Raw genomic sequence first — 113,001 nt, forward strand, 5'->3', positions numbered from 1 at the left:
AAACATCAAATTTGTCTCCTTTAGTTTTCTCTTTTTTTACTCCTTCAATTGCAACACTGTTTTTTTCTGTAGATATTTCTGAAACTTTACCGTCTACTCCTTTGAATTCTCCTCTTAGGATAGTTACATTGTCTCCTTCAACTACTCTGACACTTCTTTTTCCATACTTTTTCTGCAAGTCTTTTGATAATGCACTGCCAAGCTGTTTGCTTCTTGTTTTGTATGTTGCCTGGTAAATCATCTTGTTGCGCATTTTAGTTGGCTTCATTTTCTTATACCACCATTGATGCCAAGTTAGCTACTCTTGGCCATTTCTCTGAAGCTTCTGCTGCGACTGGTCCTTTGATGTCTGTTCCTTTTGTTTCTCCTTCTGGAGTGATTAACACTGCTGCGTTGTCTTCAAAACAAACTCTTACACCGTTTAATCTACGAATTGCATATTTTTGTCTAATTATAACTGCACCATACACTTGTTTTCTTAATTCGGCTGGACCTTTCTTTACAACAACATTACAAAAGTCCCCAACTGATGCTGATGGGAGTCTTGATGCTCTTGTCTTGTGTCTTGGAACGTTGATTATTTCTAAAATTTTTGCGCCAGAATTATCTGCACAAACAATGTTTGCACCAACTGGAATTACTTTGGTTACATATGGGCGGAATTCTTCTACTCCTTTACCTGCTTGCTTTGCCATTATGATCTAACCTCCACAACAACATAGGATACTGATTTTGATATTGGTCTGCATTCTGCAGTCAATACACTGTCTCCTGATTCAACATCAATACATCCAGGAACGTGTGCATGAATACTGCTTTTTCCTCTTGCATATCTCTTGAATTTGTTAAAGTAAATTGGGGTATCTTTTTGTAGTGTGATGGTTTGTCTTGCTTTGCTTCCTGTCACTTTACCATCAAAAAGTTTTCCTCTAATTGCTAATTCGCCATGGAATGGACAATGCTTGTCTGTGCATTCTCTTTTTGGTTCTTTTACGTTTAATCCGATGTTTCTAGTCATGCCTTTGCTCCTATTCTATCAAATGGTCTTTTTGTAATTTTGGAACCTTCTACTATAACATCACTATTCTCAATTGAGAATCTCCAATTGCTTGTAGATTTGGCAATTCTTTTCATTCCATTTTCTGTGTTAATTGTAAACATTGATTTTGTTTCATCTTCGATTCTTCCATTTAATCCTATTACTTGAGGGTTAGTTGATCTGACTATCTCTGTGTGTAATCCAATGAATTCATGTGATGTGATGTTGTCTGCTGTAATCATTTCTCGTTCCTCATCTCGTTTAGTCTAGTTAGCATTCTTGCAATATCGTGTCGTATTGGTTTTAGTTTCCCACTCTCTTTTCTCAGTGTGCCTTTTGCTGCATCTACTCTGAGTTTTGCAAGCTCACTTCTTGATTCTTGAATCTTGCTTTTCAGATCTTTTTCGTTTAACTGTTTAATTGTCTTCATACTAATTCTGGTCATTTGAGACTGGCCTCCTCTTCTTCTAGTGTTTCAAGCTCTTTCATCTTTTCTTCTTCCATTGCAATTTGTTCTGATTCTGTTCTTGCTTTCTTTTCTGCTGCTGTCTCATCTCTCATCTTTCCTGTTTGTGCATCTTTGACTTGTTTTGCTTTCTTTGGTTTTTCTGTCTTCATCTCAAATTCTGGAACAAATTTTTCTTTTCTTGCAATTCTAATTCTAATTCCAATTAATCCCATTGCTGTGTTGACATGTGCAATGTCCTCGGCAACAATTACCTCTGCATGATGACCTGCTCTTGGCAATATTCCTGCAGTGTGCTTTTCAAATGCAGAACGGTCACCTCTTAGTTTACCTGAAATTGTAATTTGAACACCCATGGCACCATTTTCCATGATTTGTTTTAGAGTCCACATTGTTGCTCTTCTAAATGCAGTACCTCTTTCAAGATGTGATGCCATTCTGTTACACATCACACTTGGTGATAGTTCTGGTTTCTCAATTTCTACTACTGAAATTTGTGGATTTTTTAATCCAAAATCTGTTGCCAGTTTATCAGTAAGGTCTCTAATTCCTGAACCTTTTCTTCCAATAACTATACCTGGTCTTGTGACATGTAATGCAACTCTTGTACCTGTTGGTGTCTTTGAAATCTCAGCATGTGAAAATCCTGCTTCTTTAATTGCCTCTCTGAGATAATCTTTGAGAAGCATCATGTTGTAGTTATCTTTGATTACGTTTTTGACTGATGACATTTCTAAATCTCCTGGGCCACCAATTCTACATGAGTCAATACGTTGTTCTTTGGAGTTGCTCTTCCCATTGCTCTTGGGATGAATCTTTTTACCATTACTCCTTTGTGAACAGTTGCGTTTACAATCCTTAATCTATCTAAATCCATTCCTTTGTATTCTGCATTTGATTCTAAATTATCTAAAACTTTGATGAACTCTTTTGCTGTTTTTTGAGGATAACGTCCTGCCATCATTCCTGGGTCTCCTTTATGTCCTACTTGATTCTTGTATCTTCTAAATGCGATTGCACGGTCTTTATGTACTACTGCTTGTAGGTAGTCTCTTGCCTTTTCAATTGATAGTCCTTTGATTGCAACTGCAACTTCCCTCGCATGTTTGTGTGAGATGTCTTTTTCTCTTAGTGAAGAGCGTACATGTCTTGTTGCATCATAATTTTGGAAAGCGTAACTGAATCTACCCATAATAATCACTTCAATGGTACGTATAGGCTGGATCTTGATGCGCCAACACCTGGTGCACCGTGTGAAACCTTCTTGTTTGTTATTACATATTCTCCCAAGTAATGCCCAATCATTTCTGTTCTGATTGTGACTGGTCTGAATTCTTTTCCTGAGAAAACATTTACTGTAACATCTACCATGTATGGTAGGATAATCAAATCTCTAACGTGAGTTTTAATTGGATTTTTTAATTTGCCTGCTTTTGCGGCTTTGATCTCTTCAATTAGTTTTCTTTTACCATCGTTAATTCCTCTGGTAAGAGATCTTCTTTGTCTTGCATTGAATAACTGGAATAATTTTTCTAATGACATATTTTCAAGTTCCTCTTTTGGAATTCCTCTGTATGCAAATTCTTTAACCATTTTTGTTCTTCACCTTCTAACTCCCTATTATAGCATTCCTATCTTTGTGGCGAGGTCTCTTGCTTTTTCTGTATTTTCAAACTGAACGAATGCTTTCTTGCCATAAATTGTTCTAGCTGTGTTTACGTTGGTAACTTTTTCTTTGTATAGTGTGTTAACTGCATCAGCAATTTCTGGTTTGCTTGCTGATCTATCTACGATAAAACAAATTTTACTTTCGTTTTCTACCATAGCAAATGTCTTTTCAGTAATGTATGGTTTGATTATGATTTTGCTTGCTTGATCTACGTTCATTGTACTTTCGCCATTACCTCTAGATGTGTTGATTTTATTTTTCCAATCTCCTCAATTGCAGATTTGGAATAAACGGTTAATCTAATTGGATCTGAACCCGGAGCTAAATCTAATACGCTCAAATCTTTGACACTTTTTGCTTCTACACCCGGAAGTGCTCCTATTGCTTTTGAAATATTTGATGCATCTTTAGTTACAAACAATACACTCTTTCCGATTTTCTTACTTCTGCCTCTAAGTCTTGATTGACCAGAACGTGGTTTTCTTGCTTCTAGTCTTTGCAAATCTTGTGTTAGTTTTAATGAGTCTAGTATTTTGGATATTTCGCTTGTTTTAGAAACTGATTCTATGTCATCTGAAACTATGATTGGGAATGATTCGATTCCTTCTACTTTATGGCCTCTAGCTTCAACTCTATCCTTTGATGCAGTTGCAGCAATTGCTGAACATAATGCTAGCTTTCTTTCTTTTTTGTTTAGTTTCTTGTAGATGACTTTCTCGACAATAGGTGGATGTGCTTGTCTTCCTCCTCTAGTTGATGCAACCTCTGCACCTTGGCCCTGTCTCCCTCCGCCACCGCCTCGTGCTCTTGCAACACGGGATACCCCTTGTCCTGTTGGAGGATCATTAGAATCTGCAACCACATCTTGGCCTGCAGTTGGATGTCTTCCTTGTGGCTGGAATTTGTGTGATGTAAGATTAGTGAATGCTTTGTGAATCAATTCTCTCCTAAATGGTGTGGAGAAAACTGCTGGCAATTCTACTTCTCCGTCTTTGGTTCCAGTGGTGGTATATACTGCTGTCTTGGTCATATTACTACCTCCAAGATATTTGGTTTGTTAACTTTGGCTGGAACATTTCTGATTTGACTTCTTAGTTTAATCAATCTCCTATATGTTCCAGGAACTGAACCTTTTAGAATAATGAAATCTCCTTTAACTAAACCAAAATGTTTGTAACCTCCATCTGGATTTATTTTTAATTTATCCTCTTCAGTATTGCCCATAATCATAATTCGTTTATCATATTCTATTCTTTGATGGAATCCAAATTGTCCCGCTCTTGGAACTGTATACATGACACTCTGTGGAGATATTGGACCTAGTGAACCAACTTCTCTAACAGTCTTTCTTGATTTGTGTTGCTTTTTCTTTACGTTCCATCTTTTCAAAACGCCTTGCCAACCTTTACCTTTTGTAATTGCTGCAACGTCAACACTTGCACCAGTTTCAAAAATTTGATCAATTTTAATTTCTTTTCCGAGTAATTCTTTGACATGTGCAAATTGTTTTGGTATGTCTCCTCCGCTAACTGAAGCCTCAAAGACATATGGTTTCTTTTGCTCTAGTCCTGCAGCACTTGGAGAAACTGCAACAATTGCAAAAATCTCTTTAATTTTTTTCAAACTTTTTTCTGCATTATCTAATGCGTTTTCTTGTTTGTTTTTTAGTGAAATCTCTTTGGCAATATTTTTTGGAATGTCTTCTGCATAAACATCAAACTCGGCATGTAATCCGTCATGATCTTTTGAATATCCTCTGATTCCTAAAATCAGAACTGGGGGTGTAACTAAAACTGTTCCAAGACTTACTAGTTGTTTTCCTGCATTAGGTACTTTTTCACGATCATCAATGCTGACAATCTGAACACAACCTGCTTTGAAACCACAATGAGCTAAAATTTTTGGCTCTTCTGAATCTAATTTTGGCCATGCTCGGATTCTAGCCTCCATGCTTTTGGCACGTACTCTAGGTGAATACGCAAGGCTTCCTCTACGTGGTGAATGTCTTTTTCTAGCACCCATGACTAAAACGCATCATCGATTGCCCTCTATTAAACCATGTGAGATGTCGTTAACCACTAAAAAAATACTGGTTAACCAATTATGCCTGAAAATTAAGGATTTAGAATTTCATTTGCCATGTTCCAAATTGTTATTCCACCAATAATTATTCCAACAACTCCTACTCCGATTGCTAATAGCAAAAAATTTTTCCTTTCTGTCATGACTATGATGTGCTTTGTGCATTGATTATTGATAATGTTCCAAGTAATGCTTCTTCTAGACGTACTGTTTGCGTAGCTTGGTTTGGGAAAAAGTTCAAAGACTTTGCATTTTGAACATTTTTCATTTTTCCTCCTAGTATTTCATGAACTCCTTTTTCAGGAGATCCAAACACTACTAGTGTTGGCTGATCTGATTTTGTGTATTTTGCAATCTGCTCTTTTGTTGCAGTCTTTCCTTTTCTTGATGTGATGATGATGTTTCCTTTCCATTCAGATAATAATGAAAACAAGTTTGCCCTTTCTTTTACTGCATAACCCCAATATTCTGGGGCCTCGTTTCGAGTTATCTCTTTGATTGAAAACTTTGGATATCCTTCTTTGAATTGTATTGTCACTCTTTTTCCTATAGGAGTCTTTCCAAAAAATGGAATCAGTTGGTTTATTCCTACATCCACAAATCGTTTTCCTTTTACACTTACTACTATTCCTTCTCTAACGTCCCCCCTGGTTATTTTTTTTGGGTTTGCAGGTGTAACGTGGCTTGGAATTCTTAATGGTTGTAAGACTCCTGCAAACTTCAAGTCATTCATCTTTGGGAATAATCTTCTTCTCAAAAATTGAGGTGTCTCTAAATATTTTAAAATCATGACCATCAGATTTCCATCTTGTTTGTTGTTTCCTTCTTGGTAGACATAGATTGTTTCAATTTTAAAAATAGCACATGCTCTTGCTAAAACAGAAATTTTTCTAGTCTTGTCTATCTTTAATGATTCATCAGATAGTGACGATTCGGGAATTGCAACAGATAATTTCAATATAATCGAGTCTCACAAACAGATAACACAATTAATTTTTGTCGTGTGGATATTTTTCTTTAGCAGTTTTTGCATAGTTTGCAATCTGCTCTTCTGAAACTATTTCATACAAACCTGAATCTGTTTTGATATGTGCCATTCTGATATGACTGGTTCCTTCTTTGTCTTCACTTGATAGATAAATTCCTGCACAAGCTAATGTTGATGCATCATCTAATGAAAGATCATTTTTGTATGTTTTCTCTAAAAAGTCAGTTACTTGATCAGAACCTGAACCAATTGCAATTGCATCATAAGAGATGTATGTTCCACTAGGATCAGTCATGTACAATTGTGGTTTGTTGTTAACGACTCCTCCAAGAATTAATGCAACACCAAATGGTCTTACCCCTGCATATTGTGTATATTGTTGAGATTGATCAGCTAAGTGTTTAGCGATTGTTTCAACTTCTACTGGTTCATCATAAATCATCTTATTACTTTGAGAAAAGTATCTTGCATTGTCTACTTGGCTTCTTGCATCTGGTATGTATCCTGCTGCAGCAACACCTACATGATCATCAATTTGGAAAATCTTTTGAGCATTTTTAGAAATTTGTAATTTTCTTGGCTTTTCTTCTACTGCTATTACGATGCCGTCTTTGCATTTGACACCAATTGCAATTGTTCCTCTTCTTACTGTCTCAATTGCATATTCGACTTGGTATAATCTGCCGTCTGGTGAGAATACTGTAATAGCTCTATCGTAACCTTGTTGTGCAGGAAGCATTTGATTCCAGTGCTCTGAAAGTTTAATTTAAGTCTAGCCTATCAAATTTGCCGTGAGATTCGAAATCAAATTTTCTGGACATGAAAATATTAGATCAAACCATCAAAAAACTATAGAAATTACAAAAGAATCTCATTTGACTCCTCAAGGTGATTGCATAATTGGCGTTGGTGCAAATTATGCGTGTGCTGATTTGCCTCAAGACCTAAAAGACAAACTAAAGCAATCTGATTCTAACATTACATTTTCTATTGATGTTGGAAAATACAGTTTCACTGTACACGGAAAAGGCCATCCTGATCTAACACTTACTCACACTGAAGACATTGTGATTAGAAAAAGTGATTTTGTGTGTCCTAGAACTTTGTCTGTAAAGTGTGATAAGGCATCTGATTTGTTACCTAGAGAGATGGTTTCATTATTACAAGATCCCAAAACAAAAGGCACCTTTACTATCACTGTTGATTAACACTGTGACAATTTTATAGTCATTAATCTTGTTTTGATTATGGGTCTGAAAACCAATCTGTTTATTTTAGTACCTTTGGCAGTGTTTGCAGCAATAATACTTGGTGCGGGAATGTACATGACATTGTGTAAAAACACTCTTGTTGCTCTACCATGTTGACTCTAATTTCCATCTTTAGTTAATTCTGATTTATCATGATTTTCTTAAGATATGGTTTATCTGATGTTTTATGGCAAAACCTACTGTAGAGTTACCTATTTCAAAAAAACCTACAGATGCTGAGCTAAAAAAACTCAAAGACTATTTCAAAGAAATGCCTGTTGATGAAATTCTTACTGGACTCAAATTTGCTAAAAACAGATGGTCTGCAAAAGACGCAGGTACACTCAAAGTTGGAAGAAAAAGTATCATCCAAAAAGAAGTTCACTCTGTTACAACTGAGCAAGCTCAATGGAGATTAAAAAATTGGAAGATGATGATTGCAAATTATAGAAGACGTGGATACAGCTATCCTACAATTTCTAGAATAAAGAAAATCTTAATTCAAAAAAGCAAAAAGAAATCTAAATGAATATGTCTGATTTTTTCTCAACAATTTGTTGTTTGAGAGAATCTGGAACATCTGGAATTGAGGCCTTTGTCTGACCTGCAATAATTCCTTGTGCTTCTTCTAATATTGCTAATGTGTCTGCATTAGTTGCTGTACCGACATTCATAGTGTCTCCCAACTCTACTGATGAGCCGGACATTACATCGCCAAGTATTGATGACAAGTCTTGCATTGATGCATTTGCCTCTGGCATGATTCCATTAAGTGATGGAGCTAATCCTTTGATTATTGACATACATGGGCTGAGTGTAACTACTACATCTCCCAACTCTGATACTGTATCTAGTCTAAGTTTTACTTGTTCCATTGAAAGTTTGGCACCGCTAACCATGTTTTTCATCTTTCTTACCTGTGCCAATTCTCCAGCATATGCTTGTGCATAGGCGTTTTTGTTATTTTTTTGAGCATTAACTATTTTTTCAAAAATTTGATCATGTTTTGCCTTTAGTTTTTCATTTATTCCTTCTAGTTTTGAAATCTGAAATTGTAATTTTTTCTGCGCATAATCAATCTTGTTTTTTAGTGGTTCGTCAGGTCTTACCTTTCCCATTACTTTTTGAGAGATACTTTCTCCCTGTGTTTTGTTCCAAGAGTTGCTTAGCATATATGATTCTCGATATTGATCAAAATTTTTGTTTTAAAGTGATTTGTCACCGTAGCTAGTGTAACTAGAGTGACAGATAGTTACAGTTACACTATCCAAAGGTGAATGTAAATATTTGAAAGCCTGCACCCTTGACTTTAATCTCCAAGACATGTGATGTACTCTCTTTGCTGTTGATAATGTTGTATAGTCCTGGTTCTGAAACCCTTAGGGTATTTCCTGAGGTAATGTCTTTTCCTAAATATTGTTCAGGTAGTGGGTCTCCATCAAGATAAATTTCAAGTTCTGCATTGTTTGCAGTAACAATGTTTACCTCTTTTGCATTGTATAGCAGCTTTATCTCTCCAGTATCTGAAACTAACTCCATGCTGTCTTCTTGATTCATCCACATTCCTATTGGGTAGAATTTGTGCAGGTCTATCTTTTCAGTATCTTGATATGTTACTGTTTTTCCTGGTTGGAATCCTTCTTCACTGCCTAGCTGATTTCTGTTTTGTGCAAAATGATATCCAAAGTACAACTCTGGTGTTCTAAACAATGTATGTTCAAACTCTTCAATGTCAACTAGTGCAGAGTCTGCTCCCATTTGAATTCCTAATGCATCTGATCTTTCTTGTAGTAATTGCTGAATAATTTTTTCAGTCTCTTGGTATCCTCCTTCTCCAATATGATCATATCTTATGTATCCTTCATGGTCTGCAATGTATTTTCTTGGCCAGTATCTGTTTTCAAATGCTTTCCAAGTCTCCATGTCGTTATCCATTACAACTGGATAGTTGATTCCATGTTTGTCAATTGCCATTTTCACATTTTCAGGATCTTTTTCAAATTCAAATTCTGGAGAATGAATTCCAATTACCAATAATCCTTGTTCTGAATACTTGTCATCCCAAGCTGTAATGTATGGAAGTGTCCTGATACAGTTGATGCAGCTATATGTCCAAATGTCATATAGTATCACTTTCCCTTCCATCTCTTTGGCTAGTTCTTCTGGAGTTGTGTTAAGATAATGAGCAATTCCCACCAAGTCAGGAGCCATTTTGAATCCAGATTTGTCTATCTGAGTAGAATCATTTGGAGAAATATTTGACACACTTGCCTGATCAAGTGATGAAAATGACACATTAATTGCTGCAATTCCTACGCCTATTGCTACTGCCAAAATGATTGCTGTTTTAATTTCTGATTTCATTTTTTCATCCTAAAAATAATAATTCATTGAGAAGTGGAAAGTTGGCAATATATGCCAGTTGATTTGTGTAAACTAGAATTCCCAAAATCACAATAAATCCTCCCAAGACAATGTTGTAATATTTTAGATGTCTACTCATTGAACGAATTATTTTGTTTGCTCTGGAATAAAACACTCCAATCAAAATGAATGGAATTCCTAGTCCCAATGAATACACTAAGAGCAGATTAAATGCAACTGATGGAGTTGTTGCTGCAAGTGTAAGTATTGTACCCAAAATTGGACCTACACATGGTGTCCATCCTGCTGCAAATGCCAATCCAAAAACAAATGACATTGGATAACTTGCTTTTGATCTTTTTGGGAAAAATTTCTTTTCGAGATTCAATCTGTTAATCTTCATTGAAAGAAGTAAAAATATTCCAAATCCTACAATAATTATTCCCCCAATCTGGTTTAGTCCGCTTAGCAGTTCTCCAGAAGCTGATGAAAGCGTACTGTTGATTATTACTCCCAATGTTGAAAATACTACAGAAAAACCAAGTACAAAAAATACTGAATTTAAAACAATGTTTGCTCTGTTAATTGAAACTGTTTTTGTCCCATCTTTTTGGTTCAGTTCTGAAAGTGTGGTGCCTGAAATGTATGCAAGAAACGCTGGAATCATTGGCAAGATACATGGAGCTACAAATGAGCTTAATCCTGCTAATGCTGCAACTGCCAGAGTTATTTCTGTCACACATCATAATCGTAATTTTTCCTTTAAAGCATTCTTCCAAATTTGACCCAAATTCTCATACAATCCGTTTTTAACTGGGTTGTACCTAATTTTGATATGAACAAGCGATTCATTATTGTGGGTATTTTATTAGGAATAGTCGTAGCAGCTGCAGTTCTAATTGGTTCTCCAATGTTTGGCGGCTTTGATGCTATGAGATAATTAGCAAAATTTCACGTATGCCTTCTTGAATATTTCAAGTGCTTTTTCGATATCATTGTCTTTTAGCCATGCTGTAACTGAGATTCTCAGCCTGGCCTGATTTTTTGGTACTGTTGGATATCTGATTGGCTGGGCAAACACTCCATTCTCAAGTAAGAATTTTCCAAAGTCCATTGCTGATTTTTCATTTCCTATGATGATTGGGATTATCTGGGATTTTGAATTTATATCAAAACCAATCTCTCTGAGTCCATTTGATAATTTTTTTGTATTTTCTTCTAGCTTCTTTTTTTGTTTTTCTCTATCTGATTCTAATCTTTTTAATGAATGTTCTACAAGAAATGCAGGAAGTGCTGACGTATAGATAAATGATTTTGATTTGTTTATGCACAAATCAACGACATTGTTTTTTGCTGCAACGTATCCTCCAAAGGATCCTAATCCTTTGCTTAGACTACTGATGTACAAATCAATTTTTTTTCCAACTTTGAAATGATTTGGTGTCCCTTTGCCATCTTTACCAACTACAAAATCTCCATGTGCATCATCTACAATTGTTATTGCATTGGTTTTTTCCGCAATTTCAGTAATTTGTTTAAGATTAGACATGTCTCCATCCATACTAAATATTCCTTCAGTTATCACAAACTTGTTTTTTCCTTTTTGTTTTAGTTTGGTTTGCAAATCTTTCATATCATTATGCTTGTAAATTGAAATTTTGGCATCAGTTAGTTTACATGACTCAATTATACTTGCATGATTTAATTCATCACTGAGAATCAAGTCTCCTTTTTTTGCTATTGCAGAAATTGACCCTAGGTTTGCCATGTATCCTGTGGGATATATCAAACTGTTTTGTTGTGATTTGTGTTTTGCAAGTACTTTTTCTAATTTTCTGTACGATTCATCATTTCCTGAAACTAGCCTGGAGCTTGATTGGAGCTGATTGATTTTGATCCTTGTTGTTGGAATTCCTAGATAGTCATTTGAGCATAAATTGAGAAGTTTTTTTCCATTAATTGTAATGTGTGCACCGTGTACTTTTCCGTAATTCAGTTTTCGATAAAGGTTATTTTGTTTTATTGCATGTAACTCTGTATCTACAAAGTCAAGTTTATGCCTGGAGGCCAATTTTTTCAATCATTTTACGGTCTTTTTCAGCCTCGTTTCCATCCATTGTGAGATAACCTGCAGTAATGATTCCATTTGCACCACTTTGAAGTAATTCTTCGCCAGAATCATCAAGATTTGTCTCTCTTCCTCCAGAAATTTTGATTACTGATTCAGGTAATAGGAATCTGATCACAGAAAACATTCTGACAATTTCAGAATTTGGTAAATTTGTTTGTAGTTCTAATGGAGTTCCTGGAACTGGAACTAGTATGTTAATTGTAACTTCTTCTGGAAACAGTCTTGCAATCTCTAGTGTTAACTCCAACCTCTGCTCTCTTGTTTCACCTAATCCAATAATTCCACCAGTGCACAACTCTAAGCCTGCATCTCTTGCAATATCCAATGTCTTTAACCTGTCTTCATATGTGTGGGTAGTGCAAATTTCTGGAAATTTTGATTTTGCAGTTTCTAAATTGTGATTATATCTTTTTACTTTGAGTTCTTTTAGTTTTACAGCTTGTTCTGGTGTGAGAAATCCCAAACTACACTCTACACTAATCCCAACTTTGTCATTAATCTCTGTAATTATCTTGCAAACTTTTTCAAAATCTGTCTTTGATGGTTCACGCCATGCTGCAACAAGACAATATGATTCTGCACCTTCTTCTTTTGCTTTTTTAGCTTTGGATACCACTTCTTCGGGTGATGGTAATTGGTATGTTTCTATTCCTGTGTCAAAAAATGCAGATTGTCCACAAAATGTACAGTCTTCACTGCATGCGTTTTTTTTAATATTGTTTAATTGTTCGACGTCTACTTTTTCACCATTAAAGTCCCTGGTAATTTCATTTGCACATCTTGCCAGATCTTTTAGATTCTCTTCTGGAATGTTTAGTAGTTTTTCAGCATCTTCTGCAGTAATGTGATTTCCAGAAAACACCTTCTCTTGGCATTCTTTTATGAAATTTAGGGTATCCATGATTTGATGTGAAATTTTCCATTTATAACAATGAAGCTAGTGAATTTCTTCCCTTTATTGCTATAATTTTGAAAATAGGTTAACCTCCATACCATAGGGGGGTTAACAGTGGTTTTAAAAATATTATTGGAAGTTCAATACCACGTGGATTCAACCACCGTTTTGGGTATGAAAATGGGCGCATTTAGGCACACATACCAAATTCTATTTAGCGAGTATTATTTTTGAGTTATTGATTTTTTTGTTAATCAAGTTCTCTGCAACATCAATCATATGATTAAATTCATCTTCATTTTCTTGATGTTTGGCAAATTCAACTAAACTTGACAATTTGAAACAATTCTTTATTTCGTCCATAGGAATTTTAGTATTATCAAGATAAGACAAAAGTTCTTCATGGGTAATTTCTTTGTTCAAGTTTAATTCATAGCTCAAAAATATCCTAAGTGCCCTACTAACTTTACTATATGCATCTTTGAATTGTTTTTCTTTGAAATTATTTCTTGCTTCTTTTATTAAATTAGTGGATTCTAAAACATGATCAAATTTTGTAGATGTTATTTTGACAATTGGTTTTGGCAATATTTTCTTGGTAGTTTTTAATTTTTTATACAAAACATATGCAACAACTACAATTGGAATGAATACTAAAAGAGAATAAAGATATGAATAATCTTCAGAAGGTTTTTCCAGATGAATTTTTTCTAGATTATCATTTTCAAAATCTGCAGTAATTGTTGCAGTTTGGATTTCTTGATCTTGATAATTCAGTGAGATCGTAGTCCTGTTTTTATCAGAAAGAAATTCCATATCCTGTTCTACAAATCCATTTTGGGTTAATTGATTTTCATATTCTTGAAAAGTAGGATTGTCTCGCAGTATAGACAGTAATTGTTCTCTTTCTTCTTGGGTTTGTTTTTGTATTTCAGTCATGGTTCCATTTACCATATTTCCCTTCACCTTAGCCCATTTTCCCTGTCCATTTTCATAGTTGACTTCAAAACTCCCTGTAGAAGCAGAACTAGGATCTAGGCTCCCAGTAGTCACATTATACCCTTGTTGCAGGAGTTGTTGATGGGTTTTCTGAAAATCTTCATTTGAAGCAAGTTGGCTTTCAAATTCTTTTTTTAGTTGGGTTTCTTCTTGTAACTGTTCTTGAATTTCCTGTTTTAATGCACTGCTGTCTTGAGCCATCTGATTATTTTGTAGTCTTTGTTGAGGATCTTGCATCAGAGGAGATTGATTCATCAATTCATCTAATTTTTGTTGCAGAGATTGTTGTGATTGAGATTGTGTGTTCTGATTAGATGAGTCTTGTTGTGAAGATCTTTGCATTTTATTTTGTATATTATTTTTTTGAGACTCATCGGATACAAAATGAATAATTATTGGTTCAAAAGATACATGCATGTCGTTTCCATCGTTGTAGTTAAAGTTGAGAGTTACAGTCAAAGTAGTAGGTGAATCACTAGTTCCAAAATTCAACGAACCGTTTTGGTGTCCATCATCAATTATGAATGTAGATGATTGTGTGTTTGAGCTTGAAAATTGCATGTTTCCTTGTAGTATTTGCTGTGAAATTGTATATTGTAGCATGCCAGATATTTGATGTCCATAGTCATTTTGAATCTCCAAAGGGATTACTGCATTCTCTCCAACTAAAAAATAATATTCAGATTGATCAACAGACATTACAAGTTCTTCAGCAAATGTTAATGGAAGCGAACCCAGTAGCAGTACAACAAAAAAGATTTGTTTTTTCATTGAATGATCCTCCCTTTTCCATATCTTATGTAAATTTGAGCAAAGAATAATCCAAGTGATGCTACAAAGAACCAGTCTTTTATGCTAGTGTCTTCTTTTTCTCGTTTGATGTCTTTGCTAATATTTTTGTAAATATTTTCTAGAGTCTGAGAATCAATTGATTTAAAATATTTGCCACCAGTATTTTCTGCAATTGCCTTTAGTGTAGCCTCATCTAGTTCTGCATATTGAGCCCTACCAAAGAAATCATATCCCAGAACCACCTTCTCTTCTGAGCCTAATCCAATCGTATAGACCTGGATATCATTTGATTTGGCAAAAGCGATTGCCTCCATAGGGGTAATCACGCCTGCGTTGTTGACACCATCACTAAGAAGGATTACCACTTTTTGTTTATTTGGAACAGATGTTGCCATATCGATACCAAGACTAAGCCCATCGCCGATTGCAGTCTTGCCCTCTCGTGGTAAGATGTCTTGAAGTTTTTCTATGACTTTGTCTTTGTATGGACTAAGATAAGCTGCAGTAGTAGCTCCAGTTTCAAAGGTTACAATACCTGCATTATCTTTTGGTTGAAGGGATTGTAATAAAATCTCAGCAGAACTTTTTGCCGACTCTAATCTGTTTGGAGGATAATCGTTTGCCTGCATACTTCCAGAAACATCAATTACCAAAACAACATTGACTCCTTCTTTTGTTTGCTCTAATGGTACATGAGGATCAGCAAATCCAATTATCATCAATGCGATAACTGCAATGGATATGTAAAATAATAGAGAATCACGTTTAGTTTTTTTCTTGTTACCTATAGCAGATTTGATGTATGATAAATTACTAAATTGTATTGCAGCTTTTTTCTTTTTTGTTAGAATTTTATTGTATAAATAAAATAATCCAGGAATTACTAAAAGAAAAATTAGAATGTAAGAATTGTCAAATCCTGCCATTTTTTCTTACCTTCTTTTGAAGAATTTTTTTTAGAGGGATTGAATAGTTTTGATCAGTTAATAGTGAAATTGTATCAACTTTGTTTTTCATCATATTTGTTAGAAATCTTGAATCATTTTCAGCAACCAACCTACTGTACGAGTTTCTAAAATCTTCATCAGAAGTATCAACTAAGAGTTGTTCTCCTGATTCCTCATCTTCTAATTCTATCAGCCCAACGTCTGGAATTTCTTTCTCTCTGGGATCAATAATTCTCAAGGCTATTACATCATGACGTTTACGCAATATTTTGAGAGGTTTTAGATAGTCACTGTTATCAATAAAATCAGAAATTACAAAAACAATACTTTTTCGTTTTATTGTCTGAGATACTCGCTCTAGGGGGGTTTTTAGGCTAGTTTTTGCCGAATTAGGCGTAAAATTGGAGATAACATCCAATAATTTCAGGACATGTTTTCTACCCTTTCTTACAGGAATGAATTTCTCAACATTATCTGTAACTAAAAAAACACCTACACCGTCGTTATTTCTTAATGCTGCAAACATCAGACTGGCAATAATCTCAAGAGATTTTTCCTTCTTGGAGATGTTTGTTCCAAAACTGCCAGAACCAGACACATCTATAACAAAATAGACTTGAAGATCCCTTTCTTCAATAAACTCTTTGATGTAAGGGTGATTAAATCTTGCAGTTACTTTCCAATCAATTGCTCGTATGTCATCTCCTGCTCTGTAATCTCTAATTTCAGAAAATTCAATTCCTTGTCCTTTAAAAACAGAATTGTAGTTACCTGTGATTATTCCATCAACTAGTTGTTTTGTTTTAATATCTAACTTTTTGATTTTTTTTAAGATTGTTTTTGTTTGAGACATGTTATCACCAAACTTACGTTGTTAAGGAATCTTGATTTTTTCTAGTATTTTTTGTATCACGTTATCAGATGTTATTTCTTCAGATTCTGCCTCATAGGTCAAAATTATTCTGTGTCGTAAAACATCATATGTAACATCTTGAACATCTTCAGGAATTACATATCCTCGTCCATGTAACAAGGCATTTGCTTTTGCAGAAATTGTTAACCAGATTGAGGCTCTAGGAGAAGCTCCATATTCTATTTGATCAGTTAAAGGAAGATCATACTTTTCAGGAAATCTTGTAGCATCAACAATTTGTGAAATATATTTTCGAATTTTCTCATCAGCATAAATTTTTGGTACAAATTGCTGCATTTGCAATAATTCTTCGGCAGACATAATTTTTGCAGCATTATATGAAATTCCTTCAGTAAATCTTTGGATTATTTCAGATTCTTGTTCTATGTTTGGATATGTGATTAAAAGCTTGAACATGAAACGGTCCACTTGTGCCTCAGGTAATTTGTAAGTGCCTTCGGATTCTACTGGATTTTGTGTAGCCATTACAAAAAAAGGCTGTTCTAATGGATATGTTTCGCCTTGAATGCTAACTTGATGTTCTTGCATTGCTTCAAGTAATGCCGATTGTACCTTTGGAGGGGCACGATTTATCTCATCTGCAAGTATAAAATTTGAGAATATTGGTCCCTTTATTGTCTTAAAAGATGTGGATTCATGATCATAAATTTTAGTTCCTGTAATGTCTGCAGGTAAAAGATCTGGGGTGAATTGCAATCTAACGAATTTAGAATCAATGCAGTCAGACAAAGTTTGGACAAGTAATGTTTTGGCCAAACCAGGAACCCCCTCAAGCAAAACATGACCTTTTGATAGTAATGCAATCACTAGTTTTCTAATAATTTGATCTTGACCTACAATTATTTTTGAGATTTCCTTTTGGAGGTTTTTAAGAGGTATGGAGAAATCTTCAGCTTGATTAGTTAATGTGTTAATTTCTTGACTCATGGTTTCCACCAAATATGCTAGTTTTCAGGAAAAATATTTAAAAATTACTGAACAAAATTAAAAAATTTTAAAAATAGTTATTCACAAATCAATAGTCATTTTACAAACAAAGACTCAAGAAAGATCATGATATTTAGATTCATGACTCTTGGTTCACAGACCAATAGTCGCTTTACGGGTATTGGCTTAATGTTGGCTGTTTTATGTTAAATTAAAACTATGTAAGATTAAGGGAATGTTTCAACATGAATCATAACAATAATGGAAAGGTTAACCCTGATTGGTAATGGGGGTTAACAGTCAGATTACCTGTGATTTTGCGCCTTGTATTGTCTTAATGGTGCGTTTTAGGAGCATGTCTAGTTCTTTTTCAGATATTGCCAAAGGTGGAACAAGCATGACTATGTTACCTAAAGTACGAAGATAGATTCCATTCTTTTTACCCTCTTCGTAGAATATCTTATTGATTGATTTTTTAGGATGAATTGGAGTTTTCTTCTTTCTATCTGTGACCAGTTCTATTCCCATTAACATTCCTTTATGTCTGATATCTCCCACAATATCAATTTCTGAAATCTCATTGTAGTACTTTTCAAATATTTTGGATGTCTTTTGAATTTTTTTGATCAGATTATTTTTTTGATACATTTTGATATTCTCATTTGCAACTGCTGCTGCAAGAGGGTTTCCAGTGTAGGTGTGTCCGTGAAAGAGATGTTTCCAATCATTAAATTCTCCTGAAAATGAATCATATACTTTTTTGTTTGCAAGAGTTGCAGCCATTGTAAGATAACCCCCTGTTAACATTTTTCCATATGCCACAATGTCGGGGATAGATTTTTGTTCTTCATATTGTGTCATCGATCCCAATCTTCCAAAACCAGTTGCAATTTCATCTAAGACAAACAACACATCATATTTTTTACATAGTTGGCTAATTTTATTTTGAAAGCCTTTTGGATATATAATGACTCCTCCCGCTACTTGTGCACCGCTTTCCATTACAAATGCTGCAATGTTTTTATTTTTTGAAAATTTATTTTCAATTTTTTCAAGACATTGATTTTGATAATCAGAAATTGTAACTCCTTTTGGTAATTTGTATTTTTTTGGAACTTGGAATTGTATTGTTTTGAATAGTTGTTTTTTGAATTTGCCAAAAAATTCTGGTACATATCCTACAGCCATTGCACCAAATGTATCTCCATGATATCCGTTTTCTACTGTAGCAATCTCTGTTTTTTCAATTCCTTTATTTTTCCAATATTGTAGCGCAATTTTGATTGCAATTTCCATTGCTGAAGATCCATTGTCTGAAAAAAATACCTTGTGCATCCCAGGCGACATTTTTACAAGACTGTCTGCTAGTTTCTCTGCAGGCTCATTTGTGATGTTAAACATTGAAGAATGTTGTAGTTTTTTACTCTGATTTGTGATTGCTTTGACTAGTTGAGGATTAGAATGGCCCCACACATTACACCACATCGAGGCTACAGCATCTATCATTTTATGGCCTTTTGAGTCAATTAACCACACTCCTTTGGCATTGGTAATTTTATCAAAAGTGCTCCATTCTTTCATCTGAGTGTTTGGGTGCCAAACAGAACTTTTCAACAGATTTCATATAATTTCAGATCTTAATAATTAACCGATGAGTTAATCAATAGATTCTTCTAAAAATTATTTGTTGAAATCCCTCTTTATTGCAGGAACTGATACTGATGTTGGAAAAACCTACATTACTGCAGGTCTTGCAGTTGCACTTCGTAAAATGAATGTGGATGTTGGTGTAATGAAACCTTTTGCAGCTGGCACTGCACAGAAAAAAGGCTACAAGTCTGAAGATGTTGAAATCTTATCTAATGCTGCTCAAACTTTTGATTCTGAAAATTTGGTAAACCCTCAATTCTTTCCAATCCCTGCATCTCCATACACTGCTTGGAAAAATCTAAAAATAAAACCCAAAATTTCTACGGTATTATCTAGTTTCAAAAAACTATCAAAATTACATGACTTGATTCTTGTTGAGGGTATGGGGGGAATAATGACGCCCATTCTCAAAAACTATTACATCACAAATCTGATTAAAGAAATGAGTATTCCAACTGTAATTGTAACTAGAAGTAAAATTGGAACTGTAAACCACACTGTAATGACAACAGAGATGTGTAAAAAATATAAAATTCCAATCAAAGGAATAATAATTAATGATTTTGATACTGGCTATCCTGTTAAAGAGTTGACAAGAGACTTGCAAAATCTTACAGGAGTTAAAGTATTAGGTTCGATTCCTTTCATTAAAGACATGGGCGATAGTTCACTGAATAATATTTTCAAAAAGAATATTGATTTGAAATCATTAGTAAAATGATTATGAATAATATTCTTTGAATCCCTTATCTGTGGAATACAGTTCAATTTTTGGGCCAAACATTCCTTGTTTTTCTATTACTTTGATGAGACCTTTATTCTCTAATTCTTGCAAAATCAAATCAAGTTCTTTGTTTTCCATTTTTACTGATCTTTGAATTTTCTCAAATGTGTTTGCCCCTTGATGCATTATCCCTAAAACTTGCATATCTTTTGTTTGTGGCTTTAGTGGTTCTTGTTTAGTGTTGAATTCTGTTTTTTGTGTCTCTTGATAAGGCATATCTTGTGTTCTGTAATTGTCATTGCTTTGACTTCTTTTTCGAATCAGTCTTGGAATTATTCTTGATAGTGGAATTGCTAAGAAAATAAGTAGATAAATCCAAGAAAAATTTGGGTCTGCCATAAATTATCTGAGTGTTCTTGAGATAAATTTGTTCATTTTATGACAATGTTGATGTCTGACACTACCGATGGTATAATAGTAGTAATCGCATAGTGGAATGGATGTCCAAGTATCAATCACCAAAAATGTCAGTTAACATTAATGCTGCCAAAGGTGTTGTGATTGGAATTATTATTTTGATCATCATAGGTGTTGTAGCTACAGCATCCGTCAAGATTGTAGAGGCAGGACACAGAGGGGTATTGTTACACTGGAATGCAGTTGATTTAACCCAACCTCCGCTTGAAGAAGGTCTGCATTTTGTAGTTCCATTTCAAGACGAAGTAGTCAATATTGAAGTTCGTACGCTGAAATATGCAAATGATGCAAGAAGTGCATCCAGAGATCTGCAAACCGTAGAAACAACTGTTACAGTAAACTATCATCCTGATAAAGAATCAGTACACACACTATACAAAAATCTTGGATTGGATTATGAAGATAGAGTGATTCAACCTGCAATTGAAGAAACTGTGAAACAAGTAACTGCACGATATAATGCTGAAGAGTTAATCACAAAAAGACCTCTAGTTAAAGACGATATTGAATCTTCTATTCGTGACAGATTAAATCAATTCAATGTGGTGACAGAAGTTATTTCCATTACTGACTTTGAATTCTCACCATTATTTGCTCAAGCTATTGAATCAAAAGTAGAAGCAGAGCAAAATGCACTCAAGGCAGAAAATGATTTGAGACGAATTGAGGTGGAGGCAAGACAACGTGAGGCAAACGCCATTGGTCTTGCCAATGCAAATATTGCAGAAGCCAAAGGTGAGGCCGAAGCTATCGCAATTATTAACAAAGCACTTTCTGAGAATCCAAACTATCTGGAATGGCTAAAAACACAAGCCTGGGATGGAAAGTTGCCCCTGGTAGTCGGTGAAGGTGGAACTCCATTTATTCAGATACCTGTGAATCCCTAGTCTTTGAAAATCAATTGTTTTGTTTTTCTCTAAGTATATCAAACATTGCTAGGAACTGATCTGGTTCATTTTGCCTGTAATGTTTTTCTAAATTCTGAATCTCTTTATGTGATTTTTTTTCATTTTTTTGTTCATAATACTCTTTGATGATTTGTGATGGTGTTTTTGTTATGTTGTATTTTTGTAGTGTTTGGTTTACTGATCTTTTACAAAGATAATCATACAGAGCATATTTGTACACTATATACCCTGTTAACCCTACTATTGCAACAATAATTATCGGTATTATTATCACTGATGCCATGACTTTAGTATGTTATTTTGATATTTATTCTCTTTTTATTTTATATTCGTAAAATTTTGAATTTATTTGCATTGCCGACATTACTAAATTGTGCAATCTCAAAAATAATATTTGTAAAAGATGAGTTGTCTTTAGATAGGACAAATGTTTTCTTGTCAGTCTTTATATTTTCAGATAAAACTACCCATATATTCTCTTTAATTGGCTGAATTTTTTCTAACTGGGAAATTTTTTCTTCTATAGTTTTTTTATCTGAAGATTTTGGAATACAAATCACCAAAGTCATTTTTGGGTCTTTCTCTAATGTTTTGATGTCTGGAATTACGATGTCTAATTCCATTCCTTGATACTCGATCTTTCTTTGGCTGTTCAGGAGTGCATTAGTTAACAGATAATGAAGTATTCCTGTGGCAAATATCCCTACTGATATGTCTTTTTCATCCATTGAGATTATTTCATCATAACAATTCTGAATTATCTCGTCAATAACAACATCAAATTTTTTCTGTGAAATTAAATCTGGAATTGATTTTGACTTTTTGATATAGTCAAATAAGTAATCCTTTATTGGATTTTCCTCTTCTTCCATTATTCGTTATAGATGTAGCGTCTTTCGCCTCTAGACTCTATTTCAGTATTCACATTTACTAAAACAAATTCTTTCTTTGAATGAAGCATAGATTCTTCCGGTGATAATTTGTTTTCATGTAGTTCTTCGTATTCTTCCCAAGTGAGTCTTCTTCTTTCACCAATCTCTGCTTCTAAATTCATATTTTTCACAATCTCTTCAAACTCTGGCTGAATCACACCGCTAAACACCATCGCACTACTTCCACTACCATATGATCCGAATCCTACTCTTTTTCCTTCCAGTTGAATTCCTTTTTGATATTCAAATTCAAGACTACTTCTGAATCCCAAGTATAATGATGCAGTATACAAATTACCAATCATACTTGATGCAATAAGCGAACTTGCGAGTTTTGATTCATAGACTTCTTGATATTCAGGAGTTTTTGTAAATAGTTTGGTAAACTCGTGGTCTTTGGCCATAAATTCTTCGTCTCCTAAAACTGATTCAATTGTTCCGCGAGGATCTTTTGGAACTGGTTCTTCTATTCCAATTTGTTGTAGTATATTTTTCCATCGTGGGAGCTGACGCCATTCATGTCTTACTAAATATGCTAATGCCTTTTTACCCATGTTACTATATGGTAAGTGCATGTTGATGTAATCCATATGATCTAGTATTGTTTCTCCAGGCTCTATGTTGATTAATCCTGAAGATACCACTTTTTTCTTGTATGCTTCAAGTGCTTTTCTTACTTGAATCATGTACAACATGTTAGAGTATTGACCATGAACAATTGGTGTTTCTTTGCCAAATGGTCTGTAAAAATCATATTCGTCTTTAATTGATGTAGATGTTACTTTTGGGTCAAATGCCAACAATCTTGGCTTGTCATTGAGAAGCATTACTACTGCACCTGCACCTTGAGTCATCTCGCCACTAGAACCCATATCATATTTAGCTATATCTGAAACTACCACAAGAGCATGTTTTCCTTCAGCTTCTCCTGCTCTAATCCAGTTTGTATTGTCATATAGTGCATAAGAACCACTAACACATGCAAATTTGGTCTCTACACCGCCACAATGTTCGAATGCACCTTGGCCATAAACCTGCTCTAACATTCCAATAACAAAAGAGTTCATTGCCTTTGATTCATCAAAAGATGATTCTGTTGAAACATATAATCGACCTATATCTTCTGGAGATAGTTTGTTTTTTTGCATAATTTTCAAACATGCATTTGCTGCCAAAATTGCTGGATCTTGATTAGCATCAACTATTGCCATTTGAGATACTCCTAGACCTTTTTGCAATTTTACTGGGTCTAACCCTCTAGCTTTTGCAAAATCTGCTGCATCTATGTATAATCTTGGGATGTATATTGAAATGTCGTCAATTCCAGCTGCCATAAGCTTTGGCTCCGATATTTCATTAATAAGGTTATTGTGTGAATTCTATCTCACTAAGAATGGATTTTTAGTAATTTTCTTTAAGTTTGTTAATAAAATGATCGCAAATTCTTTTATTTTTTTAATTCATTTTCAAAAATATTTTCAAATGTTGAATAAGGTTGTGCTCCAAACAATCGTGTAATTTCTCCGTCTGGTCCTATCACAAAAAATGCAGGTGTTCCTGTTAGATCAAGTGATCTAGCATCATCATTACTTGCAACTATGATCTGTGAATGTTCTCCATTAATCATACATTCAGACCATTCATCTACATCTAATCCAACATCTTGTGCAAATCTGAGCAAATTTTCTGATGCGGCCCATCCGTTGTTTTCCCCAGTCCAATTAGAATACAAAATATCATGATATTCCCAAAACAAGCCCTGATCATTTGCACAATGTGCTCCATGTGAAGCATTAATTGAATCCGGACCTATGATGTTGAAATCTTTGAATATCATTCTGACTTTTCCTGTTTCCACATAATTCTTCAAAATTTCCTTCTCAGTTGAGTGGAAAAAGACATTACAGAAATGACATTGATAGTCTCCAAACTCAACCAATGTTATTGGAGCATCTGAATCTCCTAGAATGGGAGAACCATTTTTCAGAAATGTGTCTATTGTTATTTTCAAAGGCCCTTCTGGTTGAATTTGTGGAGAAGGTTCTATGACTAGTTCTGGCTCATTGGAAATTTCCTCGAATCCTATAAACACAATCACTAAAACAATTGCTGATATTACTGCTCCAATCCCTAATGATGGACCATGAATCAATGGCTTTGATATTTTTTTAGCTCATTTAGTCTTTATGTTATGATGAACTGTCATTGTCTGGTATGGTGCCCAATGTAAAAATCTGTAAAATTTTTGATGATTTTGAATGTTCATCTTCTGCAATAATTGTCACAGTCAAAGTTTCTCTTGGATGTCTTTCAGGAATGAAAAATTCTATTTCAAAAAGACCTTTTTCATTAGTAACTCCTTCATCTGAATAGAATACATCTTTATTTTCATCTAAAACTGTTACATTGATGTTCTTATTTGTTAGAAAACCATAATTTTGATTAAAGTCATTTAGTTTGTTTTTAGTGGGATCATATACTTTGACATCCAGATGTGCTGGTTTTTCTGAGTAAACTCTTTGTGTATATTGAACTAAAATTTGCAGATTATTGTTTTTCTTAACTGCTGATTCTTCTGGTAATTCCTCTTTAAATAAAAGTTCTAGAAATTCCCCTCCTATGAAAATTATTCCTCTGGTTTCAATTTTTTCTTCTATAATTTTAGAATATGTGATATATGGAAATCCTTCTATTGTATGTCCAGACACACGAATAATTTCTCCGTTAAAGAATTCTCTTATGGATATATCGTTACTAATAGAAAATTTATTTTCATCTGTAGATATAATGCCTGTTTGAAAAAAATTGATGTCACTTAATGCATCAACTTGACCATGTGCAGAACTTGTTACGATCCCTATGGCTAATATCAAAAATATCGGTAATATTGTATGAAAATACAACTATAATGAATTTTTCAACATTATTTTATAAACAATTTGTTTTACATATTATAGAGAGGAAAAATTGAGTGAAAAAAATGCTGTGTTGATAGTTGAAGACAGTCCTGCCATAACATTGCTCTTGAAGAATTATTTGGGAAAATTAGGGTATTCTGAAATTTACACTTGTGATTCTGGAGGTTCTGCAATTTCGACATTTGAAGGATTGGCTTCTCAAGGAAAACAACCTATAGTATTGCTTGACTTTATGCTTCCAGATATGGATGCTCGTTCTGTTCTGACCCAAATGCTTGAAGTAAAACCTGATGTTCGCATAATCTTAGAAACTGCAACTGAAAAAGACGATGAGGGGATTAAGGAATTAATTAGATTGGGAGTTTATCAATATATTGAAAAACCGATACGTTTTGAAACTCTAAAAAATATTGTTGAAACAATTGAGAGTGAACAATCTTTTTTTGAAAAAGAATCAAACGAAAATAAACTTGCAGAACAGTCATCTGATGAAATAAAAACAAAAATAAAAAATCACATAGATTTTATTTTAAAAACTGCTAATCAGATCAGTTTAGATAGAATAATTGGTCTTCTTGGATTTTCTGACGATTTAGTTACAGAATATATTGCAGAGTTGGAAAATAAAGGTAAATTAATCAAACTTGATGAAAAAAAAGAAATTGCTTGTAATCAATGTGATTCTGTGAGAACTTCTCAAATATTCTTTTGTCCTAACTGTAAAAGTTCAAATTTCAAATTAGGCAAACTAATCGAACATTATGATTGTGGTAACGTTACTGAAGAAAATACATACCATGATGATAAATGTCCTAATTGTAAAAAAGAACTTAAGGCACTAGGTGTTGATTACAGAGTTATGCAAAATCATTACATTTGTAATAATTGTGATGAATTCTTTCCAGAACTTTCAACTGAATACCTGTGTCTAAAATGTGAAAATAAATTCAAGATTACTGATGCTCGCTGGAAATCCAGTATAAATTATAAAATAATCAATACGTAATAATTCCGTTTTTAATTAGAAATTCTATTCCTTGTACAAACGTTTCATCATCAATGGAGCCATCTGCCCACCATCCTGCATTATTTTTTATCCAAGTGGGAATAGTTTGCTCATTTGAGCCTGTTTGAGGTTTTTCTGAAACTGTTATGATTTTCTCTTGGACCAAATATTCTATTCCTTGTACAAACGTTTCATCATCAATGGAGCCATCTGCCCACCATCCTGCATTATTTTTTATCCAAGTAGGTACTATTTCTTGTTTAGAATCCAAGTTTATCATTCCAACTGGAACAATTTTGATATCTCTTTTTTGAATTTCTTCAACTAGTGTTTTTAATTCTGCAATTTGTTCTGTATTTACTTCATTTGCATAGGTTCCATCAATCACCTTTGCAAATTCTTGTGGATGAGATGTTATTACTGCAAATCCATATGTGTTCAATCCATCAATTGCTTTAGATAATGTGGTTTCATGTGAAATTCCAACAAATACATTTTGTTCTGGATCATATTCTCCGGTAGTACTTATTTCTGGAAATCTGTATAATAATTCCCCTTTTAATGGAAATGGGGGTGGATCTCCGTGTAACAAACTAGAACTAATATGTGTAAATCCATTTTCAATTAAAACCTGTTTTGTATCTTCGTTGAATCTATTTTGTGGTGGAATGAATACTTTTGGTTCAACTCCAACACTTTGTTGAATCTTTTGAACTGATTGTTTTAGTTTTTCATCTTGTTCTTCTAAAGAAAATTCAGTAAATGGAACATTTCCTATCCCGTGATTAGCTATTTCAAATCCTTTTTTGTTTTTGTGTTCTTTAACAAATGAACTCATCTTTACATCCTCTCCAAAAGAGTCTCCGATTATGCCAATTGTTAATGGAGTATCAGTTCCAACAAATGTTTTCATGACTTCGATTTGAACATCATTTAACCAGTAATCTTGAACATCATCAAATCTAAATGCGATGCAATTACAAGATTCTAGTTCTTGAACTTCAACATCATTAATTTCTGATATGGGTTGAACTTTGAATATGTTGAAATGATTAATACTGCCAACAATCTGAACAGACGTTTTTGGCCAATTTCCATCATCATTAGGCGTAATTTCGACCAAATATGTACTAGATTTTAGATTTGAAAAATATGCCTCCCCTCTAGAATTGACCTTGCTTGAAAATGATTCACCAGTAAATTGATTTGTTATAGTTATGGTATGCGTGGAATCAGATGATGAAATCTTTGTTGTGGCATCTTTGTATACAGTAATTGTAATTAGGTCTTCTACCACTTCAGGAATACTCGTGACAATCTTTTCATCTCTAGTTAATCCTGGTTGCAGTTTAATGGGTTTTTGTGATTTTAAGAATAATTCTCCAAGATAAATATCTGCAATGTAATAATCCTCAGGAGATATTGTTGATTGAATCCAAAAACGTAGTGTTTCTCCCTGACTGTTTGTAATTCCTTGTCTCCATTCTGTATTATCTTTTGATTTTATTATTACTCGTGCACCTTCAATTGGAATCTCTCCTCCTTCATAGTAAACATCTATTTTCAATCCTCCTGATAGTGGAATGTTAATCGTAATTTCTTTTGAGTTATAATCTAATTGTACATATCCAACTCCTGCATACATTCCATTTGCATAAATTTCAATTTTGTATTTGTGATTTTTTGGTACTAAAATTATGTCGGGATTGTTTTCTAATTGTTTTTCAAGAAACACTTCTTTGTTTAAATCTTGATAAACTAGTAACTTCATTCCATGAAAATCTGCTCTATCTCCATTTGTGTATTTTATTTCAACTTGGATTGTTTGAGATTCTTCAGCGTATACATTATCAAATGCAAATACTATCAATGGAACCATCCCTAACAGTATTAAGATTTTTACATTCATTTTACACTCCAACTCTTTTTGCACTAGTCCATGTTGCTTTTGTATTTCTTAATTGTTCTATCATAGCTTTTAACAATAATGCATCAACAATTTGTTTGAATCCAAACACTAAGAATCCTGCATATGCTAGCAGTTTTTTATCTTCCTCATCAATTCGCAATGCTAAGGCGGTCATTAAGTAATGAACAATTATGAATATTAAAAATACCTGTAAGACATACCATCCATCTCCCATAACCACACCTAAAATTGCATTTATGGTCGCAGTAAATCCCACAATTGGTGTTATGACCATCCCTAAGAAAAGATATGGTAAGGACAATTTTTGTAAATACCCATATCTGGGATTAACCAATGCATCTGAATGTCTTTTTAATACCTGAATATTCCCACGATACCACCTTTTTCTTTGTGCGATAAAATCTCGTAATGTGCTTGGGGCTTCAGTATATGCTGTAGCTTTAGTGCTTCCTTGCGTAATTAATCCTGCTTTAAGTAACTTTATTGTTTGATCAAAATCTTCTACAATCGTTTCTTTTCCATATGGTCCTGCCTCAGTTAGGAATGATTTCTTAAATGCGCCTAATGCTCCTGGTACAATGGTTATTGAACCAAATACATCAAATGCTCGTCGCACGATTTGAATTCCCGTAATGTATTCTAAAGCTTGACATTTTGTAAGCCAGTTTTTTTGATTTCTAACTTTAATGTTTCCTGCAACTGCTGCAACGTGTTCATTTACTTCAAATCCTTTTACAATTTCTTTCAACGACTGTCTACCAATAATTGTATCTGCATCCACAATTACAATAATTTCACCTGTTGAATACTGAATTCCATAATTAATTGCAGTGGCTTTTCCCCCATTCTCTTTATGAAGAACTTTGATTTGATCTTTGTAATTTTTTGCAATACGTAACGTATTGTCTTTACTACCATCATCAACAAAAATAATCTCCTTTTTTGGATATTTTGTTTCCAATAAACCTTCAATCGTATTTGCAATAACCTTTTCTTCATTATATGCGGGAATAATTATTGATATGTTTGGATATGATTTTACATCTGGTTGTATATCTTCTCTGTATTTACTAAGTACTGCCATGGGTACAAATAGCATTGTGGACCAAAAGGTTATTGTCATGGCCCATAACAAAATAATTCTTATTGGTGATTCTAGCAACGTGTATCCTTCATAGACAATCATTCCTCCTATCAGAAAAGGTGATAATAGCAAGAATAGCAAGAACGCTGATGGTTTTTTATTTCTAAATTTATTTCTGGAATAAAGTTTTCTTGTTGCATCTATAACATGATATATGGTAAGTCCTCCTCCTAAACCCATGGCAATCATGCTTATTGGTCCTAAGATGAAATATACTGAACAGCATAGTATTGCAAAAATTGAACCGGTTAATGCTAACTGAACAGGATCTTTTTTTATTTTAATTTCTCTTTGTGTGGTGTTATTCTTTTTTTGTTTGTTGTTATTGCTAAAAGTTTGAGGGAAACAGATCTTATGATACCATAAATTTTGGTCTCTGATCGACTTCTCATCTAATTTTATCGAATTCTTACAAATTTGACATGTGACTAAATTCGGATTCAAAAAAACCGATTTGTCTTTTCTTTTAGGTTCTTGTTTTTTTTCATAAATTATTGGGAAAATTGATTCTTTTAGAATATTTTCAAGATATTTCTGATCTGAATTTGGTATTTCTTTTTCTGTTTTTATTCTTTGTAAAAGATAATGATTTCTCCCCCAATCTCCTTTAGATTGTTTTATTGCTAAATTTAATTTTGCAATAAGGATGTCTTTCTCCATTTTTCGATATCTCTACAATTTTATGGTATATGTGATTTCATTCTGTTCTATTTCTTACATGTGATTTTTACATGTATTTCTATGGCAAAATTATTTTGTTAGTTTTTGTTTTTACCTTTGTCAGAGTTGCCAGCATTAGCAGAGTTGCCAGCATTAGCAGAGTTGCCAGGGTTGCCTAAAGATGCTAATACACTTTTTGCAGTACTTGATTTGTTATTACTTTTATTTTCCCGTGCATCTTTTCTCTGTTTTTCTTTCTTATCTTCTAATTGTTCTTCATCTTCATCTATAATTTTGGATGCTTCTTCAAGAGATTTTGTGATGTCATCTTCAATTATTGCTTCTAGTGTAGATATTGTTTGTGCCTCTTCGAATTCTGCAATGATTTGTTTAGATTCTGTTAATGATTCAAGTATTTCATCTTCATAAATTTGCTCTAGTGTACCATGGAATATTATTTCATTTTCATTAAACTCTATTAGATCAAGAATGTTGTTATTGCTATTCTTTTTTAATTCAAATACTTTCTTCTGTTTTTCTTGTTTTTCTTTTTTATCTAACATTTGTTTAATGTCATTTTTTACATTCTCTAATTTTGCTTTGAATTTGTCATCATTTGTTTGAGGAATCATTCTGTCAATTGCAGGTACTGCCAAATTCCACTTTTTTGTACTTATTATTTCGTCTATGGCAACTTTGTGATGAATGTTTTGTACATCTCCACCATTTGCTTCATCTGCAAGCTTCATTCCTATTTTGTTCATCATTTTTTGGTAGTTTTCTTTTGCTTTTGTTACTTTAATTGCGTCTTCAATTTGTTTTTCTGATTCCTTGCTGAAATCTTGTTTTGCTTCATTGTTTTCAAAACTCAATTTGCTTTTAACTACTTCAGACACTAATTTCTTTTCAGTTAAAGATAACCCATTTTCTTTTTGATACTCTTTTACATCTTTTTCATATTTCTCAAAAACTATCATATAGTTTTCTTTAAGATATGAGTAGATTTTGTCTACTTTTTCCTCGTTTCCGTCATTTACTTCATTAATTTCCAATAATGCCTTCTTAATCTGTTTTATTTCAAATGATGTTTTACCTAATGTTAATTCGTCTAATTCATTTTCACTGTTTTTTAATTCTACTAATCTGTTGTTTACCTCAATCATTTTGGAAACCATACTGTCCGTATCTGCATATGCGTCTTGACCAGACATTCCTGTGACTGCCGAAATGGCCCCAATTATTGCAATTATTGCAATTACCTGCAGTGCTTTCATTTTACAGTACTAATACGACATTATGACCCATATTCAGAATGGAATTTTGTGTGAAAGAATCGTTCCTAAAAGGATCATTTTTGATAAAAACAGTGTTTTTTTGGCATGAAAATTGGGGTAATCTTTTCTCCATTTTGGAACTAGTTTTTGTCAAAAAATTCCACACATGTTTTGACCTATTTTGAGGTCATTTTGAGTAATTTTTTTCTTTAAATGTTGATTTAACATCAATACCTAAAAAAACAGGATAATCTGTGATTTTGTGTGAAGAAAGTATTTGTTAATGGATATGGTTCTATTGGAAGTAGAATTACATCATTTCTAAAAGATGATCCTGAAATATCTGTCATTGGAGTTGGAAAATACTCTCCTGACAAAGACGTGGATGTTGCAATTTCTAGAGGATTGAATGTGTATGTACCTCAAGACAAGTTGACTGATTTTAATAATTTTAAAATTTCTGGATCAATTGAAACTGCTCTAGATGATTGTGATCTTGTAATTGATGCAGCTCCTGGAGGTCATGGTTACAAAAATAAAAAAAATCTCTATGAACCACGTAACTTATCTGCAATATATCAAGGTGGAGAATCCACAATGGGAGATAACGCAGTTTCTGATTTATTGTTTAATTCTAGAGCTAACTATGATCTTGCAATTGGTAAAAATCATGTAATGCAAGGTAGTTGTAATGTAACTGGTATGGGGAGGATTCTTGAACCATTAAGAGACAAGTTTGGTGATGATCTTATTCGTTTTGATGTAACTCTTGTTAGAAGATGGGCAGATATTGAACAAACAGATAAAAAACTTTCAGATACTATTGAAATGACTGAAAAACCTCATCATGGGGATGATGTAAAATTGTATTTTGGAAAAGATGCTCCTCTTTATGTACGAGCAATCAAGGTACCAACTCGTCAAATGCATTTACACATCATGGATATTCGATTCAAAGAAACTGCTCCAAAGCCTTCTGAGATTCATGAACTTTTTGCAAATGAGTTTGGTGTTGCTACATTGTGGACTGCAAAAGGAACAAAAGATGTAAGAGATTATGCTCAAAATATGGGATTTAATTTTACTGATACAAACATGATTCACATTCATGCCAATATGACCACATCCATTGGCGACACAGTACAGATGATGTATTCTGATGATCAAACTGGAATTGTTATTCCTGAAAATCACATGCTGATGCAGGCAATGTTATTTGAAAAATCATATTCTGAAGCATTTGCGCATACAGAATCAATATTCCATATGGCAGAAAAGAAACAAAAATTACAAGAGCATTTTGCTAAAAAAGATTAATTTCTAATTCGTTCTATTCTTATTTCCTTAGGCATGTTTTTTCTAACTTTTTCTACAATTATCCTTAAAGATTCTACTTCTATTTTGTCTCCTGCTTGAGGAATATCTTGGAGTCTTTCATGCAACAATCCATTGAGAGTTCCATAATCATCCCCTTCAGGGATGTCTGTTTTGAAAATATTGTTTATTTTTTCAATTTCAATATCGCCATTTACAATTATGGTATCTTTGTCAACAGATTTGTAATCTGCTGCCCTTATTGCATCTGTTTCATCTTCAATATCTCCAATGATCTCTTCAATCAGATCTTCCAGAGTCACTAAACCTTCTACTCCTCCATGTTCATCGATAACTATTGCCATGTGTGTCTTTCTTCCCTTCATCTCCTTTAGTAAAGAACTGACCATCTTTTCTTGAGATGCAAAAACTGGTTTTCGGGATAGTTGTTCAAGTGTAATTACATCTTTTTCTTTTTCTAATTGTTGAAGAACATCTCTAACATGTACAAAACCTACTATGTCATCTTGTGTTTCTCCAAATATTGGTATTCTTGAATGTGTACTTCTATTAATTTCAGGTAATGCTTCAAACAGCAACATCTTTGCAGGCAACATGAACATTTTAGTTCTGGGTGTCATCACGGTTCGTATTACTGTGTCATCAAATTCTAAAGCACTATGAACAAGTTCACTTTCATCTTTTTCTAAGGCTTTGTCTACTAACCCCTGTTCGACTATTCCTTTGATTTCTTCTTCTGTAATGGGTGGTGAGTCATAACTACTGCCAGTTATTTTTACCATGAATCTTGTAATTGATTCAAGTATCTTGACGATTGGCCAAAATGCATAACTAAATACCAACAAAACTCGTGAAAACCGTAACGCAATTTTTGTTGCATTTGCATTACAGTATGTTTTAGGCGTTATCTCTCCAAAAACCAAAATTAAGAAAGTCATTACACCTACTGCAATTCCTAATCCATCACTACCAAAAATTCTAATTGCCACACTTGTTGCAAATGCGGAGGATCCAACATTTACAAGGTTGTTTCCTAAATTTACACTTGCCATCATCCATCCTGGATTTGTCTTTAGTTTATGGAGGGCTTTTGCTCCTTTGACATTTTGTTTTAATAATTGATTTACTTTAGAACTTCTTGTTCCAACTAATGCTACTTCTAAACCACTAAAAAATCCTGATAATCCAATTAATGTAGCTAAAGCTACTAATTCTACCCATAATTCTACCATGACATTCTCCCGAAAATTTTCTTAGAACAACTACGTTGTTTTTTCATTTAGTTTTTTTGCACCATCTCTTGGTTACCAGAATTCAAAAAAACTCAGATTTAATCTTTAAGATGTTAAATTCATCCAAAACAAAAAACAAGCCTAAAACGAGGCTAATTTTTTGGAGGATTTGCAAATTTATTTTGTGGATTATTGTGATAATCTACAGGAAGCATTGCATCTTTTTGCCTACCTGTAAGAATTCCTACTACTGTGTCATCTTTACTGATAACTCCCTCATTGATTAATTTCTTAACGCCTACTACCGAGGCTCCTGATGCCATCTCACAATCAAATCCATTAAGACCCACTACAGACATACCGTCAAGCATATCTGAATCTGAAACAGTTGTTACCACACCATTTGTAAATTCTAATGCACGTAAACCTTTCAAAATATTTGCAGGCCTTCCAATTTGAATTGCAGTAGCTTTTGTTTTTGGTCGTATACCTTCTTTATCCAAATAATCATAATATCTTGTAATTAATTCTGTGTTAGGTTTTCCTTTGTTCCATCTCAGCTCCTCTCCTTCAAATTTACCATTATACAAATCCGATAATGTGCTTGCACCTTCAGAATTTATGACTGCGATTCTTGGAATTTTTTTAATCCATCCCCATTCATATAATTCCATTAATGCTTTTCCACAACTAGATGTATTTCCTAATGCTCCTCCAGGATAAACAATCCAATCTGGTGTTTCCCAGTTCAAATATTCTAACACTCTAAATGGAATTGTTTTTTGTCCTTCTATTCTAAATGGATTGATAGAATTTACAGTATATCCGTCATGATTTTGTGCATCATCTAATGACTGTTTTAATGCATCATCAAAATTTCCATCAATCTCTAATATCTGAGCTCCAAATTGATAGGCTTGACTTAATTTTCCTGGGGCAATCTGTCCTGAAGGAATGTATACATCACAATTTATCCCTTCATTTGCTGCAAACATTCCAGCTGATGCAGATGTGTTTCCAGTTGATGCACAAACAATCTTTTTCGCACCTACCATTTTTGCATGAGTCACTGCCGTTGCCATTCCATTATCTTTGAATGAACCACTTGGATTGTATCCTTCTGGTTGTAGCCAAAAGTTTTCATTGGAAATCCCTACAAATTCTGCAGCTTTTGACATGTGGTATGGCTTTGATAATCTTCCTTCTGCCCCATCAAGTGAAACTAAATATTTTGAACACTCTTCTATGTCTTCTGTATCAATCTGGCAAAAGTTGAGTAACTCTCTAAATCGCCAAACCCCACTTTCATTAAAAATACTTCCATGAGGATTATGTCTTTTGTCAAATACCTCTTTTAGATTGTCAGATGGTGCATTTTTGTATTTTACATCAAGCAGATGACCCTTATCACAATGTACAATTGTACTTTCTATAGGATACTCTAAACCGCATTGTGGATCAATACATTTGAGATAAGCGTCTCCTTTCATAGTCATTACGGAAAATTAATGATAATTTAAAGCAAATGTGTAATTTTTACACAAGTCAAGCTATTTTTCCTAAACTTTAGATTGGATGTGTCTAGAAAATAATTGTGGTTACATATAACGAATATTTGAAAAATATTCTTTTACAAATTCTTGAATCCTATAATTATCTCAATGACCTCAAGGACAAACCCGGAGATCTGGATATTATTAAAAAAGAATCACTAAAAATTAACGGTTTTTTAAAAGTGATATCCAACAAAATTGATGAAAATAAAATCACCCATTCTGATTTTAAGCCTTTAAAACAAAAATTCAAAAATTATTTAAAAAATTATTCATTTGACCAAGAAATAGAAACTATGGCGCTTCTCTATAAAGAAGATATGCATAGAGTAAAAAATATGAGATTGAAGATCTTGGAATCTTTGGGGGAAAATACTATGATTGCAGACATCAAGGAGTTAAGAGAGAAGATTTGAGTGAGAAAAAATGTGTGTTATGTGGGTGTAAAGATCATAAGTTGTTTGGGTGTAACAGACACATGTCAAAGAAATGTAGTTGCTACAAAGAAGAAAACTGATTTTAAAATTATTTGCGTTTAGGTCCAGATCTTTCATGGAAATTTAAACAGCATTTACATTCTTTTTCAAGACATTCTGATTCAGCATGGTGGCCACAAATTCCACATTCGCAACTTTTAGACATGATATATCTTGTATTATTTAGCATATAATAGTTAATTTGTAAAAAACTAATGCCAAATATCTAATTTCATTTATAATTATTTTTTAGATTTTGATTTTTTGCCCGAAGTTTCTTTCCCTTCTAACTCTTTTTCGATCTCTTCTGCTTTGCTGTCTACTGCTTTGATGATTTCTTGAATTAATCCGTCAAGATCACTATCTTCGGCATCTGGTTCTACTGTGGAGGCAATTTCATTAATTGTATTTGAAATCTCTGCACTGACATCCTCAAAACTTTCAGGGTCTTCATATGCTGCATTATAGAGATTTTTTAGGTTATTTACATGACCTATTACTTGATCTGTAATCACAATTCTATAATCCGTGCCATTTACCTCGAATTCTTTTGAACTCATACTGTTTTTCGAATTCTTATCTTTATAGGCTTTACCATATTTGTCAGGGATTATCAGGGAATGTTTTTCAAAAGATCATACAACTACAATTTTAATTTTTTTGTATTTTATTCGTAAATTCTTTAAATTGAAAACATTCGTTAGATAGTTTTATAAAATATTTTTTTATGTTTCTCCCTCAGGTCTTATGTAATAATGCAGTATGTCTCCTAATAGTAAATACGTATAGACAATACATCTCACTGCATCTGTTTTTGTAAATTCTGAATGATCTCCTTTACTTGCATAAGAATTGATGCTGTTTAACAAACCATCTACATATTGGAACATGGCAGAAAATACCTTTTTTTCATTGTTACTTTGTATGCTTTGTTGTATTCTTGCAAGAATTCTATTTGTGTAATCACTTTCAGTAATTTTGTGTTCTCTCCCCTCAGAATCAATATGGGGTTTATCGGATGGGGGATATAATGAATCTGCTACATCTTTTATTATTCGTCGACATGTAGAAGCAATTTCAGAATAGACGATTTTATCTTCCGATGATAACTGAGCATACATAACAGGTAATTTTTCTATCGCTTGAGGACATAATTTGATCAGTTCAGAATCAACTTCTTGTCTAACAAATTCAAAAATATTTTCTGGTACTTGACCATATGTGAATTCATTAATCATTCTGTTAAGTCTTTTAATTAATTCAAGTTTTACTGAGCCTAAAATTCTGCCAATCTCATATTTGGGGTAGTTTATTGAACACATCAAAGAAATATTCTTCAATCCTGCATCTGTAAATTTTTTTACATCATTTTTTCCAAGCCCATAGATAATTCGATCGTCTTGAGCTTTCAATAATTGTTCAATTTTTGGAACCCCATCTTCAAAACTATGACGTGTAAATTCATTGTTTGGGTCAACAGATGATTTTCCATCAGGACCCTGAACATAACCATAAAGGTTCTTTCTGTAATTGGGTAGTTTTTTTTTGAGGAAATGAATCCAATTCATATTTTGCCCATTCTAAATCGTCTTCTTCTCCTAAAATTTCTGCAACTGTATAGAATCCTAAAAGACTACTTTCAACAGAAGTAGTTCCACTAAGAAGAACTTCTCGAGTTTCACGAGCTATTTTTAATGCATCATCAATTTCGGGGGTGGTAAATTTTCTAGGCATTATAGTTTCTTAAATTAAGAATTTACTATTACCTTTTATGGATTTGGTTGGACTTGGCGTGTGCTTAATCGTTGTTTCATTGTAAATTTTGTCAAGTTTCAACTCTTGATTTAATAATCTACGATATTCCTTACTTTGTTGCATCGGTAAAAAAAATCAGAAAATTTCTATAGGTATTATGAATTTAATAATACTGTGACTGAAATTGCTTTAGGAAATTATGTAAAAGTGATTTCACCTGATTATGATGATAATTATGGAAAAACAGGTTTTGTTGGAGCAATAATTCAAAAACATGTAAAATTATTTTCAATTTACAGTTTTGAAGATGATCAAATTGAAGGTTTTGGAGATTATTCCGCCTCAGAGCTAAAGGATTTGGGAGAAAAAGTCTCTAAAGAAGATTTGATTTCCAGAATTGACAGTAAGGGATTGTCGGATGTTATGATTGGAGAGATGCAAAAATTACTAAATTCCCTTTACAAAACCAACACATGAATATTCAATCTAAATATCATTAAACTCAAACCTTAAAACAAGAAATAACAGATTAATTTCCAGATAGAACTTTTTGAGTTTCACGTCATCCTTACTGACTACTATCTAACACTGAAGAGCACAAAAAAATCTTACAAACAAGATCGTATTTTTTAATTTAAGTAATCTCTTTGTAGGAATTCGCACATACAGGATTTCACCTTGCTTGAAAGAGTACTATCTGGAACCCTCCTTGAATTTTAACTTTGAAATCTCTCAAAAACTATACCCGTAATGTTTTTCAAAACTTTTTTAGAAATGAAAAGTTTGTTTTTTATAAACTCAGGCATGTTTCCTACCTAAAACCTTGCAAAAATGTCGAACATTCTTTATAATGTTTTTCAGGGAAAAATAATAAATTTTTAGAACACAATATAGTCTAATGCTGACGCATCACTGATCAATCTTGTGTGTTTTGAGCCAACAACATATCCGTTTTTGATATCATTGGCTGGAATCCATCGATTGGTGGATGTATAATGTCTTTTTTCTTGCAATTCCCTTTCAATTGCTTCCACATCAAATTCGCCTTCTTCAACTTCTTGTGTTGTAAGATGTTTTATTGTTACAAGAATTTTTGTAACTTTGACTCTATCTCCAAACTTCCATTTTGAAGGCGGTGTCTCATCAGATACTTCCAACACTTTGATTTTCATTTGTTTGTTTCCAAATGCATCATGACTGATCAAGGTCTTTTCATCTGTAAATTCTTCAAAACTGATTCTAGAATTTACTTCTGCATCCGAAACTGTATCTAAAAGCGCTGCAGAGTTTATCTCTGATGATGGTTTTTCATCATAACTTCTGTTAATGTTAATTTCTGGTAGTTCTGGTTCTTGCGTATCAATATCTTCAGATTTTGAAGGGTTTTTAATTTCTTGAATTCTTTTAGCTTCTAATTCCCATTGTAATTGGGCTTCTTCATCTTTATTTGCTTCAGACAACAATTCTAATTCTTATTTATCCTTAAAAAACGATTTGCAGGTTTTGAAAAATTGGCTCTATGTACGTTGTTTTGTTTTAAATGGCATGTTGCATTCTTTAAGAGGCATCTCTTTTCGCATTCCATCTATTTTTGCATAAAATTTACCCTCATAGGTGCATACACAATCTGTAATTTCCTGAGTTTCGTCCCAAATTTTGTAAAATTCTCTTAGTTCTCGGCTTTCATACTTGCCTATGCCTATCCTTTTTTTGGATAAAAATTTGAATGCTAGTAGAACCTGTCTTTTTTTGTAAATATCAAAAGTCTTTATCCATTCTAAACATCGTTCAATTTGATCAGCAGGAACTGGTAATGAAGTACTTGTCCCAGACTTGGCTTCAATAGTAAAAATCGTGCTGTTATCTGTGTTTACCGCTAAAACATCAGGCAGCGCAATACTTGGAGATCCTAATCTAAAGGCTTTCCACTTTGGGGATGAGTTAAATCGTTTTACTAAGGTATCTTCCCACTGGTATCCTCTTTGCCTTCGTGTTTTTGCAGCTTTTTGATTATTTATTTTAGATATTTTTGAAAGTATTACTGTTTTTGATTGCATGTTTGTTGTTCTCATTTTAGATATAGTAAGGTGGGTAATTACATAATAACTCAATAAAAAGTCATTTTCGAATTAACATTTTTAAGATAATTTGTACAATATTTTATAATTCAAAAATGAATGTCGGTGACTGTTGTTAATTCAGCTTTCTGAGGTCATCGAACATTATCTAAATATGACTTAATTTTAAATCAATTATGTCTGAAATTATAATTGAAAAATTACTTGAACAACGTGATTTTTACCTCAATACTCTAAAACAATTGGAATTTCAATTAGTAATGGAGCCATCTGAAAGTGAAATTAGTGGTATTGAGAAATTACAAAAAACGACCATTGATCAATTAAAAAAAGTGGAACAAGAAATTGCATATCTTACATCAGAAAAGTCATTATGATTTACAATGAGTTTATCAAGCCCTTATTTTTACAAAATCTATGTTTGATGAAATTATTCAGAATCTTGTTTCAGTAAAGCGAGATTTTGCTAAAAATTATTCAGGAAATGCACACATTCAAGAGGTAATTCCTGCTTCAAAGTCAGATAAATTCCCAATAGATGAAGGGCATTTAGAATTACTTCACAAATTTGCAGAAAAAAATCCTATCTATTTTAATTCATTTTATGAAAAAATCTTGAATGTGGATTGTGTAGTCTATGAAGGAGACATTAATGATTATTGGTTAAACAGCATAAAGCATGGAACAAGTTGTCAGCCATTTTATCCCACATGGGTGATTTCGGCATATCTGATGACGTTGATTGCAAAACAATTAGGTTATGATGAATTAGTAGATATTGGTTCAGGGGATGGACGAATTGCTTTTTGTGGAAACATTTTGGGATTTACATCTCACAGTATTGAAATTGATGAGGGGCTTGTGGAATTACAGAAGTTAATTTGCACAGAGACACAAAATAATTTTGATCCAAATTGTGAAGATGCATTAGAATACGATTATTCAAAATTTCAATTAACAAACCCTGTATTTTTCATTGGAGGGTTGCCCCAAATGGGCGGAGATATGTTAGCTACGAGTATTATTGACAAAATAAATTCCATAAAAGAACTCAAAAATTCTACTGGGATAGTTTTTGCAGGAACTCATTCTAAACGTCAATTGTCTGGAAATTTGTCAGATGGTGGGTGGAGTTCATTAATTCAAAATCATAATTTACAAGTGGTTGAAACAGTTTCGCTTCCAACTGTTTGGACATTTGATCAAACTACTGAAACCCCGTACATCTATACAAAATTCAATTAACCTCAAAAAAATAATTTCCTTCACGCATACCACATTTTGCAATTTTTACTGTTTGGTCAACATGTGGCTCTCCTAAGATTTTTGCCATGATTTTAATTGAATTCTCCATTTCAACAATGCCGAAACACTCTTTATTTTGCCTAGAGAATTCAATTATCCTGCCTTGAAAATCCCCTTCTTTTAGAGATACTTTGCCCAGACAATGACTGCAAAATTCAGAGGGTGGCCATACAATTTTTTTACAAGTAATACATTCAGGGATAGTAAAATTCCCTTTGGATAATTCTAACTCAAAACTCATTTTTCTAACACCAAAATGGTTGAAGAGGTTGCAGCAGCTGACATGTTGTGGACTAATCCCACTTGTGCATTTTCAACTTGTCTGTTTTTTGCATTTGATTGTAATTGTTGTGTAATCTCTATCGTTTGAGCGATACCTGTTGCTCCAAGAGGGTGGCCTGAACCAATCAATCCTCCTCTAGGATTAACCTTGTAATTTTTTGTTTCATAAAGTTCTTTGACTAAATCTGTCCCCTTACCGGGTTTAGAAAATCCTATTGCTTCTAATGCCATGGGTTCACAAACAGAAAATGCATCATGAATTTCCACTACATCCACATCTGAAATATTTTTACCAGACATTTCTAATGCTGTTCTACTAGCCATCTTTGTTGAATTCATTGTGTTAAAAGATTCACTTTTTGTAAATCCTGCAGAAATTGTTTTTTGACCTATGCCTGATATCCATACAGGATGATCAGTAATCTTTTTCATAATATTTTCTGATGCTAAAATAATTGATGCGCTACCTGTACAAGGTCTAGAACAATCAAGTAATCTAAGATCATCAGTAATTTTTTTGAATTAATTACATCTTTCATTAAATATGTTTTTTTTGAAAGTGCATTTGGGTTGTTTTGAGCTTGTTTGTGATTTTTTATTGGTATCCAAGACAGTTGTTCATCTGTAACAGAATATTTTCGTTTATAGGAACTTGTAAAAATTGATGCCCAAAATATTGGATGTTTGAATTCCCCTCTGGAATTATCCCATTCTAAAACCTGACCAGGACTATCATATCTTTCAGCTCCACTAACTAGTACCATGTCTGCAAGACCTGAAGCGATATAGGAATATGCTGAAACTATGGAATTTGTGCCTGAATTGCATAAATTTTCTATAGAATGAGCTATTTTGGGTTGAATTCCAATCATCTCGGAAAGAACAGGTGAGAGATATTTTGAATTATTATTTGTCGATACCAATACTGCGTCAATATCACTTTTTTGGATGCTGGTATTATTTTCAAGAAGAACTTTGGCAGATTCAAAAAGAGTTGATTCTATTTTTTTATCTTCTTTAGTAAATGGAGTAATCCCATATGCTCCAATTCCAACTCTTTTCATTTTTATTCATCCAAGAATGTTTTTTGTAGAACTCTAAATGATTCCATAGTGTTTCCAACGGGATTAAATTGTATTATTGGTAAATCAATTCCTGTATCACTAAATGTTTGAAGTTGTTTTTTACATTCTTCGGGGGTACCAGATATAGTTAGTTCCTTTAACATAGAATCTGGAATTAATTCATGGTTCGATGTAAATCCTGATTTTTTAAATTCTTCAAATATGTTTGATGTTTCATTTTCAAAGCCATTTTTTGCTAAAAATTCACGATAAATTTTTCCAACAGATATGTAAAATGCTAATGTTTTTTTTGCACGATCAATTGCTTCTTGTGAATTTTCTGAAACACATGTGATTATTTGACATGTAACATCTATCTTTCTTTTTGATTGCATTTTTGAAATTGTGTCTTTCATTTCATTTTTAGGTCTGAGATAAAAAATCACACCATCTCCAATATCCAATGTTAAATCCACCATTTTTTTATTAACTGCTGCAATGTAAATTGGGATGGATTCTCTTTGGGGTTTAACTAATAATGTAAAATTTTTCAAATTAAAAATCTCTCCTGAGTAATTAATTGGTTTTCCAGATAATGCCAGTTTAATTATTTCGACATACTCTTTCATTCTTTTTAATGGATTTTCGAATTTGTATCCGTGAAAAGTTTCTACAATCGGTACGCTGCTTGTTCCAAGACCCAGAATCAGCCTTCCATTAGATATGGTGTCTACGGTTACTGCCCCCATTGCAATTGCTACAGGACTTCGAGAGTAGATGTTAATGATGGATGAGCCTATTTTTTGTACAGATGTTTTGCTTGATACCGCACTTAACATTGAGAAATTCTCCATTCCCCATGTTTCAGGTACCCAAATTGTATCTGTTTTAGTATTCGATATGATTTCGGCACAATTTAACACCTCCTTTATTGAAAGCATTGAACCCAGACTGCACGCAATACGCATGAAATTCATACATTGATTGGATATTCTAGTGTTCTGTTTTAGTATTGGGTAAATTTTCCTTGAGGCGCCATATTATCAGAAAATCTGTAAAAGATAATCTGTTGAGTGAACAAATATTTGCACAAAAGCCCTCTCAAGATTCCACTTTTTGGAATGATGCTACAAGATATGCTGCTGCTAGCAAAGATGAATCCTTTGTAGAAGAAGTAGCATACATGATGGTTACATTGCACAGAACTGGTGCATAAAACAAAATTTCATTTTATTATTTTCTCTATCTCTAATGCACATTCTTCCATATCTTTGAACGAATCTACAGAATACCATTTTGCATTTTTGAATTTAACCGTGTTTAGAATACCTTTTTTTGCATATTTTGGAAAAACTGTTTTTTCGATATCACCTTTGTTTGGTAATTCTTTTAGTATGTCTTTTTCTAAATGATAAATCCCTGCATTCATCCAAGTGTCTGGAATTTCTTTTTTTTCTTTAAAATTCAAAATTTTATCATCATTGGTTTCCAAAATTCCGTATTTTGTTCTCAATTCAATTGCGGCAATAGCATTTTTCTTTTTTTGAAGTTTCTTTAAATCGATATTTGTTATTGTGTCCCCGTTTAATACAAAAAAGGATTTTTCCTTGATCATTTTTCCTGCTTTTTTAATTGCACCTCCAGTTCCAAGTGGGAATTTTTCTGGAGAGAATTTAATTTTAATTCCAATGTTTTTCATGTTTAGGTGATTTTCAATCATCTCTGTTTTGTATCCCGTACAAATAATAACTTCCTTAACTCCAAATTTTTTAAGATATCTTATTTGCCATTCTATTATGGGAATGTTTTTTATTGGAACAAGTGGTTTTGGCACATAATCTGTCACTGGTTTTAGGCGTTTTCCACGACCGCCTGCCAGTATTATTGCTTTCAATAAAATCACTCTATATGTACAGTATATGAAAATGTCTAATCTTGTTTTATCTCTTTTTTTGATTCATTGGATTCTACAACTGCCTCCATTTTTTTTGCAAATTCGTTGTAAATTTTTTCCAAATCTTTAAGAGGCATTTCAGTTCCTAAGAGTTTCATGGTTTTATGCCACGATTCAATGTATTTTTCATCATCAAATCCTTTTCCCAGGGTTTCTGCAATAGAATTAAGTCCCTCAGTTTTCCCTAAGGCATAAATGGCTATTTCACGTTCAGTTAGCATTATTCTCACTTTCTGTCATATAGTAATGTAATTCAGTATAACATTCTACACAATATTCTTCATAATCAGTATGATCGCAATCATATACTTTTTTTACATCATTGTTACATTTTGCACAAATTGGCATGATGTTATCAATTAAGATTTTGTAATTTTAATTCCGCCCAAAGCCAATTGGACAATGGCGGGGATAAATAACATTGCAGTTGATGCCACAGGATCTCTATCTGAAGACTCTGCTGCAGGTGCAGGATTTGCTAAAACAACAACTCCTCCAACTATAATTAAAATTCCTGAAATAATGATCATAATTCCTAATCCTTTTGATGGTTCTTTTCTAGAAATGAAAAATGCAATAATTGGCAAAATCAATGCAGGTCCACCCAGACCTATGCCTCGTTGCATGTGATCAAGTGGCAAAAACCCATTATCACTATCTGAAGACATTGCAACTGCTACATCTGCTGCATAAATTACAAGTAATCCTATTGCGATTCCTGTAATGATTAATGCTGCACTTAATGCCATGTTGATTTTTTCCCTTCACAACTAATAAACCTAATCAGCAGATTGAACTACTGCTCTGGGTTTTATGGTTTCTAATTTTTCAAGTAACTCTTCAACGGATTCATTATTTCCTGCAATGAGATTAAAATGACCTAGTTTTCTCATAGGTTTGGAAATTTTTTTACCATACATTTTGAGAAACAGGTTTTGATCAGGAATTACTAATGGTTTGTATTCCCCTTGAAAAGATTTTGCGCCTAGTATGTTATACATAATTGTTGGACGTAAAAGTTTGGTACTGCCAAGTTCTAATCCCAAAATTGCACGCAAGTGTTGTTCAAACTGAGATGTTTCACTTGACTGTAAAGTGTGATGTCCGGAATTATGTACTCTTGGTGCAATTTCATTAATTACAATTTGATCATCTTGTGTTACAAACATTTCAATCCCAAATACCCCTGCACCTTTCAATACATCCATAGTTTGATTGGCAATCTTTTCAGCTTTTTGAGTTACATCTGCAGAAACTCTTGCAGGAGCAATTGTTTCACGTAAAATATTTTCTTCATGAATATTTTCAACAAGAGGAAATGTTGTGATTTGACCTTTTGTATTTCTAGCTGCGATTACTGAGACTTCCATTTTGAACGGAACAAATTTTTCTAACATTAATTTCTGACCTTTAAAATAATCAAATGATGTTTGAATCATATCTTCTGAATCAATCTTGAAATTGCCTCTTCCATCATATGCATCTCTTCTTGCTTTTAGCAAAGCAGGATATCCAAATTGTTTCAAACCCTCTTTAACATCTTCGATATTTGAAACCTCTATAAATTCAGGAACAGGAATGTTGTGTTCTTTTAGAAATGTTTTTTGCAAAAATTTGTCTTGAATTGTATGCAATGTCTCTGGAGAGGGATTAATTTCCGCATTTTTCTCAACAGATTTTAACACATCGCTGTCTCCTGATTCAATTTCATATGTGATGATGTCTGATTTTTTTGATAATTCAACTATGGCATCTTTTTCCTTAAAATCTGCTATAATTTGCTCAGCTCCAACTTGTGCAGCAGGACAATTTTCAGTAGGGTCTAACACTATAACTTTTGAAACATATTCTGGCATTTTTTTGGCAGCCTCGGTAATCATCATGCCAAGTTGTCCCCCTCCAATAATCCCCAAAATTTTTGCCATTGCCTCATTCAAATTTATCGAATAAAAATAGCTAATGCTATTTACAATTTTTTGATAATAGTTATTGTTAATTACTCTCTAGTTTTTTCTAATATTGTGACATATTCAAAAAAACCATTGATTGGAATAATCATGGGATCTGGTTCTGATAGCAGGATCATGAAAGGAGCAGCTGAGATTTTTGATAAATTTAAAATTAAACATGAGGATCAAATCATTTCTGCACATAGAACTCCTTCAAGATTAGCAGAGTATGCACAACATGCTGAAAAAATGGGGTTTAAGGTAATTATTGCAGGCGCAGGTGGAGCTGCACATTTGCCAGGAATGATGGCATCTCACACAATTATCCCTGTAATCGGTGTGCCCATTCTAGTATACAATGATAAACATCCGAAAAAGACAGATACGGCAAAATTTTCTGCCTTTGGAGGGTTGGATTCATTGTTGTCAATTACTGAAATGCCTTCAGGATCTCCTGTTGTTTCAGTAGGAGTGAACAAAGCTGGAAATGCTGGAATATATGCAATGAAAATTCTTGCAAATGAATTTCCAGAATTAAAAAAGAAATTAAAACAACACAAATCAGATCAACATCAATCGGTTCTCAAAGAATCAGAACAATTGAAAAAAGAAGGATTATCTAAATTTACAGAAAAGAAATTCAAATAATCAAGTCAATAACGTAAACTGAACGTTCTTCTTTCGTAATACTTCGATTAATGCATCTGCTTGTTCTTTTCCCTGAGTTTCCAGATTCATAGTAACTGAGGCTGAACCTGCACTGACATTTGAGCTCAGTCTATCATGAACAACCTCAACGATGTTTGCATTGGCAAGAGTGATTTCATCAACAATTTCTTTGAATGCTCCTGGCCTGTCAGGCAACAAAATTGATATTTTTAACAATCTACCCATAGCTGCTAACCCTTTATCTACAATCTGTCCTAAAAGATACATGTCTACATTTCCTCCAGCTAACACTGTAACTACTTTTTTACCTGGCGCTGGTTTTTTTGAAATCAGATATGCAAGACTTGCAGCTCCTGCAGGTTCCACTACAAATTTCATTCTCTCCATTAACAGAAACATTGTTTTTGTAATTTCAGCATCGTCTACAAGAACAACTTCGTCAATCAATTCTTTAATTATGTTAAATGTAAGTTGGCCGGGAATTTTTACAGATATGCCATCTGCAATTGTTCTTGCACCGCCACTTGCAGTTATTGCACCTTGTTTAACTGATTCATACATTGACGGAAATGATCTTGATTGCACTCCAACCACTCGTACGTTTGGATTTTTTTCTTTGATTGCAATTAGGATCCCTGCCGCCAACCCTCCTCCACCTATTGGAATATAAACTTCATCAACGTCTGGCAAGTCCTCTAGTATTTCTAATCCGATAACACCTTGCGCTGCAATGATTTGAGGATCATCAAATGCGTGTATCATTGTAGCACCTGTTTCCTTGGCAATTTCTTTTGCCTTGGCAGATGATTCATCATAGTTGATCCCCTCTAAAACCACATTTGCGCCATAGCCTTTTGTTGCTGCTACCTTTGCAGGAGATGCATTCTTTGGCATGACAATTGTACATGGTATGCCTTCAAGGGAGGATGCAAATGCGACACCCTGTGCATGATTTCCTGCAGATGCAGCAACTACACCATGTTTTTTTTCATCTTCAGATAATGATTTTATTTTGTAATATGCACCACGGATTTTAAACGATCCAGTTTTTTGTCTAAATTCTGCTTTGAGATAAACCTCAGATTCTGTAATATCACTAAAAGTAGGCGAATGGATTAACGGAGTCTTTTTTATTTTATCTCCTCGCATAGAATTTGCTTTTTGTATTTCCTCAAATGTTGGATTCATTAGAAATGATGCTAAGAAAACGATGTATTTGACTTCTTCTATACAAAAATTATTTTTTTTGTCAAATTTTATGCGTAAATTTCTAGGAATGCCTAAATACTTGGGAGGTTTCGTTGAAATTATATCAAGGAATCAGATACTCCCCTTTGAGAAAATTTCTCATTTTCTGGTTCCTTGGTCTTCGTTTATCAAATAATTATATTTGCAAATTCATCTAACCGTTTGATTATGTTTTCTTTTGTTGAATCCGACATTTTTCTCGGATCAAACAATCCTTCTCTAGTATTATTTTTTACAAACTCTAAATCAAATGTACATAAACATCCTTCTTCACCAGTAACAAGTTTTGAATCATCAATTAATACAGGTGTTATCTGATATGTTTCAACTAAAAGAGAATCTAATTCATTAAACAATTGTGTCTTTTTTTCAGATAGTTTTTGAAAGTCTACACCAGACTGTTTCTCAATTTCTGCAAAGACTTTTTCTCTAAACTCATCATTTTCATAAAACACTTCAAATAGTTTTTGATGATCAAAGTCTTTGTACCCCATTTCTTTTAGTTTATCCAAAACAAACTGATCACTATTGTCTGAAAATTCCTGTTCTTTGTTTTTTGTAATATCGATAATCGTTGATAATTCCTTTTGACAATCGATTACCCTTTGAATCGGTTTGTAATATAGCAAAACATGGAATTGAATGGAAACATGTCCTGAAATCAAATAATTTCCCTCCATGATTTCAAATTTCATAAAAATTCTCCTAATGTCTTCATTGTTAGATATGGTTACATCCTGAATAGACCAGTTTTTCAGATTTTTACTGATGTCTTGAAAATAGTCCATTACCAGTTTTGGATCAAATGTTTTTTGTTCAGATACTGTGGAATCGCCCAACATCACTTTGACATCGATCATTTTTGTCATGTCAGAAATTTTTGCAAGGAATGATTTTTGAATTTCTTCATTCTTTTTATTCAAAAGTTGAATGAATTCATTTTGAGATCTTGCACCTAAACGCACATGAATTAGCAAATTATTGTTCTCCTTAAACCTTCATCAATATCTAAATACATAATGAGGGAATTCTAGGCGTGGAGAATTCAGAATATAGATGTGATGATTGTGATGGAGAGATTACAGAATATTATCATGAAGGATATAAGGGAAAAAGAGGAAAATGCCTTGATTGTGGTCAAGAATTCCCCTTGGAGTAGAGCGACATGACAGAAGAAAACACGGTAAAAGAATCTGACAATGTGAAAGAAAAATCAAGTTCCGACCAAAAAAATGAATTGGTAGATATGTTGCTAAGTTCTGCATCTGAAAAAACATTGGATTCAGAATCTATGATTTTAGAAACTCAAAAACGAGTTTGGGGTGCGTTGAAAAAAGGCTACCAATACTTGGGCGTTGTCAATGAATCAGACAAATTTTTGAGGAAAAATGTATTTTCTAAATTGGATCTTGTTGTAATCTATGTTGATTTGGTAGGTTCAACAACCATGACACTGGAAATGCCTGAAGAGAAAATTGCAATCATAATTAGCTCTTTTGCACAAGAGATGGCAGCAGTGATACGACAGCATGAAGGATATGTCTTAAAATTTGTAGGAGACGCAGTTATAGGATATTTTGATGCACAAAGTAATGGGTTACTTGCATCAGATAATGCAGTTAATTGTGCAAAATCTATGATTTCAGTAATCCAAAAAGGAATTAATCCAATTCTTAATCAGTATGATTACCCTGACCTGATGGTAAAAATTGGTGTTGATTTTGGACAAAATATTGTAGTAAGATATGGTGCTGATGAAAACCAGTCACAGGTAGACATAATTGGTCCTGCCATGAATATTGCGGCTAAAATTCAAAACATGGCAAAGCCTAATCAGATTTTAATTGGAAATGATGTATACAAAAGATTGCATCCTAACTCTCAAAGAGAATTTGCTGAAGTGGTGTGGAAAAAAGATGAATGGCGATATCGTTCCAGAATTACTGGAGAACTTTACAAAGTTTATGAATTCAAAGGATAATGTGGTTTTTAATTATACTGTAAATTTATCAGGGCATTCAACATGCTCATAATGATGTTCGGTGAATTTTTCCTGAACAACGTAGATCACAATCTTGTGTAGATCTTTTTCTGCAATGTCTTTCTTGCATTTCAAACAAGTCTTTTTCATTTCTGCCATGCGTACCAGCGATCTAAACTGGGAATCTATAAGGATCTGCGATCAGCTCAAATTGAGCAAAAACGACTCAGATTTTACAAAACCGTATATCAAATGCCTAAAGCAAGGCAGAAATAGAGCAAATTCAAACCAAATTTGTGGAAAACATGATACACAAACACCTACAGGACCTTTACGGATTAAATCCAAACATCCCACATGTAGCGTTACAATTTCCTCGATTACCACCAGGATTAACACATCCAATGTTTAAGATTCACAAAAATCCTGCCAAAGAACAATTTTCACGAGATGTAGAAACAATTAATCAAAAACTTCAAGGATTCCAACATCTGTACCAACAATATGCTGCAAGTTTGTTATCAGGAAACCAAATAATTCCTCCAGGTCATCCATTATATACAAAACAACACTCTCTTCAAACACTTCAAGATGAAAACAGTAAACTGTTAAAAGAAAACAACGAATTAAAGAAAAAACTAGAAAACAAATCAAAAAAACAAGATTGAAAAAATATCTCGGCTTGCAAAATCAGTAAGAATCCTTATTAATTCCAAACCCAATTTTGTGTATGGTCAAAACTCCTGCAGACAAATGGAAATCAACCATAATAAAATACAGGAAACAGTGTCAAAAAATTTTAGAGATATCTCAAAGTGTAAGATACGCAGGAGTTATCAACGTCTATGGTAGAACCTTAGCTGGAATTGTTCAACCAAATCTTAAACCATTACTAAAATCTGAACAAGTAAAAAATGAATTTTTTATTATCTCAACTCTAATGTCTTTACGAAAAAATACAGCAAGTACTGTAGGGAAATTAGAATATGTCATATTGCAACATCAGAAAGTTACAATACTCATTCTACAAAAAAATGACCTTACATATTATGTTTCAATCAATAGAAAAGAAAAAGACTTGAAGAAGATTATTTCTTCAATAAAGAAAATAGTCTAAGCAGGTGTGAATCCGTGATATCCACCAGTTTGTTCCGCTTTATCTGAGAAACTTGGTTCAAACAAGGAAATCAAATAATCATCAGGATCTGAAATTACCGCATTTTTTCCTGCATCTTTTTCAACTATCTCGCGATGAATTTTTACTCCTTTTCCTCTCAATTCCTCAACTGCAGATTTTACATCTCCGACCAAAAAACCAATTGTAATGCCACTCTCAAGAGCATTTCCATGTTTTTCAGTTATTGAAGCAGGGTGCAAGCTCAACAAAGCTCCTGAAGTGCCCAAATCTACCCATGTTCTTCTTTGATTTTTTATTGGCAGTCCAATAACCTCATTGTAGAACTGAACTGATTTGTCTAGGTCTTTTACAGCCAGAATGACATTTCCGACTTTTTTAATATTCACAGATATGCTACCTCGAAGTTCTTTAAATTAATTGTCATTGAACTTCCACCATGGTTTCTGTTCGCTCTACACCATTAATTTTTTGGATTCGGTTTGCGACCTCTTTAATTTGAACTAGTTGTTCAACATCAATTATGGCTACTGCATCAAACTGACCGCTAGTTGGAAATGAATCTGTAACGGAATCAACCTTGCGTAATCGTGCAGCGATTAATTTTTTTGGAGATTTTACCAAAATTATTGCTCTTACCATCCTAAATTAACCTCCACTTCGATTAAGGTTTCAGTGGTTACAATATCCTTGATTTTTTTAAAATCAATCACCATGTTATTGATGTCTTCAATTCCTCCTTGCAAAATAACGCTAATGTCTGCCCTGCCAGTGACTACCATGATTTGTTTTACTACCTTTCTTTTCTTTTTGAGAATTTGGACAACAGAATCCACTTTTCCAGGTTTAACTGTAATCAGACATAATGCGCGCATACAAGTACTACGTTATTGAATCGGATAAAGATTCCTAGTCAAATGCTTCCTGAGACCTTGCTTCTTCTAAATAAGCACGTCTTTCTTCATTGACTTTTTCTTGATCAATTTCAATATCGTCATCTACTATGACTATCCCCATATCGCCAACAGGTTCTTCCTTTTTCTTTGATTTGGTTGTTTTAGCCTTGGTGGCTTTTGCTTTTGGAGTCTTTGATTTGGTTGTTTTAGCCTTGGTGGCTTTTGCTTTTGGAGTCTTTGATTTGGTTGTTTTAGCCTTGGTGGCTTTTGCTTTTGTGCCTTTCTTTGCAGGTTTTTTTTCAGCCATGAATCGAAAATCTAGAGTTTGCCTTATTTTTAAAGATTTTGTAGGATTGGTTTTTGGAGAAATTTGTGTATTATGCACCGATCAAGTAAATTTTTTGAGAAAACAATGGACCAAAGTAGCCATATGAGTCAAGAATTTACTCTGAGTTTGATTTAACAAAAAACACATTCTTCATGTTCTATTGGGAGGTGAAAGAAGATAGCAACATTAGCAGATTATGCAACAGTAGGCGATTCAGTCAGCTTGGCAAAAATTGGGGATAAAGCATTTACAATTACATTCATCGAAGATTCAGATTATACTCAAGGTGAAATGATCACAAAAGGAGTTAAGATTACCACTAGAGAAACTTTCGAGGTTGAAGGAAATTTTGTAAATAAATTTCACACAACTAGAGTAGCAATTGTAAAAAAATTCAGCAATGAGAAATTACGTTCAGATGTCAATAACGGAAACGCTTTGGGACCAGTCAAATGTATCTCTGAAAAATCAGCATCAGGAAAAAGCTTCTATAATTTAGTAGATGCATAATGGAGTTTATAATTAGACTCTAAAACACACTATTTTTTTAATTTTTTACAGTGCCGGGGGCGGGATTTGAACGCGCGACAGCCCGGTCTTCAGCCGAGTGCTCTCCCAGGCTGAGCTACCCCGGCACTCAAAAAAATGTCGCTAGTTGAGGAATTAAAGTGTGTCCCTTTAGGATCTTTGAACTATAATTTCAAGGATGTTGTTCTGTGAACACAAAAATTCTACAAATTGTTCAAGAGAAATAAGTTGATTTCATTTAGGATTAAGTCAACTAAAATGTAGATTAAAAATCAATTCAAAATCATGTATGTATGATTTGCCTATTTCGTAATACAAATGGCAACATCAAGTATGAAGTAAGAATTGAGAGTAAAAGTATAGTCAGTCATGCGTCTTACTTGAATCCAGTTCTTTACTCTTCATACTGTTAAAGTGGTGAAATACAAATGAAGAATTTGTTAGTTATTTTCTTTTGTGTGTTTGTATTTTTTTCAAGTTATTACTGTGAATCTTTTGGACAAGTTGATACTAGTATAAATTTTGAAAATGCTTTGATGCTTTATAAAGAAAAAAAATATGAAGGTTCCCTATCAGAAATTGACAAGATTTTAGAAAAGTATCCAGACAACATCGAGGCATTAAACAGTAAAGGAACCATTCTTTTAGCTCAAGGAAAATATGTCAATGCGTTACAAAATTTTGAAAAAGCTGCAACTATTGATCCTAGTAACTTAGAATCAATTAATGGTATTGGAAAAGCATATTTTCATTTAAACAGGTATGATGCTGCTATGAATTTTTTTGGACATGTATTACAAATTGATAGAAGAAATTTTGATGCGTTAATTGGAAGTGGAAATGTTTTGTCAAAGTTAGAACAATTTGATGATTCCATACTGTTTTTCAACATAGTATTGGAAAAAGATCCACGTAATGTAGATGCTTTGATAGGAAAAGGCACTGCATTATTGAATACAAATCAACATAAATTAGCATTAAGCATATATGATAAAATTTTGGAGATTGATTTGAGTAATACAGATGCATTAAATGGTAAAGGGAAAATTTTCTTTGAATTAGATGAATATGAGAAATCAAGAATTGCATTTACAGCAGTGTTAGAATCAGAACCAGAAAACATTGAAGCATTGTTGGGATTATCTGAATTGAATCTTCATGAACACAAAAATATCAAATCCCAACAAATGTATGAAAAAATACTTTCTATAGATCCGGATAACATCGAAGCCTTAATTGGCAAAGCGTCTGTTCTAGTTGAACTTGGAAAATTTGATGAGGCCTTAGAATATTTTGATGAGGCCTTAGAAGTGGACCCTGATAATCCAGATGCACTAAACGGAAAAGATTTGGTTTTAGGAGATAAAGTAGAGGATTCGCTTGATTTGATACTTTTGATCACAATCATTGGAAGTATAACCTCGGTAGTTTCATTTTTTGTTGTGCTTATTAAAATCCGAGAAAATGCAGAATTAAAATCAAAACTCATCATGTCAAACGAACAGATTGAAGATTTAGTAGATAAGATGATGAGAAATATGGCAAAAAATCAAAAATAGTTTTTTAGGTTTTCCAAAGAACATCATCTCTACCATTTCGTTTATTGATTAAACGACCAATCACAAAAAACAGATCAGATAAACGATTAAGGTAAATTATGCAGTTTGAATTGATTTCGTCTTTTTCAGCAAGTTGCACAGTCAATGTTTCTGCTCTACGCACAACTGTTCGAGTAAAATGTAGTTGTGATGCTGAAAGTACACCTCCTGGCAATATGAAATTAGTTAATGGTTCTAACTCTGATTCAAATTTGTCAATATGTTGTTCTAATTCTTGAATCATCCCTAATGTTACTCTATTTTTTACATCATTGAGGTTTGGGTTAGATAGATCAGAGCCCACCACAAACAAATCATTTTGTATTTTGATAAGAACACTAGAAATGTCATTATCTAACGGGTTTGCCAACACAACACCTAAGGAAGCATTTGCTTCATCAACTGCGCCATACGCAAATATTCTTGGGTGAGATTTTGAAATGCGAAGATTTCCCTGTAACCCAGTATTTCCATCATCTCCTGTCTTGGTGTATATTTTCACAAAATTACAAAGTCTGTTTCAACTATTATGTTGTTCGAAAATCTCAAAACTCTTTAGGAGAATGGTTTGTATTAGTTAACGATGGTAGAAGATTTTTTTAAAAATGCTGCAAATCTAAAAAATATCCCACGTCAAGGATGGATTGACAAACTTTCTATAGATAATCCCGAATCAGTTGCTGATCATACTTTTTCTATGGCAATGATTGGAATGGTAATTTCAGATTTAGAAAATCTGAATTCAGAAAAAATCTTGAAAATGATTTTGATACATGATTTATCTGAATCCATAATAGGAGACATAATTCCAGAAAAAATGGATGTAAAAGAAAAACAAGAATTAGAAAACAATGCATTTGGCAAAATCATGGAAAAACTTCCAGAACCCCTGATAACAGAATATGGCAAAATATGGAAAGAGTATCAAGAAAATTCCTCTCCTGAAAGCAAGATAGTCCATCAAATTGACAAATTAGAGATGGCACTTCAAGCAAAAATTTACCAAGAACAAGGTTATTCTCAAGAAAAACTAAAAGTTTTTTTAAAATCTGCAAAAAAAAGCATTACGCATCCAAAATTAAAAGAATTATTTACAAAGATTATCACTGAAAATTAATGTCTGAGACAGAAAAAGATGAAATGATTGATGCACAAAAACAAGTGATAGGAATCTTGTTTGAAGTGATCAAAAGATTGCAAGCCAATAGTGATTTAGATGAAGAGTATTTTGAATTAATTACAAAAGATGGAAAAAACAAAACCAGATTAAATGAAATTCTAAATGAAAGAAAAGAAAATGCAAAAATTGTAGGTAGATTACTAGAACAACTAGAAGTTTAATGTCCGCAACCACAGTCATCATCAGAAATTATCTTTAGATGAGATGTTTGTTGGTGCTTGTCTTGAATGTAGTTTGAAAGATTTGCAATTCTTACTCTAGGTTCTTTAGTTTTCCAACTACCCTCATTTTCAAACCAAAACTCTATTTCATCAACATCATATCTTTCCCCATTTTCTATTAGTTCTTTGAATATGGATTTTATTTCATCAATTTCAGATTCAGATAATTTTGATTTATCTTCAACCATTGTTGTAATTTCATTTAATTTGATAATCACATTATTTGTAAGAGGCATGTGAATTTTTACATAATATTCTATAACTATCTTTTGAGTTGACATTGTTTTTATAGCAATCCAATAATTTGACAAATATGCAGTATTTTCAAGCATTAAAACTTGGTCAAAAGAGAGTTGCGGATGCCAGAGAATATCTTAACAAACTAACTGATGGAAAAGCAATGCCAGCATTGGCATTAACTGATACGAAATCCAACGTATGGAAACCCGTAGGCGAAGAAAATCTTTACGCTTTTGTGGATGAATCAGCAGGCTTTGTTTTGACAGATAATAGTGGATACATTCTTGCTTTAGTGGACAATAGTGGTGCCTCTAAGACAATTGTTCAGGGTGTGACAAAAGATCAAAAAGAAAAACTAGAGAAAATATTTGAATCAGATAACATTCCAAAATTTGAAGGTAAGGTAATTCTTCCAGTATGATTCTAGCCACAAATAAAACGTAAAACTTTAGTTATGATTGTGTAGAGGTAGTAAAATGAGTAAATTTTCTCAAGAGATCGAAGTCAGTGGCCATCTAATTGACTCTTTGATTTTGACTAAAATATTTGATAAAATTATGGATTTACAAGGAGAGTTTCAAGTCCAAGAAATAAACATTGGTAAAAGAAAAAAAGATCAGTCATATGCTAAATTATTAGTCAAAGGGAAAAATCAAAAACACCTAGATGAAATTTTACAAACAATTTACAGGGAAGGTGCAGTATCTAAAGTTCAAAAAGAAATCACACTAAAAAAATCACCAAAAAATTATGTAATGCCAGACAATTTTTACAGTACCACCAACAATCACACCCAAGTATTTCATAAAGGAAAATGGATTCAGGTAGAAAACATGATGATGGACAAATGTATTGTTGTAAAAGGAAACCGAGCATTTTGTGTTCCTGTAAGAGATGTCAAAAAAGGTGATCAAATTATTGTTGGGGAAGGAGGTATCAAAATCAATCCACCTGAAAGACCAAGAGAGGGTTCTAATGTATTTCAATTTATGGGCAGTTCAAGCTCTAGTGAAAGACCAACACAACATATTGCAAAAAAAGTTGCAGAGGACATTTACAATACAAAAAAGAACGGCGGTAAAATTGTGATTGTAGGGGGTCCTGCAATAGTCCACACAGGAGCATCAGATGCAGTATCAGAATTAATCAGATTAGGATACATTGACGGAGTGCTAGCAGGTAATGCTTTAGCTGTTCACGACATAGAGTATGCCACCCTAGGAACATCATTAGGGATGAATGTTCATGATGCAACTCTAGCATATCATGGCCATAGAAATCACATGGATGCAATCAATTCTGTTTTCAAAGCAGGTTCTATTGCAAATATGGTAAAAACAAAAAAACTCACCAAAGGAATAATGTATGAATGTGTAAAGAATAATGTTCCATTTGTACTTGCAGGCTCTATCAGAGATGATGGGCCATTACCAGATGTAATTACGGATGTTGCACAAGCTCAAAGAGAATACAAAAAAGTTCTAAAAGATGCAAAAATGGTCATAATGATTTCAACAATGCTTCATTCCATTGCAACAGGAAACATGCTTCCTGCAAATGTCAAAGTAATTGTAGTTGACATTAACCAACCAACAGTAACAAAACTTATGGATAGAGGAACGTGGCAAGCATTAGGTATTGTTTCAGATGTGGGTGCATTTCTACCCATGGTTGCACAGCAAATTAGAAAAAAGAAATAGTCAAGGCATCAATCTTGGATGCATTACTTTTATTCCATCATCCCCCAATTCAATAGGGTGAATCTGCTCACTGTGTGCAATTCCTCTTAGTTTTGTTACTTGAATTGATCTTTCCATGGTATCATGATGTCTAGAATGACGTAGTTGTATCACACCTGAAGATACAAACCATTCAGGAGGGATGTGATCATCATTTACGGATTCAGATAGTAGAATTGATGTGACACCATAACTTTCAAGTGCTTGAACTAATCCTTGCAATCCTTGTCTTTTGTTGAATTCATCAGAGTATTGCATTTCCAAAATGGTAATAGAATCAATCACAACACGTTTTGCTTCTATTCTTTTAATGCTACTAAGAATTAATTTTGTCAAGTGCTCAAATGGTATTTGTTCGCCCCTATACAACGAATCATCCTTCCCGATAGAGTGATCAGTTATTTGAAAAGGTCTTGCGTCAATCATCAAAATTTTGTCTTTTGATACCAAGTCCTCAAAATCCCACCCGTGAGCCTTGGAGTCATTTTTTATTTCATCAATATTTTGGGCAAGACTGATGTACACACCAGGTTCATCAAAATCTTTGGCACCTCCATGTAAGAATTGTAATCCAAATGTGGTCTTACCTGAACCCGGAGGGCCAGACACAACAACAGAACGACCTTGTTTTAATCCTCCAGACACGATAGAGTCTAATCCAGAAATTCCTGTTTTTACCTTGGCATATGTTGAGCTCATATACAAAAACAAAGTTAATTTTTGTATATAAAGAAGGAGACTAGTTAGATTCTGACAGGTATGATTTTACTAAAATTATAAATGAATATTTTTTGATGTATTCCACATTGACTCAAACAACAACTTCATAGAATATACTAATGCTGGAGAATCAGTCCACATTGCAAACGGTTCATTAGAGTTGTTTGCATTCTTTGTAAAGAACAACAATTCTGAATTATCTTTTAGTATGAAACACAAATTATCTTTGATATCTTTGTTTATTGATTTAATATTTTTCCTCTCTAGTTCATCAAAGATGTATAATGTTTTATCACTACAAGAACTAAGTATTCTAAATTTCTGTTTTGATTTTTCAAATGGTTCTATAAAGTCAGCATGATATAATTTTAAGAGATCTTTTTCACTTCCAAGTAACAACAATTCATCGGTATAGCCATCAGTCATACTGGTAATTTTTGAGTAGATTTGATTTGTTCCTTTTAGCATTTGGAATTTCTCTTCCTCATTTTCAGGTTCAGAATCAAACGTTGGAATATTTTTCCAAATTTCAGATAATTCACCTTCCATTTTTTCAAGGGATTTTACACGTTCTTTTTCAGAATTTACTAAAATCCATATTGCCTTGTCTAAAGGTAATGCAGTAAATTGTATTGGGTGTTGGAATGTTGCAGAAACAATGCCCTTGTTTTGTAACGCAGATAATAGATGATATGTTTCGGTTCTAGGTAGTTTTAATGCCTTGCAAACTTCAGGAGCTGTCTTTGCGCCATATTTACCTAGATAAATGTAAACTTTGGATTGATTTCCAGTAAGGCCATATTTTGATAGTTGTTGTTGAACTTGATCTAAGGATGATTTGTACTCTCCTAGAGAGGATCCAGACTCAGCATCAAATATGGATATTGCTTGTTCTTTCATTTTACAGGATACTCCGTACATAATGCCATGTTATAGGATCCGATCGTGAGCTCTTTTTGAGTAAATTGATCGCAATTTTGATCGCAATTTAGGCACAAATTACTCAATCTCATTTTAAAAGACTCTCCACAAACAATGGTTTTTCAAGTTTAGCTGGAACTGTGAACTCTGTTTTAAACTTGAATTTTTCTCGAACTTCTTTAGAGTTTTTTAGCAATGCAATTTCAAACTGTCCGCCATCTTCATAAACAATTGAATTTAGATTGTTCTTTAATCCTTTTGAAACAAGACCATCCAAAGTCTCTTTTGCAGATTGTAGTTTTTCTAATTTTATTTTTAGAGATTCAATCTCTTTAAAGTATAACTCCAATTCGCCTTTGATACCCATGCCATTATACAGATTTAATGAATTGTATTTTATCCAATTTGAAGAGGTTTGTTTTTTTGTCTTTTTTGTCTTTTTTTCATCTGATTTGTCTTCTAATTTTTCTTTAATGGATAAGAATTCCTTATCATTTTCTAATTCTTTTTCTTGAGATCTTAGCTTTTCACCAGCTATCTTTGAAATTTTTTCCAATTCTTTTTTTGTTTCAACAACATTATTTTCTAGATATGTTTTGAATTCATCAATTACATTAAATTTAATTAAACTCATTTAGATCACCGGTGTTTGATTTAATTCAAGTTGTCCAATATTTTCAATTTTCTTTAATTCATTATTTGCAGAACGCAAAAAGTTGATGCTGTTAAGTAATTTCAATTTATCTTTTCTTACTAATTCAACAATTTTTGGAGTAATGTAATCTAAAATGTTTATAATAATATCAGTTGAAAAACTATCCATTGTTTTTTCTTCTGTTTTACTATTGGAATCAACAACAAGTATGTTAAGATTGGGTAATAATTTTATGTTGGTGTTTTCATCTAAATGTAAAATATTAGAGGGTAATTCAATAGATAATCCCAAAAATTTAGTTATAACTTTTAATGAATTAATCAATTCATCAAGCGTGTTTACTCTTTGATTTTCTAATTCATAAATCTGTAAAGATTCCTGAATTAAAGATTCCATATATTGTAAGCTTGGGTGATCAGAATTACCTCCTGTTTCTGCAGTTGCTTGGTTTGCATTATTTTCAAGCGTACTATCCATAATGGTCATGCAAAAAATATTCTTTTTTAGATAATATCCAAGTGTATGTGTGAAAATATTACATCCTGTCTAAGTGACTGTGGTGCCTCCGATGTCAATTGTCTTGAAAAATGTTCTTCCTAATTCATCATATCCGGACAGATAGACGTAAAAATTGTAATTTTCTCCAGGCGTAATAGGAGTTCCATATTGACCATTTATGGAAGGGTGAGTGGTAGGGGCATAGAACTCTATTGTGAATTTTTTTCCAGGAGGCAAATATATGCTATCATTAGTGTCTGACATTTCAAATTCTGTACTAGTTCCATTTACAAATTGAGGCAGTGAAGCGTATGCAATATCTGATGTAACATCATCAAAAACTCCACGAATTCCACTCATTGAAAAAAATGCGCCTATGGTACCAGTATTGGATACTCTAACCAGATAATTTCCGCCATCCTCATTGATATCATATGAAAAATAACCCGGAAAAGTGTCATCAGGTATAGGTATCTGAACAAAGGATGTGTCTGGGTTTCCATTGAGTGAGTCATCATCAATTCTAACATCTACTCCCAAACCACTAACAAAATCTACTGTAAATAATATGCGTTCATCAGTTAAACTGATCTGATTCATTGCACCAGTAAGATTTCCACTAGAATGAAAATTTGTCACATCATTAAGAGGATCAATAAAATCCATTTCAATGTCTGTTTGTGAAAACAATGTTGTTTTACCTCCAGAATTATCGACTCTTTCGATTGTATAGTCTACCAAAAATGCACCATCTCCATATTTTGTATTGTTTAATGCCAGTACTTCACTAGAAGTTAATCCATATGATTCCCAATGCATTATAGAATCAATACTGCCTTTAAAATTCTCAGTAATTTGACCATCTTGGGTATCAGGATTTGCTCCAATCATCCACTTAGTATCTATTTCTAGTTGCGAATTATTTGGATTACTTGTATCTTGTTGAGTTACAACAAAAGATCCATCTAAATACAAAGTACATGTTTCAGAATCTACACGAATTCCAACAAAATGATGCCATTCATCAGTAGTTACTCCAGAGGTATTACAATCAAGTATTTTTCCTTCTGTAGAATCAAATCTAAATGACAATGTACCTGTTGTTCCAGATTTATCAAAAACAACCTCATAAAATTCAGAGCCAGGATTGGATTCTTCAGCCCGGATTATTACTTGCCGGCCATCATTTCCAGTACCATCTACATAAAACCAACCAGCAGTAGAGTTTGGGCCATCATCAAGATCATTACAAGAGGTATCAATTCCTACTGAAATGTAATCATTATTCCCATCAAAAGTAAATCCTCCACTGGAAAATACACCACTAGAATCACTCCATGCAGGCGTGCTGGTACCTGAACCAAGAGTGGCACTGATTTCATTATCACATGCAGCCCCAGTTACCCCATTAGAAAGAAAAGATTGTTTCTCAAAATGAAATATCATACCACTAGATAAAATTGAATTATCTATAGTTGAATCAAGATGGGAATTAAGATAAGCTAAAGATGAAGTCCAAGTTCCAGAAGGTATTGTAACTGTACTTGTTTGGTTATTTGTAATGTATGCCATGTTATTTTGATCAAGATCAACGGTAAACCCTGTGGCATCTGCGGTACCAGAGCTTAATTGATATTCGCCATTAGGGGTGTTTGTGGATTCTTGATGAATTGTAAGAATGTCAGGAGTGTTACTAGGAACTGTAAATCCAAGTGATTCCAAAGAAGTTCCAGCTTCTAATGCCAACAACACGTCTTTAATTGTTATAGTTACAGATGAATCATTTCCAGGATATCCATTTACAATAGAACCAGTTATAGTTACAGATTCTGCGGCTGTACCTGAAATGACACAGGACCATTTGAAGATTACAGATTCACCTTTTTTCAGAGAAGGGTACGATGCAGGAGTTGGCGAAGAATCACAAATTGCGGTTGCGGAACCTGATGGGGGAGACATCTCAGGGACAATGTTAAGTAAAGTAACATCATTTGGAAGGTCATTTGTAACAGTCATAAATAATGTTGTAGAAAATCCATTAGCAACGGTTTCAGGAGCTGCATGTAAGTTAATAGATAAATTTTGATCAGGAACTGAATTGAAAAAATATGTTTCAGTATTTCCCCGATCAGTAACAAGGGATATTTTATACGCTTGAGTATCAACTACAGAAAGCGGAAGGGTTTGTCCAATTCCGCTGACAGAATTTGAAGGAGATATGCTTTGATCAATATCAAATTTTGAAGGAATCCATGTTGAATCAGTGGTATTTTCAATCCATAGTTTTGTTAATTTTATTGGAAGTTGGCCTTTGTTTTGAACTGTCAAATCAAATTTGTTGTTTGTAATGGTAGCATCAGAAATTTCAAAAGATTCAGAATTTCTTGCACCATCAACACTTTCTTTGATTATTACGGCTTGTGAAAAATCATCAATCACATTCATACTATATGACACATATGCCACAGTGCTAGAAGCAGCAATTATAAAAAATACTGCACCCACCAGCGTACTTAATGCTCTACGATTTTTCATGGACTCACCTGGGTTCTGAATTGATTATCTCTAGCACTTTTGATCAAAATATCAAATTCAACATCATCAATCCAAGCATAAGTCATGTTTATTGAATAAGATTCAGAAGGGCTCATTCCTCCATCATCAATTAACACTGAACTAATTTTTTCAAATGTTGTTGAGTTAATAAATTGAATATTTGTTACATTTAATCCAACATTTCCAGTATTAGTCATGGTTACATTGACATATTTAGAAGGATTTGTTCCAAACCATATTTTTTCAAATATAATGTGCTCATTTAGTTTATTGATATTTTTTGAAAAAGTATTTTCAAGATTTTTTTGATGAGACAATAAATTAGAATTGGACCATCCGACCAAACCCGCGCCAAGAATTGCAATAGATGATAATAGAATGGCACTAGTGACAATAGAAGCTAAGGCTCTCCTACGAACAAATTTCATTAAGTAATTTCATGAAAAATTAGGTATATTGCTCAGTATGTAATAAAATCTAACTTACATTTTATGATGATGCAGACTCGTTAATTTTCTTATTTAAAACGGAATTGATGGTATCTATTTTTTGTTTTAATTCATCAGAAGGGTTTTCTGAATGTTGATTGCTAAGATCAATTTGCAGTTTTGTTAATTCCTCTGTAGACATTTGATCAAATTCAGAATCTGCCGATTTTATTTCATCTGAATATGTTACTTCTTTTTCATTTGTTGATTCCTCTGTTTGTTCTTTTACATCTTCAGAAATTGACTCTAATTCTGAAGAGTGTTCTGTTTGTTCAGAAAGATCCATTGTTTTGCTAATCTCATATGGTGGACATGGGATTTTCATGCTCTTAGTTAGCATGAACAACACAGGGTATAATTCCTGATAAGACATGCGTAAAATTTGAGGGATGTTTTGTTCATCTTTTTGATATAATGATTCTAATTCTGAAGAATTTCCGTTAACGTCAATTTTTCCTTCCAAGCTTAGACGAATCCCTTTAGGTGCAGAGCTAAAGGTATAGCCATATTGTAATTGACAAGAGTTTTCAGCACTGGAAACCTCGTTTAATGACACATCAATGTCATATTTTTTAAAATCTGTTTTCTCTTTGACATTATTATTTACATTGAATGATTCAATGTCCAAATTGAACTGCATTTGAAAGTAGAATCAAAAATTGTGTATTAACAAAGTGTCTGTCATTTCAAGTTACATCATTTCGAATATGAGCAATAATAATGATTTAAAAATAATGCAAATAGAGGATTTTGCCCAAAAGAACACTGTAAAGAAGAAAAATTTTAATTTAAATTTTACAATTTCAAAAGCTCCCAAAAAAGCCAAGAAATTAGATTTACATCAAGATATTTCAAATTATCTGGACAAAAATCAGTATTCATTTAGTGAAGATATGCAAGAGATGATTCCAAAAGACACTCCTCCATATTTGGATAATGGGGAAAAGTATGTAGAAAGAATTGCAAGAGCTTTAAAGTTTTTTAAACAATGTTCTTTGATTGGCCCCAGCGGAACTGGAAAAACACACATTGTTTATTTGGTTGCTGAATTAGCAGGTCTGCCATTATGGGAAATTAATTGTGGATTACAAACATCTGTTTTTGATCTTTTTGGAAGATATGTAGGATTGGGAAAAGAGAACTGGATTGATGGATTGATTGTAAACTGGTGTAGAGATGGAGGAATATTGTATCTTGATGAGGCAAACATGATGAAACAAGATGTTGCAACACGATTAAACCCTATTCTTGATCAGAGAGGACATCTTGTGTTAACAGAAAAAGATAATGAACTTATCCATAGACACGAACATGCATATCTGATAATCAGCATGAATCCTTTTTCATCAGAATTTGCAGGAACAAAGCCACTCAATGCTGCAATGAGAAGAAGGATGAGCGTTTGGTTAAATTTTGATTACATGAGTGTGGGAGATAAAATTGATGAAAAAGAAATTGATCTTGTATGTCACAGAGCAAAAGTAAACAGAGACGATGCAGAAAAAATTGTCAAGATAGGTGCAAAACTAAGGCAAGAATATCAACAAGGTGATCTTCCATATGGTCCATCAGTTGGAGATTTGGCAAATTGGGCAAAAATTGTTGCAGATGGAACAACGGTGGAAATTGCAGCAGAAGAGACAATCATAGCATTAACTGCAGATGATTTTGAGGTTCAAGAAGAAGTTCGTGCAATTGTAAAACGAGTTTGCGGAGGAGATAAGTTTGAAAGAAAATTTGTATGATCTATCTGCAAACATCATCTATGAAGTAGCAGACAAAGAAAAAACAAGCATTGAAGTAACAATGCCTGAAAAATTATCTTTTTTAGAACTAAAGTACGGAAAACCCACACAAATATCCCTTCCAAAACCAAAAAAAAGTGATGAAAAATGTCTCTATCAAGGCATTCTGTTTGATAGTATAGATGACTCGTATTCTACAGTGTGGTCTTTGTTTTTAGCATCATTGTATCACTCTGGAGGCCATGCTGCAGTTTCAGATTATTCAGTATATCAAAAATGGTATCAGAGAAAATCCCCAATCTTAGCATCTCAAGCAATTAAATTTGTGGAAGACATCAGAGTTCAGGAATATCTAAAAACCAGATATTCAAATCCTTTAAAAAATATTGAAATGATTAAATTTTCTTGTGAATTGTTGTACAACAAATTTTTGAAAAACATCCTAGAGTCAAATGAAAAAAATAGAACACAGCATGCATTTAGAAATAAAATAGAACACTTCAGAAATGAAGTAAAAGAATCTATAACAAATAATGACACTCCTGAAAACAGGATTAAACTTGCAGATGAAATTTACAAAAACAGATATGCTTTAGGAATGTGGGAATATCCATTTTGCGACAACATCAAACCAACAAACTTTACAAAATATTTGAAATATTTGAAATTAAATCCTACTGGAGAATTCAGACACTATGCTAACGAATTAGGCAATATGTGGATAGACGAAATTAAAAAAGAAGAAAAAATGATGGAAAAATACAAAAAATATTCTGAAGGATTACGTTTTGACAAAATCAAACTAGCACCAGAAAATCTTGGAAAATTTTTTCAGTTGAGAGTAGATAGTACAAATTTTATTAAAAAAATTAGAAGTCAAGTATCGAATGTAACAAACTCCATGGAAGATCCAAATACTGAAGATTATGGTTACATTGAAATGCAAAAAGCAGTTCAGGCAGTTGCAAGTGAAAGTCAAGGAATTTCTTATTTTGAGCAAGATCAAGAACTTCGTTATGAGGAAAGCTGGGCAATAGTTATGGATACTAGTGCAAGTATGAAAATTCAGTTTCAGGATTTACAGAAATTTTTGATGTGTATTGCAGAAGCTGCAGACAAAATAAACTACAAGGGAGGAAAATGGTCCATACATGGTTTTAGCAATGATTTTGTGCTGATTAAAGATTTCAAAGAAAAGTATGATGACAGAATCAAGGCCAGGATAGGAGGAATGAACAGTTCAGGATTATCATTTGTTCCAGATGCCATGAAATTGGCAACAAGAATGCTAGAAGACGACATCAATGAACGCAGATACTTGTTCCTAATTACCGATGGATACATGATGGGGTATCATGAAATTGACGAAGAGTTTCAATCTGCTATTAATCTGGCCTCCAAGGCAGGCGTAAATGTAATAGCAATAGGCGTACCTGATGGAATGTCAAAATATTTCACAGTTAGTTTCCCTCATACTGAGATTAGAAAGACAGTTGCAAACTTTGTTCGCGCCTATACATCTGTGGCACAACAATACATGTAATTTCGAATTATTACATACTCTTTTAGATATTCTACAAAATAACCATATTTTTTAATGAAAATGACCCCTCTACGAAATAATCGCAGAGCAATCAGTACAGTACTTACAACCATCATCATCTTGGTGGCTTCTGTTGTACTTGGTTCAGGTGTAGTTGTTTACGGCACATCACTTTTCCAAGGCGGTACACAACAAGAAGCAATTTCAGTCCAAGGTGTCCAGTTGTGGGTTAATGCTACTGATTCAAACGGCGTTGCATGGGGTGCTGCTGCTGTAAGAAACAGTGGTGACAAAATCTTGTCTACAGACAAGATAGAAGTCAGAGGTACTAACGTTCCATTCTCAGCCTGGTATGTAGACACAGATCCAGACAGAGTAACGGTAGATAACTTCCAGGCACAATTCATTTCAACCGGAACTGTTTCAGGTCAAATGCAATCTACAGGTTCAACATGTGCATCTGCAGATCTTGAAATTGATCTGGATGATGCAGGTGCATTACCAGCATTATGTATGACCAAACAATCAGGTCCTGTTGGTTTGAATCCAGGTGACAGAATGATCATCTACTTCAAAGTTCCAGATGGAACTCTATCATCACTTGATGCAGGAGCAACATCTAGCTTGAATATCTTCGCCGGAAAAACTGGTGCACCACAAAGTGTAACCATCGCAAATACTTAGGATTCGGTGTTTTTTTAATGAATCCATTTTTTCCTTTTTCTTTAGGTGAAGTAAATGAAGGATAAAACAAAGTCTGTAGAAACTTTTCTTAAAAGTGAGTTTTTTGATCCAAATCAAAAACAAGCTTCATCAGAATTAAAGATTATAAAAAATTATGAACTGAATGCACCATACAGTTATGCAAATATTTTGTATAATGAAAAAAATTCCAGTTATGAATACCAAATTGATGAGATTAAATTAAATCATGAAGAGCAAGAAATTTTTAACAAATTATACCAATTATTAGAGGAAAGCATAGACTCTGTAAAAAATGCAAAAGGAGATAATTTTGAAAGTTTTCTAAATACCATAATTGATGAAAATAAAAAATTATTTGAAAGATATCCTGTAGCAAGTTTGGAGAAAGTAAAATATTATCTTAGACGAGACATCTCAGGATTTGGAATCATTGATGGATTGATGTGGGATCCTAATATTGAGGATATCAGTTGTGCTGGAATCAATACTCCAATTTACATTTGGCACAGACAATACGACAGCATCCCAACAAATATTCAATTTGAACCAAGTAATCTAAACAATTTTGTGTCTAGAATTGTATTTCGTGCAGGAAAACATGTTAGTTCTGCACATCCAATCACAGATTTAGCATTAGAAGGCAATCACAGAATCTCAGTTCTGTATCAAAAAGAGGTAACACCAAAAGGTACCAGTTTCACTATTAGAAAATTCAAAGAAGATCCATACACAATTGTTGATTTGATAGACTTTGAGACAATGGATACGTCAATGGCGGCATATCTATGGTTGTTAATGGAGGCAAAGATGTCCATAATGGTGATTGGTTCAACAGGTAGTGGAAAAACTACCATTCTTAATGCAATAACTGGGTTGGTCAATCCAGATTACAAGATATTTTCAGTTGAAGATGTATCTGAAATTAACATAAAACATGAGAACTGGTTTAGTCTGATTTCAAGACCGGGTTTTGGAACACAAGGAGAGGGCGAAATTGGACTGTATGATTTGATAAAATCAGGAGTAAGACACAGACCAGATTACATTATAGTAGGAGAGATTAGAGGCTCTGAAGCTTATGTGATGTTTCAAGCAATGGCAACAGGTCATGGAGGATTGTGTACAATGCATGCAGATAGTTTGATTTCTGCAACAAAAAGACTTCAACAAAAACCAATGGAGATTCCACCATCATACATGACTTTGATGAACTGTGCAATTGTGATTAAACGAGTAAAAGACAATGAGACAAATCAAAGTACAAGAAAGATAGTTTCGATTGAAGAGATTAAAGACAGTAATTCATTTAATTCTGTTTTCAAATGGAATGCAAAAAACAAAACATTTGATTCAGAGATTGAAAAAAGCGAGATGGTAAAAAGAATTGCAGAGTCACAAGGTCAAGCAGTTAATGAGTTAATTGATGAATACAAAAAAAGAGTTTCAATTCTAAAATATCTCAAAGATCATAATATTCGAGACTATAAAGAGACAAGTGATTTTATTGGAAGATATTATAGAAACCCAAATGAAATTCTAGAAAAAATTCATTATGAGGTGTAAAAACTGCTTTCACTGAAAGACAGTCAAAAGAAAATCGACAAAAAGGAAAAAACAAAACTAGAAAGAGAAATTCCTTATTTTATCACATTTGTTACATTATTAGCAACAAGTGGATTTGGACCATACACAATATTTGAAAAGATAAAAAATTTTGATATTTTGCCACATACACAGACTCAAGCAAAAAGAATACTGAAAAGAATAGAGATTTTGGGCATGGATCCAATATCGGCCATAACTCAAGCAAAAGACAAGACATCATCAAAGACAATGTCAGATTTTCTTGGAGGTTATGTTTCAGCAATAGAGGGAGGAGGAGATGTAGTAAATTATCTAAAAAGCAAGATGAATGGAGCATTTGACTCCTATGCTGAAACAGAAAAACAAAAGATCAGCAAAGTAAAGGCACTTGTAGAGTCATACATGACAATACAAATAGTAATTTTAGCAGTATACATTATATTTTCAGCAGTTGGTTCAGGTACAGACCCAACAGCATTAGCTCAGAATTCAGGTGACAACTCACAACTATTGTTGATTGTAATTCCGCCAATAATATCCGCAGCATTTATCTTTCTTGCAAGTAAAACAAATTCTTCATTCTTACCAGAAATGCCAGTAAAACAAATTGCAATGTACACAATTCCAATATGCAGTATTGGTTTTACAATTACATTATTGGGAATCATCAAAGAGTACAATGCATTTATCATGATGTTTTCTCTAGTGGCTGCAGCAGTATTTCCTGCAATGAAATTTAAAAGAACATATCAACGATCAATTGATGCTGAAAATGCTACTCCAAGAATAATGAGAGATATTGCTGAGTCAAGAAAAGCAGGAACTAGTCCAGAAAAATGTGTAATCCGGGCATGTAAAAGTAAAGATTACAAATTATTTACATCAACATCCAATACAATAGGAAGTAAATTGGAATGGGGCATACCATTTGATGATATTTTTAATTCATTGAAAAAAGAGATTAAAGATTTTCAAGTCTTGATTAATTTTAAGATCTTGTTTGAAATCATTTCAGGAGGAGGAGGAAACATCCATACACTGATATCTCTTGCAGATATTTCAGAAAAAATCCACAGCATTGAGAAAACAAAACGCAGTTTACTTAAACCATACATAATGATTGGATTCATTTTGATGGGCATGACAGGATTAACAACATTACTGGTAATTGATTCACTTGCAAGCATAGGAATTCAGTCTGAAACAGATTCTGAAAGGATTGCATTAATGGAGAAAAATTCACAAGAAAGTTTTGAAATGTATTCAATTGTCATTCTGATTCAAGGATGGTTAGCAGGCATATTCTTAGGAAAAGTAGTCACAGGCACATATTCAGGAGGATTCCAATACTCAATAATTTTGGTGTTGATTGCGTTTGGAAGCATCATGCTTATTCAGAGTTCAATTGTAAGCATTGGCGCCCTGTTCTAGTATGTATTGTTTAGAGTCATACTGCTCGATATATCCAATTTGAGCCCAAAATCAACACATTGAAGACTGTCTTAGTGATACTTTTAGTTCTAGTTGTGGTTGGAGGAGGAGTACCAATAGATGCCCAATCCAATTTTGGAGTACAGAATCCATTTGATAAACAACCTGACTTGGAATTTGGATATCAATTACATCCACAAAAATTCTTGGAAAATACAGAAGGCATAATCAACATACATGCATTAAACAATGAAAACATTTTACCAGTTGAGATAAACGGATTAAAAGTATCTAGTTCAGACAACACAATAGTAGCAATTACAGGAATCAGTAATGCAGAAAACTATTCGACAGAAATCAAAATATTGGCAAAAGAACCAGGTTTTGCAAACATATCTCTTGCAGCACCAGGATTCAAATCACAAGAAATTCCAATAGTTATCTACAACAACAACAATCATCCAACCCAAATATTACTAAAAACAACTCCAAATGATTTTCCAGTAGATGGCCCAAAATTTGGATATATCGGAATTGAGCTTGCAACTACAGGCAATTTACCCGTAATTGCAACAGAAGACACCATTGTAAAAATTTCCACTCCAAATACAAATGTGATAAAATTACAAGAGTCAGAGATTACAATACCAAAAGGAGAATATTATACACTGACAAAATTCAACATAAAAGAATCAGGAGATGCAATTATATTTGCAGAAACAGAAGGGATGAAAAAAGTTAGCCAATTCATCCATGTCAGGGAAGCAAAAACACCGTTACAATTACAACTATATGTTTTTCCAAAAAATTTCAATAGCTTTTCATCACAAACAGGCTATGCAATTGTTCAATTACAAGATGCTGAAGGAATACCTGTAAAAGCAGACAAGAATATTAATTTGAAAATAGGAGTAGAAAACCCAGATTCAGGAATTAATACCAGTCATGATTTTGAAGAATTTTTGTTTGCGTCAAATGAATTAGAGATAAAAGAAGGAAGTTATTCCACATTTAGTAGTTTTTCAATAAGACCAAATGTTGCAGATTTTACAGATGAATTTGTGCAATCATACAATTTTTACATTATAGCAGATGATCATATCGCAAAAGGGGATTCTATTACAGTTACACATGATGAAATAGGAGCCATAGAAGGAAAGGGTCCAGCAATAACACAAACACTCCCATTTTTAACAACAGGTGAAAAAGAGCTTGTAGGAGTAACATATTTTGAAACAGAAGTTGAGGTTTCAAGACAGTTAGGAACAAGTACATTAGGCAAGACAGATAGAGAAACAGTTACAGTTTCAGTACCCGTAGTAGCAAGTGAAGATCTTTTTGTCAATGTTGCATCATCAAACTTGAAAACGGTGGATGCAGAAAATGCGTTTATTCCAAAGGGGAAAAATACTGGTTTGATTTTTGGAAATACTGGAACAATGATTCCAGATGAAGGAGAATCTCTTGAATTCTATATTACTGATAACAAGAAATCTTCAACAGTTGCAGGAGAACCAAACGGTCCATTGGAAGATGATCTTTCGTTAATTGTAGAGCCACTTATTCCAAAGATTCTTGCATATTCACAATTTCCAATAATTGGGTATCTGTTAGAAAGTCCTGAAGAGGATGAGGAAGTTACAACTGCAGATGATGAGGAAGAAGAGGAAGACGGACGAATAGGAGTTACTCATTTTATCAAAGATTCAGTCATGACATTTAGTGCTAATGAGAATTTTGAGATTCCACCAGAAGTGATAACACAAAATCAAGAGTATGCTGTAATTTTTGGTCAATCAAATAAGATAGGTACTAGCAGCATGACAGTTCAAGCCACAGGTATGGAAACAGGATTAAGTTTAGAGAGTCACACTACAGATCCAACCAACATAGAGTTATCCGTATCTAAGAACATCCTTCCCATGACCAAAAACTTGGCATCAATCCAGCTTTTAGACTCTGTTGGGAATCCTGCATATGCTAAAAACCAAATCACATTAGAGATCGTATCAAATAATCAATATTCTTTGAAATTACCTGAGAATATAGTAATTGAAAAAGGGGAATATTTCAAATCATTTGAGATAGAATCATTTTCAGAAGGCACTACAGAAATCACTATGTTAGCAGAAGACTTGCCAATGCATAATTTTGAATTAACTGTTAATGGATTTCATCCCGAAATATCACTAGTTGCGCCTAACTCAATTGATCAAGGTACACAAATAACTGCAGAGTTGTTATTAGATTATCCAACATCAACATTATCTGTAGAAAATTTTGATGTAAATTGGAATGTTATTGGCGGAAAAATAATTGAACAAGAAACCACAACAGATAGTGACGGAAAAGCTAGAATCACAATAGATGAAATCAAATCAGAGAGTCTAGAGATTTATGCATCAGTTGAAGGATTAGGATTTACAAATCTAGAAATAAATAAAACAATCAAAGTTATTCCTGCTCCCATCACAGATGCAGTAACTGAAGAAACAAATAATGAAATATTTACTGAAAATAATTTCATATTGTTTGCAATTCCAGGTGCAGCAGGAGCTGCATTCTTTTATCTAAGAAAAACAAATCGCTTAGAAGAGATCACAGAAAGATTTAACATATCTGAGAAAATTGAAGAGATAAAAGAAAGAGTTTCAAGCATTAGAGAAAGGTAATTGAATCATTTGCTTGAATTTTGACATATGATGTGGAAAATGTTCTTTGGTTCTAGAATGTCTGGCAAGCATCACCAAAGAGATGAATCCTTCTGCAAACAAAGCAGTTCCTTCAATAGGCGAGACATGAATCAAACCAAAATTTTGCACCAGAACAGTTCCAATAATTATAACAAGCACAACAGAATAGTAAATTGCGTATTTTTCAGTATCAGGATTATGGAATATCTTAAAAATTTTCATAAGGTGAATTTTATTGGAAGATATTAAAATTTTGAGAGTGATAGAAAATTTGCATGCAAACAGTGAAAAATTTTTAATTTTTATAGAATATACGTGAAAACTCCCAATAATTTGAAGGTGATTTAGATATGGAAACAATTCCAGAGATTTTTTTGATAAGAATCGGTCTGGCATTAGGAATGCTTGCCATAGGAGGATTTTTTGATATTTGGAAAAGAGAAGTGCATGATTATCTTTGGATTGTTTTCGGAGTAGCAGGAGCAATATTACTAATTTTTGAACCAAATCAAACAGATATAATTTACTCAACACTATTTGCGTTGATCATTGCGCCAATTTCTATACTAATTTGGAGAATGGGATTATTTGGCGGAGCAGATGCTTTTGCATTAATTGCACTAGCAGTAATAGCGCCACAAATTACAATTAGTGGAAATATTGTTACACCATTTACGACGTTATCAAATGCTGCAGTATTATTCATAGTTCCATTATTAGTAAATGCATTGAGAAATACAATTTCAAAAATTAGAGGAGAGAATATTTTTGAAGGATTTGATGAAACATTACCCAGAAAAATTCTAGCATCATTCTTAGGATATAGAGCAAAAAATCCAAAATATTGTTTTTCAATTGAGAAAAATGAAGGATCTGTTAAAAAAATAGCATTTTCATTTCACCATGCAGACAATGAAGAATTTTCAGAAAAACCAAACACATGGGTTACCCCTGGAATCCCATATCTGTTATTAATTATTGGAGGTTTCTTGATTCAATTAGGATATGGAGACATAATTCTAATCGGTATGGGTATGGGGCCATAATTTTTCATATAATGTATCTGTAATGTGATAATACAGACACGGGCTTAAGACCACCATTCTGTATTAAAAAAATATGACAATGGAAGAGGCATTATTAGAAGGATATGTGTTTGATGCAAGACATGCAGAATCAATAGACAAGATCAATAAAATTTTCTCTCAATATGGATTAACGCCAAATCAATCTAAAGTATATCTTCATTTAACAAAGGCAGGAGAAAAAACAGCCTCAGAAATATGTAAAAGTTTGAAAATTCCCAGAACAGAAACATATCATCTGTTAAATTCATTAGAGCAAAAAGGAATAATCTATTCAATTTTTGGGAAACCCTCAAAATTCAATTCCATTCCAATAAACGATGCAATGAATATTCTGATAGATAATGAAAAGAAAAGAATTTCAGAATTAGAATCAAAAAAGAAAACAATCATATCATTATGGCAAACACTTCCAGAATTTCATAGTGAAAAAGCAGAATTGTCTGAGAACAGATTCCAAAGTCTACAAGGACGAAATTCAATTTTAGTAAAAATAGAACAGATGACAAAAACAGCAACAAAGTCAATACATGTTTTGGGAACAGAAGCTAATTTTATAAAATTTTACCATACAGATTTTGTAGATTACCTAAAAAACACCAAAGCAGAATTAGGAATAGTTACAACATTTTCTGAAAAAGGAAATTATGTTTTTGAGGGAATTAATTTAGAACATATAAAAAAATTAGAGGATAGTCATCAAGACAATTTCTCATTTATCATAAAAGATGAATCAGAAGTATTGTTTTTTGTAAATAACTTAGATGTTGAATTTATGGCAATGTGGACGGATTCAAAATCTTTTGTATCAACATTAGAATCCCTGTTCAAATTGATTTGGAGAAAATCAGGACATGTTTTAGAAAAAGAAGATGAGGAATTTGATGAAAAGGAATACGAACACAGACTAAGAGAGATAGAACAAGAAAAAATCATTCTAAACTATATCCACAAAAACATTCTTGCAAAAAAGAGGAGAACATAATGAGCGACATAATAACTGCAAAAAAAGAACTTAGTATACTAATAATTGATGACAATGAGCAGATTACAAAAATGATATCAACATTTTTGAGTCTAAATAGTCACAAATGCACAATTGCAAATCATGCACAAGATGGGCTAGAATATATCATCAAAAACGACTATGATGCAGTCATACTTGATCTCACCATGCCAGACATGGATGGATACGACATATTAGAAAAAATCAAAGAGTCAGACATACGACACAAAGTAATTGTTTTGACAGCATCAAATGTATCTCAAGAAAACATCAAAAAGATAAAACAGACAGGAACAAAAATTATTTTACAAAAACCAGTTGATATTGATACCCTATTAGAAAAAATTTACCAAATTGTAGACGTGTAAGGGATACAACATGTTGAAAATTAAACATGTATTGTTTTTGATGTTTGGGGTAACAAGCTTCATAATTTTCTACATGGGTTTTTTGAACTACATTACAACATCAGATCAGTTAATGGGAACAATAATGTTAGTATTTTCAGGAATTGTGTCCATAGGTGTATTAATTGGAACATTTTATGTGTCAAGAAAGATAACAAAGCCAATAGAAATAGTCATTGAAAAAATGAATGAATTTTCATCAACAAACAAAGTAGATGAAAGTTTTATGTCTCATAATGGAATAAAAGAATTACATTTTCTTCATGATAATTTTAAAAACATGACAGGAATGGTATCAGACACAATAAAGAAAGAAAGGAAATTGAACAAACAACTACAAGAGATGGACAAACGCAAAGTGGAATTCATGTCCATGGTTTCACATGAATTAAAAACACCAATAATGCCAATTTTAGGATATGTTCAATTATTAAAAAAAGAAGAGCTGTTGGGAAAATTAAATTCGCAACAACTAGATGCGGTTAATGAAATTGATCTTGCAATTACACGGTTACAAAAACTTGTTCAAGATGTCTTAACTGTTCAAAAAATAGATTTAGAAAAACTCATCATTACAAATACTCTGATAGATTCAGAGAAAATAGTCAATACTGTTTATAACGCATTTTTGCCAATATGCAACATTAGAGGGATCAGACTGGAGAAAAGTATTTCCCAAAATCATAGATTATTCTCAGATCCAGATAGAATCAATCAGGTATTTTCTAACCTAATATCAAACGCCATGGAATTTCTTCCCAAAGACAATGCACATATAGAAATCGGAGCACGTGATGAAAATAACAAAGTATTGTTTTTTGTAAAAGATAATGGCATGGGAATTTCCAAAGAAGAACAAAAAAATATTTTCAAAAAATTTTATCAAATAGATGCGACATCAAAGAGAAAAAAAGAAGGAAGCGGTTTAGGGCTAGCTATATGTGAAGGGATCGTGAAAAAGCTAGGTGGAAAAATTGGAGTAAAAAGTGACATTGAAAAAGGAACTATGTTTTACTTTACATTGCCAAAAGAAGAGATTCCACTACAAAATTTCTAATTTTAATAAAACTTACTATGTTTAAACATGGAAAAATCGTACGCGTGTTTTAAATGAAAAAATGATAATTCATCATTGTTGAGAAAACCAGTAAACATTGCAATCATGTTAGTGCTTTTTTCAATAATCACTGCCTTAAACATTGATCAATCTTTTGCAGATTCAATTGACAATTTGGCAGATTTTGTCGATCCAAACAAAGATCCTCAATATTATTTGGATAGATATTACAATGAACCAAAATACAAATCATGGTTTGACAAAAACTACCCTGATATTACCATAGAAGCTGCAGTAGGAATAAACAATGAAGAAAACACAATAGATTCAATTTTAGAAAAAAAGATAATTCAGGAAGCTGATGCAGCCCTAGTTCATCAAGATACAACACAAAAAAATAATTCAGAGACTGCACAAATGATTCTTGCAATAGGAGGATTAGGAATACTTTTTGGAGCAGTATATGGAGTAAAGAAAAAAGTCAACGACAATACAAGACAGATTTCTATCAACAAAGAAACCATAAAAAACAGAATCATAAAACCAATTACAAGATCAAACCCACTTGAAATAATTCAAATTAGATTGGCAAAAGGGGAAATAACAATAGAAGAGTTTGAAAGATTAGAGAGTAAACTGAGTAAAAATACTAGGTAGTTATTCCCAAATGTTTCTTTGAAGATTCTCCAATCTTGCCACTTTTAAGAGATTCAAAGAATGTTTCAATCATTTTAATTCCTGAAACTATCTTAGGGGCATTATTTTCTACAAATGTTATTTTTTCAGAGGGAGTTTTTGGTTTTTGTTCTTGATAATTTTTGTATACTTTGGTACCATCATAATCTACATATGCAATTCTAGCACTGAAATCTGTTCTCTCTAAAACTAAACTATCGCCACCAACTATGGCTGTGTGATAAGGATGAACTATTAGTGATTCTGAAAGTTTTTGAGAAGTGTTAATTTTTGCAGCATCTAAATCAGGAGCATAGTAATTAAAATCAGCTAAGAGATAAAATGTTGCATCAGGTTTGGTTGCTTTTACACCATGAATTGCAGATAATGCATCATATGAATACTCTCCCATAATTTTATGAATATTTCGAGTAATCTCAAAATACTCATTCATCTCATCACTAATTTCAAATCCAGAAATTGCTGCATTTTGTATTGGTGTAGATACAGCAGTAAACTCTGTTGCAAGAATTTTTTTAAATTGGATTTTAAGATCAATGGCATGTTGTGGAAAAATAACATAACCCAAACGATATCCGCCAGCTGCATGTGATTTAGATAACCCATTTGTCACAAATGTTCCTTCAGGATAGATTTTTCCCATACTAACAAATTTTGAAAAATCATAAGTTGTTTGGGCGTAGATCTCATCAGAAATTACGCAAATATTTTGCTCTCTGCACACATCAGCAATTTCTTCTAATTCTAATTTGTCATATAATAGACCTGTAGGGTTGTTGGGGTTGTTTAAAATCAGAATTTTTTGTCTATCTTGTAATCTAAGGGCAAGTTTTCTTAAATCACTTGGAGAAATTTTTCTATTAGCACGAGTTGGAAGCATATGATAATTTTTCTTCAAGAAACGAATTTGCGGCAAATACCCCAGCCATGCAGGGGTTGGCAGAATAACAGTTCCATGCAATATTTCTAATAAATTAAAAATCAGTTCTTTTGTACCAGGGCCAATGTAAATTCTCTGAGGGTCAACATCCATTCCAAAATAATGTTTGTTGTATTTTGAAATAGCATTACGTAATTCAGGTAAACCTGACACAGCAGCATATGCACCTTTAGATGCACTAGCAATCAAAGCATCTTGTATTTTTTGAGGTACTGGGAAAGGAGATTGGCCAAAAGCAAAACCGTAATATCCAAAACTGCATTCAGGATGAGGGCAATTTGAGTGAAATTCTTGTAAAAATGTATTTAATTTGAGATTTTCAGGCATCTCAATGTCTTCAACTTGTTGGTCAACAATGAATTTCATTACTATTAGTTATTTTGAAGGGATTAAGACATTATGCGTAAAATAGAGGATATCAAAAAGTGAGATTTTATCAACCTAGTTTGGAAACTTCATCCAAAATCTGAGGGTTTTCAAGAGAGGACAAATCTCCTAGATCATTTCCAAGTAATTTGGATTTTAACAGCCGACGCATAATTTTACCTGTTCTAGTTTTTGGTAAATCAGATAATTGAAAAACAAATTTGGGTTTTGCTAATTTGCCAATTTTTTCACTTATAAAATCAGACACTTCAGATTCCAAACCAAAATCATTTTTGTTATCTGTTACAAAAAAAACAACAATTGCCTCTCCAGTTAAATCATCAGGAATTGCAACCGATGCAGCATCAGAAATTTTTTCATGAGACATCACAGTATGTTCAATTTCGGCAGTACTCATACGATGACCAGAAACGTTGATGACGTCATCAGTTCTTCCCCGCATATACCAGAGATTATCATTATCAACAAAAACATAATCTCCATGAAACCAAATATTTTCAAACCTAGACCAATATGTTTCAAGGAATCGTTTATTGTCATTTAATAATCCTCTGGTCATTCCTGGCCAAGGAGATCGTATGATTAAATAACCATTTTTGTTTTTGACAGAATTCCCATCATCATCTACCACATCAAGATCTATCCCAGGAACTGGAATGCCAACAGTAGAGGGTTTTAATTTCATTCCAGGAAAAACAGACAACATTGCACCACCTATCTCAGTACCCCCAGACAGATTCATAATCGGGATTTTTTTATTTCCAACTTTTTCAAACAGCCACCACCAAGAATCTTCATCAAGAGGTTCTCCAGTTGTAGGTATGTTCTTGATTTTGTCAAGTGAGAAATTTTTTAATGGTTCTTCATTATTTTTTTTAAACAGTCTTGTTGCAGTAGGAGATATGCCAAAAATTGTTGCATTATAATTTGAAAGAATCTTCCACACTCTGTCAGAACTTGGAAAATCTAATGCCCCATCATATATCACAGAACTAGCACCCATAATCAGCAAGCCATAAACATTCCACACCAGACCTGTTATCCACCCAATGTCTGCTGGCCAAAACAACACATCTTGTGCCTGCAAGTCAATAAGATATGCTGCCTGATGACCAGCAAATACAGAAAAACCCCCATGAACATGTACAACCCCCTTGGGTTTTCCAGTAGTTCCAGAGGTGTATAAAATAAAGAGTGAATCTTCAGAATCCATTACTTCAGTGTGGCAAACCGAATCTTGAGATTCGGTCAGTTCATCATAAAAAACAATATTTTCAGATTTTTCATATTTGTCAATTCCTTTGTAGTTTACCACAATTGTTTTTTCAACCTTAGTTTGCAAAATTGCATTTTCCATAGGTTCTTTTTGAGAAATTGGTTTTCCTTTTCTCACAAAGCCATCTGAAACAAAAAGAATTTTTGCATTACAATCTTGCAATCTAACATGTAATGATTCAGTACTATATCCTGAAAAAATTACAGTTTGTATTGCTCCGATTTTGGCAGATGCTAAAATTGCCAAAATTGCCTCTTCAATCATTGGAAGATAAATCGCTACAACATCACCCCTTCCCACACCAAGAGATTTTAAGCCATTAGCAAGTTTTGAAACTTTTTCATCTAGTTGCAAGTAAGATAATTCTGAAGTGGCCTCATCTTCTGAAATAAAATAATACGCAATTTTATTTGGAGTTGTTTTTGCAAATTTTTCAACAGTTGATTTGTAGATATTTGTTTTACCATTTACAAACCATTTTGAATGTGCGATTCCTTTTGAAGAATCAAGTATTTTCTCATATGGAGAATCCCAAACAACCCCAATATCCTTATCAACTTCACTCCAAAACCATTCCAATTCATTTTTTGCTTTATTTGACAGTTCAGTTAATGATGAAATTCCATGTTTCTGCATAAAATGAAAGATGTTAGATTCTTCAACTTGTTTTTGTGTTGGTATGAATTCAAAATCAGACAAGATTCAATTTTTACAATAAAACAGACTGTAAAAAGATTTTAGATTAAGAAATATCAATTCCGAGACGTCTGGCACAGGCAATTGCTGCTTTTCCATGATCTTCAGTGATTCCAAATTTTTGAAGTTCTTTAGTTATTTTTGTCCCAGAGAACAAGGTATTTTCATAATAATATTGGCGCAAAATCACGCCTACATGTTCATCTAACCTCTTACGAGTGGCATCATTCATGCCTGCTTGAAGTATCGTAGCATCAGATGTTGCCAAGATTTTGATAAATTCTATATCCTCAAGTGAAATCTCAGACATGCCTATCCAATCTGTTTTTTTAACAAATCCAATGTAAGTTGAGGATCTGCCTTTCCTTTTGTTTTTTGCATGACTTTTCCTACAAGATAATTTATTGTCTGGGGATTTGATTTTGCTTGTTCTACTGCCTGTGATTCCTCAGAAATCACATCTTTAATGATTGTAATTAATTCAGATTCGTCAGAAACATTTCCTAAATCTAAATCAGATATTACTTGTGAAAGTTCTTTTCCAGTTTTTACAATTTCATGTAATGCATTTTTTGCAGAATTTCTAGAAATTTTTCCGGATTGTATAGAGTCAGCTAAATCTCTAAGATGATTAGAGGTAATTTTTGATGCTTCACGTTTTTCTCTTGTATCTACCAATCCCATCAAATCAGTGGTAATAATATTTGCAATCTCTTTTGCATTTGATTCTGTATGAGAGTCTTCAAATAAATCAGAATAAAATTTGTCTGAAGACAAAACATCTGCAACTTGATTAGGGATATTATATTTTGATACATATCGCTCTTTTTTTGAACTAATACTTTCTGGCATTTCAGATTGTAGTTTTTCTTTAGTTGTAGAATCTATTGTAATCCAAGGAATATCACCTTCCAAGAAATAACGATAGTCTAACGCCTCTTCTTTAGAACGAGAAGAAATTGTTATTTTTCGTTTGTCATCCCAATGTCTAGTTTCTTGGACAATTTCAATATCACGAGAATGCAAACTTTCTTGTCTCGTAATTTCAAAGTGGACTGCTTTTTCTAAATCATGAAATGAGCCGATATTTTTTATCTCAACTTTTTTTCCACCTTCAATTGAGACGTTGGCATCGGCTCTCATAGCACCTTCTAAACTAGGATCAGCAACACCCAGATTTTCAAGTAAATCAGATAAAATGTTAAGAAAGTCTCTTACTTGTTTTGGGTTCTCAAAATCAGGCTCTGTAACTATTTCAACCAAAGGTGTGCCTGCACGATTATAGTCAACCAAAGTGATTTGGTTTTTAGAAGAGCTTCCCTCATAGATCAGCCTTCCAGGATCTTCTTCTAGTTGTATACGTGTTATTCGTATTTTTTTATCACCCACCATCACATATCCAGTACCTCCAACACTGGTATCTCCGTAGATGTTTAGTTGAGTGATCTGAAAATTTTTTGGCAAATCCGGATAGAAGTAATTTTTTCTAAAGAATGCTATTTTAGCAGGAGTGGAGCAATTCAGAGCCATTGCAATCATTGTTGCTTTTTTTACTGCTTCTTGATTTAACCTAGGCAAACTTCCAGGCAACCCCATGCAAATAGGACAAATGTTTGTGTTAACTTGAAATGATCTGTAATTTGCTTTACATGAACATAGCAACTTGCTTTCAAGATTTGTTAATTGACAATGAATCTCCAACCCTATTTTTGTCAAATTGGAACCTCCGGTAACGTCACAGTACTTTCAAGTGCAAATGCAGCTTGCAGCAACGCTTTATCTTCCATAGAGTTTGCCATGATTTGCATTCCTATTGGCAGTCCATTTGCCATAGAAAATGGAACAGAGATTGCAGGTCTCCCAGTAAGATTTGCAGTAACAGTATTGATGTCTACTAAAAATAAAGCAATAGGGTCATCTATTTTTTCTCCAATTTTAAATGGTAAAATAGGAACAGTTGGTGCAATCAGATAATCATATTTTTGAAATAGTTGGTCAATTTCTTCAGTTAATTTTTGTTTGACTTTGAGTGCTTTTAAGAGATATTTTCCAGCATGTCCAGCTGAAGGTACAAACCCACCCAAAATCATCCTACGTGTTACTTCTGGTCCAAATTTGGTTCTTGCTTTTGAAATGTATGCATTAAACTCATACCCTTCAACTGGGAAATCATATCCATACAAAAGATTATCATATCTTGCCAAATTACTTCCAGCCTCTGTTGCAGTGATTGTATAATACGCCGCAACAGAATATTTTACCATGTCAAGTGATACTTCTTCACATATTGCACCCAAATTCTCAAATTTGGAGATGGCGTTTTGAGTTGCAGAAAGAACTAGAGGATCAATTCCTTCACCCATCATCTCTTTGATGACTCCAATTTTCTTACCTTCTACACCTAATTCTATTTCAGACAAGTAATCTTGATTGTGATTATCCACAGTGGTATCATCATGGGCATCCTTACCTGAAATAATATTGAGCATGAATGCAGTGTCTTTTACGGTTCTTGTGACAGGTCCAATTTGCTCAATGCTGTTTGCATACGAAATAAGACCAAATCGACTAATCAAACCATATGTTGGTTTGTAACCGACCACCCCACAAAAACTTGCAGGGTTTCTAGTAGAACCTCCAGTATCAGAACCTAGAGATGCAACACATTCAAAAGAACTAACAGATGCACCACTGCCGCCAGAAGAACCGCCTGGGACATAATCTGTATTCCAAGGATTGTGTGTTGGACCATATGCACTAAATTCAGTAGTTAGTCCCATCGCAAATTCATCAAGATTTACTTTGCCTACAAATATGGCATCTTCTTTTTTTAGTCTAGAAATCACTGTTGCGTCATACGGGGCAACAAAGTCATGCAACATTTTTGATGCACAAGAAGTTCTTGCATTCTTAATACAGATATTGTCTTTGATAGATATAGGCATTCCAAAACAAGAACCCACTTTTTCTCCAGATTTAATTTTTTTATCAATAACTCTTGCATGATCTAGCACTTCAGGGTTGACATGTAAAAATGCATGAATTTTGTCATCTATTTTTTCAATACGCTCTAGGGTCTTTGCCATAAAATCTTCTGCAGAGATGTTACCGTTTTTTACTTCTTGCACATACTCTAAAGCAGAAATTTTTAGATTCAATTACACCATCTTTGGAGCTCGTACATATGTTCCCTTATAGTGATTCAATCTTTCAATTAGTTTGTCAGAGTATTCAACATATTCATCTTCTCGAAGTTCAGACAAAGATACAGCATCCATAGTGATCTCTTCATCAGATACTCCTGCAGAATCTAGAATATCAAAATAATCAATCATGGCATGTACTTTGTCTATGAATTCTTTATGATCATGAACATCTATTTTCATTAATTTTGTCACTTGCTCTATTTCTTTTTCAGTAACCATACAACTCACCTAAGGTGTTAGCCTGTCAACATCTCTTGGATAAAATGTTACGTCACGTATGTTTTCTGTGCCTGTAAGAGCCATGATTAATCGCTCAAGACCAATACCACATCCAGCATGAGGGGGAACCCCGTAATCAAAAGCGCCAAGATGATACTCAAATGCATCAGTGTTCATTCCTTTATTTTTCATTCTCTCAGACAATTCATCTCTTTTTTCAATTCTTGTACTGCCAGAGGATAATTCCAAATCACCAAACATCAAGTCAAAAGATTCTGAAATTTTTGGGTTGGACTTGCTGTCTTTGACATAGAATGGTTTTGGGGCCAAAGGCCAATCTTTGATAAAGTAAAAACCCTCAAGACCAATTTTTTTAAGATTTGAAGGATATAGATCATCGCCCCATTCAGTTTTTGCACCAGCCTTTTGCATCTTATCTACTAAATCATCATAGGAATATTGAGGGATTGATTCAGGAAGTTGAGGAATGTTAAATTCTACATCAGGGTTATTTTTTGCATATTCATGTACAGTCTTAATTGAAATTTTGACAATCTCTTCAATTCTACTCATGACATCATTGTAATCTACAAACGCTTCTTCCAAATCAATCGATATTGCTTCTGCAAGATGACGATTAGTTCTAGAGGGCTCTGCTCTAAAGATAGGTGCAATCTCAAATACTTTTTCAAAACTCATTGTAAGTTGTTCTTTGTACAATTGCGGACTCTGTGCCAAGAATGCTTCTTTGTTGTAATAAAATATTGGAAATAACGCAGCTCCTCCCTCAGTAGCTGTTGCTATCATTTTGGGAGTATTGATTTCAACAAAATTTTGACTATGAAAATATTCCCGAATAGATTTCAAAACCAGACTTCGAGTATTGAATATGTGTTGTAATACCTTACGTCTAAGATCAATAGGTCTTACCTCAAGTCGAGTGTCAATATTTTTGACAGTCTTTGCAACAGGCTCAAATGGTGGAATCTTATCAACTTCAGAAAACACTCGGATTTCTGTAGGTACTATTTCGTATCCATTAGGTGCCTTTTCAGAGGATTTTACATTACCAGTAATTGCAATTGAAGAGTGTGCCTTAAGAGATGATATTTTTTCTCGAATTTCATCTGGACAATCGCCTTTTTTTGCAACTACTGAGACATCTCCATTTTTGTCTCGGATTGTAGCAAAACTGATGTTGCCATGTCCTCTGATGGTTAAAACCCACCCCATGATCGTTATTTGAGTTCCATCCATGGAGGAGTTGATTTCATTTGAATAATGAGATCTGCGTAAAGTTCCTAATTCAGTTTCAATCATAATTTACTTTACTCCATTTACATGGTGTAATTAATTTTTATACAATATACTAAACTAATTCATTAATTTTCATAATGCTTATAGCCTGCAGGGATTTCACATCAAAACAAGATGGACATATTGATGGGCATTGTCATCGCATTTATCATAGTAGTGGCAGGATTCGTCGGATATCATGCATCTCAGGACGTGCCAGAATATGCCGAAGAACACAATATTTCATCAGAATTAAACATACTTGATGCAAACATCATTGACCCTATTCAAAAACAGATAATCGTCAAATCAATAGTTTGATGTTCAAATTACAATTTACATTAATTTACCAGTGATTTTCAGAGATTTCATGGTTCTTTCAGACAAAGAAAAAATGGTGGCAGTAATTTCAAATGGAATAGCAGTTTTTTCTTTATTGCAAGAAAGAGAGGAACTTCCCAAAAATACAACAATGTATGATTTTGTGTTAAAAGTGATTCCAGAAGATATCAAATATGAACTCAGTGTGGAATTGATAGATGAGGTATTCCAATATGTCACATCCGCACATAGTTCATAAAGTACAAAATACAAGAATAGTCATAAAATGACATCAATTGCAACGCTTGGTTCTCACTGTTCACTACAGGTGTTAAAAGGTGCAAAAGATGAAGGTTTGAAAACAATTCTAGTATGTGAAAAAAAGCGTGAAAGTCTATATCGAAGATTTCCATTCATTGATGAATTAATCATAGTTGACAAATTCAAAGAAGTTCTAGATGAGAAATGTCAATCAACCCTACAACAAAATGATTCCGTATTGATTCCTCATGGAACCTTGATTGCACAAATGAGTTCTGAGGAAATTGAATCAATCAAAACCCCAATTTTTGGAAATAAATGGATTCTAAGATGGGAATCAGATAGAGAGATGAAAGAAAAACTCATGAGAGAAGCAAAATTACCGATGCCAAAACCAGTTACAGACGCAAAAGATATTGAAAAACTGTCTATTGTAAAAAGACAAGGTGCAGCAGGAGGCAAAGGTTACTTTATGGTTGCAAATCAAGAAGATTACAATACAAAAAGAAATCAATTGATTTCAGAAGGAATTATTTCAAAAGATGAAACACTATACATTCAAGAATATGCTGCAGGAGTTTTAGCTTATTTGCAATTCTTTTATTCCCCATTAAAAGAAGAACTAGAATTTTTTGGAGTTGATCAAAGACACGAATCAGATATCGAAGGATTAGCTAGAATCCCATCAGAGCAGCAATTAAAAAACAACAAAGTTCCATCATTTAATGTAATAGGAAATAGTCCGTTAGTGTTACGGGAATCACTTTTGGATGAAGTGTATACAATGGGTGAAAATTTTGTTGAAGCAGCTAAAAGAGTAGTAGCACCTGGAATGAACGGTCCATTTTGTATAGAAGGAGTTTATGATGAAAACGCAAAATTCACATCATTTGAATTTTCAGCAAGAATTGTTGCAGGAACTAACATCTACATGGATGGTTCACCATACTATTCACTATTATTCAATGAAAGCATGAGTATGGGTAAAAGAATTGCAAGGGAAGTAAAGACAGCCACAGAATCTAATCAGTTAGATAAAATTACAACATAAATTCTATAATTCAACCAGCACAGCGGCTTTTTCTGAATTTTCTAATTCCTGTCTTATAGCATCCATGATTTTTGAAGGAGATGTAAGGCTAGAATAATCAACTAATTTCAAATCGTTGAGAAGAAATACTTTGGGAGCAATTTCAGAATGTCTTGATTCTAAAAAGTCATCTATTTCTTCTAAAATAGAAATTTTCCCGCCTTGGAATATCTTTCCATTCTTTAAAGATAATTTCATTTTTCCATATCTATCTAAAATAAGCAGATGGTGTTGATTCTTTTTACTAAATAATTTTTTGACCTCCACATGTCCTGTAAAAACAAAATAATGGTCGGTTTCAAAACTCAGATCAATCAAATTCTCAGAGATTCCAATAATCTCACTAGCACGTTTTTTGGCATCATCCAAAGTAAAGATATTTTTTGAGGTTTCAACACTATCTAATTCCACATTACCTACTGCAGTTACTCTTAACAGTGCTTTTTCAGAAATGTATTCACTGTCAATTACAATTGATTCTGGAACAGCACCTTTATCAACTAACATTGCATGAATTCTTTTTTGTACTTGAGCAATTTTTTCAGGAGTCGCATCATCCATAGTCTGTTCAATCTCTTCTTGAAGCATAGAAGATGCCACACCAATTGAAGATATGACATCTGCATGTTCTGCCTTTTCATAAGACAATCCCAATTGTTTTGCAACAAATGGAACCAAAACTGACGCACCGCCTCCACCGCCAATTAATTTTGTAGAATTGTTCAAGTGAAACTCTTTCATGATGTTAGTGATAGTTTTAGTAATCTCAAAAGATGCTGTTTGGATTATTGATTGTGCAACTTCATGATAAGGCATATTCAAGTGTTCACCAAGAATTTTGAGGGCAAGTTTTGCAGATTCTTGGTTAGCAAATGAATAATCACCCTCATCAATCATTCCAAGTGCATTTGCTGCACAAGTGTTTGTTATAGCATATGTTCCATTATCACATTTTATTGCAACATATTCTTCAACATCATTTTCTTTTGGTTTGATATTGACAATTTTTCCAGTCTTCAAATCTTCTGGATCAGCAAAACAAGAATATTTCAAGCCTGCAATATGAGCACTTCGTGGCCCGACTTTAGAAACTCTGTTTTGACTCAAAGAAACCATACTTCCTCCAGCCACACCTAAAATTCTCACATCCATAGAACGAATACATGTTGGATGATCATGTACTGTGACATATCGAATTTCTGGTTTTCCATTCTTTATGATACAAATGTTAGTACTTGTTCCTCCAACTTCAACAAATATTCCATTTGTGACTTTGAGGTAAAGTAAGGCACCTGCTACACTAGCTGCAGGTCCAGACAACACCGTAAGGATGGGTTTAGTTCTAAACGTATCCATACTTGAAACACCGCCATCACCTTTCATGATCATTAACGGTGCAGTAACTCCAGTTTTTCGAATTGCTTCTTCAACATAGTTTGCAACTTGAAAAGTTTTTGGCAAAACACTAGCATTAACTGCAGCAGTCAAAGTTCTAATTTCTAATCCATATACACCAGAAATTTCATGTGATGCAGTAGATGGAACATTGCATTTAGAAGAAGTATTCATTACAAATAATTCATTTGAAGGGTCATCAACACCAAAGGCTTCAGTAGCGACAATTACTTGAGCACCTTTTGATTTGAGTTTCTCAATTGTTTGTTTCACTTCATCTTCTGTAATTAAATGAGAAGTGTCTAGAAATTCATGAAATGTGGCAATGTCTTGATTTGTATTTCTAGACATGTCTTGTAAATTGGTTCGTTTCACAACATCTTTTTTTGATGGACCAACACCCATTGCAATAATGCCAACTTTAGAAGTATCAGATTCTAATAATGCATTAATTGCTTGTGTGGTACTATGAGAAATTAATTCAATATCATTAAGGTTGATCTTTGATTCTTCCAAGATATTAGATAATGCTTGAACGATTCCTTCAGAGACACCTTTTTCAGCTTTGTGAGTTGTAGGTACCGTTGATTTTGATAAGATTGTACCGGTTTTAGCATCAATAGCTACTGCTTTAGTAAAGGTACCCCCAACATCAATTCCAACACGAATTCTTGGTTTCTCAGACATTAACTTCGGCTCCGTGGGACTTTCGCATAGATGCTAAACGCTTTTCTTTACCAGGTCTCACTACCAAAACATAAGCTGAAGCTAATAAATAAATTCCCAGTAAGACTATCTGGGCTACAACTGTTTCAAGGGTCGGATATATTCCAGTCATAGTTGCTAAATTAATATCCAATCTAGGAATAACACCTATCATACCAGTGTAAGGGACAATTTCCAGCACTTGGAGTTCCCGGACAGCATTTCCTAAGAATGCTATTGACATGTATGCACCAACACCCATGGTCAATCCAAATAATGCACGTAAAGGTAGTTTTCTTCCCAATTTTCTCATAACGTAATAAATCAAAAACAATGCACCCATGCCTGCAAGAAATCCTAGACCAACATATGCTTCCATATATTTTGCAAAGCCAGACATTGCCTGATAAAATAGAACAGTTTCAAATCCTTCTCGATATACGGTAAAGAATGACAACAAAACAAAAACCATCACACTTCCTGTCGTTGTTGCTTGCCAGACTTTTGCTTTAACAAACTCCATCCATTTTTTATGTTCAATTTTATTCAAAACCCAGAAACTCACATAAAATAACATTCCAGTAGCTGATAATGCTGCAATTGCTTCAATTAGCTCTCTATTTGCACCAGAGATTCCGATTACAAAGGATGCAATAAACCACGTTATGCCTGTAGCACCGATTGCTGCAACAATACCCCAGTAAACATGTTTTTTGAATCGATTGTTTCGTGACGCTTCCAGATATGTCAATATTGCACCCAGAATCAAAACGGATTCCAATCCTTCACGGAAGATGATTGCAAAGGATGATGAAAATGCAATTGCAGGTGCCAAAGTTCCAGTACCACTAACTAATCTTTCAGATTCATCCATACTACGTTTGATAGCAATTGCAACTTCTTGGACTTGATCAAAATCAGCTTGTTCTTTGATCAGATTTCGTAATTGTGCAAATTGGAATTCAACCTCTAAAGTAAAATCAGGATCAATTGCACGTAAAGGAATTTCCACATATTCATAACTTTCGAGATATGCAGTCCTTGCAGAAGTGTAAGCTGATTGATAATCTTCGTTTTTGTATTGAACCAGCATTTCTTGAAGAGTGTCTCGAATAAAGTCAATCTCGCTTCTTACGCCTGATTTTTGGTCGTCAGTGGCATCACCCATTTCTTTAAGTTCTTTTTCAAGAGTAATGTTTGCCAGTCCTGCAGTTCCTAATTCTTGAACCTTTGCCTCAGCTGCACTAAGATCAGGCAAAATAGATTCTTCAATGAATACTCTAATTACTCGAGGGTCTTGTTCATTTCTAATCATATCTCTTAATTCTTCTCGCATATCTAATTCTAAATCATACAATAATTGCGAGTCAACTTTCTCAATATCAGGTTCTAAATATTCAAAATTTTCAAGATATGCTTCAACACCTAAGTCTTCAGCTTTTTTATAATCTCCAGCATCAGTTGCGACAAGTAATTCGCCATACAAACTTCGTATGTTTTCATAGAGTTTTTGTTTATCATATGCTACGGATTCATGACCTGCAAAATCTCGATTAATTGCAGTAATCAATGTGCCAACTGAGAGAAAGTCTTCTTTGTTGTTAATTTTATCTTTAAGTTCAACAAAAAACGAATTAATCTCTAATTGTAATCTTGCATCATAGTTTGTATTTGAAAATAATTCATAAGAGCGATTTACCAATTTTGAAGATAAATCATGCAAAGTCTGGTTTTCTTCAATTATTGCAATTTGATATTGTTCATCGACAATTGTTAACAGATATGCAATAGCTTTACCATAATTTGGATTATTAATTGAGTATTGAGGAAGTAATTTTTCAACTACTTCAATTTCAGAGATAATTTGTTGGTTATCAATTGAACCTATTCCATTATGAATATCCAACAACATAATGTGAATCTCATCTGAAATTTCAGAATTATTTTGTCTTAAATTTTGTAAATGAGATGGAAAACTTTCAGCAGTAATTTTTGAAAGCAGTTTGGCATCTTCAATATGTCCAGCATTCAAATTCTCTTTGGTTAATTCCAATGTTTGAGAGACCAATTCAGATACAATCAACGCCGAAGTGTCTGATTCAGAATAGTTTTGTGCATAAACATTGGTTTTTGGCACCAAAACAAGCACAATCAAACACAGAAAAAATAATCTAGCAAATTTCAACTGCGATGCAAACAAGATATTCGAAAATCTCTACTGTCTTTATTTAAAGCAGATTCTAATTCTAAGTCTATAGAATGAAAATTAAATCCTTAAACTTAATCTTGATTTTGATGTAATTGCTACAATACTAATGATTGAGACAACTAAAATCATAACTGCAATTGTTCCAAATTCAGGAACAACTTTTTTGGCAGAAGCCAAATCCATGAGAATTATATCAATTTGTGCATCTACTTCATCAGGAGAAGCATTATTTTTGATCATGTTTCTTAGATCTTCTCTCATATCAATTTCAATTTTTGACATTAATTCCATATCGACTTCTCCTAGAGGACCTTCAACAAATTCATAATTATCCAAGTATGCAGTACTCACTTGATCAAATGCCAATTGAGCATTTCCGTTTCTATAATTAACTTTTGCTTCATTGAGCAAGTATTCAATTTCATCAAAATATTCAAAAATATCAGTTTCAACTGCACCGCCAGCAAAACTTTCAAGATTTGCTATATTGTTGAGACTTTTTCCTACAAGAATACTAATTTTGGACGTACTGTCTTTTGATGAAATTATTTGTTCCATTTCAATAAGATTAGAACCCAATGTTTGAGCATCAGATGGAGACAATTCCATTAATGCATCTTGGTTATCATCAAAGATTTCAGATGCTTTTGTTAAAAACGCAACAGTTTCATCATATTCTTCTTGATTAACTATTTGGCCATTTGTTACTGCATCAAGGTATTCAATTTCTACAAGATTAAGTCTATCTTTAATTCCAGATAACACCAAACCTATTTCAGAAGAATCACTTCCTTCATATTCTCTAATAATTAAAGTGATTTCGTCAAGTACATGTTCAATTTCTTCTTTCATCATCTCTGAAGATTTGTTTGACATTGTGATTTCTTTGATTTCATCCATCTCATGCAAAAGTTCTGCTGCTTTTTCAGCACCTAATTTTTCTTCAATTGCAGGATGCAGTGTTCTATAGTAATAATATCCCTCATATGCAAACTTTTGTGCATTTTTAACATCTCCTTCATCTAATGCAAAAATAGCTTCTTCAGGCTCTTCCAAGGTTTTAAGTTTAAAGATATCCAATAATCCCGATTTTAGAGAATCATAATATTCATCAATTTCATTAGGATCACTTGAAATTTCTTCAGCCATATGATGTAAGTCTGGATATTTTTCAGATAGGCTAAATTTAGATTCTAAAACAGTAAACCAAGAAGAAAATGATTTGGAGTCTTTTGCATCTAATGCTTGCGCAACTTTAAGATATGCAATTTTGTAAATTGTTTTATCAATAGCCTGTTTATTTAGAGATGCCATTTCAGTGTCACCAGAATTATGATTAGAAACAATCTCATCAAAAGCAGTTTCAATTATCAAATTACTTTCGGAATCTAATTCAATTGCTGCATCTTTGAAACTATTTTCATACGTTGCTCTTGCATCATTTACATGTGAAAGAGAATCTGAAACCGTTGATGCCTTTTCGCCATCAGAGAGAGAACTTTTGATAAAATTCCATTCATCTCCTAATGTTGCAGAAAATGCAATTGGTAAATATGCAACAAGTGAAATTACTAATAAAGCAAACATTACAGATTTTTGATTTTTCACAAGAACTGGCGTACTTTTCAAGTATTATAACTAAATTATGATTCTAAGAATTTAGAATATAAATACGGATTTTATTATAATGAAGATTTTGGATTATCTGTATTAGGATACAAGTTCAAACTGGGTTCAAGGTTATCTAATGTAATCTCAACTTTACCTATTCTACTACGATATAGTTTGATTTTTTTTCCTTCTCGTGAAATTATGTATTTATCTACTTCAGCTAATGCAAGAACCTCGAGATTAGAGAGAGTCTTGTAAACTGTTGAAAGAGAAAGTTTCAATTCATCTGCAATTTGGGTTGCATCTTTTGATTCATTTTTCACAGAAAACAAAACAGCCCGAGTACAAACATTGCTTAATGATTCAATAATTTTTTGAGTAATATCAAATTCTGATAATTGAATTATGTTTGGTTTTGACATATCATCACTTGTTTGGCAACAATACAAGAACAGGTTCTGGTTTTTTTATAGATATATCCGCCTTGCTAATTCTGCTTCGGTACACTTTGTATTTTCTACCTTTGTCCGACAACATCCATTTTTCAACTTCAATTAAGGTAAGTTCTTCAAGATCAGATAATTTTTTGTATACAGAACTAAGTGGAATTTTGAGTTTGTCAGAAAGTTCAGCCGCAGTATTTCCTTTTTTTATGATTGAGAATAAGATTGCGCGAGATTCTGAATCAGCTAGTGCCTCAATTACTTTTTGAGTAATGTCATATTTTTTTAGTTGTGGCAAGGTTAATTTTCTGGACATATTGTTGAAAAGTTATTTAGATGTATTTAAAACTAGATGAATCATTCTCATTCTAGAGATTTAGAATGATTAGCTATAATATTGAGTGGTTTCTTTTTTAGTAGAAAAACGGTTCCAAAACAAACCAAGTATTACACCAATGGATACCCAAAATGATGTAACTCCAAGAACAGACATGATTCGAAACTCGTTAACTAATGTCATGGGGGCTGTAATTTCATCAGGGTTTTCTGGCATTGCAAAGAACACACCAGTGATAAAAATACCATAACCGAATAAAGCAAGGATTTTTTTATTATTTTGTAATTTCTTTGATAATTGATAAAATCCTACTGCTCCAAATCCAGAAATTGCAATAAATGACAAATACAGGATTGCTCGCAATACAACAGTTTCTCCATCTCCAACAGTTGGAGGATTTGCAGGGTATTTTAAGAAAGGTATCAAGTAAAGAGTCAACCACATAATTCCTGCCAACACAAGTGATTTTTTGAGATCGTTATTTCCAGGCAAAGAATTTCTAGATAGTGCAAAGACTATTCCAAACAAAGAGCCAACAGAGACACCAAGAATTACTCCTGCAAGAATCTGGCCACCTTTTTGCCATGCTCGATATCCCTCATATTCTACCCAAAATTCAGGCGTGTCTTCTTCTTCACCAGAAGCAAAGAGATTCTGGTTTTCAATTCCAATTGCTTGATCAAGATAGGGTTCTACAATTGCAAAATTAACTGTCCCATGAATAAGACCTGCAAAGGCACCCGAGATTAAAACAATTATGATAAAAAGAGATGTTTTCATGATTAAAGACTCCTAATGACAGGGAAATCCTGCAGCATGTCTCATATCATGAGTAAGTTCATGGATGTAAAGATCAGTAAATGCTTGTTCACCATAAACTAGACTAAAGATGTGTCCTTGATCAAATCCAACAACAAACAATCCTGCTGCAAAGATTATACTCAATGCAATTATTGCAAGTTTAGGCACTTTTGTTTTTGACACATTAATTTGTCTTGTCTCAGACATGATGATAGCATCTGATGAATGTATTTAAGCTCTTGGATGATTTATCCAATTTATAAAAGAGTAAAAATTTGAGACAGAAAAGTTGTCAGTATTTGATCGGACATACATGAATATTATTACACAATATTATATTCTCATAGTGTGAATAGCATAGAAAGGAAATTAAACAATATTGATTATAATCAACAAATTTCCAAAATCATTGAAAGCAAGTTAATCGAGATATACGGAGTGAATGGATACAGATCAATTTTAAAAACTATTATAGAAAATTCAAAAATATCAGAAAAAGAAATTGTTTCAGATTTTGAGTTATTCTCAAGGTTAATTCAAAAAGTATTTGGGCAAATGGGGATTAAAAAAATGCTTGACCCAATTGAACATGAAATAAAGAATTTGAATATAACAAAGAAGCAAGAAAAAAGATTGTTAATTGCAGATGATGAATCAAGTATTTTGAAATTATATCAAGTGTGGTTAGAGCATGAACACAATTATGTTGTTACAGTAGAAAATGGAAGAAAATGCGTAGAGATATTTAAAACTGAAAGCATAGTTCATTCAAAAGATTATTTTGATGCAGTTATACTTGATCTAAAAATGCCAAACATGTCAGGTATTGATGTTGCAAAAGAAATTCTAAGAATTAATCCCTCACAAAGAATAATTTTTGCATCAGGAAATATTGAAAAGCCAATTAGACAATCAATAGCAAATCTTGGCAAGTTGGTAGAAGTGATTGAAAAGCCATTTTCAGTAAAAGAATTAGAAATAATGATAAAGCAAAAAACAATTTTAGAAAAATCAAAAAATGATGAATGTGATCAGAGGATAATCAAAGACAATAAAACAGAAGAATCTTTAATTTTAAAATGAGAATTAATAAATTTTAGATATCTCAGGGTATAATGGGTAAAAACAACTGAAAAAAATATTCAAACACTGCAAAACATCGTATCAAGAAAAGGTTCTAGCAAAGTACTCACATTCAGCATTCCACATGTATTCAAAGCATTACAATTACTATCAGACCAAAAGTTTGTGAGTCGAGCAACTTTTGGAAAAGAAATTCATTTGGGGGAAGGTGCAGTAAAAACACTGATTTCACACCTAAAAGAGGCAGAAATGATCAAGTCAGTAAGATCAGGGAATTTTCTCACAGACAAAGGAAAAAAATTTACATCACAATTACAAAAAACTATTCCAAATGAATGCATGATTGGAAAAAACAGTCTAACTCAGAGTAAAAACAATCATGCAGTTATTCTCAAAAAATATGCTGCTGCAGTAAATACAGGATTAGAACAAAGAGATTATGCTATAATGTATGGTTCATCAGGTTGCATAACACTCGTATTTAAAAACGACAAATTTGTTTTCCCCAAAGAAGATAAGGATTGTCTATCCAAAGATAAAAAGACAAAACAAATTCTTTTAGAAAAATTAAACCCATCAGACGGAGACATAGTCATTATTTCATCATCTGATGATCCATTTGTTGCAGAAATATCTGCCAAAAATTCTGCACTTTGGACGATTGCTACAAATTAAAGAAGACTTTTACTTGCATTCAAAAAAAATCCTACATGAACAAAGTTTTTCTTCTGCTTATTCCTGTTGCAATAGGAATTATTGCAGGCAGTTTCTTGGCATTTTATCCAGAGTCAGAAAATAATTCTAAAAAATTAACAGCATCAAATCTTATTGAGGGAGGATCTCCAGCATTAGGAGACAGCAATGCTCCAATTACCATTTTGGAGTGGGGAGATTACCAATGCACATTTTGTTATAAATTTCACCAAAACACATTAGATGTGATAAACGATGATTTTATAAAAACGGGCAAGGTAAAACTTGTTTTCAAAGACTTTCCACTCAACGGCCCAGACTCAATATTAGCTGCAGAGGCATCATATTGTGCAGGAGATCAAGGAAAATACTGGCAATATCACAATGAGCTTTACAAGAATTGGGGAGGAGAAAGAACAGGTTGGGTCACCAGAGATTCATTAGACAGTTTTGCATCTACGGTAAACTTAGATTTAGAAACATTCAACAAATGTCTTGATGAGCACAAATATCAAAACAAAGTTAATGCATTATATGATTTAGGAAGAGAAATTGGAATTGATGCTACACCTTCATTTTTGGTATTCAATGATGAGAAAATAATCAAGATAAGAGGCAACCAACCACTAGAGACATTCCTCAAAACATTTAATGAGTTATGATCAACACCATACAAAACAATCAATCAAAATTAATATCCGCATAGCTTGGAGTAAGCACGATGGGCAAAATAGAGATAGAAAAACAAGATTCTGTTAAAATATACAAAATTAGAAAAACATTAGAAGAACTTTCAAACAAATCGGGTCGAGGAACAGAATTAATCACAGTATACATACCTAAAGGAAAACAACTTCATGAAATTATTGGATCACTTCAACAAGAACAAGGTACTGCAGATAATATCAAATCAGATCTTACCAGATCACATGTAGTAGATTCTTTAGGAAAAGTAATTCAAAGACTAAAACTATACAAAAAAACTCCTGAAAGAGGATTAGTAATGTTCTGTGGGGCATTACCGCCAGAGGAAGGTGGCCCATTAGGAAGTGAAGTCGTCAAAGTTTGGGAAATAGATCCTCCAAAAGATTTGAATCAATATCTCTACAGATGTGATGATCATTTTCATGTAGACATTCTAAAAGATATGCTCAAAGATGACAACCTAATTGGGTTTTTAGCAATTGACGCAAAAGATGCAGGGTGGGGATTATTACATGGAGATAAAATCGAAGTGTTGGCCCAAACAGGTTCAGGCGTTGCAGGAAAACACAGACAGGGAGGACAATCTGCAAAAAGATTTCAGAAATTAAGAGAGATGGAATTGACATATTACTTTAACAGAGTGGCACAAACAACAAGAGAGTATTTTATCGACATCTATCCAGTAAAAGGATTAATCATTTCAGGTCCAGGACCTACAAAAGAAGATTTCATCAATGGAAATTATCTTGAATATAGATTACAAAATAACATTATTGCAACAATCGACTCATCGTATTCAGGTTCAGAAGGCATAAGAGAGGCTTTTGCAAAATCTTCAGATATTTTAGGTAATTTCAGACTAGTTGAAGAGAAGAAATTGGTAGAAGATTTATTCAGAGAAATTAACGGAAATACTGGAAAAGGGTCATATGGATTGCAAGAAGTAATTGATTTTCTAAAAAACAACGTAGTTGAAACTTTGATCATCACAGACAACACAAATTTGAGTAGAGTGGAGGGTAAATGCAAACGATGTAAACATCTACAAGAAGATATTGTTGAAAGACCAGATGTAATTCCAAAAATGACAGAGTATTCTAGCAATCCTTGTCCTAGTTGTAAAGCCATGGAAGTTGAGGTAAACGAGCAAGATATTGTAGATTATTTAGAATTGTTAGCATCAAAAACTGGTTCAAAGTTAGAAGTGGTTTCAGGAAGTGCAGAGCATGGAAATATGCTTGCAAGTCTTGGAAAAATTGGTGCGATTTTAAGGTATAATCCAGGACACACTAAATAGCACTACGAATTTTTTTTGCCAGTTCTGAGAGTTCATCATCATTTGAGATTTGTCGTTTTGTCCAAACAGTTCCTTTATGATTATATCGTGGGATGATGTGAATATGAACATGTGGAATTATTTGTTTTGCAGCACGACCATTGTTTTGACCAAGACTGAATGCATCAGCTCCAGTGGCAGTTAGTATAGCTTTTGCAATCTTTGGAACTAGCGAGAAAACTTTTCCAACATCTTCAGGTTTCATATCAGTAATGCGTTCATGATGTTCCCGAGGAATTACCAAACTATGACCAACATCAATAGGATATTTGTCCAAAAATGATACATGAGAGTCATCCTCATACAAAAAATGGCCATCTATCTTTCCATCTAAAATATTACAAAAAATACAAGTCATAAATTCAGCAGTGTATGATTTTATTTATTATTTTTTAGAAAAGTATTCTTTGAAAATACAAGTTTATCGAATGGTTAATTAGGGCAAATTTCAGAGTTTGAACATCCTATGGGCAGAAAAGAGAGAAGAGCACGTGAACAAAAACGTGAAAACTACGCTACAAAACATTCAGCTGAACAAAGAAAAAATACGTTAATTGCAGTTGGGGTTTTGGCAGTAATTGCAGTAATTGTAGGATATGCTGCATGGATGTTTGCTACAATGGATCAAAGTACTGCCCCAGGAGGACCAGAAAATGCAGGAGCATTAGGAAGTGATCATGCACATGCTGCAATTTTAGTAAAGATATTTGGCGATGAATTTGATTTTTCAGCTCCAGCATATCAAATTAAATCAAGTTGGATTCATTTTGAAGGAAGAGACGGCTCCACAGTACACAAACATGCAACAGGAGTCACTCTAGGATATCTATTTGAAACACTATCGTTAGGTCTTGATGATCAATGCTTTGTATTCCAAGATGGCCGAGAGTTTTGTACAAACGAAGATTATTCTCTAAAATTCTACTATAATGGAGAACAGGTTTCAGATATCAGAGACATTGAAATTATGGAAGATGACAGAATTTTGATTTCATATGGTGGAGAGACACCTGAAGAAATTGAAGGACAGTTAATTGAATTAGAAAATCAAGAGATAGTAAAATAAAATCTTAGTCTTCTTTTGTTGTAAACTGTGCCATTTTATCAAAGAACATGTAAAAACCACAGCGAGTACATCTTAGTACAGTTAATTCAGTTGTAAGAAATTCTTTGTCCTCAAACCTACCACTAAGTTTTACATTTTCACCTGCAATTTCGGCTTTGTTACTTTTGCAAACAGGACATTCAAGTGCTTTTTGCTCCATGTGATTCAAGCAAATATTTACAATTTAAACTCAATGAAAGTTTTTGAATCGATATTTTCAACAAAGTCTAAATTATAGCAATCAAGAATTCCATATCATGGAGGGAATCTCTAGTAGGAATGTGGTAGAAGGAACTTCTCGTGCACCACAAAGAGCAATGTACAAAGCTATGGGATTAGATGACAATGATTTGTCAAAACAAATGATTGGTGTATGTCACACGGGAAATGAAGCAACACCTTGCAACATTCACCTTCCTAGATTAGCACTTAAAGCAAAAGAAGGTGTTTCAGATACAGGAGCAACACCAAGAGAGTTTTCAACAATTGCAGTAAGTGATGGAATTGCAATGGGACATGAAGGAATGAAATCCTCATTGGTTTCTCGCGAAATTATTGCAGATTCTATTGAATTAATGGTTAGAGCACATCAATACGACGCACTAGTAGGAATTGCAGGATGTGACAAAAGTCTTCCAGGCACTATGATGGCAATGGCAAGATTAAACATTCCATCAGTGTTTGTTTATGGAGGAACCATCATGCCAGGAATGCTAGATGGAAAAGAGCTTACAGTAGTAGATGTCTATGAAGCAGTTGGAGCATACGATTCAGGTCAATTATCATTAGAAGGTCTTAAAAATATTGAAAATACTGCGTGTCCAAATGAAGGATCATGCGGAGGAATGTTTACTGCCAACACAATGGCATCAATTTCAGAAGCTATCGGTCTTGCATTGCCAGGTAGTGCTAGCCCTCCAGCAGAAGACGATAGAAGAGAAAAGATGGTGTATGATACAGGAGTAGCATGTGCAAAATTATTACAGATGGGCATTAGACCTAAAGAAATTCTCACTTTTGAGGCATTTGAAAATGCAATAACTATGTTAAATTCAGTTGGCGGTTCAACAAATGGAATTTTACATTTACTAGCACTTGCAAACGAAGTAGATATCAAATTAACATATGATGATTTTGAGAGAGTTAGGAAAAAAACACCACATCTAGCAGATATGAAACCTGGTGGAAATTATGTAATGAATTCACTTGATAAAATTGGCGGAATTCCATTTGTGTTAAAGAAATTACTTGACAAAGGATTGTTACATGAAAATTGCATTACAGTAACTGGAAAAACAATCAAAGAAAATTTGAATTCAATGGATCTGCCAAAAACAGACCAACAGATTGTAAGACCAATTGAAAACCCCATACACACAGTAGGAACTGCCGTAATCCTCAAAGGCTCACTTGCACCAGAAGGAGCAGTAATCAAAACGGCAGGAGTAGAAATGACGAAGTTTACAGGAAAAGCACGTGTGTTTGACAGAGAGGAATTTGCTTTTGAGGCTGTAAAAAGAGGTGAGATTGACGAAGGCCATGTAGTTGTAATCAGATATGAAGGACCAAAAGGAGGTCCAGGAATGAGAGAAATGTTAGCCACAACTGCTGCATTAGTAGGTCAAGGATTGGGCAAAAAAGTTGCAATGGTAACAGATGGACGATTCTCAGGAGGAACTAGAGGATTCATGGTAGGCCATGTAGCACCTGAAGCATACGTAGGAGGACCAATAGCACTTGTAAAAAATGATGATGAAATCACAATAGATACAGAAACCAATGTAATTGATCTTCATGTGTCATCTGAAGAACTAGAAAACAGAAGAAAGCAATGGACACCACCAAAACCAAATTACACAACAGGCGCTTTGGCAAAATTTGCAACACTTGTAGGTTCTGCTGCAGAAGGCGCAATAACAAAAGCTAACCCATAGAAAGTTTCTTAAAATCCAATTTTTCTTGTTCTGTCACATATATCTCCAATAATGTTTTCCATGCTTTTTGAAAATCAGTTCTGAATTTTTTAAAGCCAGACATAGAAGATAAAGAAACCTTAGATTTTGGATGATATGTCACTTCATCTAAAGAAATACAATGAACAGTATCATTTCTTACTTCAAATAATCTTGACATGTCTCGGGTAAATTCAGGTCCAAATACTTTCCAATCAAGAAATGTTCTAATTTTTCTATTTATCGGAACAAGATTAAGAAGATAAAGCAGTTCAGAACTGTCACTTTCATTTGAATGCCCCACTATTCTCAATCTAATGAGTTCATCAAACAAAAAGGCCATTTTTGAAAAGGCAGATAAAACACTATCTCGATTGTTTGCAATAGTCAATTTAGGGCTAAATCCATTTTTGAGAGTTCCTGCATTAATGAAATAATGTTTGTCTTTGTCAATTAGATATAATCGAATTTTTGGAGAGATGTTTTTGTTTTTTTTAGTAAATGCCAAAAAATCTGAAACACTCATGTGGCAACAAAATGACATCAATCAATTAAGGATTTGGTAGATTTTCAAGAAAAATGATCAATTTGTCCACAATCTTTATAGATCATCGATCATAAATCATCATAGAGATAACAGAGAAGAAAATGAAATTATCCTTATTGAATTACTGTTATCTACTACAGGTTTTCAATGCCTAAGACATCATGGTACGATTTTGGAATCATCCGTTGTGCCTTGAAAAAGACGTTATTTGCAGCAGCATCAAGCACATAGGTTTTAGCCCAATCATCCTCACTACGTATAGAACGCCCAAATCCCTGAAGTAATTTTGTAAGCGTTTGAGAAGTGTACCAAAGAGGGAATTTATCCATCTTAGCCCTAGTTCGTTTTTCTTTGTAGTTAGGATAAGGAACCTTTGCAATAATCTGGAAACGAGAAAGGTCATCTTTTAGATCAACACCTTCCCAAAGAGAAGAAGAAAGCAAGACTCCAGTAGGATCAGATGCATGTTCAGAGATAACCTCATCTTGAGTTTTTCCATCTTTGTTTTTACTATGACAAATACGAATTCTTTTTGTATTTTTTGGAGAGAGATATCTTAGGATTTTTTGACATCTAGGAATAGAAGATGTAAGAATTAGTCCACGTTCATTAGAATGTTCATCTAAAATTCGATCAATTGTTTTGATTACTTCTAATTCATCTTCTTCAGTTGAACCGTAGCTTAATCTTCTAATATTTAGCAAATCAATGGTTCTATGTTCAATTGGAAAAGGAGACTTGGGAGTATCAACAAATGCAATGTTGTCTTGGTCCAATCCCATATTCTCACAGAAACTTTGTTTATCAATTGTAGCAGACATGAAAATTTGGTATTCTGTTTCAAAAAACGTATTTGTGAATTTTGAAACATCAATAGGTTTTACAGATATTGTTCTAAAGTTTCCATTCAAATCACGAACAGGATCACTGACAACAAAGTTATCTTTGTCAGAGGTAATGTCAATTTTTGCCTGTGCTGCTCGGTCGTAACGTCTCTCCAATCTTGAGAGCAATTCATAATCAGGGTTATTTTCAAATGCAGGACTCTCTTTGAGGTCTTTGATTTTTTTTGCATAAGAATATGCAATATCATCAGTCAAGTTTACCATAGAATCCAAATCTGTGAAATCATATTTGTCAGTGCTAAGATTGCATTCATCTACTTGCCCACTGAAGATATCAAATCCTACAAATTGAATAATCTGATCTTCAATTTTATGTGCCTCATCAAAAACAGACACTTTCCTATCCAGATAATCTTCAAATAATTTCTTGTTAAATTTCATAATTTGGAAAAAAGCATGATAATTCCAAAGAGAGTGTTTTGAGACCAAAGCATCATATTTTTGAAGATAGTAATGGCAAGAGTTAGAATCCTGAGTATTCTCCTCGACCTGTTTTATAGTAGGTTTGAATTTACAAATCTCAACTACTTCTTTGCCATTTTTACTGGTCCTTTCCTGACATTCTCCCTTCTCACAAGTTAATCCCCATCTCATTGCTCTTCTGGAGTTATCCACTTTTTCAGCAGACATCAGTTTCAGGCAAGGGAAGTTTTGTTTACCTTTTACAGGTTTAAGAAAAGGAATGTCCTTGATGTATTGATCTTGCAAATGTTTTGATGCAGTCACTGTAAATGAACTGTCAAAATACTTTGAGATGGTTGCCCCAACCAGAGACTTTCCAACCCCAGTAGGCGCACATAAAATGATTTTTTTATATCCTGAATTGAACCGCTCTTCAATGTCAGACAGTATTTCTTTTTGAATATTTCGGGGGACAAATTGCTGAGGAAATTTTTCTAAAAGAGGCAGGATTAACCATAATTTTCCTTTATATTAAAAGCATGAAGGTTCTTGTAATATCAAAATCATTGTAAACTAGTTTAATATCTAGTAAATACAACATAGATCATGGAATTATTAGAAGACAAGATGAGAGTTTGGTTGGAAAGTGCAAAATTTGTCAAACCAAGCCCAGGAGTATATGTCCTATACAATAGAAGTAAGTATCCAATATACATTGGAGAAACAAGCAACTTGGAAAAAACATTTACAACATATGTAGATACAGATTTTGAAAATAACGAATGTAAACAGAAAACACATTTTTACCAAAGAGTATTTTCAGATAATCCAAAAGAGCTACAATTGCAAATAATGGAGCAATTCAAAAATGAAACAAATGAATTGCCCACATGTAATTCTGAAATCAAAGTAGAAACACCCTAAATTTCTTCACTGCATTGCACTGAAGACCTACTGGATTAATAGAAAAATATGAATATCCCAACATGGGAAACGCGATGATTTATGCAGGTATTGCAATCGGAGTAGCTGCAATGGCCGGAATAATGGTCTATGCACACGATAATCAAGCGAATTATCTTAGAGATGACGCAGTACTAGCACCAGCTGCAGAACAAGGCGCTTTTGCATCTGAAACAGGAATGGTTCAATTGAACAAAGAACAATGGCATGAAGACCCATTCGGTGACAGGGCAGCTGAAGTGAGAGCAGCATATCAGTCTAGTGGTTAATCCACTAGATTCTTTTTATTTTCAATTTAACACACGAACAAATCAGCCATGCATTGGAGAAAACAATTAATCTAAGAATGCAGTAAATTAACAATGCATCAATGCTATTACTGTGAACAAATTTTTGATACGAAAGAGGCACTGTATGATCATGTCGAAGTGCATTCAGACATAGAAAGGAATAAGGAAATACTAGATAGAAAAAAGAAAGCACAAAAAAAGTAATTTTAGGCTCAATTAAAAAAAATAGAGTAAAGGTAAGAAATAATCACATTCAGGTGGTGATATAACAACTTGGTTTTCAAAAAATATGGATTGGGTTGAGACATTATTAAGAAAATCATGCGACAGAACATTAACCAAAGAAGAAGTACTTCACAGCCTATTTCACATGATAGAAGTCAACGAAAACACTATGAACCAAATCCAATCAGACAAAAGAGATTTTGGTCCAGAGTTAGAAGAGTTAAAACAAACAGAGATTAGAGATTTAGATTTTCATTTAAAATACTACCGAAGTTTGGTAAATTACATAAATTCAATTCAAGAAAACAAAATTTTTGAAAACCATCACTAAGCATTTAGTAAAATATAGCCTCATAATTTAGAGTTTCAATTGTTGAAAATGTAAATCATATTCAGACTGTTTTTCCAGATTATTTCCAAAGTCAGTTGTTTCATCATACTCTTGAATTCTTTTATCCAAGATTTTTTGTATTTTTTCAACTTCAAGGGAAATCATTTTTCCAGAGTCTTCCTTTGCAAATTGTTTTCTTTGCTCCTCATTTTTCCCTCGGGTAGGAAATTTCTTTCCTTCAAATTTCATTTGTAAACTTGAAATGTTTTGACGTCTAACCAGTTCTGCCAAATCAAAATGCCCTTGTTCATGTTTTAGCAACTGATCGTTTGCATTTGAAACTCTAACAGAAGACAACAAAGGACAAAACTCAACAGAGATCTGAATATTTTTTATGAAAAACAATACATCATCACCTACTTTTTCAGAATCAACTACCCAAGTAAACCCATATTTTATCACACTATGAGAATCTTCATAAGTTGCAGGATTATGTTCTGCTTTAAAATCAGACCATTGTAGAGAATAATCCTTAGACCAAGACAGAATCTCGTTTTCACTTACCATCTTAAAGATAATTTATGAATTTTAGAATAATTAGATTGTGATTATGAACTCTTTCCATCACGCCCACTAAATTTTCCAATGGATTGAGATGTGTCAAATCCTAACCAAGTTTGGTTTTGAGATTCATGAAATTTTTGGTGTTCTATCAACTCAGAATCCCCCCAATCCCCATCATAAAGAAAAGAACATTTCTCACGATGATTGTTTTTCTGAATACCTTTACACGTAATTAACAAACAAACATCGTTGGATTTTAGAATTGAAAAATTTTTTGTTAAAAGAGTGTGTTTGACGGCTAATGAATCTAGGGAATGGTCGGTTAAGGCAAACGTAGGAACGCCGTCAAACGGATGACTCAATATTTCAAGGACATTTTAGACTAAAAGAAAGTGTATGTTTTTTTTGAACACACATCAAAAGGGATTCTCAGGCTCAAATTTACAAGTGAATAAGATCAACCCATTTTGATCAAAATACAAGACATGTTTTATTTTAAGAATTTTTTTGAATACAAAGCATTACAAATATTGGAAGCAAGATGATTGCCTGTTTGATATCGGCCGTAACTCCCAAAGAGTCGATGCATAAAGATATCAAACTTGCTTGCTTTCCAAATCCAAACTATTAATTTTAGAGAATTTTAACCACTAATATGAATAATAGATTCTATGTATGCATGGGCATATCCATAGTTGCATTAGCAGTAGGATTCATAATTTTATTTAGTTAAGTTTGATTAGTTTTTTTAATAATACAAATCAATTTTTGTTTCGTTTTTTTATTTTATTGTTATTTTTACATACAAAACATTGCCACAGTTATAGCTGGATTGTTGATAATCGCACTAACGCATCACGGCATTGATTATCAACTTTTTTCTGTGGCCTAAATTAGTTAGGATGAGAATTAGATGCATAATCAAATTTTTCTTGCTTAGAAAACAGTTCAAAATTATTTTTTTCCAAATCCATAATATCGTGAAATGCAGGACATGAATTATCAATTGAAAATAACTCTTGGCATTTAGGGCATTGTATAACTGCATGAATTCCCCAATCACATTCAATTTCATCAATGATTTCAAAATGAACAGACTCATTACAAATACATTTTATTGTATCTTGAAATTTTTGGCGGTTCATGAAAAACAATTTCCAAAATCAAATATAATTTATTAGTAATCAATAATTTAATGAAGTATGACTGAATGTCCCACATGCAAACTTGCAATGGAATCACATTCAACATCTGAGTTAATGGAATGTTGTATGAAACAAGTAGGAGATGAGTTCACTGAAAAACAAGAGGGAATTTGTCCTAATTGTAAACACGATATAAAGAAACACTTAGACAAAGAACTTGCAGAATGTACCATCGAATATCTAAAATCAGGAATCCAATAATTCAGATAGGATTAAACAGTAGAAAAATCAAAAAACGGCATTGAATCAAACAACAAAATCATTAATTGAAAAATTTTCTCCAATGTGGACTAATAAACAGATATGGGAATTTGATCAATTAAACGAAGATTTGAGATTTGATGCAATGTATGTCAAACCTCAAAATTACGATGACTCATTGTGGAAGTCAAAATCATCCTTTCTCAATTCAGAAATACGAGACACAATAGTAAGAACATTTGATCATATGATTGATGGTGAGGAATTATGGATTTCAAATGTGAATGAAAGAAAAATTGATGAAAAGTATGTGCCTTATCTCATGGCAGTAATGGCAGATGTGATGATTGAAGAAGAGATTTGCCTTAATTTTAGAATTGAGAATGAATGTTTTGTCTCATCGATTGATTCAGATGCAGATGTGATTGATTGTAAGGAATTTTTTGAAGAATTTTATCATTTAGCGACCGGTTTTAATTATGAACAAGACACAGGCATACCACAAGATGAAAATGAAGCAGAGATATACTTAACAAGACTTCAAGAGGAGTTCGATGAGAAGATGAAAGGTATTTTGGGAGACAAATACCTGCCTGGAAATAATGATCCAGATACAATAAATGCAAAATGATTCAGCTAAAATACCAGATCATTCATTGATTAAACCATGTCTCAAAGAAGACCGTTTAGGAAATTTACAAAAAAAGGACCTTCGTTAACTACCGAACAAAAGGTTGAAAGATTTATTTTAAGAAATTCAGAAAATGGGTTTTTTACAAAGGTCACAACAATTCCATACAAATTTGAGATGTCTGAAGGCAAAGCATGGGATATTGTAGGAGAATTATTAGCAAGTGGGAAAATAGAATCCATACATGATGAATTTTCAGGAGAAATGAAGTTATGCAAAGCAGGTCAAATGTATAGCATAATGAATTCAGAACAAAAAAGAAAAAGACAAAAATCAAACAATTTTAAAAAGAAAAAATCAAAAACATCATAAAAATTATTTAAACAAATACTTATTTTCAAGAATTAATCTGAAATTTCATGGAGGATGAAAATTTGCCTGCACAATGTCATCCCATAATAAAACTAAAAAAGAAAAAACAAGAGATTAAGAAAAATGATACAGTGTAAATTATGCGGGACTCCTTTGGGAAAAGAACCAACAACAGAAGAGCTAGAAAGGCATTGGAAAAAACACCATAATTGGCATTGGGAATCTAACAAAGATAAATCGCCACAAGAGGCATTGTTGAAGAAAAGAGATTGACAACGTCTTGGAATAGTGGTCGTTTATAGCATGCCTAGACCACTAATCGAAGGCGTCAACATAACTATGTGGTTGAGATATAAAAGAACCAACAGGGGATAATCAAACATTTGTTTAAAAAAAAATCAAAATTAAAGCTAATGTACACAATATCAGACAGACAATTTATCAATTTTGAGCAGCATATAGTACTATGAGAGATGATTTTGCAGAATACACAAAGTGTACAACATGCGGGAATGCATTACTATATTGTGACTGCAATTGTCCCTATTGTGGAAAAAGAGAAGCGTGTGAATGTGAGATTTCATCACTAAGTATCACACCCTAATTCTCTTTATTTTGAAATTTTTTTTTCAGCTATATACTGCGAAAAAATTAACTTGTGATTAGTAATAGGGATTTGGTAATTAAGGCACATGTCAGTAATAGAGGCATATGATATCAAGGCACGAAAAAAAGTGTCTATGAAAGACCCACAACCATATCTTATGAAAAATGGATCATGGGCACTAAAAGGAACTAGCTCTGAGACAGGGATCAAATTATTCAAAATTGTTGGAAGAACAAAACCAACAATAACCCAGTCTAGATTTGAAGCATTCAAAAATCTGTTTACAAGCAGAAAATGTGAATGTGACAAAGATTGCTAGTCATTATTTTTTTCATGGAAAAGTCATGTAAATATTAGAAAGCATTAATGTGAGATTTTTTTAAGAATTCTATGTCATTTGAGATTGATTGGAGAAAAAATTTTTACGGAATTTCATGGGCTCACGAAAAAGATAGAATAGTTGTCACAATTGTTTTCGAAGATAAAGATGAAGCTCTTGAAATTTCAAAAAATATTGAAAATTGGAGTGAAAAATTTACTAGAATGACAATTATTGAAAAAGAAGAAGACGAATTTGCAATTTGTTGTTATCAAGATCCCCAAGTTTCAAAAAGTGACAAGCATATTGGATTATTTAGAACAGGAATGAGGCAAAGCAGCGGATATAATCAAGTAAAGCCCATTATTGAAGAAAGAGCCCCACTTTTACAAATTGCTTTTGCAGCAGACGCTATAGACATATCAACGTATGAAGAAATTTCGAAGCTTATCCCAATTAGAAAATTTAGAATAATTAGTGAAAAGGACTTGAAAAAACAAGAATACTATTATGAAAAAATGTCAAACATAGAAGATTGAAAAATGGTAGGATTCAAAAAATTTTGAATCATACCATTTATGGTCGGGTAAAAGATATCATCTGAATTTCATATAAAGAATAACTACTGATTTGTTCATATTTTTGATACTGATGAATCGTTCATTCTTGTTAAATAGAAAATTTACCATATTTAATCATGAAAAATAACAATTACAATTCATCATGGGAAGAAGCAATTGGTCTTTCATGGTTAATGTCTGATGAAGAACATGCCTGAATTCGTATGTAGTTCATACTGCTGTGTAAAAAAACAAAAAACGCCAACGATACACATTAGAAAAATCTAAGGGTTTATTTTTTAATTATTGTAAACATAAATTCAATAATCACGAATTGAGAACATGCACTGCGATGATAAAAGAACACTATTTGTCTTAAAACAAGGAATTGAAGAGACATGGGATTTGCTAAAAAAATCAGATTTTGCAGATGAAGATTTGATAAAAAAACTCAACAACGAGATACAAGAATATTTTGAATACAAAAAATATCATAATTTTAGAATTGCTTAAGTAATATTTTGACGTATATTACTGTATGAATTTTGAAAATCTCTTAAAGAGAATAATGGATTCGGATGTAAACATCAGACACAGTATAATCACAGATACTGAAGGAAACATACTTTCTACAAGTCACAGAGAAGGCATAACAAATTATCTGTCACAAGAAGAAACAGAAGCATCTCTAAAAAGAGCAGCACAAGCATGGAAAGGAAGGAAACAGCTCAAGCCAAAAATTGGAAATGGGTTGTATGCAATAGCTGCATTTGAGAAGATTACAAGAATGACGTTTCCGCTAGGAGAAAACAATCTAATCTTTGTCAGCATGGGTTCAGATACAGTAAGGACAGATCTTCATGAAGGAGGAGAAAAACAAATTGTCGAACATGTTCTAAACATACTTAGTCGCGACCCAACTAAAGAATAATCAAAGAAAAATAAATTGTCAACAATAGAACACACCAAAGAATGTCAATATAGAATGGACAATGATATGCCACATACTAATTGTTATTGTAAATGCCACAAAATCATCATGGCAGATTCTGCCAAAATGGAATCAAGAACTTTTTAATTCTTTTTCAGGCTCAAAATTTTCAATGATTTCAGTCACACGAGACAGAATTGTTTCTTTAATTTGCTCTTGGGTCATACCCGAAGTATGCATGAGTTTCATTTGATCAAGGAGCGCAAAATGGACTCGTCCTTGAAGATAGTCAACTATTCCATATCCTTGTTTGGGAAATTCTGTTACAAACAAATCATGTTCAGATTGATCAGAAGTTTCAGTCATGATGAATTAATTTGTTAAAAACCAGTTATAAAATTTCCAAATACTCATAAAACTATAGAAAAGATTCACCATATGACAGAATTTATCCACAAACCATATGACAAAATCTATGTTCGAGACATGATCAAATTGGATTTAGACGATCTTATTGGAATGATGTCTTCACTAGAATCAGCCAACGCATATTGGGTTGATGGAGTATTGTTTGCAAGTTTTGCCATGACAGAATCTGAAGAACTGGCAAAAAAAGAGATGCAAAACGAGATGTACCTTGATAAAATCATTTTTGCAAAGTATGAAAACTATACCAAGACAGTAAAATCGTCTACTAATCTTGAAATCGGCATTCTAAACATGAGTAAAAGCAAGCTGTACAAGGATTTGATTGCCTGGTTAAAATCACAGTCAATTTGGAATGAATAAGTGACGTTATAATTTTAGAAACAATCTAGAGTCTAATTTGAAAGAGTTGCGCTATTCCTACGAATGATACATTGTGAGTGAATTTCTTCATCTGTGATGTGACCAAGTTTTCCACAAGTAAATTGGTTAGGCTTGGAACAAACACTGCATTTTTTGTAAACCTGTAACTGTTCACCACATTTTCTACAACAATCATCCTTCATGAAGGTATTTTTTTCAAAAGTGAATTTAAGTTATAGCAAAATTAGAACAGACTAATTAGGTCATGCTAATTTTAAAATAATATTCGTGCTAGACATAATTATGAATGACAGTGTCAACATTAAAGAAATAATTATTGAATTTATCAAAAACAGATCAGAAATTAATGAGACAACTGCAACAAGACATATTCATAGAAGATTTGATATTTCAGAAGAGGAGATAGAAAAAATTCTAGAAGAATTCGTTAATAAAAATAAAATAAAAAAAACGTATGATGAAGAATATCAGGAAAATAGGTTCACAACATAACCTTCAATCAATCTTTTTAAGAGAACAATTCAAAACAAATTTGTGAAATTTAAATCAGAAAAATCAATTAAAGAATATCTCAAAAAGTTGCCAGATGACACAGTTATCAAATATTATCTAGATGTAGAATATAGCCCATTTCCAGTGCTAGTTATCGAAGAATACACACGTAGATTCAAGAAAAAAACAAAAAACGAGATAATCAAAGATTTGAAATATCAAAGTAAACTAGCTCATAAAAAAACACAAGAATTGGGCAAAATGGCAAAAAATCACAGACTTGTAGATGACATAACCAAACAAAAATCAGATGAAATTATCAAACACGCAAAAAAGAAAGGGTTTGAAATAAGCCAAGCAATATCAAAGAAAAAAGCAAGTTTAAAAACAAAACTCAAAACTTCAACTCAAAAACATCTTGAAGAATTAGAAAAACTAGGAGAACTCAAAAAGCAGGGATTAATCACTGCAAAAGAATTCCAAGAGACTAAAAAGAAGATATTATCAAAAATCTAGCCTAGAGACGCCACAACATCACCATAATACCATAAAAAACAGCTATTGAAACACCAATCAATATTACGCCAATTGTAGATTTTTTCATATCAATTATTTGAGTATGGAGACAATACAGAAATCCAATATTTCATTATTTTTTTATTTAGATCAGCAAAGGTGTATGCATTATCATTTAGGGTTTTTGCATAACTTTTTCCATGTTCAATATTAGCAATTGCAATTTTATGAAATATTGAACGAAACTTTATTGTTTCATCAGACATATTTTCAATAATTTCTTTTACATCATCAGAGAATTTAGGGCCAAAACCAGAACGTGTTGAGAATTCTTTTTGAAGTAAAATATTAGAATTCACATAATTTTTCCAGACTTTGTAATATTCATTTTGCAAATCAAACAATGTTTGTTGAATATGAG

The 113,001-nt window shown here is 33.2% G+C and carries 142 protein-coding genes and 1 tRNA gene (2 of these 143 running past the window's edge); 55 read left to right on the forward strand and 88 right to left on the reverse strand.

Going from position 1 to position 113,001, the window contains the following annotated elements:
* The 13 genes from rplX to psmA all read right to left on the reverse strand — a co-directional run.
* Positions 1-268: the 5' portion of a 50S ribosomal protein L24 gene (gene rplX, locus NKOR_RS04360; RefSeq protein ID WP_014963154.1), read on the reverse strand. Its footprint begins 188 nt before the window's first position; only the first 268 of its 456 coding nucleotides appear in the window; its start codon is at positions 266-268; its stop codon lies beyond the left edge, outside the window.
* A 4-nt stretch (positions 269-272) separates the two neighbouring features.
* The gene (locus NKOR_RS04365; RefSeq protein WP_014963155.1) at positions 273-695 is read right to left on the reverse strand and encodes a 50S ribosomal protein L14; all 423 of its coding nucleotides are present in this window, start codon (positions 693-695) and stop codon (positions 273-275) included.
* Entirely contained in the window at positions 695-1,018 is a 324-nt protein-coding gene (locus NKOR_RS04370) for a 30S ribosomal protein S17 (protein WP_014963156.1), read from the reverse strand. The genes NKOR_RS04365 and NKOR_RS04370 overlap by 1 nt, the downstream gene beginning before the upstream one ends.
* Positions 1,015-1,281: a ribonuclease P protein component 1 gene (locus NKOR_RS04375; RefSeq protein WP_014963157.1), complete on the reverse strand. Its 267-nt coding sequence runs from the start codon at positions 1,279-1,281 to the stop codon at positions 1,015-1,017. Before NKOR_RS04375 ends, NKOR_RS04370 begins: the two co-directional genes overlap by 4 nt.
* On the reverse strand, positions 1,278-1,484 hold the full coding sequence (gene rpmC, locus NKOR_RS04380; RefSeq protein ID WP_014963158.1) for a 50S ribosomal protein L29: 207 nt from the start codon (positions 1,482-1,484) through the stop codon (positions 1,278-1,280). Before rpmC ends, NKOR_RS04375 begins: the two co-directional genes overlap by 4 nt.
* Positions 1,481-2,236 (reverse strand): 30S ribosomal protein S3, encoded by a 756-nt coding sequence (locus NKOR_RS04385; RefSeq protein WP_014963159.1) that lies wholly within the window; start codon positions 2,234-2,236, stop codon positions 1,481-1,483. The genes rpmC and NKOR_RS04385 overlap by 4 nt, the downstream gene beginning before the upstream one ends.
* Positions 2,237-2,238: 2 nt before the next feature.
* Entirely contained in the window at positions 2,239-2,697 is a 459-nt protein-coding gene (locus tag NKOR_RS04390; protein ID WP_014963160.1) for a 50S ribosomal protein L22, read from the reverse strand.
* 5 nt (positions 2,698-2,702) lie between these two features.
* Positions 2,703-3,098, reverse strand: a complete 396-nt coding sequence (locus NKOR_RS04395) for a 30S ribosomal protein S19 (protein ID WP_014963161.1) — start codon at positions 3,096-3,098, stop codon at positions 2,703-2,705.
* Between the two features lie 27 nt (positions 3,099-3,125).
* The gene (locus NKOR_RS04400) at positions 3,126-3,392 is read right to left on the reverse strand and encodes a 50S ribosomal protein L23 (RefSeq protein WP_014963162.1); all 267 of its coding nucleotides are present in this window, start codon (positions 3,390-3,392) and stop codon (positions 3,126-3,128) included.
* The gene (gene rplD, locus NKOR_RS04405) at positions 3,389-4,204 is read right to left on the reverse strand and encodes a 50S ribosomal protein L4 (protein ID WP_014963163.1); all 816 of its coding nucleotides are present in this window, start codon (positions 4,202-4,204) and stop codon (positions 3,389-3,391) included. Before rplD ends, NKOR_RS04400 begins: the two co-directional genes overlap by 4 nt.
* Entirely contained in the window at positions 4,201-5,196 is a 996-nt protein-coding gene (locus NKOR_RS04410) for a 50S ribosomal protein L3 (protein ID WP_014963164.1), read from the reverse strand. The genes rplD and NKOR_RS04410 overlap by 4 nt, the downstream gene beginning before the upstream one ends.
* 205 nt (positions 5,197-5,401) lie before the next feature.
* Positions 5,402-6,214 carry a putative RNA uridine N3 methyltransferase gene (locus tag NKOR_RS04415; RefSeq protein WP_014963165.1) on the reverse strand — a complete coding sequence of 271 codons (813 nt, stop codon included), beginning with the start codon at positions 6,212-6,214 and terminating at the stop codon, positions 5,402-5,404.
* A gap of 31 nt (positions 6,215-6,245) precedes the next feature.
* A complete protein-coding gene (psmA, locus tag NKOR_RS04420; RefSeq protein WP_014963166.1) occupies positions 6,246-6,983 on the reverse strand; it encodes an archaeal proteasome endopeptidase complex subunit alpha in 738 nt (245 codons plus the stop codon).
* A 52-nt stretch (positions 6,984-7,035) separates the two neighbouring features.
* Here psmA and NKOR_RS04425 point away from each other — a divergent pair, with 52 nt between their 5' ends.
* Positions 7,036-7,452, forward strand: coding sequence for a DUF371 domain-containing protein (locus NKOR_RS04425; RefSeq protein WP_014963167.1), 417 nt, complete (start codon positions 7,036-7,038; stop codon positions 7,450-7,452).
* Between the two features lie 229 nt (positions 7,453-7,681).
* Positions 7,682-8,023 carry a hypothetical protein gene (locus NKOR_RS04430; protein ID WP_014963168.1) on the forward strand — a complete coding sequence of 114 codons (342 nt, stop codon included), beginning with the start codon at positions 7,682-7,684 and terminating at the stop codon, positions 8,021-8,023.
* Here the strand turns inward: NKOR_RS04430 and NKOR_RS04435 are convergent.
* From NKOR_RS04435 to bioA, 10 genes are all read right to left on the reverse strand, one after another.
* Positions 8,016-8,666, reverse strand: coding sequence for a Snf7 family protein (locus NKOR_RS04435; protein ID WP_014963169.1), 651 nt, complete (start codon positions 8,664-8,666; stop codon positions 8,016-8,018). The two genes, NKOR_RS04430 and NKOR_RS04435, sit on opposite strands and share 8 nt — an antisense overlap.
* Before the next feature lie 91 nt (positions 8,667-8,757).
* Entirely contained in the window at positions 8,758-9,858 is a 1,101-nt protein-coding gene (locus NKOR_RS04440) for a redoxin family protein (protein WP_014963170.1), read from the reverse strand.
* Positions 9,859-9,862: 4 nt separating this feature from the next.
* Positions 9,863-10,597, reverse strand: coding sequence for a cytochrome c biogenesis CcdA family protein (locus NKOR_RS04445; RefSeq protein ID WP_014963171.1), 735 nt, complete (start codon positions 10,595-10,597; stop codon positions 9,863-9,865).
* 201 nt (positions 10,598-10,798) lie between these two features.
* Positions 10,799-11,938 (reverse strand): aminotransferase class I/II-fold pyridoxal phosphate-dependent enzyme, encoded by a 1,140-nt coding sequence (locus NKOR_RS04450; RefSeq protein ID WP_014963172.1) that lies wholly within the window; start codon positions 11,936-11,938, stop codon positions 10,799-10,801.
* Entirely contained in the window at positions 11,913-12,890 is a 978-nt protein-coding gene (gene bioB, locus NKOR_RS04455) for a biotin synthase BioB (RefSeq protein ID WP_014963173.1), read from the reverse strand. Before bioB ends, NKOR_RS04450 begins: the two co-directional genes overlap by 26 nt.
* Positions 12,891-13,094: 204 nt before the next feature.
* Positions 13,095-14,654 carry a hypothetical protein gene (locus NKOR_RS04460; RefSeq protein ID WP_014963174.1) on the reverse strand — a complete coding sequence of 520 codons (1,560 nt, stop codon included), beginning with the start codon at positions 14,652-14,654 and terminating at the stop codon, positions 13,095-13,097.
* Positions 14,651-15,601, reverse strand: coding sequence for a vWA domain-containing protein (locus NKOR_RS04465; protein ID WP_014963175.1), 951 nt, complete (start codon positions 15,599-15,601; stop codon positions 14,651-14,653). Before NKOR_RS04465 ends, NKOR_RS04460 begins: the two co-directional genes overlap by 4 nt.
* Positions 15,588-16,475 carry a DUF58 domain-containing protein gene (locus NKOR_RS04470; protein WP_014963176.1) on the reverse strand — a complete coding sequence of 296 codons (888 nt, stop codon included), beginning with the start codon at positions 16,473-16,475 and terminating at the stop codon, positions 15,588-15,590. The genes NKOR_RS04465 and NKOR_RS04470 overlap by 14 nt, the downstream gene beginning before the upstream one ends.
* Positions 16,476-16,496: 21 nt before the next feature.
* Positions 16,497-17,483 carry an AAA family ATPase gene (locus NKOR_RS04475; RefSeq protein ID WP_014963177.1) on the reverse strand — a complete coding sequence of 329 codons (987 nt, stop codon included), beginning with the start codon at positions 17,481-17,483 and terminating at the stop codon, positions 16,497-16,499.
* A 300-nt stretch (positions 17,484-17,783) separates the two neighbouring features.
* On the reverse strand, positions 17,784-19,097 hold the full coding sequence (bioA, locus tag NKOR_RS04480; RefSeq protein WP_014963178.1) for an adenosylmethionine--8-amino-7-oxononanoate transaminase: 1,314 nt from the start codon (positions 19,095-19,097) through the stop codon (positions 17,784-17,786).
* 73 nt (positions 19,098-19,170) lie between these two features.
* Between bioA and bioD the strand changes: the two genes are divergently transcribed.
* Positions 19,171-19,854 (forward strand): dethiobiotin synthase, encoded by a 684-nt coding sequence (bioD, locus tag NKOR_RS04485; RefSeq protein WP_014963179.1) that lies wholly within the window; start codon positions 19,171-19,173, stop codon positions 19,852-19,854.
* Here the strand turns inward: bioD and NKOR_RS04490 are convergent, their stop codons facing one another.
* Positions 19,855-20,256, reverse strand: a complete 402-nt coding sequence (locus NKOR_RS04490; RefSeq protein ID WP_014963180.1) for a hypothetical protein — start codon at positions 20,254-20,256, stop codon at positions 19,855-19,857.
* Positions 20,257-20,357: 101 nt separating this feature from the next.
* On the opposite strand from NKOR_RS04490, the gene NKOR_RS04495 reads away from it, so the two are divergent.
* Positions 20,358-21,221: a prohibitin family protein gene (locus tag NKOR_RS04495; RefSeq protein ID WP_014963181.1), complete on the forward strand. Its 864-nt coding sequence runs from the start codon at positions 20,358-20,360 to the stop codon at positions 21,219-21,221.
* Positions 21,222-21,231: 10 nt separating this feature from the next.
* Here NKOR_RS04495 and NKOR_RS04500 read toward each other — a convergent pair whose 3' ends face one another.
* From NKOR_RS04500 to NKOR_RS04520, 5 genes are all read right to left on the reverse strand, one after another.
* A complete protein-coding gene (locus NKOR_RS04500; RefSeq protein WP_014963182.1) occupies positions 21,232-21,525 on the reverse strand; it encodes a hypothetical protein in 294 nt (97 codons plus the stop codon).
* Between the two features lie 40 nt (positions 21,526-21,565).
* Positions 21,566-22,114, reverse strand: coding sequence for a hypothetical protein (locus NKOR_RS04505; RefSeq protein ID WP_014963183.1), 549 nt, complete (start codon positions 22,112-22,114; stop codon positions 21,566-21,568).
* Positions 22,114-23,508 carry a hydroxymethylglutaryl-CoA synthase family protein gene (locus tag NKOR_RS04510; RefSeq protein WP_014963184.1) on the reverse strand — a complete coding sequence of 465 codons (1,395 nt, stop codon included), beginning with the start codon at positions 23,506-23,508 and terminating at the stop codon, positions 22,114-22,116. The genes NKOR_RS04505 and NKOR_RS04510 overlap by 1 nt, the downstream gene beginning before the upstream one ends.
* 113 nt (positions 23,509-23,621) lie before the next feature.
* On the reverse strand, positions 23,622-24,326 hold the full coding sequence (locus tag NKOR_RS04515) for a DsbA family protein (RefSeq protein ID WP_014963185.1): 705 nt from the start codon (positions 24,324-24,326) through the stop codon (positions 23,622-23,624).
* A gap of 37 nt (positions 24,327-24,363) precedes the next feature.
* Entirely contained in the window at positions 24,364-25,047 is a 684-nt protein-coding gene (locus NKOR_RS04520; protein ID WP_014963186.1) for a hypothetical protein, read from the reverse strand.
* Between the two features lie 94 nt (positions 25,048-25,141).
* Here NKOR_RS04520 and NKOR_RS04525 point away from each other — a divergent pair, with 94 nt between their 5' ends.
* Positions 25,142-26,098 (forward strand): TackOD1 domain-containing metal-binding protein, encoded by a 957-nt coding sequence (locus NKOR_RS04525; protein WP_014963187.1) that lies wholly within the window; start codon positions 25,142-25,144, stop codon positions 26,096-26,098.
* Here NKOR_RS04525 and NKOR_RS04530 read toward each other — a convergent pair.
* From NKOR_RS04530 to NKOR_RS04540, 3 genes are all read right to left on the reverse strand, one after another.
* A complete protein-coding gene (locus tag NKOR_RS04530; RefSeq protein ID WP_016939363.1) occupies positions 26,088-28,007 on the reverse strand; it encodes a polysaccharide deacetylase family protein in 1,920 nt (639 codons plus the stop codon). The two genes, NKOR_RS04525 and NKOR_RS04530, sit on opposite strands and share 11 nt — an antisense overlap.
* A 1-nt stretch (position 28,008) precedes the next feature.
* Positions 28,009-29,832 carry a glycosyltransferase family 2 protein gene (locus NKOR_RS04535; RefSeq protein ID WP_014963189.1) on the reverse strand — a complete coding sequence of 608 codons (1,824 nt, stop codon included), beginning with the start codon at positions 29,830-29,832 and terminating at the stop codon, positions 28,009-28,011.
* A gap of 98 nt (positions 29,833-29,930) precedes the next feature.
* Positions 29,931-31,106 (reverse strand): hypothetical protein, encoded by a 1,176-nt coding sequence (locus tag NKOR_RS04540; protein ID WP_014963190.1) that lies wholly within the window; start codon positions 31,104-31,106, stop codon positions 29,931-29,933.
* A gap of 264 nt (positions 31,107-31,370) precedes the next feature.
* On the opposite strand from NKOR_RS04540, the gene NKOR_RS04545 reads away from it, so the two are divergent.
* Complete coding sequence (locus NKOR_RS04545) at positions 31,371-32,423, forward strand: type II glyceraldehyde-3-phosphate dehydrogenase (RefSeq protein ID WP_014963191.1); 1,053 nt, start codon at positions 31,371-31,373, stop codon at positions 32,421-32,423.
* Here NKOR_RS04545 and NKOR_RS04550 read toward each other — a convergent pair.
* Together NKOR_RS04550 and NKOR_RS04555 are read right to left on the reverse strand one after the other, a co-directional pair.
* Positions 32,420-33,673 (reverse strand): hemolysin family protein, encoded by a 1,254-nt coding sequence (locus tag NKOR_RS04550; protein WP_014963192.1) that lies wholly within the window; start codon positions 33,671-33,673, stop codon positions 32,420-32,422. The genes NKOR_RS04545 and NKOR_RS04550 overlap by 4 nt on opposite strands.
* A 152-nt stretch (positions 33,674-33,825) precedes the next feature.
* Positions 33,826-35,163, reverse strand: coding sequence for a threonine synthase (locus NKOR_RS04555; RefSeq protein WP_014963193.1), 1,338 nt, complete (start codon positions 35,161-35,163; stop codon positions 33,826-33,828).
* Positions 35,164-35,267: 104 nt separating this feature from the next.
* Here NKOR_RS04555 and NKOR_RS04560 point away from each other — a divergent pair, with 104 nt between their 5' ends.
* On the forward strand, positions 35,268-35,642 hold the full coding sequence (locus tag NKOR_RS04560) for a hypothetical protein (RefSeq protein ID WP_026089965.1): 375 nt from the start codon (positions 35,268-35,270) through the stop codon (positions 35,640-35,642).
* A gap of 302 nt (positions 35,643-35,944) precedes the next feature.
* Here NKOR_RS04560 and NKOR_RS04565 read toward each other — a convergent pair whose 3' ends face one another.
* From NKOR_RS04565 to NKOR_RS04575, 3 genes are all read right to left on the reverse strand, one after another.
* Positions 35,945-36,262: a hypothetical protein gene (locus tag NKOR_RS04565; protein WP_014963195.1), complete on the reverse strand. Its 318-nt coding sequence runs from the start codon at positions 36,260-36,262 to the stop codon at positions 35,945-35,947.
* 165 nt (positions 36,263-36,427) lie between these two features.
* Positions 36,428-37,270 carry a hypothetical protein gene (locus tag NKOR_RS04570; protein ID WP_014963196.1) on the reverse strand — a complete coding sequence of 281 codons (843 nt, stop codon included), beginning with the start codon at positions 37,268-37,270 and terminating at the stop codon, positions 36,428-36,430.
* Positions 37,194-37,436 (reverse strand): hypothetical protein, encoded by a 243-nt coding sequence (locus tag NKOR_RS04575; RefSeq protein ID WP_014963197.1) that lies wholly within the window; start codon positions 37,434-37,436, stop codon positions 37,194-37,196. Before NKOR_RS04575 ends, NKOR_RS04570 begins: the two co-directional genes overlap by 77 nt.
* 195 nt (positions 37,437-37,631) lie before the next feature.
* On the opposite strand from NKOR_RS04575, the gene NKOR_RS04580 reads away from it, so the two are divergent.
* A complete protein-coding gene (locus NKOR_RS04580) occupies positions 37,632-37,934 on the forward strand; it encodes a hypothetical protein (RefSeq protein ID WP_014963198.1) in 303 nt (100 codons plus the stop codon).
* 401 nt (positions 37,935-38,335) lie between these two features.
* Here the strand turns inward: NKOR_RS04580 and NKOR_RS04585 are convergent, their stop codons facing one another.
* Both NKOR_RS04585 and NKOR_RS04590 read right to left on the reverse strand, forming a co-directional pair.
* Positions 38,336-38,917: a hypothetical protein gene (locus NKOR_RS04585; RefSeq protein WP_016939364.1), complete on the reverse strand. Its 582-nt coding sequence runs from the start codon at positions 38,915-38,917 to the stop codon at positions 38,336-38,338.
* A gap of 57 nt (positions 38,918-38,974) precedes the next feature.
* Positions 38,975-39,529, reverse strand: coding sequence for a PDDEXK family nuclease (locus tag NKOR_RS04590; protein WP_014963200.1), 555 nt, complete (start codon positions 39,527-39,529; stop codon positions 38,975-38,977).
* Between the two features lie 182 nt (positions 39,530-39,711).
* Between NKOR_RS04590 and NKOR_RS04595 the strand changes: the two genes are divergently transcribed.
* Both NKOR_RS04595 and NKOR_RS04600 read left to right on the forward strand, forming a co-directional pair.
* Positions 39,712-39,912 carry a hypothetical protein gene (locus NKOR_RS04595; protein ID WP_014963201.1) on the forward strand — a complete coding sequence of 67 codons (201 nt, stop codon included), beginning with the start codon at positions 39,712-39,714 and terminating at the stop codon, positions 39,910-39,912.
* A gap of 40 nt (positions 39,913-39,952) precedes the next feature.
* Positions 39,953-40,780 carry a hypothetical protein gene (locus NKOR_RS04600; protein WP_014963202.1) on the forward strand — a complete coding sequence of 276 codons (828 nt, stop codon included), beginning with the start codon at positions 39,953-39,955 and terminating at the stop codon, positions 40,778-40,780.
* Here the strand turns inward: NKOR_RS04600 and NKOR_RS04605 are convergent.
* The 4 genes from NKOR_RS04605 to NKOR_RS04615 are packed head-to-tail and all read right to left on the reverse strand — an operon-like array spanning position 40,773 to position 43,154.
* Positions 40,773-41,081, reverse strand: a complete 309-nt coding sequence (locus NKOR_RS04605; RefSeq protein WP_014963203.1) for a zinc ribbon domain-containing protein — start codon at positions 41,079-41,081, stop codon at positions 40,773-40,775. The two genes, NKOR_RS04600 and NKOR_RS04605, sit on opposite strands and share 8 nt — an antisense overlap.
* Positions 41,078-41,554, reverse strand: coding sequence for a thiolase C-terminal domain-containing protein (locus tag NKOR_RS10325; protein ID WP_232212264.1), 477 nt, complete (start codon positions 41,552-41,554; stop codon positions 41,078-41,080). Before NKOR_RS10325 ends, NKOR_RS04605 begins: the two co-directional genes overlap by 4 nt.
* 14 nt (positions 41,555-41,568) lie before the next feature.
* Positions 41,569-42,186 (reverse strand): thiolase family protein, encoded by a 618-nt coding sequence (locus NKOR_RS10330; RefSeq protein ID WP_232212265.1) that lies wholly within the window; start codon positions 42,184-42,186, stop codon positions 41,569-41,571.
* Between the two features lie 2 nt (positions 42,187-42,188).
* On the reverse strand, positions 42,189-43,154 hold the full coding sequence (locus NKOR_RS04615) for an LLM class flavin-dependent oxidoreductase (protein WP_026089966.1): 966 nt from the start codon (positions 43,152-43,154) through the stop codon (positions 42,189-42,191).
* 101 nt (positions 43,155-43,255) lie between these two features.
* Between NKOR_RS04615 and NKOR_RS10010 the strand changes: the two genes are divergently transcribed.
* On the forward strand, positions 43,256-43,402 hold the full coding sequence (locus tag NKOR_RS10010; RefSeq protein WP_016939366.1) for a hypothetical protein: 147 nt from the start codon (positions 43,256-43,258) through the stop codon (positions 43,400-43,402).
* A 9-nt stretch (positions 43,403-43,411) separates the two neighbouring features.
* On the opposite strand, the gene NKOR_RS04620 is transcribed toward NKOR_RS10010, so the two are convergent.
* The 4 genes from NKOR_RS04620 to NKOR_RS04635 all read right to left on the reverse strand — a co-directional run bounded on the left by NKOR_RS04620 (position 43,412) and on the right by NKOR_RS04635 (position 46,065).
* On the reverse strand, positions 43,412-44,080 hold the full coding sequence (locus NKOR_RS04620; RefSeq protein ID WP_016939367.1) for a nucleotidyltransferase family protein: 669 nt from the start codon (positions 44,078-44,080) through the stop codon (positions 43,412-43,414).
* Positions 44,081-44,115: 35 nt separating this feature from the next.
* Positions 44,116-44,361 (reverse strand): hypothetical protein, encoded by a 246-nt coding sequence (locus NKOR_RS04625; protein WP_014963207.1) that lies wholly within the window; start codon positions 44,359-44,361, stop codon positions 44,116-44,118.
* A gap of 138 nt (positions 44,362-44,499) precedes the next feature.
* Complete coding sequence (locus NKOR_RS04630; protein ID WP_014963208.1) at positions 44,500-44,889, reverse strand: hypothetical protein; 390 nt, start codon at positions 44,887-44,889, stop codon at positions 44,500-44,502.
* 30 nt (positions 44,890-44,919) lie between these two features.
* A complete protein-coding gene (locus tag NKOR_RS04635) occupies positions 44,920-46,065 on the reverse strand; it encodes a 5-(carboxyamino)imidazole ribonucleotide synthase (RefSeq protein WP_026089967.1) in 1,146 nt (381 codons plus the stop codon).
* 96 nt (positions 46,066-46,161) lie between these two features.
* Here NKOR_RS04635 and purE point away from each other — a divergent pair, with 96 nt between their 5' ends.
* The gene (gene purE / locus NKOR_RS04640) at positions 46,162-46,737 is read left to right on the forward strand and encodes a 5-(carboxyamino)imidazole ribonucleotide mutase (protein ID WP_014963210.1); all 576 of its coding nucleotides are present in this window, start codon (positions 46,162-46,164) and stop codon (positions 46,735-46,737) included.
* On the opposite strand, the gene ilvA is transcribed toward purE, so the two are convergent.
* Positions 46,738-47,946: a threonine ammonia-lyase gene (ilvA, locus tag NKOR_RS04645; RefSeq protein WP_014963211.1), complete on the reverse strand. Its 1,209-nt coding sequence runs from the start codon at positions 47,944-47,946 to the stop codon at positions 46,738-46,740. It abuts the gene before it with no gap.
* A 188-nt stretch (positions 47,947-48,134) separates the two neighbouring features.
* Positions 48,135-48,971 (reverse strand): hypothetical protein, encoded by an 837-nt coding sequence (locus NKOR_RS04650; protein ID WP_014963212.1) that lies wholly within the window; start codon positions 48,969-48,971, stop codon positions 48,135-48,137.
* A gap of 71 nt (positions 48,972-49,042) precedes the next feature.
* Between NKOR_RS04650 and NKOR_RS10555 the strand changes: the two genes are divergently transcribed.
* Positions 49,043-49,165: a hypothetical protein gene (locus NKOR_RS10555; protein ID WP_016939369.1), complete on the forward strand. Its 123-nt coding sequence runs from the start codon at positions 49,043-49,045 to the stop codon at positions 49,163-49,165.
* Positions 49,166-49,171: 6 nt separating this feature from the next.
* Positions 49,172-49,987 carry an adenylate/guanylate cyclase domain-containing protein gene (locus NKOR_RS04655; RefSeq protein ID WP_014963213.1) on the forward strand — a complete coding sequence of 272 codons (816 nt, stop codon included), beginning with the start codon at positions 49,172-49,174 and terminating at the stop codon, positions 49,985-49,987.
* Between the two features lie 12 nt (positions 49,988-49,999).
* Here NKOR_RS04655 and NKOR_RS10015 read toward each other — a convergent pair whose 3' ends face one another.
* Entirely contained in the window at positions 50,000-50,146 is a 147-nt protein-coding gene (locus NKOR_RS10015; protein ID WP_016939918.1) for a hypothetical protein, read from the reverse strand.
* 146 nt (positions 50,147-50,292) lie between these two features.
* Between NKOR_RS10015 and NKOR_RS04660 the strand changes: the two genes are divergently transcribed.
* Together NKOR_RS04660 and NKOR_RS04665 are read left to right on the forward strand one after the other, a co-directional pair.
* Positions 50,293-50,655, forward strand: coding sequence for a hypothetical protein (locus NKOR_RS04660; RefSeq protein ID WP_232202977.1), 363 nt, complete (start codon positions 50,293-50,295; stop codon positions 50,653-50,655).
* Between the two features lie 62 nt (positions 50,656-50,717).
* Positions 50,718-51,104 (forward strand): hypothetical protein, encoded by a 387-nt coding sequence (locus NKOR_RS04665; RefSeq protein ID WP_014963215.1) that lies wholly within the window; start codon positions 50,718-50,720, stop codon positions 51,102-51,104.
* Here the strand turns inward: NKOR_RS04665 and NKOR_RS04670 are convergent.
* Genes NKOR_RS04670 through NKOR_RS04685 form a run of 4 tightly spaced genes read right to left on the reverse strand, consistent with a single transcriptional unit; the run spans position 51,101 to position 52,325 of the window.
* Positions 51,101-51,511, reverse strand: a complete 411-nt coding sequence (locus NKOR_RS04670) for a VOC family protein (protein ID WP_014963216.1) — start codon at positions 51,509-51,511, stop codon at positions 51,101-51,103. The two genes, NKOR_RS04665 and NKOR_RS04670, sit on opposite strands and share 4 nt — an antisense overlap.
* Positions 51,512-51,545: 34 nt before the next feature.
* Positions 51,546-51,764 (reverse strand): Lrp/AsnC ligand binding domain-containing protein, encoded by a 219-nt coding sequence (locus tag NKOR_RS04675; protein ID WP_014963217.1) that lies wholly within the window; start codon positions 51,762-51,764, stop codon positions 51,546-51,548.
* Entirely contained in the window at positions 51,758-51,997 is a 240-nt protein-coding gene (locus NKOR_RS04680) for a hypothetical protein (RefSeq protein ID WP_014963218.1), read from the reverse strand. Before NKOR_RS04680 ends, NKOR_RS04675 begins: the two co-directional genes overlap by 7 nt.
* Before the next feature lie 34 nt (positions 51,998-52,031).
* Positions 52,032-52,325, reverse strand: a complete 294-nt coding sequence (locus NKOR_RS04685; protein WP_232202959.1) for a hypothetical protein — start codon at positions 52,323-52,325, stop codon at positions 52,032-52,034.
* 243 nt (positions 52,326-52,568) lie between these two features.
* Here NKOR_RS04685 and NKOR_RS04690 point away from each other — a divergent pair, with 243 nt between their 5' ends.
* Positions 52,569-52,856: a hypothetical protein gene (locus tag NKOR_RS04690; RefSeq protein ID WP_014963220.1), complete on the forward strand. Its 288-nt coding sequence runs from the start codon at positions 52,569-52,571 to the stop codon at positions 52,854-52,856.
* A 51-nt stretch (positions 52,857-52,907) separates the two neighbouring features.
* Here NKOR_RS04690 and NKOR_RS04695 read toward each other — a convergent pair.
* Positions 52,908-52,981 (reverse strand) — tRNA-Phe (locus tag NKOR_RS04695).
* A gap of 321 nt (positions 52,982-53,302) precedes the next feature.
* Here NKOR_RS04695 and NKOR_RS04700 point away from each other — a divergent pair.
* Complete coding sequence (locus tag NKOR_RS04700; RefSeq protein ID WP_232202960.1) at positions 53,303-54,433, forward strand: tetratricopeptide repeat protein; 1,131 nt, start codon at positions 53,303-53,305, stop codon at positions 54,431-54,433.
* A 4-nt stretch (positions 54,434-54,437) separates the two neighbouring features.
* Here the strand turns inward: NKOR_RS04700 and NKOR_RS04705 are convergent, their stop codons facing one another.
* Complete coding sequence (locus NKOR_RS04705) at positions 54,438-54,974, reverse strand: cob(I)yrinic acid a,c-diamide adenosyltransferase (protein ID WP_014963222.1); 537 nt, start codon at positions 54,972-54,974, stop codon at positions 54,438-54,440.
* 81 nt (positions 54,975-55,055) lie between these two features.
* On the opposite strand from NKOR_RS04705, the gene NKOR_RS04710 reads away from it, so the two are divergent.
* Together NKOR_RS04710 and NKOR_RS04715 are read left to right on the forward strand one after the other, a co-directional pair.
* Entirely contained in the window at positions 55,056-55,589 is a 534-nt protein-coding gene (locus tag NKOR_RS04710) for an HD domain-containing protein (RefSeq protein ID WP_014963223.1), read from the forward strand.
* Positions 55,589-55,813 (forward strand): hypothetical protein, encoded by a 225-nt coding sequence (locus tag NKOR_RS04715; protein ID WP_014963224.1) that lies wholly within the window; start codon positions 55,589-55,591, stop codon positions 55,811-55,813. Before NKOR_RS04710 ends, NKOR_RS04715 begins: the two co-directional genes overlap by 1 nt.
* Here the strand turns inward: NKOR_RS04715 and NKOR_RS04720 are convergent.
* Positions 55,810-56,154 (reverse strand): hypothetical protein, encoded by a 345-nt coding sequence (locus tag NKOR_RS04720; RefSeq protein WP_187146201.1) that lies wholly within the window; start codon positions 56,152-56,154, stop codon positions 55,810-55,812. The two genes, NKOR_RS04715 and NKOR_RS04720, sit on opposite strands and share 4 nt — an antisense overlap.
* 32 nt (positions 56,155-56,186) lie before the next feature.
* Between NKOR_RS04720 and NKOR_RS04725 the strand changes: the two genes are divergently transcribed.
* Complete coding sequence (locus NKOR_RS04725; protein ID WP_014963226.1) at positions 56,187-56,534, forward strand: hypothetical protein; 348 nt, start codon at positions 56,187-56,189, stop codon at positions 56,532-56,534.
* A gap of 55 nt (positions 56,535-56,589) precedes the next feature.
* Complete coding sequence (locus NKOR_RS04730; protein ID WP_014963227.1) at positions 56,590-57,813, forward strand: ornithine cyclodeaminase, nickel-pincer nucleotide-dependent; 1,224 nt, start codon at positions 56,590-56,592, stop codon at positions 57,811-57,813.
* On the opposite strand, the gene NKOR_RS04735 is transcribed toward NKOR_RS04730, so the two are convergent.
* The 7 genes from NKOR_RS04735 to NKOR_RS04765 all read right to left on the reverse strand — a co-directional run bounded on the left by NKOR_RS04735 (position 57,814) and on the right by NKOR_RS04765 (position 64,318).
* Positions 57,814-58,551: an RAD55 family ATPase gene (locus NKOR_RS04735; protein WP_014963228.1), complete on the reverse strand. Its 738-nt coding sequence runs from the start codon at positions 58,549-58,551 to the stop codon at positions 57,814-57,816.
* A gap of 75 nt (positions 58,552-58,626) precedes the next feature.
* On the reverse strand, positions 58,627-59,472 hold the full coding sequence (locus NKOR_RS04740) for a TrmB family transcriptional regulator (RefSeq protein WP_014963229.1): 846 nt from the start codon (positions 59,470-59,472) through the stop codon (positions 58,627-58,629).
* A 109-nt stretch (positions 59,473-59,581) separates the two neighbouring features.
* Positions 59,582-60,127 (reverse strand): hypothetical protein, encoded by a 546-nt coding sequence (locus tag NKOR_RS04745; protein WP_014963230.1) that lies wholly within the window; start codon positions 60,125-60,127, stop codon positions 59,582-59,584.
* Positions 60,128-60,625 (reverse strand): hypothetical protein, encoded by a 498-nt coding sequence (locus tag NKOR_RS04750; protein ID WP_014963231.1) that lies wholly within the window; start codon positions 60,623-60,625, stop codon positions 60,128-60,130. It lies immediately after the preceding gene.
* 69 nt (positions 60,626-60,694) lie between these two features.
* Complete coding sequence (locus NKOR_RS04755; RefSeq protein ID WP_016939373.1) at positions 60,695-63,181, reverse strand: LamG-like jellyroll fold domain-containing protein; 2,487 nt, start codon at positions 63,179-63,181, stop codon at positions 60,695-60,697.
* Positions 63,178-63,630: a hypothetical protein gene (locus NKOR_RS04760; protein ID WP_014963233.1), complete on the reverse strand. Its 453-nt coding sequence runs from the start codon at positions 63,628-63,630 to the stop codon at positions 63,178-63,180. Before NKOR_RS04760 ends, NKOR_RS04755 begins: the two co-directional genes overlap by 4 nt.
* A gap of 61 nt (positions 63,631-63,691) precedes the next feature.
* On the reverse strand, positions 63,692-64,318 hold the full coding sequence (locus NKOR_RS04765; protein ID WP_016939374.1) for a hypothetical protein: 627 nt from the start codon (positions 64,316-64,318) through the stop codon (positions 63,692-63,694).
* A 106-nt stretch (positions 64,319-64,424) separates the two neighbouring features.
* Between NKOR_RS04765 and NKOR_RS04770 the strand changes: the two genes are divergently transcribed.
* From NKOR_RS04770 to NKOR_RS04795, 6 genes are all read left to right on the forward strand, one after another.
* Positions 64,425-65,435: an AAA family ATPase gene (locus NKOR_RS04770; protein WP_014963235.1), complete on the forward strand. Its 1,011-nt coding sequence runs from the start codon at positions 64,425-64,427 to the stop codon at positions 65,433-65,435.
* Positions 65,416-66,978, forward strand: a complete 1,563-nt coding sequence (locus tag NKOR_RS04775) for a vWA domain-containing protein (RefSeq protein ID WP_014963236.1) — start codon at positions 65,416-65,418, stop codon at positions 66,976-66,978. The genes NKOR_RS04770 and NKOR_RS04775 overlap by 20 nt, the downstream gene beginning before the upstream one ends.
* A 60-nt stretch (positions 66,979-67,038) precedes the next feature.
* The gene (locus tag NKOR_RS04780; protein ID WP_232202961.1) at positions 67,039-67,662 is read left to right on the forward strand and encodes a hypothetical protein; all 624 of its coding nucleotides are present in this window, start codon (positions 67,039-67,041) and stop codon (positions 67,660-67,662) included.
* A 54-nt stretch (positions 67,663-67,716) separates the two neighbouring features.
* A complete protein-coding gene (locus tag NKOR_RS04785; protein ID WP_014963238.1) occupies positions 67,717-69,246 on the forward strand; it encodes a type II/IV secretion system ATPase subunit in 1,530 nt (509 codons plus the stop codon).
* A gap of 33 nt (positions 69,247-69,279) precedes the next feature.
* Positions 69,280-70,698, forward strand: a complete 1,419-nt coding sequence (locus NKOR_RS04790) for a type II secretion system F family protein (protein WP_187146204.1) — start codon at positions 69,280-69,282, stop codon at positions 70,696-70,698.
* A gap of 74 nt (positions 70,699-70,772) precedes the next feature.
* Entirely contained in the window at positions 70,773-73,370 is a 2,598-nt protein-coding gene (locus NKOR_RS04795; RefSeq protein WP_232202962.1) for an Ig-like domain-containing protein, read from the forward strand.
* Here the strand turns inward: NKOR_RS04795 and NKOR_RS04800 are convergent.
* On the reverse strand, positions 73,350-73,613 hold the full coding sequence (locus NKOR_RS04800) for a hypothetical protein (protein WP_016939376.1): 264 nt from the start codon (positions 73,611-73,613) through the stop codon (positions 73,350-73,352). The genes NKOR_RS04795 and NKOR_RS04800 overlap by 21 nt on opposite strands.
* 128 nt (positions 73,614-73,741) lie before the next feature.
* Here NKOR_RS04800 and NKOR_RS04805 point away from each other — a divergent pair, with 128 nt between their 5' ends.
* The 5 genes from NKOR_RS04805 to NKOR_RS04825 all read left to right on the forward strand — a co-directional run bounded on the left by NKOR_RS04805 (position 73,742) and on the right by NKOR_RS04825 (position 77,603).
* On the forward strand, positions 73,742-74,437 hold the full coding sequence (locus NKOR_RS04805; RefSeq protein ID WP_014963242.1) for a peptidase: 696 nt from the start codon (positions 73,742-73,744) through the stop codon (positions 74,435-74,437).
* Between the two features lie 73 nt (positions 74,438-74,510).
* A complete protein-coding gene (locus NKOR_RS04810) occupies positions 74,511-75,461 on the forward strand; it encodes a TrmB family transcriptional regulator (RefSeq protein WP_014963243.1) in 951 nt (316 codons plus the stop codon).
* Positions 75,461-75,850 (forward strand): response regulator, encoded by a 390-nt coding sequence (locus tag NKOR_RS04815; protein WP_014963244.1) that lies wholly within the window; start codon positions 75,461-75,463, stop codon positions 75,848-75,850. Before NKOR_RS04810 ends, NKOR_RS04815 begins: the two co-directional genes overlap by 1 nt.
* A gap of 10 nt (positions 75,851-75,860) precedes the next feature.
* Positions 75,861-76,946: a sensor histidine kinase gene (locus NKOR_RS04820; protein WP_016939919.1), complete on the forward strand. Its 1,086-nt coding sequence runs from the start codon at positions 75,861-75,863 to the stop codon at positions 76,944-76,946.
* Positions 76,947-77,024: 78 nt separating this feature from the next.
* On the forward strand, positions 77,025-77,603 hold the full coding sequence (locus NKOR_RS04825; protein WP_014963246.1) for an SHOCT domain-containing protein: 579 nt from the start codon (positions 77,025-77,027) through the stop codon (positions 77,601-77,603).
* On the opposite strand, the gene NKOR_RS04830 is transcribed toward NKOR_RS04825, so the two are convergent.
* The 7 genes from NKOR_RS04830 to aspS all read right to left on the reverse strand — a co-directional run bounded on the left by NKOR_RS04830 (position 77,596) and on the right by aspS (position 85,686).
* A complete protein-coding gene (locus tag NKOR_RS04830) occupies positions 77,596-78,948 on the reverse strand; it encodes a pyridoxal phosphate-dependent aminotransferase (RefSeq protein WP_014963247.1) in 1,353 nt (450 codons plus the stop codon). The two genes, NKOR_RS04825 and NKOR_RS04830, sit on opposite strands and share 8 nt — an antisense overlap.
* Positions 78,949-79,018: 70 nt before the next feature.
* Positions 79,019-80,944 carry an AMP-binding protein gene (locus tag NKOR_RS04835; protein WP_014963248.1) on the reverse strand — a complete coding sequence of 642 codons (1,926 nt, stop codon included), beginning with the start codon at positions 80,942-80,944 and terminating at the stop codon, positions 79,019-79,021.
* Between the two features lie 43 nt (positions 80,945-80,987).
* The gene (locus NKOR_RS04840) at positions 80,988-81,251 is read right to left on the reverse strand and encodes a hypothetical protein (RefSeq protein ID WP_014963249.1); all 264 of its coding nucleotides are present in this window, start codon (positions 81,249-81,251) and stop codon (positions 80,988-80,990) included.
* A gap of 2 nt (positions 81,252-81,253) precedes the next feature.
* Positions 81,254-82,657 (reverse strand): Asp-tRNA(Asn)/Glu-tRNA(Gln) amidotransferase subunit GatB, encoded by a 1,404-nt coding sequence (gene gatB / locus NKOR_RS04845; RefSeq protein ID WP_014963250.1) that lies wholly within the window; start codon positions 82,655-82,657, stop codon positions 81,254-81,256.
* Positions 82,654-84,099 carry an Asp-tRNA(Asn)/Glu-tRNA(Gln) amidotransferase subunit GatA gene (gatA, locus tag NKOR_RS04850; RefSeq protein WP_014963251.1) on the reverse strand — a complete coding sequence of 482 codons (1,446 nt, stop codon included), beginning with the start codon at positions 84,097-84,099 and terminating at the stop codon, positions 82,654-82,656. The genes gatB and gatA overlap by 4 nt, the downstream gene beginning before the upstream one ends.
* Positions 84,100-84,366 carry a hypothetical protein gene (locus NKOR_RS04855; RefSeq protein ID WP_014963252.1) on the reverse strand — a complete coding sequence of 89 codons (267 nt, stop codon included), beginning with the start codon at positions 84,364-84,366 and terminating at the stop codon, positions 84,100-84,102.
* Between the two features lie 9 nt (positions 84,367-84,375).
* Positions 84,376-85,686 carry an aspartate--tRNA(Asn) ligase gene (gene aspS / locus NKOR_RS04860; RefSeq protein WP_014963253.1) on the reverse strand — a complete coding sequence of 437 codons (1,311 nt, stop codon included), beginning with the start codon at positions 85,684-85,686 and terminating at the stop codon, positions 84,376-84,378.
* 123 nt (positions 85,687-85,809) lie between these two features.
* On the opposite strand from aspS, the gene NKOR_RS04865 reads away from it, so the two are divergent.
* The 3 genes from NKOR_RS04865 to NKOR_RS04875 are packed head-to-tail and all read left to right on the forward strand — an operon-like array spanning position 85,810 to position 87,295.
* Positions 85,810-85,983: a hypothetical protein gene (locus tag NKOR_RS04865; protein ID WP_232202963.1), complete on the forward strand. Its 174-nt coding sequence runs from the start codon at positions 85,810-85,812 to the stop codon at positions 85,981-85,983.
* Positions 85,984-86,032: 49 nt separating this feature from the next.
* Complete coding sequence (locus NKOR_RS04870) at positions 86,033-86,242, forward strand: hypothetical protein (RefSeq protein WP_014963255.1); 210 nt, start codon at positions 86,033-86,035, stop codon at positions 86,240-86,242.
* A gap of 27 nt (positions 86,243-86,269) precedes the next feature.
* Positions 86,270-87,295 carry a formate--phosphoribosylaminoimidazolecarboxamide ligase gene (locus NKOR_RS04875; RefSeq protein ID WP_014963256.1) on the forward strand — a complete coding sequence of 342 codons (1,026 nt, stop codon included), beginning with the start codon at positions 86,270-86,272 and terminating at the stop codon, positions 87,293-87,295.
* 3 nt (positions 87,296-87,298) lie between these two features.
* On the opposite strand, the gene NKOR_RS04880 is transcribed toward NKOR_RS04875, so the two are convergent.
* From NKOR_RS04880 to NKOR_RS04910, 7 genes are all read right to left on the reverse strand, one after another.
* Positions 87,299-89,416 (reverse strand): hydantoinase/oxoprolinase family protein, encoded by a 2,118-nt coding sequence (locus NKOR_RS04880; RefSeq protein ID WP_014963257.1) that lies wholly within the window; start codon positions 89,414-89,416, stop codon positions 87,299-87,301.
* Entirely contained in the window at positions 89,409-91,571 is a 2,163-nt protein-coding gene (locus NKOR_RS04885) for an FTR1 family iron permease (protein WP_232202964.1), read from the reverse strand. Before NKOR_RS04885 ends, NKOR_RS04880 begins: the two co-directional genes overlap by 8 nt.
* 129 nt (positions 91,572-91,700) lie before the next feature.
* Entirely contained in the window at positions 91,701-93,251 is a 1,551-nt protein-coding gene (locus NKOR_RS04890; RefSeq protein ID WP_016939381.1) for a PEFG-CTERM sorting domain-containing protein, read from the reverse strand.
* A gap of 74 nt (positions 93,252-93,325) precedes the next feature.
* Entirely contained in the window at positions 93,326-93,676 is a 351-nt protein-coding gene (locus NKOR_RS04895) for a transcriptional regulator (protein WP_014963260.1), read from the reverse strand.
* Between the two features lie 4 nt (positions 93,677-93,680).
* Positions 93,681-94,013 (reverse strand): ArsR/SmtB family transcription factor, encoded by a 333-nt coding sequence (locus tag NKOR_RS04900; RefSeq protein WP_014963261.1) that lies wholly within the window; start codon positions 94,011-94,013, stop codon positions 93,681-93,683.
* 69 nt (positions 94,014-94,082) lie between these two features.
* Positions 94,083-94,814 carry a CbtA family protein gene (locus NKOR_RS04905; protein ID WP_014963262.1) on the reverse strand — a complete coding sequence of 244 codons (732 nt, stop codon included), beginning with the start codon at positions 94,812-94,814 and terminating at the stop codon, positions 94,083-94,085.
* A gap of 12 nt (positions 94,815-94,826) precedes the next feature.
* Positions 94,827-95,042: a CbtB domain-containing protein gene (locus NKOR_RS04910; protein WP_014963263.1), complete on the reverse strand. Its 216-nt coding sequence runs from the start codon at positions 95,040-95,042 to the stop codon at positions 94,827-94,829.
* 141 nt (positions 95,043-95,183) lie between these two features.
* On the opposite strand from NKOR_RS04910, the gene NKOR_RS04915 reads away from it, so the two are divergent.
* The 4 genes from NKOR_RS04915 (at position 95,184) to prf1 (ending at position 98,613) form a co-directional block, all read left to right on the forward strand.
* Entirely contained in the window at positions 95,184-95,918 is a 735-nt protein-coding gene (locus tag NKOR_RS04915; protein ID WP_014963264.1) for a response regulator, read from the forward strand.
* A 165-nt stretch (positions 95,919-96,083) separates the two neighbouring features.
* Positions 96,084-96,593 (forward strand): DUF4443 domain-containing protein, encoded by a 510-nt coding sequence (locus NKOR_RS04920; RefSeq protein WP_014963265.1) that lies wholly within the window; start codon positions 96,084-96,086, stop codon positions 96,591-96,593.
* A gap of 35 nt (positions 96,594-96,628) precedes the next feature.
* A complete protein-coding gene (locus tag NKOR_RS04925) occupies positions 96,629-97,273 on the forward strand; it encodes a DsbA family protein (protein ID WP_016939383.1) in 645 nt (214 codons plus the stop codon).
* 59 nt (positions 97,274-97,332) lie between these two features.
* Entirely contained in the window at positions 97,333-98,613 is a 1,281-nt protein-coding gene (gene prf1, locus NKOR_RS04930; protein ID WP_014963267.1) for a peptide chain release factor aRF-1, read from the forward strand.
* Here the strand turns inward: prf1 and NKOR_RS04935 are convergent.
* Positions 98,606-99,010 carry an HIT domain-containing protein gene (locus tag NKOR_RS04935; protein WP_014963268.1) on the reverse strand — a complete coding sequence of 135 codons (405 nt, stop codon included), beginning with the start codon at positions 99,008-99,010 and terminating at the stop codon, positions 98,606-98,608. The genes prf1 and NKOR_RS04935 overlap by 8 nt on opposite strands.
* 108 nt (positions 99,011-99,118) lie before the next feature.
* Between NKOR_RS04935 and NKOR_RS04940 the strand changes: the two genes are divergently transcribed.
* The gene (locus NKOR_RS04940; RefSeq protein WP_014963269.1) at positions 99,119-99,718 is read left to right on the forward strand and encodes a hypothetical protein; all 600 of its coding nucleotides are present in this window, start codon (positions 99,119-99,121) and stop codon (positions 99,716-99,718) included.
* A 4-nt stretch (positions 99,719-99,722) separates the two neighbouring features.
* Here the strand turns inward: NKOR_RS04940 and NKOR_RS04945 are convergent, their stop codons facing one another.
* On the reverse strand, positions 99,723-99,917 hold the full coding sequence (locus NKOR_RS04945) for a hypothetical protein (RefSeq protein ID WP_014963270.1): 195 nt from the start codon (positions 99,915-99,917) through the stop codon (positions 99,723-99,725).
* Between the two features lie 97 nt (positions 99,918-100,014).
* Between NKOR_RS04945 and ilvD the strand changes: the two genes are divergently transcribed.
* Positions 100,015-101,691 (forward strand): dihydroxy-acid dehydratase, encoded by a 1,677-nt coding sequence (ilvD, locus tag NKOR_RS04950; protein WP_014963271.1) that lies wholly within the window; start codon positions 100,015-100,017, stop codon positions 101,689-101,691.
* Here the strand turns inward: ilvD and NKOR_RS04955 are convergent.
* Together NKOR_RS04955 and NKOR_RS04960 are read right to left on the reverse strand one after the other, a co-directional pair.
* Positions 101,681-102,235 (reverse strand): hypothetical protein, encoded by a 555-nt coding sequence (locus NKOR_RS04955; RefSeq protein WP_014963272.1) that lies wholly within the window; start codon positions 102,233-102,235, stop codon positions 101,681-101,683. The two genes, ilvD and NKOR_RS04955, sit on opposite strands and share 11 nt — an antisense overlap.
* A 155-nt stretch (positions 102,236-102,390) precedes the next feature.
* On the reverse strand, positions 102,391-104,073 hold the full coding sequence (locus tag NKOR_RS04960) for a helicase C-terminal domain-containing protein (protein WP_232202978.1): 1,683 nt from the start codon (positions 104,071-104,073) through the stop codon (positions 102,391-102,393).
* Between the two features lie 96 nt (positions 104,074-104,169).
* Here NKOR_RS04960 and NKOR_RS04965 point away from each other — a divergent pair, with 96 nt between their 5' ends.
* From NKOR_RS04965 to NKOR_RS04975, 3 genes are all read left to right on the forward strand, one after another.
* Positions 104,170-104,487: a GIY-YIG nuclease family protein gene (locus NKOR_RS04965; RefSeq protein WP_014963274.1), complete on the forward strand. Its 318-nt coding sequence runs from the start codon at positions 104,170-104,172 to the stop codon at positions 104,485-104,487.
* Positions 104,488-104,549: 62 nt separating this feature from the next.
* Complete coding sequence (locus tag NKOR_RS04970; protein ID WP_014963275.1) at positions 104,550-104,795, forward strand: hypothetical protein; 246 nt, start codon at positions 104,550-104,552, stop codon at positions 104,793-104,795.
* Positions 104,796-105,105: 310 nt separating this feature from the next.
* Positions 105,106-105,372: a hypothetical protein gene (locus tag NKOR_RS04975; protein WP_014963276.1), complete on the forward strand. Its 267-nt coding sequence runs from the start codon at positions 105,106-105,108 to the stop codon at positions 105,370-105,372.
* A 27-nt stretch (positions 105,373-105,399) separates the two neighbouring features.
* Here the strand turns inward: NKOR_RS04975 and NKOR_RS04980 are convergent, their stop codons facing one another.
* The 3 genes from NKOR_RS04980 to NKOR_RS04990 form a co-directional block, all read right to left on the reverse strand.
* The gene (locus NKOR_RS04980; RefSeq protein WP_014963277.1) at positions 105,400-105,939 is read right to left on the reverse strand and encodes a hypothetical protein; all 540 of its coding nucleotides are present in this window, start codon (positions 105,937-105,939) and stop codon (positions 105,400-105,402) included.
* A 41-nt stretch (positions 105,940-105,980) separates the two neighbouring features.
* Positions 105,981-106,175: a hypothetical protein gene (locus NKOR_RS10335; protein WP_232202967.1), complete on the reverse strand. Its 195-nt coding sequence runs from the start codon at positions 106,173-106,175 to the stop codon at positions 105,981-105,983.
* Between the two features lie 654 nt (positions 106,176-106,829).
* Positions 106,830-107,081 (reverse strand): hypothetical protein, encoded by a 252-nt coding sequence (locus NKOR_RS04990; protein WP_014963279.1) that lies wholly within the window; start codon positions 107,079-107,081, stop codon positions 106,830-106,832.
* Between the two features lie 57 nt (positions 107,082-107,138).
* On the opposite strand from NKOR_RS04990, the gene NKOR_RS04995 reads away from it, so the two are divergent.
* From NKOR_RS04995 to NKOR_RS05020, 7 genes are all read left to right on the forward strand, one after another.
* Positions 107,139-107,342 (forward strand): hypothetical protein, encoded by a 204-nt coding sequence (locus NKOR_RS04995; RefSeq protein ID WP_014963280.1) that lies wholly within the window; start codon positions 107,139-107,141, stop codon positions 107,340-107,342.
* A gap of 40 nt (positions 107,343-107,382) precedes the next feature.
* On the forward strand, positions 107,383-107,973 hold the full coding sequence (locus NKOR_RS05000; RefSeq protein WP_014963281.1) for a hypothetical protein: 591 nt from the start codon (positions 107,383-107,385) through the stop codon (positions 107,971-107,973).
* 36 nt (positions 107,974-108,009) lie between these two features.
* The gene (locus NKOR_RS05005) at positions 108,010-108,345 is read left to right on the forward strand and encodes a hypothetical protein (RefSeq protein ID WP_014963282.1); all 336 of its coding nucleotides are present in this window, start codon (positions 108,010-108,012) and stop codon (positions 108,343-108,345) included.
* A 692-nt stretch (positions 108,346-109,037) separates the two neighbouring features.
* Entirely contained in the window at positions 109,038-109,271 is a 234-nt protein-coding gene (locus NKOR_RS05010; protein WP_014963283.1) for a hypothetical protein, read from the forward strand.
* A 71-nt stretch (positions 109,272-109,342) separates the two neighbouring features.
* A complete protein-coding gene (locus NKOR_RS05015) occupies positions 109,343-109,810 on the forward strand; it encodes a hypothetical protein (protein ID WP_014963284.1) in 468 nt (155 codons plus the stop codon).
* Between the two features lie 363 nt (positions 109,811-110,173).
* Positions 110,174-110,344, forward strand: coding sequence for a hypothetical protein (locus NKOR_RS10020; protein WP_016939389.1), 171 nt, complete (start codon positions 110,174-110,176; stop codon positions 110,342-110,344).
* A gap of 25 nt (positions 110,345-110,369) precedes the next feature.
* Positions 110,370-110,762, forward strand: a complete 393-nt coding sequence (locus NKOR_RS05020; RefSeq protein ID WP_014963285.1) for a hypothetical protein — start codon at positions 110,370-110,372, stop codon at positions 110,760-110,762.
* 132 nt (positions 110,763-110,894) lie between these two features.
* Here the strand turns inward: NKOR_RS05020 and NKOR_RS05025 are convergent, their stop codons facing one another.
* Complete coding sequence (locus NKOR_RS05025) at positions 110,895-111,128, reverse strand: hypothetical protein (protein WP_014963286.1); 234 nt, start codon at positions 111,126-111,128, stop codon at positions 110,895-110,897.
* Positions 111,129-111,200: 72 nt separating this feature from the next.
* Between NKOR_RS05025 and NKOR_RS05030 the strand changes: the two genes are divergently transcribed.
* The 3 genes from NKOR_RS05030 (at position 111,201) to NKOR_RS05040 (ending at position 112,580) form a co-directional block, all read left to right on the forward strand.
* On the forward strand, positions 111,201-111,551 hold the full coding sequence (locus NKOR_RS05030; RefSeq protein WP_014963287.1) for a hypothetical protein: 351 nt from the start codon (positions 111,201-111,203) through the stop codon (positions 111,549-111,551).
* Between the two features lie 303 nt (positions 111,552-111,854).
* Entirely contained in the window at positions 111,855-112,064 is a 210-nt protein-coding gene (locus NKOR_RS05035; RefSeq protein ID WP_014963288.1) for a hypothetical protein, read from the forward strand.
* A gap of 42 nt (positions 112,065-112,106) precedes the next feature.
* Positions 112,107-112,580, forward strand: a complete 474-nt coding sequence (locus NKOR_RS05040) for a hypothetical protein (RefSeq protein ID WP_014963289.1) — start codon at positions 112,107-112,109, stop codon at positions 112,578-112,580.
* An 89-nt stretch (positions 112,581-112,669) separates the two neighbouring features.
* On the opposite strand, the gene NKOR_RS05045 is transcribed toward NKOR_RS05040, so the two are convergent.
* Positions 112,670-113,001, reverse strand: partial view of a hypothetical protein gene (locus NKOR_RS05045; protein WP_014963290.1) — the 3' portion only. The gene runs 82 nt beyond the window's last position; the window shows 332 of its 414 coding nt (coding positions 83-414); its start codon lies beyond the right edge, outside the window — the gene reads right to left on this strand; its stop codon occupies positions 112,670-112,672.

It is taken from the genome of Candidatus Nitrosopumilus koreensis AR1, assembly GCF_000299365.1.
In the GTDB taxonomy this organism is placed as follows: Archaea; Thermoproteota; Nitrososphaeria; order Nitrososphaerales; family Nitrosopumilaceae; genus Nitrosopumilus; species Nitrosopumilus koreensis.

Bases quoted from the DNA above. Each gene is read 5' to 3' on its own strand.
- NKOR_RS04505 (WP_014963183.1), bottom strand. From the start codon at position 22,114: ATGGAAGAAGAGGAAAATCCAATAAAGGATTACTTATTTGACTATATC.
- NKOR_RS04855 (WP_014963252.1), bottom strand. From the start codon at position 84,366: ATGGTTACTGAAAAAGAAATAGAGCAAGTGACAAAATTAATGAAAATA.
- rpmC (WP_014963158.1), bottom strand. From the start codon at position 1,484: ATGACCAGAATTAGTATGAAGACAATTAAACAGTTAAACGAAAAAGAT.
- NKOR_RS04745 (WP_014963230.1), bottom strand. From the start codon at position 60,127: ATGAGTTTAATTAAATTTAATGTAATTGATGAATTCAAAACATATCTA.
- NKOR_RS04910 (WP_014963263.1), bottom strand. From the start codon at position 95,042: ATGTCTGAGACAAGACAAATTAATGTGTCAAAAACAAAAGTGCCTAAA.
- NKOR_RS04980 (WP_014963277.1), bottom strand. From the start codon at position 105,939: ATGGTAAGTGAAAACGAGATTCTGTCTTGGTCTAAGGATTATTCTCTA.
- NKOR_RS05020 (WP_014963285.1), top strand. From the start codon at position 110,370: ATGAATTTTGAAAATCTCTTAAAGAGAATAATGGATTCGGATGTAAAC.
- NKOR_RS04815 (WP_014963244.1), top strand. From the start codon at position 75,461: ATGAGCGACATAATAACTGCAAAAAAAGAACTTAGTATACTAATAATT.
- NKOR_RS04535 (WP_014963189.1), bottom strand. From the start codon at position 29,832: ATGGAGAAAGACATCCTTATTGCAAAATTAAATTTAGCAATAAAACAA.
- NKOR_RS04550 (WP_014963192.1), bottom strand. From the start codon at position 33,673: ATGGTAGAATTATGGGTAGAATTAGTAGCTTTAGCTACATTAATTGGA.
- NKOR_RS04570 (WP_014963196.1), bottom strand. From the start codon at position 37,270: ATGAATTGGATTCATTTCCTCAAAAAAAAACTACCCAATTACAGAAAG.
- aspS (WP_014963253.1), bottom strand. From the start codon at position 85,686: ATGATTGAAACTGAATTAGGAACTTTACGCAGATCTCATTATTCAAAT.
- NKOR_RS04635 (WP_026089967.1), bottom strand. From the start codon at position 46,065: ATGGCAAAAATTTTGGGGATTATTGGAGGGGGACAACTTGGCATGATG.
- NKOR_RS10330 (WP_232212265.1), bottom strand. From the start codon at position 42,186: ATGAAAAGAGTTGGAATTGGAGCATATGGGATTACTCCATTTACTAAA.
- bioB (WP_014963173.1), bottom strand. From the start codon at position 12,890: ATGGATACCCTAAATTTCATAAAAGAATGCCAAGAGAAGGTGTTTTCT.
- NKOR_RS04750 (WP_014963231.1), bottom strand. From the start codon at position 60,625: ATGGATAGTACGCTTGAAAATAATGCAAACCAAGCAACTGCAGAAACA.
- NKOR_RS05015 (WP_014963284.1), top strand. From the start codon at position 109,343: ATGTCATTTGAGATTGATTGGAGAAAAAATTTTTACGGAATTTCATGG.
- NKOR_RS05030 (WP_014963287.1), top strand. From the start codon at position 111,201: ATGACAGAATTTATCCACAAACCATATGACAAAATCTATGTTCGAGAC.
- NKOR_RS10020 (WP_016939389.1), top strand. From the start codon at position 110,174: ATGCACTGCGATGATAAAAGAACACTATTTGTCTTAAAACAAGGAATT.
- NKOR_RS04400 (WP_014963162.1), bottom strand. From the start codon at position 3,392: ATGAACGTAGATCAAGCAAGCAAAATCATAATCAAACCATACATTACT.
- NKOR_RS04880 (WP_014963257.1), bottom strand. From the start codon at position 89,416: ATGTCTGAGAAACCAAGAATTCGTGTTGGAATTGATGTTGGGGGTACC.
- ilvD (WP_014963271.1), top strand. From the start codon at position 100,015: ATGGAGGGAATCTCTAGTAGGAATGTGGTAGAAGGAACTTCTCGTGCA.
- NKOR_RS04740 (WP_014963229.1), bottom strand. From the start codon at position 59,472: ATGAAAGAACAAGCAATATCCATATTTGATGCTGAGTCTGGATCCTCT.
- NKOR_RS04490 (WP_014963180.1), bottom strand. From the start codon at position 20,256: ATGGCAGACCCAAATTTTTCTTGGATTTATCTACTTATTTTCTTAGCA.
- NKOR_RS04540 (WP_014963190.1), bottom strand. From the start codon at position 31,106: ATGAAAGCACTGCAGGTAATTGCAATAATTGCAATAATTGGGGCCATT.
- NKOR_RS04735 (WP_014963228.1), bottom strand. From the start codon at position 58,551: ATGAGCTCAACATATGCCAAGGTAAAAACAGGAATTTCTGGATTAGAC.
- NKOR_RS10325 (WP_232212264.1), bottom strand. From the start codon at position 41,554: ATGAAAAAGATTACTGATCATCCTGTATGGATATCAGGCATAGGTCAA.
- NKOR_RS04630 (WP_014963208.1), bottom strand. From the start codon at position 44,889: ATGGCATTAAGTGCAGCATTAATCATTACAGGAATCGCAATAGGATTA.
- NKOR_RS04365 (WP_014963155.1), bottom strand. From the start codon at position 695: ATGGCAAAGCAAGCAGGTAAAGGAGTAGAAGAATTCCGCCCATATGTA.
- NKOR_RS04385 (WP_014963159.1), bottom strand. From the start codon at position 2,236: ATGTCATCAGTCAAAAACGTAATCAAAGATAACTACAACATGATGCTT.
- NKOR_RS04665 (WP_014963215.1), top strand. From the start codon at position 50,718: ATGGTCAAAACTCCTGCAGACAAATGGAAATCAACCATAATAAAATAC.
- NKOR_RS05010 (WP_014963283.1), top strand. From the start codon at position 109,038: ATGTCAGTAATAGAGGCATATGATATCAAGGCACGAAAAAAAGTGTCT.
- NKOR_RS04820 (WP_016939919.1), top strand. From the start codon at position 75,861: ATGTTGAAAATTAAACATGTATTGTTTTTGATGTTTGGGGTAACAAGC.
- NKOR_RS04715 (WP_014963224.1), top strand. From the start codon at position 55,589: ATGTCTGAGACAGAAAAAGATGAAATGATTGATGCACAAAAACAAGTG.
- NKOR_RS04725 (WP_014963226.1), top strand. From the start codon at position 56,187: ATGCAGTATTTTCAAGCATTAAAACTTGGTCAAAAGAGAGTTGCGGAT.
- NKOR_RS04995 (WP_014963280.1), top strand. From the start codon at position 107,139: ATGACTGAATGTCCCACATGCAAACTTGCAATGGAATCACATTCAACA.
- NKOR_RS04830 (WP_014963247.1), bottom strand. From the start codon at position 78,948: ATGAAATTCATTGTTGACCAACAAGTTGAAGACATTGAGATGCCTGAA.
- NKOR_RS04655 (WP_014963213.1), top strand. From the start codon at position 49,172: ATGACAGAAGAAAACACGGTAAAAGAATCTGACAATGTGAAAGAAAAA.
- NKOR_RS04990 (WP_014963279.1), bottom strand. From the start codon at position 107,081: ATGAACCGCCAAAAATTTCAAGATACAATAAAATGTATTTGTAATGAG.
- NKOR_RS04410 (WP_014963164.1), bottom strand. From the start codon at position 5,196: ATGGGTGCTAGAAAAAGACATTCACCACGTAGAGGAAGCCTTGCGTAT.
- NKOR_RS04390 (WP_014963160.1), bottom strand. From the start codon at position 2,697: ATGGGTAGATTCAGTTACGCTTTCCAAAATTATGATGCAACAAGACAT.
- NKOR_RS04575 (WP_014963197.1), bottom strand. From the start codon at position 37,436: ATGCCTAGAAAATTTACCACCCCCGAAATTGATGATGCATTAAAAATA.
- NKOR_RS04780 (WP_232202961.1), top strand. From the start codon at position 67,039: ATGACCCCTCTACGAAATAATCGCAGAGCAATCAGTACAGTACTTACA.
- NKOR_RS04805 (WP_014963242.1), top strand. From the start codon at position 73,742: ATGGAAACAATTCCAGAGATTTTTTTGATAAGAATCGGTCTGGCATTA.
- NKOR_RS04700 (WP_232202960.1), top strand. From the start codon at position 53,303: ATGAAGAATTTGTTAGTTATTTTCTTTTGTGTGTTTGTATTTTTTTCA.
- NKOR_RS04430 (WP_014963168.1), top strand. From the start codon at position 7,682: ATGGCAAAACCTACTGTAGAGTTACCTATTTCAAAAAAACCTACAGAT.
- NKOR_RS04440 (WP_014963170.1), bottom strand. From the start codon at position 9,858: ATGAAATCAGAAATTAAAACAGCAATCATTTTGGCAGTAGCAATAGGC.
- NKOR_RS04435 (WP_014963169.1), bottom strand. From the start codon at position 8,666: ATGCTAAGCAACTCTTGGAACAAAACACAGGGAGAAAGTATCTCTCAA.
- NKOR_RS04495 (WP_014963181.1), top strand. From the start codon at position 20,358: ATGTCCAAGTATCAATCACCAAAAATGTCAGTTAACATTAATGCTGCC.
- NKOR_RS04755 (WP_016939373.1), bottom strand. From the start codon at position 63,181: ATGAAAAATCGTAGAGCATTAAGTACGCTGGTGGGTGCAGTATTTTTT.
- NKOR_RS04720 (WP_187146201.1), bottom strand. From the start codon at position 56,154: ATGTCAACTCAAAAGATAGTTATAGAATATTATGTAAAAATTCACATG.
- NKOR_RS04685 (WP_232202959.1), bottom strand. From the start codon at position 52,325: ATGGCTGAAAAAAAACCTGCAAAGAAAGGCACAAAAGCAAAAGCCACC.
- NKOR_RS04800 (WP_016939376.1), bottom strand. From the start codon at position 73,613: ATGAAAATTTTTAAGATATTCCATAATCCTGATACTGAAAAATACGCA.
- NKOR_RS04760 (WP_014963233.1), bottom strand. From the start codon at position 63,630: ATGAAATTTGTTCGTAGGAGAGCCTTAGCTTCTATTGTCACTAGTGCC.
- psmA (WP_014963166.1), bottom strand. From the start codon at position 6,983: ATGCTTCCTGCACAACAAGGTTACGATAGAGCTATTACAGTATTCTCA.
- NKOR_RS04840 (WP_014963249.1), bottom strand. From the start codon at position 81,251: ATGTCTGAGATTTCACTTGAGGATATAGAATTTATCAAAATCTTGGCA.
- NKOR_RS10015 (WP_016939918.1), bottom strand. From the start codon at position 50,146: ATGGCAGAAATGAAAAAGACTTGTTTGAAATGCAAGAAAGACATTGCA.
- NKOR_RS04975 (WP_014963276.1), top strand. From the start codon at position 105,106: ATGGATTGGGTTGAGACATTATTAAGAAAATCATGCGACAGAACATTA.
- NKOR_RS04970 (WP_014963275.1), top strand. From the start codon at position 104,550: ATGGGAAACGCGATGATTTATGCAGGTATTGCAATCGGAGTAGCTGCA.
- NKOR_RS04375 (WP_014963157.1), bottom strand. From the start codon at position 1,281: ATGATTACAGCAGACAACATCACATCACATGAATTCATTGGATTACAC.
- prf1 (WP_014963267.1), top strand. From the start codon at position 97,333: ATGGGCAAAATAGAGATAGAAAAACAAGATTCTGTTAAAATATACAAA.
- NKOR_RS04785 (WP_014963238.1), top strand. From the start codon at position 67,717: ATGAAGGATAAAACAAAGTCTGTAGAAACTTTTCTTAAAAGTGAGTTT.
- NKOR_RS04675 (WP_014963217.1), bottom strand. From the start codon at position 51,764: ATGGTAAGAGCAATAATTTTGGTAAAATCTCCAAAAAAATTAATCGCT.
- NKOR_RS04945 (WP_014963270.1), bottom strand. From the start codon at position 99,917: ATGGAGCAAAAAGCACTTGAATGTCCTGTTTGCAAAAGTAACAAAGCC.
- NKOR_RS04875 (WP_014963256.1), top strand. From the start codon at position 86,270: ATGACATCAATTGCAACGCTTGGTTCTCACTGTTCACTACAGGTGTTA.
- NKOR_RS04935 (WP_014963268.1), bottom strand. From the start codon at position 99,010: ATGACTTGTATTTTTTGTAATATTTTAGATGGAAAGATAGATGGCCAT.
- NKOR_RS04530 (WP_016939363.1), bottom strand. From the start codon at position 28,007: ATGAATGTAAAAATCTTAATACTGTTAGGGATGGTTCCATTGATAGTA.
- NKOR_RS05025 (WP_014963286.1), bottom strand. From the start codon at position 111,128: ATGACTGAAACTTCTGATCAATCTGAACATGATTTGTTTGTAACAGAA.
- NKOR_RS04710 (WP_014963223.1), top strand. From the start codon at position 55,056: ATGGTAGAAGATTTTTTTAAAAATGCTGCAAATCTAAAAAATATCCCA.
- NKOR_RS04925 (WP_016939383.1), top strand. From the start codon at position 96,629: ATGAACAAAGTTTTTCTTCTGCTTATTCCTGTTGCAATAGGAATTATT.
- rplD (WP_014963163.1), bottom strand. From the start codon at position 4,204: ATGACCAAGACAGCAGTATATACCACCACTGGAACCAAAGACGGAGAA.
- NKOR_RS04460 (WP_014963174.1), bottom strand. From the start codon at position 14,654: ATGAAAAAACAAATCTTTTTTGTTGTACTGCTACTGGGTTCGCTTCCA.
- NKOR_RS04905 (WP_014963262.1), bottom strand. From the start codon at position 94,814: ATGAAAACATCTCTTTTTATCATAATTGTTTTAATCTCGGGTGCCTTT.
- NKOR_RS04810 (WP_014963243.1), top strand. From the start codon at position 74,511: ATGACAATGGAAGAGGCATTATTAGAAGGATATGTGTTTGATGCAAGA.
- NKOR_RS04465 (WP_014963175.1), bottom strand. From the start codon at position 15,601: ATGGCAGGATTTGACAATTCTTACATTCTAATTTTTCTTTTAGTAATT.
- NKOR_RS04615 (WP_026089966.1), bottom strand. From the start codon at position 43,154: ATGCGTATTGCGTGCAGTCTGGGTTCAATGCTTTCAATAAAGGAGGTG.
- NKOR_RS04470 (WP_014963176.1), bottom strand. From the start codon at position 16,475: ATGTCTCAAACAAAAACAATCTTAAAAAAAATCAAAAAGTTAGATATT.
- NKOR_RS04940 (WP_014963269.1), top strand. From the start codon at position 99,119: ATGGGCAGAAAAGAGAGAAGAGCACGTGAACAAAAACGTGAAAACTAC.
- ilvA (WP_014963211.1), bottom strand. From the start codon at position 47,946: ATGAATCCAACATTTGAGGAAATACAAAAAGCAAATTCTATGCGAGGA.
- NKOR_RS04625 (WP_014963207.1), bottom strand. From the start codon at position 44,361: ATGCTAACTGAACGTGAAATAGCCATTTATGCCTTAGGGAAAACTGAG.
- NKOR_RS04955 (WP_014963272.1), bottom strand. From the start codon at position 102,235: ATGAGTGTTTCAGATTTTTTGGCATTTACTAAAAAAAACAAAAACATC.
- NKOR_RS04895 (WP_014963260.1), bottom strand. From the start codon at position 93,676: ATGTCAAAACCAAACATAATTCAATTATCAGAATTTGATATTACTCAA.
- NKOR_RS04680 (WP_014963218.1), bottom strand. From the start codon at position 51,997: ATGCGCGCATTATGTCTGATTACAGTTAAACCTGGAAAAGTGGATTCT.
- NKOR_RS04965 (WP_014963274.1), top strand. From the start codon at position 104,170: ATGGAATTATTAGAAGACAAGATGAGAGTTTGGTTGGAAAGTGCAAAA.
- NKOR_RS04565 (WP_014963195.1), bottom strand. From the start codon at position 36,262: ATGAGTTCAAAAGAATTCGAGGTAAATGGCACGGATTATAGAATTGTG.
- NKOR_RS04500 (WP_014963182.1), bottom strand. From the start codon at position 21,525: ATGGCATCAGTGATAATAATACCGATAATTATTGTTGCAATAGTAGGG.
- NKOR_RS04730 (WP_014963227.1), top strand. From the start codon at position 56,590: ATGAGTAAATTTTCTCAAGAGATCGAAGTCAGTGGCCATCTAATTGAC.
- NKOR_RS05005 (WP_014963282.1), top strand. From the start codon at position 108,010: ATGTCTCAAAGAAGACCGTTTAGGAAATTTACAAAAAAAGGACCTTCG.
- NKOR_RS04370 (WP_014963156.1), bottom strand. From the start codon at position 1,018: ATGACTAGAAACATCGGATTAAACGTAAAAGAACCAAAAAGAGAATGC.
- NKOR_RS04770 (WP_014963235.1), top strand. From the start codon at position 64,425: ATGCAAATAGAGGATTTTGCCCAAAAGAACACTGTAAAGAAGAAAAAT.
- NKOR_RS04475 (WP_014963177.1), bottom strand. From the start codon at position 17,483: ATGAGTCAAGAAATTAACACATTAACTAATCAAGCTGAAGATTTCTCC.
- NKOR_RS04510 (WP_014963184.1), bottom strand. From the start codon at position 23,508: ATGGCAGCTGGAATTGACGACATTTCAATATACATCCCAAGATTATAC.
- NKOR_RS04590 (WP_014963200.1), bottom strand. From the start codon at position 39,529: ATGAGAACAACAAACATGCAATCAAAAACAGTAATACTTTCAAAAATA.
- NKOR_RS04865 (WP_232202963.1), top strand. From the start codon at position 85,810: ATGGGCATTGTCATCGCATTTATCATAGTAGTGGCAGGATTCGTCGGA.
- NKOR_RS04605 (WP_014963203.1), bottom strand. From the start codon at position 41,081: ATGAGTTTTGAGTTAGAATTATCCAAAGGGAATTTTACTATCCCTGAA.
- NKOR_RS04600 (WP_014963202.1), top strand. From the start codon at position 39,953: ATGTTTGATGAAATTATTCAGAATCTTGTTTCAGTAAAGCGAGATTTT.
- NKOR_RS04660 (WP_232202977.1), top strand. From the start codon at position 50,293: ATGATACACAAACACCTACAGGACCTTTACGGATTAAATCCAAACATC.
- NKOR_RS04900 (WP_014963261.1), bottom strand. From the start codon at position 94,013: ATGTCCAGAAAATTAACCTTGCCACAACTAAAAAAATATGACATTACT.
- NKOR_RS04395 (WP_014963161.1), bottom strand. From the start codon at position 3,098: ATGGTTAAAGAATTTGCATACAGAGGAATTCCAAAAGAGGAACTTGAA.
- NKOR_RS04870 (WP_014963255.1), top strand. From the start codon at position 86,033: ATGGTTCTTTCAGACAAAGAAAAAATGGTGGCAGTAATTTCAAATGGA.
- NKOR_RS04555 (WP_014963193.1), bottom strand. From the start codon at position 35,163: ATGAAAGGAGACGCTTATCTCAAATGTATTGATCCACAATGCGGTTTA.
- NKOR_RS05035 (WP_014963288.1), top strand. From the start codon at position 111,855: ATGAATGACAGTGTCAACATTAAAGAAATAATTATTGAATTTATCAAA.
- NKOR_RS04595 (WP_014963201.1), top strand. From the start codon at position 39,712: ATGTCTGAAATTATAATTGAAAAATTACTTGAACAACGTGATTTTTAC.